At 70.2% G+C, this 113,391-nt stretch carries 105 protein-coding genes, 1 tRNA gene and 4 pseudogenes; 39 read left to right on the top strand and 71 right to left on the bottom strand.

Features of this window, described 5'->3' with window-relative positions:
• Positions 1-46: 46 nt before the first annotated feature.
• The gene (locus tag ABT057_RS23880; RefSeq protein WP_352345595.1) at positions 47-1,798 is read right to left on the bottom strand and encodes an SGNH/GDSL hydrolase family protein; all 1,752 of its coding nucleotides are present in this window, start codon (positions 1,796-1,798) and stop codon (positions 47-49) included.
• 315 nt (positions 1,799-2,113) lie between these two features.
• On the opposite strand from ABT057_RS23880, the gene ABT057_RS23875 reads away from it, so the two are divergent.
• Both ABT057_RS23875 and ABT057_RS23870 read left to right on the top strand, forming a co-directional pair.
• Positions 2,114-3,781 carry an arylsulfotransferase family protein gene (locus tag ABT057_RS23875; protein ID WP_352345594.1) on the top strand — a complete coding sequence of 556 codons (1,668 nt, stop codon included), beginning with the start codon at positions 2,114-2,116 and terminating at the stop codon, positions 3,779-3,781.
• Positions 3,782-3,793: 12 nt separating this feature from the next.
• Complete coding sequence (locus tag ABT057_RS23870) at positions 3,794-5,134, top strand: FAD-binding oxidoreductase (protein ID WP_352345593.1); 1,341 nt, start codon at positions 3,794-3,796, stop codon at positions 5,132-5,134.
• Between the two features lie 17 nt (positions 5,135-5,151).
• Here ABT057_RS23870 and ABT057_RS23865 read toward each other — a convergent pair whose 3' ends face one another.
• From ABT057_RS23865 to ABT057_RS23845, 5 genes are all read right to left on the bottom strand, one after another.
• Positions 5,152-5,634 (bottom strand): RICIN domain-containing protein, encoded by a 483-nt coding sequence (locus tag ABT057_RS23865; protein ID WP_352345592.1) that lies wholly within the window; start codon positions 5,632-5,634, stop codon positions 5,152-5,154.
• 82 nt (positions 5,635-5,716) lie between these two features.
• On the bottom strand, positions 5,717-6,235 hold the full coding sequence (locus tag ABT057_RS23860; RefSeq protein ID WP_352345591.1) for an RICIN domain-containing protein: 519 nt from the start codon (positions 6,233-6,235) through the stop codon (positions 5,717-5,719).
• Between the two features lie 100 nt (positions 6,236-6,335).
• Positions 6,336-6,494 carry a hypothetical protein gene (locus tag ABT057_RS23855; protein ID WP_352345590.1) on the bottom strand — a complete coding sequence of 53 codons (159 nt, stop codon included), beginning with the start codon at positions 6,492-6,494 and terminating at the stop codon, positions 6,336-6,338.
• A 161-nt stretch (positions 6,495-6,655) separates the two neighbouring features.
• Positions 6,656-7,174, bottom strand: coding sequence for an RICIN domain-containing protein (locus ABT057_RS23850; protein WP_352345589.1), 519 nt, complete (start codon positions 7,172-7,174; stop codon positions 6,656-6,658).
• 104 nt (positions 7,175-7,278) lie between these two features.
• Positions 7,279-9,096, bottom strand: coding sequence for a bifunctional metallophosphatase/5'-nucleotidase (locus ABT057_RS23845; RefSeq protein WP_352345588.1), 1,818 nt, complete (start codon positions 9,094-9,096; stop codon positions 7,279-7,281).
• Positions 9,097-9,569: 473 nt separating this feature from the next.
• Here ABT057_RS23845 and ABT057_RS23840 point away from each other — a divergent pair, with 473 nt between their 5' ends.
• Both ABT057_RS23840 and ABT057_RS23835 read left to right on the top strand, forming a co-directional pair.
• Positions 9,570-14,444: a ricin-type beta-trefoil lectin domain protein gene (locus tag ABT057_RS23840; protein ID WP_352345587.1), complete on the top strand. Its 4,875-nt coding sequence runs from the start codon at positions 9,570-9,572 to the stop codon at positions 14,442-14,444.
• 83 nt (positions 14,445-14,527) lie between these two features.
• On the top strand, positions 14,528-15,778 hold the full coding sequence (locus ABT057_RS23835) for a hypothetical protein (RefSeq protein ID WP_352345586.1): 1,251 nt from the start codon (positions 14,528-14,530) through the stop codon (positions 15,776-15,778).
• A gap of 4 nt (positions 15,779-15,782) precedes the next feature.
• On the opposite strand, the gene ABT057_RS23830 is transcribed toward ABT057_RS23835, so the two are convergent.
• Positions 15,783-16,364, bottom strand: a complete 582-nt coding sequence (locus tag ABT057_RS23830) for a TetR/AcrR family transcriptional regulator (protein WP_352345585.1) — start codon at positions 16,362-16,364, stop codon at positions 15,783-15,785.
• 99 nt (positions 16,365-16,463) lie between these two features.
• Between ABT057_RS23830 and ABT057_RS23825 the strand changes: the two genes are divergently transcribed.
• Entirely contained in the window at positions 16,464-17,495 is a 1,032-nt protein-coding gene (locus tag ABT057_RS23825; RefSeq protein WP_352345584.1) for a medium chain dehydrogenase/reductase family protein, read from the top strand.
• Between the two features lie 85 nt (positions 17,496-17,580).
• Here the strand turns inward: ABT057_RS23825 and ABT057_RS23820 are convergent, their stop codons facing one another.
• On the bottom strand, positions 17,581-18,864 hold the full coding sequence (locus ABT057_RS23820) for an adenylosuccinate synthase (RefSeq protein ID WP_352345583.1): 1,284 nt from the start codon (positions 18,862-18,864) through the stop codon (positions 17,581-17,583).
• A gap of 236 nt (positions 18,865-19,100) precedes the next feature.
• Between ABT057_RS23820 and ABT057_RS23815 the strand changes: the two genes are divergently transcribed.
• Complete coding sequence (locus ABT057_RS23815; RefSeq protein WP_352345582.1) at positions 19,101-19,922, top strand: diacylglycerol kinase family protein; 822 nt, start codon at positions 19,101-19,103, stop codon at positions 19,920-19,922.
• 1 nt (position 19,923) lies between these two features.
• On the opposite strand, the gene eutC is transcribed toward ABT057_RS23815, so the two are convergent.
• Complete coding sequence (eutC, locus tag ABT057_RS23810) at positions 19,924-20,685, bottom strand: ethanolamine ammonia-lyase subunit EutC (RefSeq protein ID WP_352345581.1); 762 nt, start codon at positions 20,683-20,685, stop codon at positions 19,924-19,926.
• On the bottom strand, positions 20,682-22,076 hold the full coding sequence (eutB, locus tag ABT057_RS23805) for an ethanolamine ammonia-lyase subunit EutB (RefSeq protein ID WP_352345580.1): 1,395 nt from the start codon (positions 22,074-22,076) through the stop codon (positions 20,682-20,684). Before eutB ends, eutC begins: the two co-directional genes overlap by 4 nt.
• 150 nt (positions 22,077-22,226) lie before the next feature.
• Here eutB and ABT057_RS23800 point away from each other — a divergent pair, with 150 nt between their 5' ends.
• On the top strand, positions 22,227-23,735 hold the full coding sequence (locus ABT057_RS23800) for an APC family permease (protein WP_352345579.1): 1,509 nt from the start codon (positions 22,227-22,229) through the stop codon (positions 23,733-23,735).
• Between the two features lie 26 nt (positions 23,736-23,761).
• On the opposite strand, the gene ABT057_RS23795 is transcribed toward ABT057_RS23800, so the two are convergent.
• A complete protein-coding gene (locus ABT057_RS23795) occupies positions 23,762-24,262 on the bottom strand; it encodes a GbsR/MarR family transcriptional regulator (RefSeq protein ID WP_352345578.1) in 501 nt (166 codons plus the stop codon).
• Positions 24,263-24,334: 72 nt separating this feature from the next.
• Between ABT057_RS23795 and ABT057_RS23790 the strand changes: the two genes are divergently transcribed.
• Entirely contained in the window at positions 24,335-25,285 is a 951-nt protein-coding gene (locus ABT057_RS23790; RefSeq protein WP_352345577.1) for an ABC transporter ATP-binding protein, read from the top strand.
• Entirely contained in the window at positions 25,282-26,850 is a 1,569-nt protein-coding gene (locus ABT057_RS23785; protein WP_352345576.1) for an ABC transporter permease, read from the top strand. Before ABT057_RS23790 ends, ABT057_RS23785 begins: the two co-directional genes overlap by 4 nt.
• A gap of 146 nt (positions 26,851-26,996) precedes the next feature.
• Here ABT057_RS23785 and ABT057_RS23780 read toward each other — a convergent pair whose 3' ends face one another.
• Positions 26,997-28,217, bottom strand: coding sequence for a cytochrome P450 (locus ABT057_RS23780; RefSeq protein WP_352345575.1), 1,221 nt, complete (start codon positions 28,215-28,217; stop codon positions 26,997-26,999).
• 73 nt (positions 28,218-28,290) lie between these two features.
• Here ABT057_RS23780 and ABT057_RS23775 point away from each other — a divergent pair, with 73 nt between their 5' ends.
• On the top strand, positions 28,291-28,806 hold the full coding sequence (locus tag ABT057_RS23775) for a GNAT family N-acetyltransferase (RefSeq protein ID WP_352345574.1): 516 nt from the start codon (positions 28,291-28,293) through the stop codon (positions 28,804-28,806).
• 21 nt (positions 28,807-28,827) lie between these two features.
• Here ABT057_RS23775 and ABT057_RS23770 read toward each other — a convergent pair whose 3' ends face one another.
• Complete coding sequence (locus ABT057_RS23770; RefSeq protein ID WP_352345573.1) at positions 28,828-29,586, bottom strand: leucine-rich repeat domain-containing protein; 759 nt, start codon at positions 29,584-29,586, stop codon at positions 28,828-28,830.
• A 269-nt stretch (positions 29,587-29,855) separates the two neighbouring features.
• Here ABT057_RS23770 and ABT057_RS23765 point away from each other — a divergent pair, with 269 nt between their 5' ends.
• Positions 29,856-30,878 carry a hypothetical protein gene (locus tag ABT057_RS23765; protein WP_352345572.1) on the top strand — a complete coding sequence of 341 codons (1,023 nt, stop codon included), beginning with the start codon at positions 29,856-29,858 and terminating at the stop codon, positions 30,876-30,878.
• A gap of 103 nt (positions 30,879-30,981) precedes the next feature.
• Here the strand turns inward: ABT057_RS23765 and ABT057_RS23760 are convergent, their stop codons facing one another.
• The 18 genes from ABT057_RS23760 to ABT057_RS23675 all read right to left on the bottom strand — a co-directional run bounded on the left by ABT057_RS23760 (position 30,982) and on the right by ABT057_RS23675 (position 49,548).
• Positions 30,982-31,647 carry a response regulator gene (locus ABT057_RS23760; RefSeq protein WP_352345571.1) on the bottom strand — a complete coding sequence of 222 codons (666 nt, stop codon included), beginning with the start codon at positions 31,645-31,647 and terminating at the stop codon, positions 30,982-30,984.
• Positions 31,644-33,050, bottom strand: coding sequence for a sensor histidine kinase (locus ABT057_RS23755; RefSeq protein ID WP_502973956.1), 1,407 nt, complete (start codon positions 33,048-33,050; stop codon positions 31,644-31,646). The genes ABT057_RS23760 and ABT057_RS23755 overlap by 4 nt, the downstream gene beginning before the upstream one ends.
• A gap of 110 nt (positions 33,051-33,160) precedes the next feature.
• Entirely contained in the window at positions 33,161-33,838 is a 678-nt protein-coding gene (locus ABT057_RS23750) for a response regulator (protein ID WP_352345569.1), read from the bottom strand.
• On the bottom strand, positions 33,835-35,253 hold the full coding sequence (locus tag ABT057_RS23745) for a sensor histidine kinase (RefSeq protein ID WP_352345568.1): 1,419 nt from the start codon (positions 35,251-35,253) through the stop codon (positions 33,835-33,837). The genes ABT057_RS23750 and ABT057_RS23745 overlap by 4 nt, the downstream gene beginning before the upstream one ends.
• Positions 35,254-35,263: 10 nt before the next feature.
• Positions 35,264-36,508, bottom strand: coding sequence for an acyltransferase family protein (locus tag ABT057_RS23740; protein ID WP_502973955.1), 1,245 nt, complete (start codon positions 36,506-36,508; stop codon positions 35,264-35,266).
• Positions 36,501-37,457, bottom strand: coding sequence for an alpha/beta hydrolase (locus ABT057_RS23735; protein ID WP_352345567.1), 957 nt, complete (start codon positions 37,455-37,457; stop codon positions 36,501-36,503). The genes ABT057_RS23740 and ABT057_RS23735 overlap by 8 nt, the downstream gene beginning before the upstream one ends.
• 315 nt (positions 37,458-37,772) lie before the next feature.
• Positions 37,773-38,669: an alpha/beta hydrolase gene (locus ABT057_RS23730; RefSeq protein WP_352345566.1), complete on the bottom strand. Its 897-nt coding sequence runs from the start codon at positions 38,667-38,669 to the stop codon at positions 37,773-37,775.
• Between the two features lie 236 nt (positions 38,670-38,905).
• The gene (gene kynU, locus ABT057_RS23725; protein WP_352345565.1) at positions 38,906-40,153 is read right to left on the bottom strand and encodes a kynureninase; all 1,248 of its coding nucleotides are present in this window, start codon (positions 40,151-40,153) and stop codon (positions 38,906-38,908) included.
• Positions 40,146-40,985 (bottom strand): tryptophan 2,3-dioxygenase family protein, encoded by an 840-nt coding sequence (locus tag ABT057_RS23720; RefSeq protein ID WP_352345564.1) that lies wholly within the window; start codon positions 40,983-40,985, stop codon positions 40,146-40,148. The genes kynU and ABT057_RS23720 overlap by 8 nt, the downstream gene beginning before the upstream one ends.
• Positions 40,986-41,128: 143 nt before the next feature.
• Positions 41,129-41,542 (bottom strand): DUF3151 domain-containing protein, encoded by a 414-nt coding sequence (locus tag ABT057_RS23715; RefSeq protein WP_352345563.1) that lies wholly within the window; start codon positions 41,540-41,542, stop codon positions 41,129-41,131.
• Between the two features lie 115 nt (positions 41,543-41,657).
• Positions 41,658-43,136 carry an MFS transporter gene (locus ABT057_RS23710; RefSeq protein ID WP_352345562.1) on the bottom strand — a complete coding sequence of 493 codons (1,479 nt, stop codon included), beginning with the start codon at positions 43,134-43,136 and terminating at the stop codon, positions 41,658-41,660.
• Positions 43,137-43,206: 70 nt separating this feature from the next.
• Entirely contained in the window at positions 43,207-44,238 is a 1,032-nt protein-coding gene (gene fbaA / locus ABT057_RS23705; RefSeq protein ID WP_352345561.1) for a class II fructose-bisphosphate aldolase, read from the bottom strand.
• A 146-nt stretch (positions 44,239-44,384) separates the two neighbouring features.
• The gene (gene pyrE, locus ABT057_RS23700) at positions 44,385-44,939 is read right to left on the bottom strand and encodes an orotate phosphoribosyltransferase (protein WP_352345560.1); all 555 of its coding nucleotides are present in this window, start codon (positions 44,937-44,939) and stop codon (positions 44,385-44,387) included.
• A gap of 10 nt (positions 44,940-44,949) precedes the next feature.
• Positions 44,950-45,738: an aldose epimerase family protein gene (locus tag ABT057_RS23695; protein WP_352345559.1), complete on the bottom strand. Its 789-nt coding sequence runs from the start codon at positions 45,736-45,738 to the stop codon at positions 44,950-44,952.
• A gap of 43 nt (positions 45,739-45,781) precedes the next feature.
• On the bottom strand, positions 45,782-46,534 hold the full coding sequence (locus ABT057_RS23690; protein WP_352345558.1) for an SRPBCC domain-containing protein: 753 nt from the start codon (positions 46,532-46,534) through the stop codon (positions 45,782-45,784).
• A gap of 99 nt (positions 46,535-46,633) precedes the next feature.
• Positions 46,634-48,235 carry a polyamine aminopropyltransferase gene (locus tag ABT057_RS23685; protein WP_352345557.1) on the bottom strand — a complete coding sequence of 534 codons (1,602 nt, stop codon included), beginning with the start codon at positions 48,233-48,235 and terminating at the stop codon, positions 46,634-46,636.
• 90 nt (positions 48,236-48,325) lie between these two features.
• The gene (locus ABT057_RS23680) at positions 48,326-48,862 is read right to left on the bottom strand and encodes a DUF2617 family protein (protein ID WP_352345556.1); all 537 of its coding nucleotides are present in this window, start codon (positions 48,860-48,862) and stop codon (positions 48,326-48,328) included.
• Positions 48,863-49,278: 416 nt separating this feature from the next.
• On the bottom strand, positions 49,279-49,548 hold the full coding sequence (locus ABT057_RS23675; protein WP_352345555.1) for a hypothetical protein: 270 nt from the start codon (positions 49,546-49,548) through the stop codon (positions 49,279-49,281).
• Positions 49,549-49,668: 120 nt separating this feature from the next.
• On the opposite strand from ABT057_RS23675, the gene ABT057_RS23670 reads away from it, so the two are divergent.
• On the top strand, positions 49,669-50,868 hold the full coding sequence (locus ABT057_RS23670) for a pyridoxal phosphate-dependent aminotransferase (protein WP_352345553.1): 1,200 nt from the start codon (positions 49,669-49,671) through the stop codon (positions 50,866-50,868).
• Positions 50,869-51,004: 136 nt separating this feature from the next.
• On the opposite strand, the gene ABT057_RS23665 is transcribed toward ABT057_RS23670, so the two are convergent.
• From ABT057_RS23665 to ABT057_RS23650, 4 genes are all read right to left on the bottom strand, one after another.
• A complete protein-coding gene (locus ABT057_RS23665) occupies positions 51,005-51,355 on the bottom strand; it encodes a hypothetical protein (RefSeq protein ID WP_352345551.1) in 351 nt (116 codons plus the stop codon).
• Positions 51,352-51,822, bottom strand: coding sequence for a prevent-host-death family protein (locus ABT057_RS23660; protein WP_352345549.1), 471 nt, complete (start codon positions 51,820-51,822; stop codon positions 51,352-51,354). The genes ABT057_RS23665 and ABT057_RS23660 overlap by 4 nt, the downstream gene beginning before the upstream one ends.
• Before the next feature lie 183 nt (positions 51,823-52,005).
• Positions 52,006-52,752, bottom strand: coding sequence for a UPF0158 family protein (locus tag ABT057_RS23655; protein WP_352345547.1), 747 nt, complete (start codon positions 52,750-52,752; stop codon positions 52,006-52,008).
• Positions 52,753-52,871: 119 nt separating this feature from the next.
• Positions 52,872-54,200, bottom strand: coding sequence for a hypothetical protein (locus ABT057_RS23650; RefSeq protein ID WP_352345545.1), 1,329 nt, complete (start codon positions 54,198-54,200; stop codon positions 52,872-52,874).
• Between the two features lie 117 nt (positions 54,201-54,317).
• Here ABT057_RS23650 and ABT057_RS49225 point away from each other — a divergent pair.
• Positions 54,318-54,437 (top strand): annotated as a pseudogene (locus ABT057_RS49225) (aminotransferase); the annotation flags it as partial.
• 22 nt (positions 54,438-54,459) lie between these two features.
• Here ABT057_RS49225 and ABT057_RS23645 read toward each other — a convergent pair.
• Positions 54,460-55,416, bottom strand: coding sequence for an ArsR/SmtB family transcription factor (locus tag ABT057_RS23645; protein ID WP_352345543.1), 957 nt, complete (start codon positions 55,414-55,416; stop codon positions 54,460-54,462).
• Between the two features lie 517 nt (positions 55,417-55,933).
• On the opposite strand from ABT057_RS23645, the gene ABT057_RS23640 reads away from it, so the two are divergent.
• The 6 genes and pseudogenes from ABT057_RS23640 to ABT057_RS23615 all read left to right on the top strand — a co-directional run.
• Complete coding sequence (locus tag ABT057_RS23640; protein ID WP_352345541.1) at positions 55,934-57,079, top strand: fatty acid desaturase; 1,146 nt, start codon at positions 55,934-55,936, stop codon at positions 57,077-57,079.
• 104 nt (positions 57,080-57,183) lie between these two features.
• On the top strand, positions 57,184-57,645 hold the full coding sequence (locus tag ABT057_RS23635) for a cobalamin-dependent protein (RefSeq protein ID WP_352345539.1): 462 nt from the start codon (positions 57,184-57,186) through the stop codon (positions 57,643-57,645).
• Positions 57,642-59,075: a methylaspartate mutase gene (locus tag ABT057_RS23630; RefSeq protein WP_352345537.1), complete on the top strand. Its 1,434-nt coding sequence runs from the start codon at positions 57,642-57,644 to the stop codon at positions 59,073-59,075. The genes ABT057_RS23635 and ABT057_RS23630 overlap by 4 nt, the downstream gene beginning before the upstream one ends.
• A gap of 94 nt (positions 59,076-59,169) precedes the next feature.
• Entirely contained in the window at positions 59,170-61,131 is a 1,962-nt protein-coding gene (locus tag ABT057_RS23625; protein ID WP_352345535.1) for an FAD/NAD(P)-binding protein, read from the top strand.
• A gap of 54 nt (positions 61,132-61,185) precedes the next feature.
• Positions 61,186-62,706, top strand: a complete 1,521-nt coding sequence (locus ABT057_RS23620; RefSeq protein WP_352345533.1) for an MFS transporter — start codon at positions 61,186-61,188, stop codon at positions 62,704-62,706.
• A gap of 15 nt (positions 62,707-62,721) precedes the next feature.
• Positions 62,722-63,165 (top strand): annotated as a pseudogene (locus ABT057_RS23615) (aminotransferase class I/II-fold pyridoxal phosphate-dependent enzyme); the annotation flags it as partial.
• A 286-nt stretch (positions 63,166-63,451) separates the two neighbouring features.
• Here the strand turns inward: ABT057_RS23615 and ABT057_RS23610 are convergent.
• On the bottom strand, positions 63,452-63,985 hold the full coding sequence (locus tag ABT057_RS23610; RefSeq protein WP_352345531.1) for a YbjN domain-containing protein: 534 nt from the start codon (positions 63,983-63,985) through the stop codon (positions 63,452-63,454).
• 242 nt (positions 63,986-64,227) lie between these two features.
• Positions 64,228-66,825: an ATP-dependent chaperone ClpB gene (gene clpB, locus ABT057_RS23605; RefSeq protein ID WP_352345529.1), complete on the bottom strand. Its 2,598-nt coding sequence runs from the start codon at positions 66,823-66,825 to the stop codon at positions 64,228-64,230.
• Between the two features lie 177 nt (positions 66,826-67,002).
• On the opposite strand from clpB, the gene ABT057_RS23600 reads away from it, so the two are divergent.
• Positions 67,003-67,407 (top strand): pyridoxamine 5'-phosphate oxidase family protein, encoded by a 405-nt coding sequence (locus ABT057_RS23600; RefSeq protein ID WP_352345527.1) that lies wholly within the window; start codon positions 67,003-67,005, stop codon positions 67,405-67,407.
• Positions 67,408-67,572: 165 nt separating this feature from the next.
• Here ABT057_RS23600 and ABT057_RS23595 read toward each other — a convergent pair whose 3' ends face one another.
• Positions 67,573-67,911, bottom strand: a complete 339-nt coding sequence (locus ABT057_RS23595; RefSeq protein WP_352345525.1) for a hypothetical protein — start codon at positions 67,909-67,911, stop codon at positions 67,573-67,575.
• A 366-nt stretch (positions 67,912-68,277) separates the two neighbouring features.
• On the opposite strand from ABT057_RS23595, the gene ABT057_RS23590 reads away from it, so the two are divergent.
• Positions 68,278-69,219 carry a helix-turn-helix transcriptional regulator gene (locus ABT057_RS23590; protein ID WP_352345523.1) on the top strand — a complete coding sequence of 314 codons (942 nt, stop codon included), beginning with the start codon at positions 68,278-68,280 and terminating at the stop codon, positions 69,217-69,219.
• A 66-nt stretch (positions 69,220-69,285) separates the two neighbouring features.
• Positions 69,286-70,299 carry a helix-turn-helix transcriptional regulator gene (locus ABT057_RS23585; RefSeq protein ID WP_352345625.1) on the top strand — a complete coding sequence of 338 codons (1,014 nt, stop codon included), beginning with the start codon at positions 69,286-69,288 and terminating at the stop codon, positions 70,297-70,299.
• Here the strand turns inward: ABT057_RS23585 and ABT057_RS23580 are convergent.
• Entirely contained in the window at positions 70,247-71,380 is a 1,134-nt protein-coding gene (locus tag ABT057_RS23580; RefSeq protein WP_352345521.1) for a helix-turn-helix transcriptional regulator, read from the bottom strand. The two genes, ABT057_RS23585 and ABT057_RS23580, sit on opposite strands and share 53 nt — an antisense overlap.
• A gap of 361 nt (positions 71,381-71,741) precedes the next feature.
• Here ABT057_RS23580 and ABT057_RS23575 point away from each other — a divergent pair, with 361 nt between their 5' ends.
• From ABT057_RS23575 to ABT057_RS23565, 3 genes are read left to right on the top strand one after another with little or no spacing between them, the layout of a single operon-like run.
• Complete coding sequence (locus tag ABT057_RS23575) at positions 71,742-73,289, top strand: circularly permuted type 2 ATP-grasp protein (protein WP_352345519.1); 1,548 nt, start codon at positions 71,742-71,744, stop codon at positions 73,287-73,289.
• Positions 73,286-74,218, top strand: a complete 933-nt coding sequence (locus ABT057_RS23570) for an alpha-E domain-containing protein (protein WP_352345517.1) — start codon at positions 73,286-73,288, stop codon at positions 74,216-74,218. The genes ABT057_RS23575 and ABT057_RS23570 overlap by 4 nt, the downstream gene beginning before the upstream one ends.
• Positions 74,219-74,223: 5 nt before the next feature.
• Complete coding sequence (locus tag ABT057_RS23565; RefSeq protein WP_352345515.1) at positions 74,224-75,066, top strand: transglutaminase family protein; 843 nt, start codon at positions 74,224-74,226, stop codon at positions 75,064-75,066.
• A 69-nt stretch (positions 75,067-75,135) separates the two neighbouring features.
• Here ABT057_RS23565 and ABT057_RS23560 read toward each other — a convergent pair whose 3' ends face one another.
• From ABT057_RS23560 to ABT057_RS23535, 6 genes are all read right to left on the bottom strand, one after another.
• A complete protein-coding gene (locus ABT057_RS23560; RefSeq protein ID WP_352345513.1) occupies positions 75,136-76,245 on the bottom strand; it encodes a sugar ABC transporter substrate-binding protein in 1,110 nt (369 codons plus the stop codon).
• 343 nt (positions 76,246-76,588) lie between these two features.
• A complete protein-coding gene (locus ABT057_RS23555; protein ID WP_352345511.1) occupies positions 76,589-77,041 on the bottom strand; it encodes a heat shock protein transcriptional repressor HspR in 453 nt (150 codons plus the stop codon).
• Between the two features lie 5 nt (positions 77,042-77,046).
• Positions 77,047-78,222: a molecular chaperone DnaJ gene (gene dnaJ / locus ABT057_RS23550; protein WP_352345509.1), complete on the bottom strand. Its 1,176-nt coding sequence runs from the start codon at positions 78,220-78,222 to the stop codon at positions 77,047-77,049.
• A 45-nt stretch (positions 78,223-78,267) separates the two neighbouring features.
• Positions 78,268-78,933, bottom strand: a complete 666-nt coding sequence (gene grpE / locus ABT057_RS23545; protein WP_352345507.1) for a nucleotide exchange factor GrpE — start codon at positions 78,931-78,933, stop codon at positions 78,268-78,270.
• The gene (dnaK, locus tag ABT057_RS23540; protein ID WP_352345505.1) at positions 78,930-80,768 is read right to left on the bottom strand and encodes a molecular chaperone DnaK; all 1,839 of its coding nucleotides are present in this window, start codon (positions 80,766-80,768) and stop codon (positions 78,930-78,932) included. The genes grpE and dnaK overlap by 4 nt, the downstream gene beginning before the upstream one ends.
• Before the next feature lie 95 nt (positions 80,769-80,863).
• Entirely contained in the window at positions 80,864-82,009 is a 1,146-nt protein-coding gene (locus ABT057_RS23535) for an MraY family glycosyltransferase (RefSeq protein WP_352345503.1), read from the bottom strand.
• Positions 82,010-82,228: 219 nt separating this feature from the next.
• Here ABT057_RS23535 and ABT057_RS23530 point away from each other — a divergent pair, with 219 nt between their 5' ends.
• Positions 82,229-84,496 (top strand): (Fe-S)-binding protein, encoded by a 2,268-nt coding sequence (locus ABT057_RS23530; protein ID WP_352345501.1) that lies wholly within the window; start codon positions 82,229-82,231, stop codon positions 84,494-84,496.
• Between the two features lie 276 nt (positions 84,497-84,772).
• The gene (locus ABT057_RS23525) at positions 84,773-85,798 is read left to right on the top strand and encodes a Yip1 family protein (protein WP_352345499.1); all 1,026 of its coding nucleotides are present in this window, start codon (positions 84,773-84,775) and stop codon (positions 85,796-85,798) included.
• Positions 85,799-85,998: 200 nt separating this feature from the next.
• Here ABT057_RS23525 and ABT057_RS23520 read toward each other — a convergent pair whose 3' ends face one another.
• The 4 genes from ABT057_RS23520 to dcd all read right to left on the bottom strand — a co-directional run bounded on the left by ABT057_RS23520 (position 85,999) and on the right by dcd (position 88,818).
• A complete protein-coding gene (locus tag ABT057_RS23520) occupies positions 85,999-86,493 on the bottom strand; it encodes a lamin tail domain-containing protein (RefSeq protein WP_352345497.1) in 495 nt (164 codons plus the stop codon).
• A gap of 432 nt (positions 86,494-86,925) precedes the next feature.
• Positions 86,926-87,657 (bottom strand): ferritin-like domain-containing protein, encoded by a 732-nt coding sequence (locus ABT057_RS23515; RefSeq protein WP_352345624.1) that lies wholly within the window; start codon positions 87,655-87,657, stop codon positions 86,926-86,928.
• A gap of 65 nt (positions 87,658-87,722) precedes the next feature.
• On the bottom strand, positions 87,723-88,235 hold the full coding sequence (locus ABT057_RS23510) for a phosphoribosyltransferase (protein ID WP_352345495.1): 513 nt from the start codon (positions 88,233-88,235) through the stop codon (positions 87,723-87,725).
• A 7-nt stretch (positions 88,236-88,242) separates the two neighbouring features.
• Positions 88,243-88,818 carry a dCTP deaminase gene (dcd, locus tag ABT057_RS23505; RefSeq protein WP_352345493.1) on the bottom strand — a complete coding sequence of 192 codons (576 nt, stop codon included), beginning with the start codon at positions 88,816-88,818 and terminating at the stop codon, positions 88,243-88,245.
• Positions 88,819-89,331: 513 nt separating this feature from the next.
• Between dcd and ABT057_RS23500 the strand changes: the two genes are divergently transcribed.
• Positions 89,332-89,405, top strand: a tRNA-Gly gene (locus ABT057_RS23500).
• 49 nt (positions 89,406-89,454) lie between these two features.
• Here ABT057_RS23500 and ABT057_RS23495 read toward each other — a convergent pair.
• The 4 genes and pseudogenes from ABT057_RS23495 to ABT057_RS23480 all read right to left on the bottom strand — a co-directional run.
• A pseudogene (locus ABT057_RS23495) lies at positions 89,455-89,697 on the bottom strand (tyrosine-type recombinase/integrase); the annotation flags it as partial.
• A gap of 265 nt (positions 89,698-89,962) precedes the next feature.
• Positions 89,963-90,361 carry a PIN domain-containing protein gene (locus tag ABT057_RS23490; RefSeq protein ID WP_352345491.1) on the bottom strand — a complete coding sequence of 133 codons (399 nt, stop codon included), beginning with the start codon at positions 90,359-90,361 and terminating at the stop codon, positions 89,963-89,965.
• The gene (locus ABT057_RS23485; RefSeq protein WP_352345489.1) at positions 90,358-90,639 is read right to left on the bottom strand and encodes a hypothetical protein; all 282 of its coding nucleotides are present in this window, start codon (positions 90,637-90,639) and stop codon (positions 90,358-90,360) included. The genes ABT057_RS23490 and ABT057_RS23485 overlap by 4 nt, the downstream gene beginning before the upstream one ends.
• Before the next feature lie 274 nt (positions 90,640-90,913).
• The gene (locus ABT057_RS23480) at positions 90,914-91,462 is read right to left on the bottom strand and encodes a DUF4232 domain-containing protein (protein WP_352345487.1); all 549 of its coding nucleotides are present in this window, start codon (positions 91,460-91,462) and stop codon (positions 90,914-90,916) included.
• Here ABT057_RS23480 and ABT057_RS23475 point away from each other — a divergent pair.
• Positions 91,449-91,733, top strand: a complete 285-nt coding sequence (locus ABT057_RS23475) for a hypothetical protein (protein ID WP_352345485.1) — start codon at positions 91,449-91,451, stop codon at positions 91,731-91,733. The genes ABT057_RS23480 and ABT057_RS23475 overlap by 14 nt on opposite strands.
• Before the next feature lie 377 nt (positions 91,734-92,110).
• On the opposite strand, the gene ABT057_RS23470 is transcribed toward ABT057_RS23475, so the two are convergent.
• From ABT057_RS23470 to ABT057_RS23455, 4 genes are all read right to left on the bottom strand, one after another.
• A complete protein-coding gene (locus ABT057_RS23470; protein WP_352345483.1) occupies positions 92,111-92,530 on the bottom strand; it encodes a flagellar basal body-associated FliL family protein in 420 nt (139 codons plus the stop codon).
• Between the two features lie 187 nt (positions 92,531-92,717).
• On the bottom strand, positions 92,718-93,041 hold the full coding sequence (locus tag ABT057_RS23465) for a LuxR C-terminal-related transcriptional regulator (protein WP_352345481.1): 324 nt from the start codon (positions 93,039-93,041) through the stop codon (positions 92,718-92,720).
• 66 nt (positions 93,042-93,107) lie between these two features.
• Complete coding sequence (locus tag ABT057_RS23460; RefSeq protein ID WP_352345629.1) at positions 93,108-93,335, bottom strand: ATP-binding response regulator; 228 nt, start codon at positions 93,333-93,335, stop codon at positions 93,108-93,110.
• A complete protein-coding gene (locus ABT057_RS23455; RefSeq protein ID WP_352345623.1) occupies positions 93,245-93,490 on the bottom strand; it encodes a hypothetical protein in 246 nt (81 codons plus the stop codon). Before ABT057_RS23455 ends, ABT057_RS23460 begins: the two co-directional genes overlap by 91 nt.
• An 813-nt stretch (positions 93,491-94,303) precedes the next feature.
• On the opposite strand from ABT057_RS23455, the gene ABT057_RS23450 reads away from it, so the two are divergent.
• Positions 94,304-94,717, top strand: a complete 414-nt coding sequence (locus ABT057_RS23450) for a hypothetical protein (RefSeq protein WP_352345479.1) — start codon at positions 94,304-94,306, stop codon at positions 94,715-94,717.
• 4 nt (positions 94,718-94,721) lie between these two features.
• Positions 94,722-96,746, top strand: a complete 2,025-nt coding sequence (locus ABT057_RS23445; protein WP_352345477.1) for a hypothetical protein — start codon at positions 94,722-94,724, stop codon at positions 96,744-96,746.
• A 75-nt stretch (positions 96,747-96,821) separates the two neighbouring features.
• Here ABT057_RS23445 and ABT057_RS23440 read toward each other — a convergent pair whose 3' ends face one another.
• The 6 genes from ABT057_RS23440 to ABT057_RS23415 all read right to left on the bottom strand — a co-directional run bounded on the left by ABT057_RS23440 (position 96,822) and on the right by ABT057_RS23415 (position 101,763).
• Positions 96,822-97,232 carry a PIN domain-containing protein gene (locus ABT057_RS23440; RefSeq protein WP_352345475.1) on the bottom strand — a complete coding sequence of 137 codons (411 nt, stop codon included), beginning with the start codon at positions 97,230-97,232 and terminating at the stop codon, positions 96,822-96,824.
• Positions 97,229-97,450: a type II toxin-antitoxin system VapB family antitoxin gene (locus ABT057_RS23435; RefSeq protein ID WP_352345473.1), complete on the bottom strand. Its 222-nt coding sequence runs from the start codon at positions 97,448-97,450 to the stop codon at positions 97,229-97,231. The genes ABT057_RS23440 and ABT057_RS23435 overlap by 4 nt, the downstream gene beginning before the upstream one ends.
• Before the next feature lie 442 nt (positions 97,451-97,892).
• Positions 97,893-98,231 (bottom strand): XRE family transcriptional regulator, encoded by a 339-nt coding sequence (locus ABT057_RS23430; RefSeq protein ID WP_352345471.1) that lies wholly within the window; start codon positions 98,229-98,231, stop codon positions 97,893-97,895.
• Positions 98,228-98,614 carry a type II toxin-antitoxin system RelE/ParE family toxin gene (locus ABT057_RS23425; RefSeq protein WP_352345469.1) on the bottom strand — a complete coding sequence of 129 codons (387 nt, stop codon included), beginning with the start codon at positions 98,612-98,614 and terminating at the stop codon, positions 98,228-98,230. The genes ABT057_RS23430 and ABT057_RS23425 overlap by 4 nt, the downstream gene beginning before the upstream one ends.
• A gap of 453 nt (positions 98,615-99,067) precedes the next feature.
• A complete protein-coding gene (locus tag ABT057_RS23420; RefSeq protein ID WP_352345467.1) occupies positions 99,068-99,364 on the bottom strand; it encodes a hypothetical protein in 297 nt (98 codons plus the stop codon).
• Positions 99,361-101,763 carry an N-6 DNA methylase gene (locus tag ABT057_RS23415; protein ID WP_352345465.1) on the bottom strand — a complete coding sequence of 801 codons (2,403 nt, stop codon included), beginning with the start codon at positions 101,761-101,763 and terminating at the stop codon, positions 99,361-99,363. The genes ABT057_RS23420 and ABT057_RS23415 overlap by 4 nt, the downstream gene beginning before the upstream one ends.
• 381 nt (positions 101,764-102,144) lie before the next feature.
• Between ABT057_RS23415 and ABT057_RS23410 the strand changes: the two genes are divergently transcribed.
• Complete coding sequence (locus ABT057_RS23410; protein ID WP_352345463.1) at positions 102,145-102,360, top strand: type II toxin-antitoxin system VapB family antitoxin; 216 nt, start codon at positions 102,145-102,147, stop codon at positions 102,358-102,360.
• On the top strand, positions 102,357-102,779 hold the full coding sequence (locus ABT057_RS23405) for a PIN domain nuclease (protein WP_352345461.1): 423 nt from the start codon (positions 102,357-102,359) through the stop codon (positions 102,777-102,779). Before ABT057_RS23410 ends, ABT057_RS23405 begins: the two co-directional genes overlap by 4 nt.
• Before the next feature lie 452 nt (positions 102,780-103,231).
• Here the strand turns inward: ABT057_RS23405 and ABT057_RS23400 are convergent, their stop codons facing one another.
• The gene (locus ABT057_RS23400) at positions 103,232-104,170 is read right to left on the bottom strand and encodes an SGNH/GDSL hydrolase family protein (protein WP_352345459.1); all 939 of its coding nucleotides are present in this window, start codon (positions 104,168-104,170) and stop codon (positions 103,232-103,234) included.
• Between the two features lie 379 nt (positions 104,171-104,549).
• Positions 104,550-106,082, bottom strand: a complete 1,533-nt coding sequence (locus tag ABT057_RS23395; protein WP_352345457.1) for a glycosyltransferase family 39 protein — start codon at positions 106,080-106,082, stop codon at positions 104,550-104,552.
• A gap of 128 nt (positions 106,083-106,210) precedes the next feature.
• On the opposite strand from ABT057_RS23395, the gene ABT057_RS23390 reads away from it, so the two are divergent.
• Both ABT057_RS23390 and ABT057_RS23385 read left to right on the top strand, forming a co-directional pair.
• Positions 106,211-106,891, top strand: a complete 681-nt coding sequence (locus tag ABT057_RS23390; RefSeq protein ID WP_352345455.1) for a response regulator transcription factor — start codon at positions 106,211-106,213, stop codon at positions 106,889-106,891.
• Positions 106,878-108,341 (top strand): sensor histidine kinase, encoded by a 1,464-nt coding sequence (locus ABT057_RS23385; protein WP_352345453.1) that lies wholly within the window; start codon positions 106,878-106,880, stop codon positions 108,339-108,341. The genes ABT057_RS23390 and ABT057_RS23385 overlap by 14 nt, the downstream gene beginning before the upstream one ends.
• 158 nt (positions 108,342-108,499) lie before the next feature.
• Here the strand turns inward: ABT057_RS23385 and ABT057_RS23380 are convergent, their stop codons facing one another.
• Both ABT057_RS23380 and ABT057_RS23375 read right to left on the bottom strand, forming a co-directional pair.
• Positions 108,500-108,922 carry a hypothetical protein gene (locus ABT057_RS23380; protein ID WP_352345451.1) on the bottom strand — a complete coding sequence of 141 codons (423 nt, stop codon included), beginning with the start codon at positions 108,920-108,922 and terminating at the stop codon, positions 108,500-108,502.
• A gap of 216 nt (positions 108,923-109,138) precedes the next feature.
• Positions 109,139-109,294, bottom strand: a complete 156-nt coding sequence (locus tag ABT057_RS23375) for a hypothetical protein (protein WP_352345449.1) — start codon at positions 109,292-109,294, stop codon at positions 109,139-109,141.
• 52 nt (positions 109,295-109,346) lie between these two features.
• Between ABT057_RS23375 and ABT057_RS23370 the strand changes: the two are divergent.
• Positions 109,347-109,868, top strand: a pseudogene (locus tag ABT057_RS23370) (thiamine pyrophosphate-requiring protein); the annotation flags it as partial.
• Positions 109,869-110,257: 389 nt separating this feature from the next.
• Here the strand turns inward: ABT057_RS23370 and ABT057_RS23365 are convergent.
• The gene (locus tag ABT057_RS23365) at positions 110,258-110,752 is read right to left on the bottom strand and encodes a MarR family winged helix-turn-helix transcriptional regulator (protein ID WP_352345447.1); all 495 of its coding nucleotides are present in this window, start codon (positions 110,750-110,752) and stop codon (positions 110,258-110,260) included.
• 88 nt (positions 110,753-110,840) lie between these two features.
• On the opposite strand from ABT057_RS23365, the gene ABT057_RS23360 reads away from it, so the two are divergent.
• Positions 110,841-111,428, top strand: coding sequence for an NADPH-dependent FMN reductase (locus ABT057_RS23360; RefSeq protein ID WP_352345445.1), 588 nt, complete (start codon positions 110,841-110,843; stop codon positions 111,426-111,428).
• Positions 111,429-111,594: 166 nt separating this feature from the next.
• Positions 111,595-111,957 carry a VOC family protein gene (locus tag ABT057_RS23355; RefSeq protein ID WP_352345443.1) on the top strand — a complete coding sequence of 121 codons (363 nt, stop codon included), beginning with the start codon at positions 111,595-111,597 and terminating at the stop codon, positions 111,955-111,957.
• A 41-nt stretch (positions 111,958-111,998) separates the two neighbouring features.
• Here the strand turns inward: ABT057_RS23355 and ABT057_RS23350 are convergent, their stop codons facing one another.
• Both ABT057_RS23350 and ABT057_RS23345 read right to left on the bottom strand, forming a co-directional pair.
• Positions 111,999-112,433, bottom strand: a complete 435-nt coding sequence (locus tag ABT057_RS23350) for an NUDIX domain-containing protein (protein WP_352345441.1) — start codon at positions 112,431-112,433, stop codon at positions 111,999-112,001.
• A gap of 103 nt (positions 112,434-112,536) precedes the next feature.
• The gene (locus ABT057_RS23345) at positions 112,537-112,788 is read right to left on the bottom strand and encodes a hypothetical protein (RefSeq protein ID WP_352345439.1); all 252 of its coding nucleotides are present in this window, start codon (positions 112,786-112,788) and stop codon (positions 112,537-112,539) included.
• Positions 112,789-113,160: 372 nt separating this feature from the next.
• Between ABT057_RS23345 and ABT057_RS23340 the strand changes: the two genes are divergently transcribed.
• The coding region (locus tag ABT057_RS23340; protein WP_352345437.1) for a hypothetical protein at positions 113,161-113,391 on the top strand (231 nt) is incomplete at its 3' end.

The raw sequence follows: 113,391 nt of genomic DNA, 5'->3' as shown, positions 1-113,391 counted from the left end.
CGGGGGCGCCCCTGCTTGTCAGGACAAGCTCAGCGGGTTCAGCAGGTCAGTAGGTGAGGTAGCAGCTCTTGACCGCGCCGTACAGCGGGTCGACGCCGAAGGCCGCCGCCGCGCAGGTGGTGCCGCCGCTCAGCGTCTTGTAGACGAAGCGGCCCCGTGCCCCGTAGGCGACGGTGCGCTGTCCGGTGAAGGCGCACGTGCCGCCCTGCGTGGCGCAGGCGGTGGCCTTGTAGCCGGCCGGGGCGCCGCCGGCGGTGTAGCAGGACTTCGACTGTCCGTCGACGGGGTCGCCGCCGAAGGCCGCGCTGGTGCAGGTGGTGTTGCCGGCGGCGACGACGGTCTTGAACGCGCCGTAGGCGCCGTACATCACGGGCTGTCCCGGGAGGGCCGCGCAGGTGCCGTTCTCGGCGGCGCACTTCGTCCAGCCGCCGGCCGGGGCACCGGCGGGGGCGAGGTAGCAGGACTTGGCGACGTTGAGCACCGGGTCACCGCCGAAGCGGGCGGCATTGCACGCGACGGAGCCCTTGGTGACCAGGTGGTTGAAGTTGCCGTTGGAACCGAACACCACGTCCCGGTTGTAGCCGGGAACCGAGCAGGTGCCGCCCTCGCTCGCGCACTTGGTGTACGCGTACGGGCCGCCCGCGATGGCGATGTAGCAGGTCTTGATGGTGTTGCTCGCCGGGTCGCCGCCGAAGGAGGCGCTGGTGCAGGGGGTGCTGCCGGTCGCCGTCTTGTACGCGTACGTCCCGGAGCCGAAGGCGACGAGGCGGGTGCCGCTGAAGGAGCAGGTGGCCCCCTCGCTCGCGCACCGGGTGTAGCCCGCGGGCAGGGGGCTGCTGGTGCCGATCGCGTACTTCACCAGGGAGGCCGCGGCCTTCATGCCGGCCTCGTTGGGGTGGTACGTGGCGCGTCCGGAGGCCGGCTTGTACTTCTCCACCCACGGGGTGGACGCACACGCGTCGTGGCCGTGGCTGACGGTGGCGAGGTCGACCAGCGTCGCCCCGGTGACGGTCGCCGCGGCGGAGGTGGCGGCCGCCAGGCGGCTGGCGACGCCGCGCTCGAACGCCAACTGGGCGGCGGTGAGCGGCACACCGGTGCAGGCGCTGGAGTCGGGCAGGACGGTGCTGTAGTTCACCAGGAAGACGCGCGCCTGCGGGGAGATGCGGTGGACGGCCTTCACGACGTTCTGGATCCGCCCGCTCACCGCGGCGAGGCTCGTGTTGATCGCGGCCTGGTCCACGGTGCCGCAGTTCGTCCCGCCGCTGTTCTGGCAGGAGTACGTGGTGACGCTGCCCAGGTAGTTGACGTCGTTGCCGCCGATGGTGACCGTGACCAGGCGGGTCGTGCTCTTCACGGCGCTGATCTGCGCCGGCTGCCCGGCCTGGCTGGTGGTCAGGATGTTCGCCGTCGTGGCGCCGCTGCACGTGACGTCCGTCAGCTTCGCGCCCGTCTCACGGGCCACGACGCTGGCGTAGTTGTTGTCCGACCGCACGCACGCGGCGGCCACGCTGCCGGACTTCAGCGGCGGAATGCTCGGACCCGCGGCGAACGAGCTGCCCATCGCGACGTACTCGAGGCCGGACGCCGAGGCCGCGAGCGAGGTGGACGCGGTGGAGAGGGACCCCGTGGCCTCCGACCCGGCCCCCGCCCCTGCCCCCGCCGTGGCCTTCGCCGTGCCCTTGGCATCGACGGGCGTGGGGTCCGCACCGGAGTTCGCACACCCGGTGGCCAATCCCAGGGACAGGACGAGAGTGAGCACTCCCGTCCGCCAACGGTAGCGCTGTCTCATGTTCGCCATGCGTGGTTCCTCCGTGGTGCACTGTCGACACTTCATCCCGTGAACGCGTGGGCTGCCCTATAGAACGCAAGAGCTACCTGCGCGGTTTCAGCGTTTACCCGACAATGTGTCGACAATAATCTGACAACAGCCGGCCTCTTCACCCGCGGGCCGGCCCCGCCCGGGTGGCGTGGTGCGCACGCGGACGCCGCGTCCGAATGGCCGACCGCACCGGACCTACGACAGGCGCGGGCCTGCGGTGGCACTTACCTTCGCCAGAGGGCGACAGCTCAGGCGATTCGGACAGCGGCGCAAGGGCCGTTAAGGAGACGGGACATGGCAGAGGGACAACCGGGGGCTCGTAGCGCGAGACGAAGACTGAGCCGCACCGCAGGGATCTGTGCGCTCGTCGCGGGATGTGCTCTCACGAGCTGCCCGCCTCCCGCCGCGGCGAGTCCGCGACCGGACCGGCCGCAGCTGTGCGCCACCGAGCCCGCTCCCCCGACCGGCAGCGCGACCACCCCGCCGCCGATCACCTCGGGCAGCGACGTGTGGAGCTTCGTCTCCGAGCCCGGCCTTCACCCCCAGCGGGTGAAGGTGACCGCGCATCAGCCCGGGACGGCCCGGGGCAGGATCTTCGTCGGCCCCTATGCCGTCGGCGCCGCGGTTGTCGGGCAGACGGGGGCACTGATTTCCGAGGACTCCGGCGATCCGGTCTGGTTCCGCCCCCTGCCCTCCCCCGACCTCCAGAACGCGGACTTCAAGGTCCAGACGTATCACGATCCCAGGACCGGAAAGACACAGCCGGTACTGACCTGGTGGCAGGGATCCATCGCCATTCCGCCCACGTACACGAACCTGCCGGGCGGCGCCCCCGAACCGGGCGGGTGCTACTACATCTATGACAATCAGTACCGCCTGGTCACCACGGTCTCCGCACATCACGGCTTCAACGCGGACGAGCACGAGTTCCTCCTGACCCGCAGGGGGACCGCGCTGTTCATCGCGACGAAGGCGGTCCCCATGGATCTCCGCCCGTACGGGGGTCCGGCGAACGGGTCCGTCCTGGACAGCGAGATCCAGGAGGTCGACCTGAAAACAGGGAAGCTGGTCTTCTCCTGGGACCTGCTGGACCACCTGGACCCCGCCGATTCCAAGGTGCCGGCCTCCGATGCGACGACCTCGGGCGGGGTCTGGGACGCCTACCACCTGAACTCGATCGACGAGGGCCCCGGAGGGGAGCTGTTGATCTCGGTCCGGAACTTCTGGGCGGTCTACGACATCTCCAGGAAGACCGGAATCCAGTGGCAACTCGGAGGCAGGAAGAGCGACTTCACCCTCGGGCCCGACGCGGACTTCTACTGGCAGCACGACGCGCGGTTCCGGCCGGGAAACCGGATCAGCATGTTCGACGACGGCTGCTGCAACCAGCCGGACGGCTCACCGGAACAGGAGTCCCACGGCCTGATCCTGGACCTGGACTTCGACGGCCACCGCGCGACCGCCGCGCGGACCTACTACCACCGGCCGCCGCTGTTCTCCGCTTCCCAGGGGAACACCCAGGCCCTTCCCAACGGCAACGAGTTCATCGGATGGGGCCAGAGCTCGTACTACTCGGAATACGCGGCGGCGGGAAACACCGAGGGCGACGGCTCGCGGAACCTGCTCTACGACGCCCAGCTGCCGGGCTCGAACATCTCGTACCGGGCCTTCCGGAACACGTGGGTCGGCAAGCCCTACTATCCGCCGAGCGCGGCGGTACGGGCCGAGAACGGGAACAGCGTCGTCCACGCCTCCTGGAACGGTTCCACGCAGACCACAGCGTGGCGGGTGCTCGCGGGACCGGACCCCCACTCCCTGTCGGTGGTGGTACGACACGCCGAACGGACCGGGTTCGAGACGGCGGTCCCGACGGCCGATCCGGGACCGTACTTCCAGGTCCAGGCGTTGGATGCCAAGGGGCACGTCGTCAGGTCATCCGCCGTCGTGACCCTGACCCGGTGAGCGGGAACGGACATGGCGAACCACATCGAGGGCAGGACGCTGCGGCGCGGTGAGTACCGCTACGAGAGCCTGCGCCGCGAAGCCTGCTGGCACTCGGGGGTCCCCGACCGCCACCCCGAGGTGATCGTGCTCGCGAACAACGAGGACGACGTCGTCGGAGCGGTGAAGCTGGCCAGGGAAGAAGGCCTGCGGATCGCGGTGCGTTCCGGCGGCCACAGCTGGTCCGGGTCGCACCTGCGCGACGGCACACTGCTGATCGACCTCTCCAACCTGCGTGAGGTGGCCGTCGACAAGGAGGCGATGACCGGCACCGCCCAGCCCGGTATCAAAGGGTCGGAGCTCAACTCCATGCTGGCGGAGAAGGACCTGTTCTTCCCCACGGGGCACTGCACGGGCGTCTCCATCGGCGGTTATCTGCTGCAGGGCGGATTCGCCTGGGCCGGACGGGACTACGGACCGGCCTGCATGTCGGTCACCGGCATCGACGCGGTCACCGCGGACGGCGAGCGCGTCCACGCCGACGAAACCCGCAACGCCGACCTGCTCTGGGCCGCCCGGGGCTCGGGACCCGGCTTCTTCGCCGTCGTCACCCGGTTCCACGTCAGGCTCTACCCGCGCAGGCGGATCACGATGAACAGCGGCTACTTCTGGCCCGCCTCGGCCGCGCGGGACGTCTACGGCTTCGTCCACGAGATCGGCCGCCGGACGCCCGCGGAGATCAATCTCATGTGCAACCGCGACCCGATGACGAACGACGAACCACTCATCTCCCTCAACGCCACCGCCTTCACCGACACCGAGGAGGAGGCCAGGGAGCAGTTGTCGGTCTTCGAGTCCTGCCCCGCACGCTCTCAGGTGCTCACCACACGGCTCCATGAGGTGACGGACACCGGCACCCTGAGCCGACTCGGCACCGATCCGCACTACGACGAGACCAAGCGCTATCTGGCCGACAACATGTGGACCCACGCCTCCTTCGACGACCTCTGGCCCAACTTCGAGGCCATGCTGAAGAACTGGCCCCCCGCCCCCTCGCACATGGTGTTGTACAACTGGGGCGGTTACGAGGGGCAGCCCGAACGCCCGCCGATGGCCTTCTCGGTGGAGGACGAGCTGTACTACGGGCTGTACGCGGCCTGGTCCGATCCGGCCGACAACCAGAAGTACACGGACTGGGTGACCGACCACATGCGCGCCTGGGAGCCGTACGCCACCGGCATCCAGCTGGCCGACGAGAACCTGGTCAACCGTCCCTTCCGCTTCGTGAGCGACGAGAACCTCCGACGCCTCGACGACCTCCGCGCCACCTGGGACCCCGATGGTCTCTTCGTCTCCTGGCTCGGCCGGCCTTAGCGCCGCCTGGGGACGGTTCAGTAGCCCAGCTTCCAGTGCTGGTATCCACCGCCGTTGCAGGTGAGCAGGTAGGCGGATCCGGCGTAATTGCTGTCCAGGCATTGGGTGCTGTACAGGACGTTCAGGAGCTGAACATTGTCCCAGCCCGACCCGACACCGTAGAAGAGTTGACTCCTGTCTTCTCCGCAGGGGGCGGTTTCAAGCTCGCCGTAAAAGTTCTGCGTCAGACACAGCCAGGTCGCCTGATTCTGAATCTCGACCACGTCATATTGATTGACGTACTGGAAGACCATGCGCCAGGTCTGATAGGCGTTTCCCTGCTGGCAAGGAAGCGTGTACACATCACCGGCGGCATTGCTGTCCAGGCAGCGCCCGGTTTCCCAGTTGCGCAGAAAATTCGGGTCGACGTATGCGGACGCGGGACTCGCACTCAGGAACGTCAGTCCCAAAGAAAGCCCAAAAGCGAGAATCCCCGCCCATCCACGGCGCACGAAACGCATGCAGTTCATGGCAACTTCTCTCCCCACGATGGACAGATGAGGGCCCGCCAGCAAGCCGACGGCCCCTCATACAGGATCGAGGCTAGTAGCCCAGCCTCCACTGCTGGTAGCCACCGCCGTTGCAGCCAAGGAAGTAAGCGGATCCGGCGGCATTGCTGTCCACGCAAGTTTTGCTCAAATCGTTCCTGAGCGTGAGATAGGTCCAGGACCCCTCAGCATAGAAGGTCTGGTTGGCGGACTTCGGCCAGGTGTCCTCGCACCAGTAGGTGATGAGCCGTCCGTCGTACGAGTTGTATTGCAGGCACTTTCCGGTCGCTTTGTTCTTCACCTGGACCAGGTCGGAGGAAGTGTGCCCGAGGTAGATCGGCTCCCAGGTCTGGTAGTCGTTTCCCTGCTGACAGGGAAGCGTGTACACGTCTCCGTCGGCGTTGCTGTCCAGGCAGCGCCCGGTTGCCCAGTTGCGCAGGAAGTTCGACCCGACGTATGCGGACGCGGGACTCGCGGTGATGAACGCCAATCCCAAAGACAGCCCGACAGCGAGAGCCGCCGCCCATCCACGGCGCGCGAAACGCCTCACCATGGATCTCACCGTGTAATTCATGTCAATTTCCTTCCGCTGGCAGCCGCTTCGCAGTAACCGCGATGGACACGGTGATGCTATGCAGTTCCCGTACTGAGCGCTGTCGTCTGAGTGCGGTCAGTTATCGGAATATTGCGCAGTCCGGAGCGCAGGCGCGGGCCGGCTGCGCAGCCACGAGCGGCGCGAGCCGCAGCGCCTCGGCGGCACCGAGGGTGAGCCGAGGGTGCGTACGCCCCAGCGGGCCGAGGAGCTTGGCGGCGAGCGCGGTGCGCTCGCTCACCGGCACCGGTTCAGGCTCCGCGTCAGATGCGGTGCATCGCAAGGCGGAGGGGCATCCGCATACTGGACGTATGCGGATGTTCCGACAACACGGCGAGGTGCCGTAGCTGTCGTCGCGCGCCCGCCGGGGATTACGGGACAGCCCTTAGGGCGTGTGACGGTTCAGTAGCCCAGCCTCCACTGCTGGTAGCCACCGTCGTTGCAGTCGAGCAGATAGGCGGATCCAGAGGCATTGCTGTCTACGCAATTGCCGCCGAACCAGTTCTTGAGCTGGATCTTGGTCCAGCTCGACCCGATGGCGTCGAATCGCTGGTTCCAGCTGACACCAACGCTGACGTCGTCACACGGGTAGGTTTCGAGTGATCCGTCAAGTGGGTTCCTGTACAGGCACCATCCAGTCGCTTTGTTCTTCACCTGGACCACGTCGTTGGAGGTGTGCAGAACGTAGATCGGCTCCCAGGTCTGGAAGTCGTTTCCCTGCTGGCAGGGGAGCGTATACACCTCGCCCTTACTGTTGCTGTCCAGGCAGAGCCCGGTTGCCCAGTTGCGCAGGAAGTTCGATCCGACGTACGCCGACGCGGGGCTCGCGCCGATGAACGACAATCCCAAAGACAGCCCGACGGCGAGAGCCGCCGCCCATCCGCGGCGCGCGAAACGCACCGGACTCACCGTGCTCATCATGTCGACTTCCTTCCACTGGCAGCCGTGGTCGGAAGTGATGCTATGCAGCTCCTGTCACTCAGCGCTGCTGTCCAAGTGCGGACAGTTGTCGGGAAATTGCGCTGTCAGCCCTGGAACACCGGCGTGCCGGCCTGGGTGAGCTTCCAGTTGGTGACCGCGAAGTCGGCCGGGTTCAGCGTGCCCTTGGCCACGACGTAGTCGATCATCAGCTGGCGGATCTCGTTGGTCGAGCTGTACGCGATGTCCGCGGCGGCGATGTGCGGGTAGCCGCTGCCGCCGTTCGCGCGGTAGTTGTTCACGGCGACGACGAAGACCTGGTCGTCGGTGACCGCCGTGCCGCCGTAGGTGAGGTTCTTGATCCTGGAGCCCTCGGCCTGCGCGATGTCGATCTCGTAGTCGACGCCCGCCGCCGTGTCGTACATGTAGTCCCAGAAGCTGTTGGCGTTGGTGAGGGTGGCCGTGTCCACGGCCGTCCCGGCGGGCACCTGGTGGTAGTACTTCGCCGCGTACTCCAGGTAGTCCTTCAGCTGGGCACCCGTCAGCTTCTTGCCGTAGAGGGTGTTGTCGTAGATGTAGAGGCCGGCGATGTCCTTGATGGTGACGTTGCCCGCCGGGATGTCGGCGGTACGGGAGAAGGGCGCGGCGACCGAGATGAGCGGCAGCGCCGCGTCGGAGGCCGACAGGCCCGCCTTCACCGTCTGCATCTGGACCTCGTGGATGAAGTCCATGATGGGTACGTCCTTCCAGCAGGACTCCGCCGCCGAGAGGTCGGCCGTGCAGGTGCCGACGGCCGTGTTGACGTACTTGACGACCAGCTCGTGGTCGGCCTGGAGGAGCTTCCTGATCTCCGGGTCCTCGTCGACCGTGTTGGGGTTGAGGGTCTGCGCGGTCTTGCCGGTGACCTTCCAGCGGCCGTGCTCCAGCTCGACCTCGAAGTCGAAGACGCTGAGCCGGTAGCCCCAGCAGTACGGCTCGGACAGCAGCACGTCCTCCCCCGTCTCCGCGTTCTTCACGGTGTACGAGGGGACTTCCACGTGCGTGTGGCCGACGAGGATCGCGTCGATGCCCGGGACCTGCTCGGCGACGAGGTTCGACGCGTTCTCGACGTACGGCAGTTCGTCGCCGTACGAGGAGGAGCCGTCGAGGCCGGAGTGGTCGGTGAGGAAGACGACGTCACAGCCGAGCGCCCGCAGTCTCGGCACGTACTTCTTGGCCTGCTCGACGAGACCCGGGAAGACCATCCTGCCGCTGACGTTGTCCTTGTCCCAGATCGCGATGCCGGGGTTGGTGAGGCCGAGGATGCCGACCTTGATGTCCGGGGCGCCGGGGACGCGGATCTTCTTCACGGTGTAGGGCGGGAAGGCGGGCCGCAGGGTCTTCGCGTCCAGCGCGTTCGCGCCGAGCAGCGGGAAGCGGCACTGCTTCTCGAATTTGCGCAGGACGTCGATGCCGTAGTTGAACTCGTGGTTTCCGAGGGCGGCGGCGTCGTAGCGCATGTGGTTCATGGCGACGGCCATCGGGTGCTTGACGCCGTCGGTGATGGGGTCGACGCGCGCGAAGTAGTAGGCGAGGGACGTGCCCTGGATGATGTCGCCGGCGTCGACCAGGAGGACGTGGTCCTCGCCCTTGGCCTTGCGCTGCTGCTTGATGAGGGTGGCGACGCGGGCGACGCCCACGGAGTTGCCCTTGGCGTCCGAGTAGGCCGCGTCCTTGTAGTAGTCCCAGTCGAAGACGTGGCTGTGCAGGTCGGTGGTGCCGAGGATGGAGAACGTCCAGGTGCGGGGCTTGTGTTCGGGCTTGCGTCCGGCCGCTTCGGCGGTACCGGTCCCGGCCGCTCCGGCAACGGCGACCGCCGCACCTGTCACGGCCGACTTCTGCACGAACTCACGGCGGTTCATGGGACTGACGGGGTTGACGGGCATTCGGGGCTCCTGGAACTGGGGGAGGTTGACGGAACGGCACTACCCGCGTAGATGCTTGCCGCCCGCCGCTTCCCCACGGAACCAGGAACAGGCCATGTCCCGGTCAACAAAGGGAAATCACCGAGATCCGTACCCGTTCCGCGCCATCACGGTTTGTTCACGATCGCCAACGAAACCCTTGTCCTGCACTCGTCATATGTGCGTATGGTGATCGCCGCGCCCGGCGGAGCCGACCACTCCGCCATCGTGCGCGACTGACAGGCGACCGGGGGGATTTTCCGTCGCCACGGGGAGAGACAGACCGTTTCGTCATGCCGCGAGCCGGCTCTTCACGCATGCCCTGCCGCACGGGCGACCCCCGGTCGCCCACCATGCGATGAAGGGATGCCTCTTTGCGCCCCACACGAGGGTTCATCAGACCCGGACCGGGATCGTCCCGGTCCGGACCGCTCACCACACTCCTGACCTCCGCCGTGGCGGTGGCCCTGCTCGGCGGGCTCGCCGTGCAGCCGGCCCTGCTCGGCCGGTACGCGGCCGACGACATGGCCGCCGTCGCCGACAGCGGCGACAGTTACGACGGCTTCGACGCCAAGGCCGCCGAGCAGCTCCGCCAGGACCAGTGCCTGATGACCGAGGTGCTGCGGATGGGCGGCCCGGCCATGTACGGCGTCGCGCAGGACGGGCTGAACCAGACCCCGGACAAGCTGCACACCGCCGCCAACCGGCAGTACTGGAACACCACCCCGCTCAGCACTGCGTTCCAGCAGGACCGCGACGACATCGACAAGATCGACCTGTACGGCCGGCTCGACGAGTGGAAGAAGCCGCTCTCCGGTCTCTCCGACCCCGGTGGCTTCCAGAGCGTCGCCGACTTCCGGGACCCGCCGGGCCTCGCCGGACGCGGTGAGAGCTTCTTCCAGCAGGTGGGCATCACCCCGTGGCTCGGGGCGCAGTGGTGGAAGAGCGAGGACGACTACTACGAGGACCCGACGCCGAAGGCCGACGACGCGACGGCCAAGGCGGTCACCGACCTCGGCACCCCGCTCTACGGCAAGGACCCGGACCCGAGCCTTCCGACGGCCGAGTGGAACCGGGCGCTGGCGGAGAAGAGCGCCTTCGAGGACCGCGTCTTCATGCATCCGCAGTGGGCCGACGACGCCCGCATCTTCCTCTCCTCCGGGGGTTTCCCGCGCACCGCGCCCGAGCCGGGCAGCGTCGAGTACCGCATCGCGGTCGAGGACCTGAAGACCCGGTTCGCCTCCTGCGACTGGCACAGCCCCGCCGACCCCAGCAAGGTCCTGGGCAAGGAGGTCGCCGCCGCGTCCGCCGAGTGGCAGCAGGAGATCGCCGGGCAGACCACGCAGCGCAACCAGATCCTGAGCGCGAGCAAGGACGCCACGAAGTCCCTGGCCGCCGGCGCCGCGGCGCTGGGCGAGATGCTCGGCCAGTCCTGGATCGCGGATCACCTCACGCGCTGGCAGGACTGGTGGTCGGCCGGTGGTCCCGGCTGGATCGGTGACAGCCCGTTCGTGATCCACGCGCACGGGGCCACGGACAAGTGCCTCGAAGTGGCGGGTGCGAAGAAGGACAACGGCACGGCCGTGCAGATCTACACCTGCAACGGCGGCGCGGGGCAGAAGTGGCAGATCTCGGGTGACACCCTGGTCAACCCCAACTCGGGCAAGTGCCTGACCGTCAAGGGCGGTGCGAGCGCCAACGGTACGGCCGTGCAGATCTCCACCTGCGGCACCAGTGCCTCGCAGAAGTGGCAGTACGGCACCCACGGCACCAGCCGCCTCTACAACCCGGGCACCGGCAACTGCCTGGACCTGGCGGACTACACCAACAGCCGTGACGGGCGGATGTGGGACTGCACGGGCAAGGCCCCGCAGCAGTTCGACGTCGTGCCCTCCGCCCACGCCGGCACGGACGACCTCGACTACCCGACGAAGGCGCAGTTCGACAAGGCGAAGAAGGGCATCACGGATGCCCAGGCGGAGTCGAAGAAGCAGCTCGACCTGATCAAGGCACAGGCCGCCGCGGCGAAGAAGGCCGCGACCGACTCGGACACGGCGACGCAGGCGGCGTACGCCGTCGCGGACAAGGCGGGTGCGCCGCGTGGTCGCGGTCTGCTCGTCGGTCAGCAGAAGGCGCAGGTCACGAAGGCGTCGTCGGCTGCGCTGGATGCGCTGGCGAAGGCCGGTGACACCGCCTACGCGGCGACCAAGGCGGCCGCGGGGGACAGTGCGACCATCGCCGCCCGTGCGCTGACGCAGGCCGCTCAGTCGAAGGCGGCGTTCCGTACGGCCGCGGCGAACGAGGCCCGCGCCCAGGCGAAGGCCGCGGCCGACGCCGCCGCCGTACAGGCGCAGACCGCCAAGGCGGCCCGCGACCTGGCGAAGACCAAGCTCGCCGAGACGCAGAAGGCGGAGGCGGACGCGAAGTCCGCCGCCGCCACCGCGCATGCCAGGCGGCTGGACGCGGAGGCGGAGGAGGCCACGGCGAAGGCGGAGAAGGAGACCGCCGCCGCCAAGCAGGCCGAGGCCGCCCAGCACAAGCAGAACGCGCAAGGGTATGCGACGGCCGCCACCGAGGCGAAGGGCCGGGCGGAGACCGCCGAGTCGACCGCGCGCGCCAAGCGGCAGGACGCCGAGGCCGCCCGGGACCGGGCCAAGGGCAAGCGTGACGACGCCTGGGACGCCGAGAACAAGGCGAACGCGGCCCGCGCGAAGGCCGACGCCAAGGACGCCTACGCCGACGCCCACGACTCCGACTCCGACGCGAAGGACTCCCGGGCCGCGGCGGACCAGGCGGACTCGGCGGCCGACGACGCGGAAGCCGCGGCTTCGTCGGCCCGTTCCGAGGCGAACGCGGCGACCCAGGCCGCGGCCGACGCGGATGCCGCCGCCACCCGTGCGGAGGCCGCCGCCAAGCGGGCCCGTTCCGACTCGGACGCGGCGCAGGCCGCCAAGCTGAAGGCGGACGCCGCCGTACGCACCGCGACGTCCGCGGCCGCGGACGCCATCAAGGCGTCCCAGACCGCCGCCGCGGCCGCCGCCACCGCGGTGAAGCTCGCGGACGACGCGGAGAAGGCCGCGGCGAACGCCAAGGCGCAGGCCGACGCGGCGAAGGCCGAGGCCGCCAAGGCCGTCGCCGGCGCGGCCGACGCCGCCGGGCACGCCTACACCACCGCGCAGGCCGCGGAGGACGCCGGCAACGCGGCCCAGCAGGTGGCCGCGCCCGCCAACGACGCGATCCAGCTCGGTTCGCCGTACGTCGACACCGACTCGGCGGCCGGTCTGGCCGTCCTGACGGGGCAGTCGTCGAAGTCGATCGCCGAGCAGCAGCAGGCGGTGGCCGAGGCGCACGCGGCGAACGCGCAGAAGAACGCCGACCAGGCGGCGAGCCTCGCCGCCGCGGCGACCGGCGACGCGAAGGCGGCCTACACACTCGCCGCCGAGGCCGCCTCCTTCGCCGCCACGGCCCGCAAGTCGGCCAAGGAGGCGCTGGGTTACGCCGCCGAAGCCGCCCAGTACGCCTCCGACGCGCAGAAGTCGCTGGCCCGCACCATCGAGTACGACCAGCAGGCCACCGCCGACGCGGCAGCCGCCGACAAGGCGGCCGGACGTGCCGAGGGCTACGCGGCCGAGGCCCGTTCCTCCGCCGACCAGGCCGCCCTGGACGCGGAGGCCGCCCGCACGGCGGCCTCGGAGGCCGAGCAGGCCGCGAAGGACGCCCGCGCGGCGGCCGACCGCGCGGACGCCGAGGCCACCGCCGCCGAACAGGCCGCCAAGGACGCCCAGTCCTACGCCGAGTCCGCGCAGCAGGCGGCCGACCAGGCCGAGCGGGGCGACGCCAACGGACAGGTCCAGGCGGGCGCCGGAACCGGTATCGGCGGTGTCTTCTACGTCATCGACAAGATGACCGAGGCGGCACCGGCGAAGCAGCTCAACCCCTGCGAGAACCCGGCCGCGGGCTGCACGGTGACGTACGAACTGCACGTCGACGTCACGGTCAGCTACTACTTCTGTTCCAACCCCGATGTCCCTGCCACGGCCTCCGGCTGCCCGCAGGAGGACACCGACTTCCTGAAGACGGAGGTCCTGAAGAACCAGAAGCAGGAGTGGACCCACCACTTCACCGCCGGTGACATCGTCCGGATGGGCTGGCAGGCCCTCTTCGGGGACACGCTCGGCGCGGTGCTGTACGAGGTGGTGCTGGGCGACGCCGTCCGCTGCTACCACGGCGACAAGGCGGGCTGCGCCTGGTTCGCGTCCAACTTCATCCCGGGCAAGGCCTTCGAGAAGGTCGCCGAGGGCCTGCGCGCCCTGGACGCCGCCCTGAAGACCGGGGTCGGCATCGAGGACGCCTTCAAGGCGCTCAAGGCCCTGGACGGCGTGGACCCGGCGACGCTGGCGAAGATCGAGCAGAGCATCCACGTCTACGAGGACGCCGTCTCGGTGTGCCGTCGGGACAGCTTCCCCGGCGACACCCTGGTGCTGATGGGCGACGGGACGCGCAAGGCGATCCAGGACGTCCGGCAGGGCGACCTCGTCCTCGCGGCCGACCCCGGGACCGGGCGGCTGCGGCCGGAGCCGGTGACGGACACCTTCCGCCACGACACGCAGCGGATGACGGAGATCGCCGTGCACGGCGGTCTGCTGACCAGTACCCGGGGCCACCGCTTCTACGTGGACGGCCGCGGCTGGACCTCCGTCGCGGACCTCGCCGTGGGTGACCGGCTGCGCACCCCGGACGGCACGTGGAACACGGTGACGGCGCTGACCGACCGCCCGGGCCGGGCGGAGGTCTTCGACCTCACGGTGGACGACCTGCACACGTTCTTCGTGCGCGCCCAGGGCATCACCTCGGCGGACGTGCTCGTCCACAACTGCCTGAAGATCCTCGAGGACGAGAGCAACGGCGTCGGCGGGGCCCACACGAAGAGGGACCACGTCGATCCCAGCGACCAGCAGATGCTCAACAAGGCGGAGTCGAACAGGTCCGGCATAGCCACGCGGTGGAACAGCGCCCAGATCGCCGAGGACTCGGTCAACCAGGCGTTCCAGGAATGGATCGCCCGCAACCCGAAGGGCCTGGACAGCTGGCTGAGCAAGATGCGGGACAAGTTCGGCAGGAACAACGACCGCGGGTACTTCGATCCCCAGACCGATCTGAAGCGGATCCCCTGGACCCTCAAGAACGCCAAGAACCTCGGCCTGAAGTGGGTGAGGGGCGGAACCACGCAGGGGGTCGACGCCGGAAATAAGGTGGTGATCCAGCTGCGGTACGTGGGACGGCAGCACGCGCCGGGTTACGTCGTCTACACGGCGTTCCTGGACGGCTGATCACCGCGTCGTCGTGACGTGATCCGACTGCCGGGGGCGGCCGAGGTATCGGTCGCCCCCGGCGCTTTTCTGCGAGGAAACACATGTCAGAACAGCGCGAGGCGCGCCACTGGAACTTCGACGGGGACTTCGGCTTCAGCCTGCTGACGGCCGTGGACTCCGTGGCCGACGCGGCGGGCGACGCCGACGAGGCCCGCGCACTGCGGGACGACACACGGCTGCTGCTGGGGTCGTCCCTCCCGGACGACGATCTGCGCGCCGTGTGGCTCGCCGCCTCGGGAGGCCGCCGGGATCCCGGCGCGGATCCGCGATCCCGGCTGCGGGAGGCCGTCGAGCGGTGCGAGGAGGCGATCGCCGCGGACACCTTCCCGGACCACGGCACCGCCCCGACGGTCGCCGTGGACGAGAACGCCATGCGGAAGGCCGTACTCGCCGAGCTGCCCACCGTGCACGCACCCGCGCTGGCACGGGTCGTGGCGGAAGTGGACGCCGATCTGGGTTTCCGGCTGTTCCTGCGGGTGCTGAAGGCGTCCGCGGTCCCGGTCCCGTCGGCGGACTACGACCGCTACCGGACGATCGCCGACGGCTTCGGCTACCCCGCACGGCTGGTCCCCGAGGGGCTCGCCGTGCGCTGGCCGCGCTTCGACGACCCGTCGGTGCGGCGGCGGTTCGATTTCGACTTCGGCTTCTCGGCCGTCACCGGGCGGTTCCACGCCGACCTGTGGCAGCACGCGTACTCGGTCGAGGAGGGCGTCCGGGGCGTCGCCGCCGACCAGGTGGGGCTCGTCCCGGGTGCCCCCGCCTACGCCCTCCTCCAGGACGCGTCGCGGCTGCTGCACTCCCCCCTGTCCGACGACACCCTGACCACGCTCTGGCAGGTGACGACGTGCCGGGGCCACGACCTCGACGAGGAGGGCGGCGTACGGCGGTGGCTGCGCCGGATCACGGACATCTGCGGGGCGACCCTCCGGCGGACCGACCCCGGCTTCACGGCCGGGGACCCCGTGCCGGCCGCCATGGACCTGCGTGGCCCGGTCCTGCGGGAACTGCGGGAGATGGCGCAGGAGCTGACGGACGCCGTGCACGACAGTCCCTGGTACGGCGCCGACACCAGTCCGTGGTTCGCGCTGTCCGGCCGGACGGTCCCCGCACTCGAACAGGTGATCGACAAGATCGATCCCGACCTCGGCTTCCGCCTTCTGCTGAGGACCGCGCACGCGTACTCGGTTCGGCTGACCGACGAGCGCCTCGCGCGCTTCACGGCACTCGGCGACGCGTTCGGCCACAGCCGGCACCATCTCGCCTCCCTGACCGGCTCGCTCCGCGAGGACTGATCCTTCAGGGCGAGAGCAGGCTCCGCACCTCGGTCCCGAAGAGCTGGGCCGGGTCGACGTCCATGCCCGTGAAGTGGCCCGCGAGTTCCAGGGAGAGGACGCCGTGCAGGCGGGTCCAGAAGGACAGGGCGCGGGGGAGGGCACGGGCCGGGGGCTCCGGCACGGGCAGCGCCTCCAGGAGGACCGCCATGATCTCGGACGCGGTCTCGGCGGTGTCCCGGGGCGCGCGGTAGCCCGGGATCGGGGTGCCGTAGACGAGCAGGTAGCGGTGGGGGTCGGCGAGGGCCCACTCGCGCAGGGCGCGCGCCAGGACGCCCAGGTCGGAGCCGGGCCCGGCCGCCGCGTGGAACGTGTCGGCCAGGCTGCGGTACGCGTCCCTGATCAGCTCGGTGATCAGCTCGTCGCGGCTGGCGAAGTAGCGGTACAGGGCGGGGCCGCTCATGCCCATCTTCTTGGCGATCGCGTTGAGGGAGAGCGCGGACGCCCCCGCCGTCGCGATCTGCTCCCAGGCCCGCTCCTTGACCTCCGTGCGCACCTGGGCGCGATAGCGCTCGCGGGGGGTCCTCGCACTCTCCGTCTCCGTCATGGTTAGAGGCTATCACCGAAGTTATTGACACTAGCCAGCGCGTCGAGTTACAACTTCTAACGAACAGGAAAGCCAGTAACCGATGTGGTGGAGGCCGTCATGAACGCCGAAGGACTCGTCGAGGTCGTCCTGCCGGGGAAGGTGGAGCCTGAGGGGCTCCGGATCCGGCACGGGGCCGTTCCCACGCCGGGCCCCGGGCAGGTCGTCGTACGGATGGAGGCCACCGGCGTCTCCTTCGCCGAACAGCAGATGCGCCGCGGCCGCTACTACGACCAGCCGCCGTTCCCCTTCGTGCCCGGCTACGACCTGGTCGGCACCGTCCTCACGGCCGGCGAGGGTGTCGCGGCGGACCTGACCGGCACCCGGGTCGCCGCACTGGTCAAGGTCGGCGGCTGGGCCAGTCACGTGCTCGTCGACGCCGCGGACCTCGTACCGGTGCCGGACGGGGTCGGCGCGGCGGAGGCGGAGACCCTGGTGGTCAACGGCGTCACGGCCTGGCAGATGCTGCACCGCAAGGCTGGCGTCCGCGCCGGGCAGACCGTCGTCGTGTACGGCGCGAACGGCGGCGTCGGCTCGGTCCTGGTCCAGCTCGCGATGGCGGCCGGCGCGAAGGTGATCGGCACGGCGTCCGAACGGCACCACGACGCCCTGCGCGCCCAGGGAGTCACCCCCGTCGACCACCGCACCGACGACGTGGCCGCACGGATCCGCGCCCTCGCCCCCGGCGGGGTGGACGCCGTCTTCGACCACGTCGGCGGCCCGGGCATCGTCGGCTCCTGGCGGCTCCTCGCGCCCGGCGGCACGCTCGTCTCGTACGGCAGCGCCTCCACCCGGGACGCCGAGGGCTCCAGGCAGGCGCCCGTGCTGAAGCTGCTCGGCCGGGTGTGGCTGTGGAACGCGCTGCCCAACCGCCGCCGCGCCTGCTTCTACAACGTCTGGGCCGGGCGGGCCCTGTCCAGGAACCGCTTCCGGACCCGGCTCCGGTCCGACCTCACCCAGGTCTTCACCGCCCTCCGGCGCGGCGACGTCACGGCCCGCATCGCCGCCGAACTCCCCCTCACCCGCGCCGCCGAGGCCCTGCGGCTCGCGGAGTCGGGCACGGTGGCCGGGAAGGTGGTGCTGAACCCGTGACGCCGGTCATGAAGACGCCGGTGCCCCCGACCGGCTTCGACGGTCGGGGGCACCGGCACGCACGGCCCGGAAGGTCCGGGACCGGTCAGAGGAACGAGTTGATCTCGATCGTCTCGTCGCGGCCCGGGCCCACGCCGATCGCGGAGATCGGGGCGCCGGACATCTCCTCCAGCGCCTTGACGTAGTTCTGGGCGTTCTTCGGGAGGTCGGAGAACGACTTCGCCTTGGTGATGTCCTCGGACCAGCCGGGGAGGGTCTCGTAGACGGGCTTCGCGTGGTGGAAGTCCGACTGCGAGTACGGGAGTTCCTCGACGCGCCTGCCGTCGATCTCGTACGCCACGCAGACCGGGATCCGCTCCCAGCCGGTGAGGACGTCGAGCTTGGTGAGGAAGAAGTCCGTCAGACCGTTGACCCTGGTCGCGTAGCGGGCGATGACCGCGTCGAACCAGCCGCAGCGGCGGTCACGGCCGGTCGTCACACCCCGCTCGCCGCCGATGCGGCGCAAGGCCTCGCCGTCCTCGTCGAGCAGCTCGGTCGGGAAGGGGCCCGAGCCGACGCGGGTCGTGTAGGCCTTCAGGATGCCGATGACCCGGCTGATCTTCGTCGGGCCCACGCCGGCGCCGGTGCAGGCACCGCCCGCGGTCGGGTTGGAGGAGGTGACGAAGGGGTACGTGCCGTGGTCGATGTCGAGGAGCGTGCCCTGGCCGCCCTCGAACAGGACGACCTTGTTCTGCTCCAGGGCCTGGTTGAGGACCAGGACCGTGTCGGTGACGTACGGAGCGAGCTTCTCCGCGTAGCCCAGCAGTTCCTCGACGACCTGGTCGACGGCGATCGCGCGGCGGTTGTACACCTTGGTCAGCAGCTGGTTCTTGCCGTCGAGCGCCGCCTCGACCTTCTGGGTCAGGATCGACTCGTCGTAGAGGTCCTGGACGCGGATGCCGACCCGGTTGATCTTGTCCGCGTAGGTCGGTCCGATGCCCCGGCCGGTGGTGCCGATCTTCCGCTTTCCGAGGAAGCGTTCCGTCACCTTGTCGACAGTGACGTTGTAGGGCGTGATGATGTGCGCGTTGCCGCTGATGAGCAGCTTCGACGTGTCGACTCCGCGCTCGTTCAGACCGCTCAGCTCGGAGAGCAGGACCGACGGGTCGACGACGACACCGTTTCCGATGACCGGCGTACAGCCGGGAGAGAGGATTCCGGAAGGGAGGAGGTGGAGTGCGTACTTCTGGTCGCCGACGACGACCGTGTGGCCGGCGTTGTTGCCGCCCTGGTAGCGCACTACGTAGTCCACCGAGCCACCGAGAAGGTCGGTGGCCTTTCCCTTGCCTTCGTCACCCCACTGAGCACCGAGCAGCACAAGTGCGGGCACGCGCGTACACCCCTTCCGGGTGGGGCATGTCCAAGGTCAGGGGCGTACGCGGAGGCTCTTTCCACCACCGCGTGCGCCGCGACCGCCGTTGGCCGCGTCACGGCCGTCTTCGGCCGCACACCGTCGGACCCGGATGCCCCGGAATAGACGAAGCCCCTGGCGCAATAGCGCAAGGGGCTCTTGCACAAAGATGCTACCCGAGGAAGCGAGGCAGGACCGAGGTGGCGACTTTCGCGATGCCGGACCAGCTGCTGGTGATCATCGATCCGGCCGCCCGGAAAACGGACGGTGAGTCCGTACGGATCGCGAAAGACGTGCTCAGCGCGGGTGCGGCGAGTACCAAGGTGTGTCTTCCGGAGAACGCCGAGGAGTTCGCCCGGGTGCTGGGCAGGCGGGGCTCGCGGCGGCCCGTCGTCGTCGGTGACGACCGGGCGCTGACCCTGGCCGTGTCCCTGCTGCACCGGCAGCGGGAGCTGGCCGGATGCGTACTGTCGGTGGTGCCGGTGGGCACCGCGCTGGGCGTCGCGCAGTCGCTGGGGGTGCCGACGGGCGCGGTGGCGGCGGCCCGGGCCGCCCTGGACGGCACCGAACGGCGGCTGGACGTGCTGGTGGACGACAGCGACGGGGTGGTGCTGGGCACGCTGCGGATCCCGCCGCTGCGGGCCGCCGCACGCGAGGAGGTCACCGGGGCGGGCCGCCCCTGGCTGCACTCCCTGGTCCGCACCCTCGTCCCGTCCCGCCCGACCCCCGCCGCCGCTCCCCCGCCGGGCCCGTCGCGCCTGCGCGTCGAGGTGGACGGCGTGACCCTGGTCGACCTGGACCAGCCGGTGGAGGCGGTGTCGGTGACGCCGGGGGCCTCGGGGACGGCGGAGGTCGTCGTCTGTCCGCTGTCGGTGGGTGCGGAGGCGGTCCCGCTGGCGGCCCGGGGGCGGACGGTGACCGTGACGGGCACCGACTTCCGCTACCGCGCGGACACGGCGGTGGCGGGGCCGGTGCGGAGGCGGACATGGGTGGTGCGGGAGGGGGCACTGGGGTTGATGCTGCCCTCGGCGGGGTGAGTCAGAGCAGCGGCTCGCGTACGTTCCCGGAGCCCGTCTCGTCCTTCAGCCCCACTCCCGAACTCCCCAGCTCCCGGGCCCGTCCCAGCAGCGCCGCGAGCTTCACGGCCGCCGTCTCATAGGTGAGCCCCAAGGGCGGCCGGATGTTGGAGAGGCAGTTGCGGTCGGCGTCCGTCGTGCTGCCGGGCCGCGGCCGGTGGGTCAGGTACGCGCCCAGGGAGTCCGCCGCCGACATGCCCGGCCGCTCGCCCACCAGGACCACCACCGCCGTCGCGCCCATCGCCGCCGCCACGTCGTCCCCGAGGGCGACCCGGGCCTGTTCGGCGAGGACGACGGGGGCGATCCGCCAGCCGGCCCCGAGGCGGGCCGCCGTCTCCCGGACCACCGGCGCCGCGTGCTCGTGCACCGCCCGGCTGGAGAGCCCGTCGGCGACCACGAAGACGACATCCCAGTCGCCCACCGGGAGATGCGCCCGGTCCGTGTCCTCCAGCCGTCGCCCCAGGTCGGGGCGCTGGAGGTAGGTGAGCCGGTCGGGGGCGGCGCTGCGGACCCGTACCGTCGGCAGCCCGGGCAGCGCGGCCGCCACGGCATGCGGCTCGAAGGGCGAGTGGACCGCGTCGCGGGCGGCGGCGTGCGCGGCCTGGAGTTCGAGGCGGTGGCGCGTGGGCAGCGCGGCGCCGGCCCGGCCGAGGCCGATGCGGGCCTGGGTGCGGCGGCGCAGGGCCGGCCACACGTCACCGTTCAGGGCGGGTACGTCCGTCATGCCGCGAGCTCCCGTCCGATCGCCGTCAGCGGGTGGGCCGTGGCGGACACCTCGCGGATGCCGCCGCCGTCGTCCAGCAGCCCGATGGAGTCCAGCCACGCCTCGAACTCCGGCGCCGGGCGCAGCCCCAGCACCTCCCGCAGGTAGAGCGCGTCGTGGTAGGACGCCGACTGGTAGTTGAGCATGATGTCGTCGCCGCCCGGGGTGCAGATCACGAAGGACGCCCCGGCCACGCCGAGCATCGTCAGCATCGTGGCGATGTCGTCGTCATCGGCGTCGGCGTGGTTGGTGTAGCAGATGTCGAGACCCATCGGCAGGCCGAGCAGCTTGCCGCAGAAGTGGTCCTCGAGGGCGGCGCGCAGGATCTGGCGGCCGTCGTAGAGGTACTCCGGGCCGATGAAGCCGACGACCGTGTTCACCAGCAACGGGTCGTAGCGGCGCGCCACCGCGTACGCCCTCGCCTCCACGGTCTGCTGGTCCACTCCGTGGTGCGCCCCGGCGGACAGCGCGCTGCCCTGCCCGGTCTCGAAGTACATGACGTTGTGCCCCACGGTCCCCCTCCCCAGGCCGCGCGCCGCGTCGTGCGCCTCGTCGAGCAGACCCAGCGTCACCCCGAAGGAGGCGTTCGCGGCCTGGGTGCCGGCGACGGACTGGAAGACCAGGTCCACCGGCGCGCCCTTCGCCATCAGGTCGACGCTGGTCGTGACATGGCACAGGACGCAGGACTGGGTGGGGATCGCGTACCGGTCGATCACGCCCGCGATCAGTTCCAGCAGGTCCCGTACCGCCTTCGGGCTGTCCGTCGCCGGGTTGACGCCGATCACCGCGTCGCCGGAGCCGAGCAGCAGGCCGTCGAGCAGGGCGGCCGCCACGCCCGCCGGGTCGTCGGTCGGATGGTTGGGCTGCAGGCGGGTCGCCAGCCGGCCCGGCAGGCCGATCGTCGAGCGGAAGGCGGTGACCACGCGTACCTTCCGTGCCACCGCGACGAGGTCCGCGTTCCCCATGAGTTTGGAGACCGCCGCCGTCATCTCCGGTGTCAGGCCGGGCGCGAGGGCGGCGAGGGCGGCCGCGTCGGCGGCCTCCGACAGCAGCCACTCGCGCAGTTCCCCGACCGTCATCGAGGCGACCGGCGCGAAGGCGGCGCGTTCGTGGGTGTCGAGGATCAGCCGGGTGACGTCGTCGTCCTCGTAGGGGATCAGGGGCTCGACGAGGAAGTCGGTCAGCGGGACGTCCGCGAGGGCCCAGCGCGCCGCGACCCGCTCCCGGGCCGAACGGGCCGCGAGGCCGGCGAGGCGGTCGCCGGAGCGTTCGGGGCTCGCGGCGGCGAGAAGGCGGGCGAGGGAGCCGAAACGGTGCCGCTCGCCGCCGAGGGTGGACGTGTAGACGGTCATGGCGGCGACCGTACGAGCCGCGTGTTGCCACCAGATTTCTAAAGGTCTGGTTGACAAGTATTTAACGCCCCGAGACCCTTGAGCGACTCATTCGGGCTGCAGAGTTCCGGTCCAGTACTGGTGAACGGGCAAGGAGAGGGAGCACACCCGATGGCAGTGGACGAGGGACTCGCCCGAGCGGCGGAAACAAGCGACGGTGGCACGGTTCACCGCCTCAAGCCCAACGCCGTGGGCCTGCTGGGCGTGGTGTTCATGGCCGTCGCGACGGCCGCGCCGATCACCGCGATGACGGGCAACGTGCCCTTCATGGTGTCGTCGGGCAACGGCATCGGCGCACCGGCGAGCTATCTCGTCGCAATGGTTGTCCTGGCGATCTTTTCGGTCGGCTTCACGTCGATGGCGAAGCACATCACCTCCACGGGCGCCTTCTACGGCTTCATCTCCTACGGCCTCGGCCGCTCGGTAGGTCTCGCCTCCGGGCTGCTGGCCACCTTCGCGTACGTCGTCTTCGAGCCGGCCCTCATCGGTATCTTCTCCACCTTCGCCACCACCACCCTCAAGGACCAGACGGGGCTGGACATCCCGTGGTGGGCGTTCGCGATCCTGATGCTCGCGATCAACGCGACCGGCACCTGGTTCGGCGTCTCCGTCGCCGAGAAGCTGCTCGTCGTGCTCCTCGCCACCGAGGTGACGATCCTCGCGGCGATGGCGGTCTCGGTGGCCTTCCACGGCGGCGGCCCCGACGGCTTCAGCGTCGACCCGGTCAACCCGGTGAACGCCTTCAAGGGCACCTCCGCCGGCCTCGGGCTGTTCTTCGCCTTCTGGTCCTGGGTCGGCTTCGAGTCGACGGCGATGTACGGCGAGGAGTCCCGCAACCCGAAGAAGATCATCCCCAAGGCGACGATGATCTCGGTGCTCGGTGTCGGCGTCTTCTACGTGTTCGTGTCCTGGATGGCCATCACGGGCACCGGCGAGTCGAAGGCCGTGAAGGTCGCCACCGACGACCCGCTGGGCCTGTTCTTCAACCCCACCGAGCAGTACGTCGGCCACTGGGCGGTCATCGTCATGCAGTGGCTGATGATCACCGGCTCGCTCGCCTGCGGCATGGCCTTCCACAACTGCGCCGCCCGCTACATGTACGCACTGGGCCGGGAGGGCGTCCTCCCGTCCCTCCAGCGCACGGTCGGCCGCACCCACGCCCGGCACGGCTCCCCGCACGTCGCGGGCCTGGTCCAGACGGTGATCTCGGCGATCCTGATCGGCGCGTTCTGGGCGGCGGGCAAGGACCCGTACACCGGTACGTACGTCCTGCTGGCGATCCTCGGCACCATGGCGATCCTCGTCGTCCAGGCGGTGTGCTCGTTCGCCGTGCTGGTGTACTTCCGCTCGCACCACCCCGAGAGCCGGCACTGGTTCAAGACCTTCGCCGCGCCGCTCGTCGGCGGGGTGGCGATGCTCGCGGTGGTCGCGCTGCTGGTGTCCAACATGGGCGTCGCGGCCGGCACCGAGTCCGGCTCCCTGGTGCTGAAGGCGACCCCGTGGATCGTCGCCCTGATCGCGGTGGCGGGCGTCGGCTCCGCCCAGTACCTCAAGAGGCGCGCGCCCGAGAAGTACCGGCTGCTCGGGCGGACGGTCCTGGAGGAGACGAAGGAGCGGTAGCCCTCGGGGGTTCTGCCCCAGGGGGTTCAGACCTCGGGGGTTCGGCTCCCGAAGGTCTTCTCGCGGTGGACCCGCCACCGCTCCATCACGGCCGAGACCTCGCCTTCCAGGAACTCGAAGAAGGCGAGGGTCTCGGCCATCCGGCGTCCCGCCGGGGTGTCGGGGCCGAGACTGGCGACCCCCTCGCGCAGGGCGCCCTCCCACCGCTTGATGATCGCCTCGCGGTTGGTCAGGGCCTCGTACCACTGGTCGCCGTGCACGCGGTAGCGCTCCCGGCGGGAACCGGGCTCCCGCTCGCGCGACACCATGTGCGTCTGGGCCAGGTAGCGCACCGCCCCGGAGACCGCCGCGGGGCTGATGCGCAGCTGCTCGCCCAGTTCGGCGGAGCTCAGCACGCCCTCGTCGGAGGAGAGGAGGGCGGCGAAGACACGGGCCGCCATGCGCTGCATCCCGGCCTCGACGAGCTGCGCCGCGAAGGACTCCACGAACCTCGACACGGCCTGCGCGTCCCGGGCTGTTTCGGTCATGCACCCATCGTAACGTTGCTTCACTCTCTTCTTTAACTTCACAAATTTCTGAAAGAAGCGTAGCTTCGGGGCATGACGAAGGCCATCACGGTGTCCGGACTCCACAAGTCCTTCGGCCGTACGCACGCGCTCGACGGCCTCGACCTCGAGGTGGAGCGGGGCGAGGTGCACGGCTTCCTCGGGCCCAACGGCGCCGGCAAGTCCACCGCCATCCGCGTCCTGCTCGGCCTGCTGCGCGCCGACTCCGGCGCCGCACAGCTCCTCGGCCGCGACCCGTGGGCGGACGCGGTCGAACTGCACCGCCGGGTCGCGTACGTCCCCGGCGACGTGACCCTGTGGCGCAACCTGTCCGGCGGCGAGGTCATCGACCTCTACGGCCGGCTCCACGACGGAGGCCGCGCGAAGCGCGTCAGGCAGGGTGGCGGCGGGCGACGGGCGGGCGGCCTGGACCCGGCCCGCCGCGCCGCGCTGATCGACCGCTTCGAACTCGACCCCACCAAAAAGGGCCGTACGTACTCGAAGGGCAACCGCCAGAAGGTCGCCCTGGTGGCCGCGTTCGCCTCGGACGTCGACCTGCTGATCCTGGACGAACCGACGTCCGGCCTCGACCCCTTGATGGAGGAGGTCTTCCAGACTTGCGTCGAGGAGGAACGGGAGCGGGGCCGGACCGTCCTGCTCTCCTCCCACATCCTGAGCGAGGTCGAGGAACTCTGCGACCGTGTCAGCATCATCCGCAAGGGACGGACGGTCGAGACGGGCTCCCTGGCCGAACTGCGCCATCTGACGCGAACCTCCGTGACGGCCGAACTCGCGGTCCCGCCCGACGGGTTGGCGGGGCTGCCGGGCGTCCACGACCTCGACGTACAGGGCACGAGGGTCCGGCTCCAGGTCGACACGGACAAACTCGACGCCGTCCTGCGGTCGTTGACCGACTCGGGCGTACGGTCGCTGACCTCGACGCCGCCCACCCTGGAGGAACTCTTCCTGCGCCACTACGAGGAGACCGCGGAGGCCGGGCGATGACCACCCTCGCCGGCACCGGCACCCTGCTGCGCTTCGCCCTCCGCCGCGACCGGGTGACGATCCCCGTCTGGGTGGCCGTGAACACCCTCATGGTCCTCTCCATGCCGAACACCCTGAAGGGCCTGTACGGCACCCCCGCCGACCGCGCCGACCTGCTCCGCCAGCTGGACACCAACGCCTCGCTGCGCGCGTTGATCGGCCCCGTCTTCGACGACTCCCTCGGCGCGCTCACCGCCTGGCGGGTCGGCGTGTACGCGGGCGCGCTCGCCGCGGTCACCGGTCTGCTGATCGTCGTACGGCACACCCGGGAAGAGGAGGAGAGCGGCCGTCAGGAGCTGATCGCGTCCGGTGCGGTCGGGCGGCGCGCCTCACTGACGGCGGCCCTGCTCGCGGCGGCCGTCGCCAGTGGCGCACTGGCCCTGCTGGTGGCGGCGGGGCTGGCCGGGCAGGGCGCGGCGGGGGCCGTGGCGTTCGGGCTGGGGCTCGCCGGGGTCGGGATGCTGTTCGCCACGACGGCGGCGATCGTCGGGCAGCTGACCGAGAGCGCGCGGCTCGCCCGGGGCCTGACGGCGGCGGCGCTGGGCGCGGCGTTCGCGCTGCGCGCGGCGGGCGACTCGGTGACGGACGGGGGCACCTCGGTGTGGACCTGGCTGTCGCCGCTGGGCTGGCTGGAGAACCTGCGGGCGTTCGCCGGCGAACGGTGGTGGGTGCTGGGGCTGTTCGCGGCCGCGATCGCGGCGCAGGCGGGGGTCGCGTACCGGCTGACGGCCCGCCGGGACGTCGGCATGAGCTTCCTGCCCGCCCTGCCCGGGCCCGCGACCGGCCGGCTGGCCTCGGCGACCGCGCTGGCCTGGCGGCTGCAACGCGGCTCGGTGCTCGGCTGGAGCATCGGCTTCTTCCTCGCGGGAGTCGTCTACGGCGGACTGACGGACGGTGCGGCCGACCTGGTCGCCGACAACGACAAGGCCCGCGAGATCTTCGAGCGGATGGGCGGTCGGGCGGGACTCACGGACACGTTCCTGGCCGCGATGATCGGCATGCTGGGCCTGATCGCGTGCCTGTACGCGGTCGGCTCGGTGCTGCGGCTGCACGGCGAGGAGACCTCGGGCCGGGCGGAACCCGTCCTGGCGTGCGCGGTGGGCCGACTGCGCTGGGCGGCCGGCCATCTGCTGATCGCCTTCGGCGGTTCGGCGCTGATCATGCTGCTGGCGGGCGCGGGCTTCGCGGCGGGCTACCGCAAGGAGACGGGCCCCGTCCTGGCCGCCTGTCTCGTCCAGCTCCCGGCGGTGTGGGTGGTGGGCGGCCTGGCGGTCCTGCTGTACGGAACAGCCCCTCGGCTCGCCCCCGCCGCGTGGGGCGTGGCGGTCGCGATCCTGCTCCTCGGCTGGATCGGCCCGGCGCTGGACGCCCCGCAGACGGTGCTGGACCTGTCCCCCTTCGGACACCTGCCGAAGCTGCCGGGCGGGGAGATGGACTGGGAGGCGGTGGGGACACTGACCGGGCTGGCGGTGGCGCTGGTGGGTGCGGGGCTCACGGGGCTGCGGCGGCGGGACATGACGACCTGACGGCGTCGAACCTCTTGCCCACATGCGCGGCGAGCCCCTCGAACTCCTCCACGGACATGGTGCCTCCCTTCGCAGGCAGGCACCGGCTCGGCGAGCCGCCGGTGACGATCACCCGGTGTCGACAGGCCATTCATCCGAACAGGTGATCACCTCACCTCGACGCGCAGCCCCTTCAGCCCCCGGATCACGAAGTTCGGCTTCCTCTTCGGCTCCGCCGCCAGGGTCAGCGTCGGGGCCTTCTCCAGGAGGGCCGTCATCGACGCGGCCAGCTCGATGCGGGCCAGCGGCGCGCCGATGCAGTAGTGGATGCCCGCGGAGAACGAGATGTGCGGGTTCTCCGCCCGGGTGAGGTCCAGGTTCCCTGGGCTCGGGAACACCTCGGGGTCGTGGTTGGCGGAGCCGAACAGCATGGCGATCTCGGCGCCCCGGGGAATGGTCGTGCCGTCGACCTCGATCTCGTCCAGCACCCACCGCTCGAAGAGCTGGAGCGGGGTGTCGTACCGCATCAGCTCCTCGACGGCGGAGGGGACGAGCGAGTGATCCGCGCGGAGGGCGGCGAGCTGCCCGGGGTTCCTGAACAGCGCCCACCATCCGTTGACGGTGGCGTTGACGGTCGCCTCGTGCCCCGCGTTGAGCAGCAGCACGGCCGTCGAGATCATTTCCTGCTCGGTGAGCCGGTCGCCCTCGTCGTGCGCGGCGATGAGTCCCGAGATGAGATCGTCCCCCGGCTCCTTGCGCCGGGCGGCGATGAGCTCGCGCAGATACCCGGAGAACTCGACGGAGGCGCGCACGGCGCGGGCCGCGGTCTCCTCCGAGGGGTTCAGCTCGTACATCCCGCAGATGTCCGCGGACCAGGGCCTCAGCGGCCCCCGGTCGGACTCCGGGATCCCCAGCATCTCGGCGATCACGGCGACCGGCAGCGGCTCGGCGACATCACTGAGCAGGTCACCGCCGCCGGCCGCCACCAGTCCGCCGGCCAGTTCCTCGGCCAGCGCCCGCACATACGGCTTCAGCCGCTCCACCGTGCGCGGCGTGAACGCCTTCGACACGAGCCGGCGGATCCGGGTGTGGTCCGGCGGCTCCAGATCCAGCATCCCGTGATCGTTGAGCGTGTGGAACGGTTCGTGCTCGGCGGGCGGCGCCGTCCGCCCGAAGTCCTCGTGCGTGAACCTGTGCTGATAGGTCCGCCCCAGCCGCCGGTCCCGCAGCAGCGCCGACACGTCCGCGTGGTGCGACACCAGCCACTGGTCGGTCGGCTCGTAGTGCACCACCCGTCCCCGCTCCCGCAGCTCGGCGTAGGCGGGGTAGGGGTCGGCGAGGAACGCCGGGTCCCAGGGGTCGAAGAGGAGGTCGTCAGCAGCTGCCATGGACGGACGCTAACCGGTGGACGGGCTGCTGACCAGGGGGGTCGGCCGGACGCTCGGCGGGTAGGTGATTTCCGTGACCGACGCCGCCGTACGACTCGCGCAGTACTCGCCCGCCGACCGTGACGAGATCACCGGTGGTGTCCCCGACCCGGCCGGGGTCGCCGTGACCGGACTGGTGTGGCGCGACAAGGAGACGCACTTCGGGGTGCGGCGGGCGGGACGGCTCGTGGCGCACGCCGGGCTGGTGGAGACGACGGTGTCGGTCGGCGGTGGAGAGCCGGCCCCCGTGGCCGGTCTCGGCGGGGTCGTCGTGGCGCCCGGGCTGCGGGGCGGTGGGCTGGCGCGGCTGGTCGTGACGGCCGCGATGGACCATGCCCGTACGGGCGGTGCGGAGTTCGGGCTGCTCTTCTGCTGGCCGCGGCTGATTCCGCTCTACGAGCGCCTGGGGTGGCGGCTCTTGGACGCCGGTGTGCGGGTCGAACAGCCGCAGGGGCCGGCGGACATGCCGATGCGGTCCATGTGGACCCCGCTCGCGGACGGCGCGCGGTGGCCGAGCGGGCCGGTGCGTCTGCTCTCGCTGCCCATGTAGCCGCCGCCCCTGCCGAGCTCCTCAGGGGCGGGTCGGGGGCTGGGCGATCGTGGGGCCGCCGCGGTGGGCGGTGGCGATGTGGCCCTCGGCCGGCGGGGGCAGTGCGTCCACGCAGTCCTGCGAGCAGGCGTTGACCAGGAGGGGCAGTACGTCGGTGGCGACGAGGAGGGAGATCCAGACCCGGACCGGCCCGGTCGGGGGCAGGGGGGCCGTGCAGACACTGCAGGCGCGGACCCCCGCGGCCTCCCCGGAACCCGCGGGCCCCAGCGCGGGAAACGGCAGGCGCGTCTTGAAGTTGCCGTAGAGCGCGCGTGTACTGACCGTGCTGTCCCGGAGGTTCGCACAGCGGGTCAGCTCGTACGGGAACCAGTGCAGCCGGTACGAGGTGTACGGGTCGAACACCTCCAGGCTCGTCATCGCGCCGATCTCCGGCGGGACGCGCACGAGGTTGCTGCCGTACAGCAGCAGTTGCCGTACCGCCGTCAGCTCGGCGATGGCCGGCGGGAGGGTGACGACCTGCCGCCGTTCCTCCGCGGTCAGCTCCCTGAGCGGCGAGAACACCTCCCGCCCGTCGGCTGCCGCCTCCTCGACCAGCTCGCACAGACGCCGCCAGCCCGGAGCCGAGGTGTCCTGGCGTTCGGTGTGCAGCGCCGGTTCCGCCGCCCGTGGCCCGCCCCCGCGCAGACAGTCGCAGACGTCCCGGCCGGGCGGGTTCCCCGCCGGACCCCCGGCGGCGCCCGTACGGTCCCCGAACAGCCGCGGTTCCCCACCTTCGGTCATGCCGCCCAACCTAGCCGGTGTCCCGGCCGCGCGGGCAGGTGCGCGGCCATCGACAACGCGGCGACAACAAGCGGCAGCGCGGACAACAACCGGAACCCGGTTCGAACTTGTAACCTCGTACTCCGCTTTGATGCGCTGCGCGCCGCACCGGTTGCCGGCGGTCCGAAGACCGTGGTCACCGCGTCCACCACGATCGAACTCCGGTACGATCGGCGGCCCCGCGCTGCCGGATATGCGTTCGGCACAGTTCTTCCGGAAGGACGCCAACCGTGCAGGCTCCTCTGCCACGCCGGGCGAAGGGACCGTCCGCGATCGCCGCGGCGTCCGCCGCCGCCCGGCCGCGTTCCGGGGCGAAGGGTGATTCCGCGACCGAGCCGGAGCCCGAGGCCACGCCCGTGGAACTGCCGCCCCTGTCCAGGGCGGCGGTCAGGTTCGTGGCGGACCTCGCCGCCAAGCCGACGGACGAGGCCGCCGCCGATCCGGCCACGGCCGCCCCCCGGTCCCCGGCCCGGCGGCGGTGGACCCGGGTGGCGCTGGTCGCCGGCGGGGTCGTGGTCGCGGCGGCGCTGGTCGGCGGCACCTTCCTGATGACCGGCGGCCGCGACACCCGGCCGTCGGCGTCGGCTCCGGACGAGGCGACGGACCCCGTCCAGGGCGGCGGGCCGTACGGCAGACCGCCGACCGGGCTCGGCTCACCGCCGCCGTCCACCTCGCCCTCCGCCTCACCGTCGCCGGGCCGGACGAGCGCCTCCCCCAAGGCGACGGCCAAGGCCTCCGCGGGCGACGACAGCGACGGCGGTGGCAAGAGCACCCACACCACCGCACCGGCCAAGTCCTCCGCCACCCCGGCCGCCGGCCGCGCCCGCACCGAGTCGGGCACTAGCGATGACGGCCCCTCCTGCACCTCCGCCGCCGGCAGCGGCCCCATCACCGGCTACTCCGTCTGTCTGTCCTCGGGGAGCGTCACCTTCCGGGCGACCTTCCACGCCTCGCAGCCCTACTACCACGTCTTCCTCAACACCGACGGCAGCACCGCGACCGGCTACCAACTCCCCTATCCGTCGCCCTCGGCCCTCGGCGCCGACTACATGATCGAGAACGGCGCGCTCTACCGGAGCCGTTCGACCGACTGGAGCTGGTCCGAGGTCGGGACCAGCCCCTCGATGCAGGTCAGCGGCTCCACCCGGACCTGGACCCTGCCGCTGAGCGGCGTCGGCTCACCGTCCGGCACCCAACGGGTCGAATTCCACGCCGGATCCGACTACACCCCCGTGATCACCTTCAGCCCCTAGGAGCCCTGGGAGCGGCGGAAGCCGTGGGAGCGGCCGCCGTCGGCGGCACCGCCCCCGCGTTCAGGCGTCGCGACGGGGAGAACGTCGACTGCCCGGACGTCGGCTAACCCGGCGTCACCAGCCGGGCCTCGTAGGCGAACACCGCCGCCTGGGTGCGGTCCCGCAGGCCCAGTTTGACCAGGATTCTGCTCACATGGGTCTTGATGGTGGACTCCGCCACCACCAGGCGGCCGGCTATCTCCACGTTCGACAGGCCCTGCGCGATGAGGACGAGGACCTCCGTCTCCCGGTCGGTCAGGTCCCCGTAGGGAGCCTGGGCCGCGGTCGGCAGGCGGGGGGTGTCGGTGAGTCTGGAGAACTCCGTGATCAGGCGCCTGGTGATGGAGGGGGCGAGCAGCGCCTCGCCGGACGCCACCACCCTCACCCCCTCGGCCAGTTGGCGGGCCGAGGCGTCCTTCAGCAGGAAGCCGGAGGCTCCCGCGCGCAGGGCCTGGTAGACGTACTCGTCGAGGTCGAACGTCGTCAGGACGAGCACCTTCGACGTGGCGTCCGCCGCCACTATCTCCCTGGTCGCCTCGATGCCGTTCAGCTCCGGCATCCGGATGTCCATCAGGACCACGTCGGGCGACAGTTCACGGACCCGGTCCACCGCCTCACGGCCGTTGACCGCCTCGCCGACCACCTCGATGTCCGGCATCGCGTTCAACAGGACCGAGAAGCCCTCGCGCACCATCATCTGGTCGTCCGCTATCAGTACGCGGATCGTCATGCCCCACCTTCACTCGCCACCACCGGCACCGGCAGGAACACCGTCACCTCGTAGCCGCCCTCTCCCGTCGGCTCCGCCGTCATCTCACCACCCAGCATCGTCACCCGCTCACGCATCCCCGTGATGCCGTGGCCCGCCCCGGGAGAGGGCTTGATCAGGGCGGGGTTCGGCGGCGGATCGTTGACTATGCGCAGCCCCAGGCCGCCGAGAACATACCCGATCTCCACGCGGGCGCCCGCTCCCGGGGCGTGGCGCAGGGTGTTGCTCAGCGCCTCCTGGACTATCCGGTACGCCGACAGCTCCACGCCCTGCGGCAGTTCACGGGTCGCGCCGGTGATCGTCTTCGTCACCTCCAGTCCCGCCTCCCCGACGTTCGCCAGCAGCGCGTCCAGGTCGGCCAGCATGGGCTGCGGGGCCTCGGGCGCCTCGTAGTCCTCGGCGCGGACCACGCCCAGCACCCGGCGCAGCTCGGTGAGGGCCGCCACCGCGTTCTCCCGGATGGTGGCGAAGGCCTTCTCCAGCTCCGGCGGCGGGTTCTCCACCCGGTAGGGGGCGGCCTCCGCCTGGATCGCGACCACCGACATGTGGTGGGCGACCACGTCATGCAGCTCACGGGCGATCGTGGTGCGCTCCTCCAGCAGGGTGCGCCGGGAGCGCTCGTGCGCGGTGACCGTCTGCTGGGCCGACACCTCCTCCTCGGCCTGCCGGCGTATGTGCCAGACGGTGACGACGAGCAGGATGATCGCGGAGACCACCAGCATGGGCGCGACGTTCGTCAGGTCGTGGCCCCAGCCGAAGGCGGTCTCGGCGACGAAGCCGTAGGCGGCCGTGAGCAGCCACATCCAGGCCGCCGTACGGGGGCGGGTGCGGAACGCGACGACCGTCAGCACCATCAGGTGGGAGACGAAGCTCGGCGGGAGCCAGGGCCAGTTGCCGTCGGCCGTGCCGATCCCGGCGATCAGCGTGGTCGACACGAGCGACGCCCAGAACGCGGCGGCCGGCCGGAACAGCGTCAGCAGCACCGGAGCCAGGGCGAACAGGCCGATCAGCAGATTCTGCGAGGCGGAGGTGGCGGGATCCGTGTACGCCTGTGTCGCCATCACACCGCCCGCCACCACCAGCGCGTGCCGCGACCAGGTCGCGTACTCCCGCCTGCGGCCCGTCAGCCGACGGGTGAGACGGCCGGTGGGCTCCCTGGGGGACAGCGGGCGGTAGACGAAGACATCGTCGATCAGGTCCTGGCGCAGCCCGCGCAGGGCCTCCTTGGCCGCCCGGACCTCCGGGCTCTTCGGCTGGTAGGCGCCGGTGCCGGCACCGGCCGGGCCGCCCTCGGATGCCCTGCGCAATGTCTGCGTGGTGGGCGCTGCCTGCGTCGCCTGCGTCGGCCGCGGCGTCTGCGTCATATCGGTCACGTTCAAACGGTAGGCGGGGAAGAGGGTCGCGGTCGTCACCAGTGAGAGGGGTTCCGGCGGATCCGTCTCAAGTACTACGGGTCCCACGGGAAGCCCCGGGCTCAGTACCCGGACGGTCTCACCAGCCCCGACTCGTACGCGAACACCGCCGCCTGTGTGCGGTCCCGCAGCCCCAGTTTCACCAGGATGCGGCCCACATGCGTCTTCACGGTCTGTTCGGCGACGACGAGACGGCGGGCGATCTCCGCGTTGGACAGGCCCTGCGCGATCAGCGTGAGCACCTCCGTCTCGCGCTCGGTGAGATCACCGACGCGTTCCATCAGCGGCGGCCGGGGCGTGCCGTCCAGCCGGGAGAACTCGGCGATCAGCTTGCGGGTGATGCCGGGCGCGAGCAGGGCGTCCCCCGCCGCCACCACCCGCACCGCCTCGGCGAGCTGGTCCGCGGAGGCGTCCTTGAGGAGGAAACCGGACGCCCCGGCGCGCAGCGCCTCGTACACGTACTCGTCGAGGTCGAAGGTGGTGAGCACCAGCACCTTGATGTGGGGGTGTGCGGTGGTGATGCGGCGGGTCGCCTCGATGCCGCCGAGCTCGGGCATCCGGATGTCCATCAGGACGACGTCCGGGGTGAGTTCGGCGACCTGGACGACGGCGTCCACACCGTCCACCGCCTGCCCGATCACCTCGATGCCCGGATGGGTGTTGAGCAGCACGGTGAAGCCCTGCCGGACCATCTGCTGGTCGTCGGCGATCAGTACGCGGATGGTGGCGCCGCTCGTCATGGCGTCGGTTCTCCTGTCGGGCGCGATGGTGGGGGCGGGTCGTCCGGGAAGACGAGTTCCAGGTCCGGCGGGGTCCCGAGGTCCTCCCGGGGGAGCGCGACGCCCTCCCTCGGGAGGAACGCCAGGACCGAGAAACCGCCGTGCAACGTCGGGTGGGCCGTGACGTGCCCGCCGAGCATCGTCGCCCGCTCCCGCATGCCGAGCAGGCCGTGCCCCGCGCCGGGCGAGGGCCGTACGGGGCCGCTCGGGCGGCTGTTGGTGATGTCCAGGTACAAGCCCCGGGCCTGGTGGACGACCTGCACCCGCACGTGGGAACCCGGCGCGTGCCGCAGGGCGTTGCTCAGCGCCTCCTGGACCATCCGGTACGCCGACAGCTGCACGCCCGGCGGATACGCGGGCGGCTCGCCGTCGACGGTGGCCACGACGTCCAGCCCCGCCGCGCGGGTGTTCTCGAGAAGGGCGTCGAGACGGTCGAGGGTGGGCTGCGGGGTGTCCGGGGCGGTGCCGTCGCCGGCCGCGCCGAGCCCGTAGGGGTCGTCGGGGTTCTCCGAGCGCAGCACGCCGAGCACCCGGCGCAGTTCGGCGAGCGCCTCCAGCGCGTTCTGCCGGATGCCTGCGAGGTTCTCCTTCAGCTCCTCCGTGGGGTTCTCCACCAGGTGGGGAGCCACCTGGGCTTGGATGGAGATCACCGACATGTGGTGGGCGACCACGTCGTGCAGTTCGCGCGCGATGCGGTTGCGTTCCTCGAGGACGGTGCGGCGGGCGCGTTCCTCGGCGGTGATGCCGGCCTGCTCGACGAGCTGGCTGCGGGCCTCCCGACGGCCGCGGAGGGCTGTGCCGAGGAGGACGACCGCCGCGAACACGGTCACCGCCAGAGCGCCCGTCGAGTCGTAGTCGGCCGCGCCCACCAGTCCCTGGATCACCCAGGTGAGCAGCGCGGTCAGGGCCAGCGCCGACGACGAGACACGGGTGGGCACGCGCAGGGCCAGCAGGAGCAGCACCACGGCCTGCGCGATCAGACCGGGCGCGCCCCAGGGCCAGGCGACATCGGGCTGGGCCTGTGCCGACAGCAGTTGTGAACGCGCCCCCAGCGACATGACCGCCATGAGCGTCGTCGACAGCCACCACGCCGGTACCGGCCGCCACAGGGCCAGGACGACCGCCATGCCCTGTACGAGCGAACACCACAGGCCGTAGGTGGCGCCCTGCCGGTAGCCGTCGGTGACCTGGGACGTGTCGGCCAGCGTGACGCCGACGGCGACCAGGAACACCAGCCCGTGCGGCAGCCAACGCAACCATACCGACGGCGGCAGCGGCGCCGCCCGGACCGTCCACAGGTCGTCGCGCAGGGTCCGCAGACCGCGAACCGCCCACCGCCGCGCCCGCGTCAGCCGCCCCTCCGCCCCGTTCGTCATCCGCTCCACCCTAGACATGCCGCAAGTCCGCCGGCTCCGCCCGTCCGCCGGTCCGTACCACCCGTGACCCGCCCTCGCTCCGCCGGGCGCGCCGTTCTCCGGCGCTCTCGAAGCCGTGGAACGCCGCCCGGCACACCACGAGGGCGACCGCGAACACCGGCAGCCACAGCAGGCGGGCCGCGACCCAGGCCGGGCCGTCGGGGAGCGTGTGCAGTCCGGGCAGCCGGTCCACGAGGAGGCCGGTGGCCGTGGTCGCCATCATCGCCGTCTGGTGCCAGAGGAACACCGTCATCGCGGAGAGGTTCACCGCGGCCACCGCCGCCCAGGCGAGCGGCCGGGCCATGGCGCGGCGCAGCCTGTCGCGCAGCAGCAGGGCCAGTCCGCACTGGGCGAGACCGAAGGTGACGGCCGCCAGCGTCGGCGGGTTGAGGTTGGAGACCGCCGCGCCGGGCACGCCCACCATCGACGCCGGGTAGCCCGCCCACAGGACGAGCACCGCCGTGGTCACCGCGCCGCCGACGAGCAGCAGCAGGCCCGCGCGCGGACGCTCCAGTTCGCCCCGCGTCCAGGCGGCGCCGAGGGTGTACGGCACCAGCCAGCCCGCCGCGAGGTTCACCCAGCCGAGCCAGGCGGGGCCGCCGAGGCCGAAGCGCACCAGGTCCACATGGAGGACGACGGCCAGCGGCCACAGCGGATTCAGCCGGGCCAGCAGCGGGGTCGCGGCCGTCAACGCGGCGAACACCAGCAGGAACCACAGCGGGGACAGCGCCAGCTTGACCACGGTGTGCACGGTGACGAAGGACGCGCCGCCGAGCAGCAGGCCCGCGGCGGCCACCGTCCACACCACGACCACCGCCGACACCGGGGTGAACAGCCGGGACAGCCGGCCGCGCAGCCATGCCCGATGGGACACTCCTCGCGCCCGGGCCGAGGCCAGGCTGCGGGTCGCCACATGGCCGCCCACCATGAAGAACACCGCGAGGGTCTGGAAGACCCAGGACACCGGGGCCAGCCAGGGCATCCGGTCCAGCGGGCTCGCGGCGCGCAGGGTGTCGCCGTCCGCCACGAGGGCGGTCACCAGCCAGTGACCGAGCACCACGCCCAGGATCGCGAGGGCCCGCAGGGCGTCGACGGCGCGGTCACGCCGCGGGGGCGTGGCGTCGTCGAGGCGGGCCGCGGCTCGGCGTATGGCGGGCGGAACTCGCCGTATGCCTCGGGTGCGTCGGGGCCGACGCCCGTCCGGTGTCTCATGCACGGGTGACCTCCGAAGTCTCGCCGAGCACGATCCGGGCCATGTTGGCCAGGGAGACCGAGCCCGGTCTGAAGTAGTCGCTGTGGCCGCCGTCACCTGCGGCGAAGACACGGGCCCCGAAGGACGGGGAGAGCGGATCGGTGCCGAAGCCGACCGTCGTGCCGAACAGGTCGACGCGGACATGCGGCACGTCGGCCACCCAGTCGTCGGTTCCCCGGGCCGCCCAGACCCGCGCGCGGGTGTGCAGGCCGTCCGCCGAGTCCGCGCCCGTGCCGGGACTGCCGATCAGGACGATGTCGTCCGCCGCCAGGCCGGGGGCGGCCCGGCCGCACACGACCGAGCCGTACGAATGGCAGAGGAGGGAGACGTGGACGCCCGAAGCGGTCACGGAGCGCAGTTCGCGCAGGAACTCCCGCAGCTTCGTGGCGGCCTCGTCGGCGCGGGCCTGGGTGGTGACCGTCGTACTGACCGTGCCCGGGGTGGTGTAGCCGAGCCAGGCGACGACGGCGGTGCGGGTGCCCGGCCGCAGGGTGAGCCGCCGGTACAGGGCCGCCGCGCCCGCGCGGAAGCGGCCGTAGGTGTCCAGTGAGGTGTCGGAGCCCGGTATGAGGACCGCGACACGGTCGGCGTGGGCGAGGTCGCCGAACACCTCGGTCGCCCGGCCGGCGCCCCGGCCGTCGAAGGCGAGGAACTGCCGGGCGGGGGAGGCGAGAGCGGAGTCCGCCGCCGCGCGATGGCGGTCCCCGTGCGCGGCGGCCATCCGGGACGCCAGGGCGGCGTTCGCCCGGTTCGCGGTGTACGCCTGCTCGAGCGTCGCCGCCGTCAGCGGGGGGAGGGCGGCGGGGGCGGGCGCGGGGACGGCCGGGCGGGCCGCGGCGGTGAGGGGGACGACCACGGCGGCGGTGACGAGGACCGCGAGAAGGACCCGGAGCGGCCGCCGGCCATGGCGCACCCCCTCACCACGGCTCCGCCGCCCGTACCGCCCGCGCCGCTCAGGAAAACGGAACCTGCCGAATCCCGCCATGCCCGCCCCTCCCCCGCCAGTACGCCCGCCCATCGGGCCTTCCTGGCTTGGAAGTTACGGATCACCGCTCGTCGCTCGCGTCCCGCTGAAGGACTCTCCTCCGACGTAGCTCTCAGGTACTACGGGTACGACAGGTGCGGCGCACCAGGGTGTGCACCGCGGCCCCGGCACACGAGCCGCTCCCACCACCCACGCCACCCAGGCCACCCACGCCACCGCCCACCCACCACACGAACCGCCCCCTCACCACGCCAGTTGCGCGATCTCCTCCCCCACCACCGCGCACGCGTCCGCCAGCGGGTCGATCAGCGGGAAGTGGCCGACGTCCTCCAGCAGGGTCAGCCCGACCACCTCGCCCGCCTTCGCCGCCGCGTCCGCGTACGCCTCGGCGACCGCCTGCGGCACGACCAGGTCCGTGCGGCCCTGGACGAGGGTCGTCGCGATGCCGGTCGGCAACAGCAGCGCGGGGTCGGCGTACGGCTGGCGCTCCGCGAACAGGTCGTCGCCGCCCAGGAGTTGGTGTGAGGCGCCGCCGCACACCTCCAGCTTCTCCGCGACCGCGAAGTCCGCGATCGGGGCGAGCGCGACCACGCCCCGCAGCGGCGCGGGACCGGCGGTCCGCCAGGGCGCGTCGGCGGGCAGGACGTGCCGGGCGGCCGCCCACAGCGCGAGATGGCCGCCCGCCGAGTGGCCGGTGATGACCGTGCGGCGGGCGTCGGCCTGCGGCAGCGCCTCCCGTGCGAGCGCGGGGAGCGCGTCGAGGGCCGCGGCGATGTCGTCGAACGTGTCGGGCCAGCGCCCGGCGACCGCGGGCGCGTCGGCTCCGGACACCCCGGCCGCCCCCCGCCGGTACTCCACGTTGGCCACGGCGAAGCCACGTCGCGCGAGGTAGTCCGCGAAGGGCGTGATGTGCCGCCGGTCGTACGGCGCCCGCCAGGCGCCGCCGTGCAGCACCACGATCAGGGGCGCGGACGCCGGTCCGGAACCCCCGGGGCCGACGTGGACCCGAGGGGCGTAGAAGTCGATCACCTGGTCGGGGTGGTCGCCGTACGCGGTGGTGGCGTCGGGGTCGACGGGCGGGTGCGAGAAGGCCGATTCCTCCTCGGTGGCGGCCCGGGCAGCGACGACGTCGTCCGACATGCTCCAACCTCTCAGCGACAAAACGGTTTTGGACGGTACGGGGGTGGCGGACCAGGTGTGAATTCGGCCGTTGGCGGGGACGGTACCAGGCCCGTGACGTGCGCGGACAAGCGGATGTCACGCTCGGTGAGGGTAAACGGTTCTGTAGAGCAGGTCCGGAGCCACCTCCCTATACGCAGCCGACCACCGGCATCACTCAGGACACCGGTGGCCGGCAGGGTCACGGCACACATCCGTCAGCCCAGGACGTCCCCCAGCACCCGAGCCGCCCGCTCGACGTCCGCGAACCCGACGTACAGCGGGGTGAAACCGAACCGCAGCACGTCAGGGCGCCGGAAGTCGCCGACCACCCCGCGCTCGATCAACCGCTTCATCACGTCACCGGCGTCCTCGCAGCGCAGCGCCACCTGACTGCCCCGCTCCTCGTGACGCTCCGGAGTCAGCGACTCGACGCGCCCCTCGGGGACGTACGCCGCGACGCACCGCAGGAAGAAGTCCGTCAGGGCGAGGGACTTGGCGCGGACGGCCTCGATCGAGACACCCTCCCAGACCCCAAGTGCCGCTTCCAGAGCCAGCATTGACAGGATGTCAGGCGTGCCCACACGCCCGCGTGCCGCCCCCGGCGCCGGCTCGAAGTCGCCCCGCATGCCGAACGGCTCGGCGTGCGAGTTCCAGCCCGGCAGCGGGGAGTCGAAACGGTCCTGCAGGGCCCTGCGCACATACAGGTAGGCCGGTGAACCCGGGCCGCCGTTCAGGTACTTGTAGGTGCAGCCGACCGCGAGGTCCACGCCGTGCCCGTCGAGGCCGACCGGCAGCGCGCCCGCGCTGTGGCACAGGTCCCAGACGGCGAGGGCGCCCGCCTCGTGCACGGCGGCGGTGAGCGCGGGCAGGTCGTGCAGCCGGCCGGTGCGGTAGTCGACGTGGTTGAGCAGCACCGCCGCCGTACGGTCCGACAGCGCCGCCGGCACCTGCGCCGGGGTCACCGGACGCAGCGTACGGCCGGTCATCCGGGCCGCCGACTCGGCGATGTAGCCGTCGGTGGGGAAGGTGGTCGCGTCGACGAGGATCTCGTCCCGGCCGTCGCCCGCGATCCGTACGGCTCCCACAAGTGCCTTGAAGACGTTGACGCTTGTCGAGTCGCCGACCACGATCTGCCCGGGCGCCGCGCCCACCAGCGGGGCGATCCGGTCGCCGATCCGCTCCGGCGCGGTCCACCAGCCGCTCTCGTCCCAGGAGCGGATGCGCAGCCGGCCCCACTGGCGGCGGACGACGTCCTCGAGGTGACCGGGGACGGCGGCGGGCAGCGCGCCCAGCGAGTTGCCGTCGAGATAGACGGCCTCGTCGAGGACGAACTCGGCCCGCAGGACGGCCAGTTCGTCGGCGGCGTCCAGTTCCTTCGCCACGACCGCGAGAGCAGTGGCCGCGGGGGCTGTGGCCTCGGGAGCTGTGAACCCGGGAGCTGCGAACTCGGGTCGGTCAGACATACGACCTCGCCGTCCACAGCTCGGGGAACACGTTCTTCTGGGCGCGCTTCTCCAGCCAGGCCACCCCGGCCGAGCCGCCCGTGCCCGCCTTGGCGCCCATCGCGCGCCGGGTGGCGACGAGATGGTCGTTCCGCCAGCGCCACACCAGTTCGGCGACATCGGTCAACGCCTCGCCGAGACGGGCCAGTTCGTCTTGCTCGTCACCGGCGTACAGCGAGGTCCACACGGCCTCGACCTCCGCCGACGGCTCGTACCGCAGCGAGACGTCACGCGTCAGCACGGTGTCGGGGACGGCGTGCCCGCGCCGTGCGAGCAGCCGCAGCACCTCGTCGTAGAGGCACGGCTCGTGCAGGGCCTTCTCCAGTTCGGCGTGCACGCGCGGGGCGCCCCGGTGCGGGACGAGCATGGACGCGGACTTCTCGCCGAGCAGGAACTCCATCCGCCGGTACATCGCCGACTGGAAGCCCGAACCCTCGCCGAGGGCGGCGCGGTAGGAGTTGAACTGGGCCGGGGTCAGCTGGGACAGGGGCCGCCAGGAGGCGTTCAGGGCCTCCAGTTCCCGTACGGAACGCTTCAGCGCGTCGATCGCGACCGGCACCCGGTCCTCGCGGAGCGCGCTCGCGGCGGTCTCCCACTCGTGGACGATGACGGTGAACCACAGCTCCATGACCTGGGTCGTGACCAGGAAGACCATCTCTCCGGGGTCGTCGGAGAGGGTGTTCTGGAGGTGGGTGAGGACATCGGCCCTGACGTAGTCCTCGTACGGCGTCGTGCCGTCGAAGTCGAGATGCGGGGTCTCGGGCTCCTGCGTTTCGTGAGCCTCGTGGGACATCGCTGTCTCCTGTTGTACTCCGGGTAGCGGTCCGCCCCTGCCGTTACCGACACGGGGGCCCCGGTCCCCACCCGCATCTTGCGCATCGCGGACGGATCCCGCAAGGCCCGCCCGGATCACGGACGGGCCGCACGGAAGGAGGGCTAGCCCAGGGTCTGGGCCGCCGTCGGGGAGGAGTCCTTCAGGAACTGCGAGCAGCGCTCGTACTCCTCCTGCTCGCCGATCGCCTGCGCGGCGCGGGCGAGGGCGTGCAGGGCGCGCAGGAAGCCGCGGTTCGGTTCGTGCTCCCAGGGCACCGGGCCGTGGCCCTTCCAGCCGCCCCGGCGCAGGGCGTCCAGGCCCCGGTGGTACCCCGTACGGGCGTACGCGTACGACTCCACCACACTGCCCCGCTCGAACGCGTCGTCGGCCAGCTGAGCCCAGGCCAGGGAGGACGTGGGGTACTTCGCGGCGACGTCGGCCGGCGCGGTGCCGTTCGCGAGGAGGTCGCGGGGCTCCGGGTCGTCGGGGAGGTGGGTCGGGGGCGGGCCCCCGAGGAGGTTCTCGTGAATCGACATGCCACCAGTGTGGACCTCGCCGGGCGCTGCCGCCGCCCCCGGTCCCCCGCACCGGCGCTCCACGCGTCCCCCACCCGCCCCAGCCCCGCCCCACGCCCACGGCCCACCCCCGCACTCACCCCTCACCGTCCCCCAGCCGCGGCCCGGCCCGCTCCCCCTCCAGCGGCGGAGCCGTCACGCAGCCGTGCGTCCTGCACTCCGGATGCTCACAGCCCGGCGCCGGCCGCCGTACCGTCCCGAAGGCGACCGCCGACCCCACCACCAGGACCCCCGCGCAGATCACCATCGCCCGCCCGAACGACGTGTCGAACGCGGTCGCCGAGCGGTACGTCTCCGGACCCATCCCGGTCAGCAGGGGCAGCGCGGCCACCGCGACCAGGCCCGCCGCCCGGGCCGCCGCGTTGTTGATCCCGCTGGCCAGGCCCGCCCGGCCGACATCCACCGAGGCCAGGACGGTCGCGGTCAGCGGGGCCACCAGGGACACCATGCCGAGGCCCATGACCACCACCGCGGGCAGCACGTCGGCGACGTAGGAGGCGTCGGGGCCGACCCGCAGCATCAGCAGCATCCCGGTCGCGCACAGCAGCGGTCCGACGGTGAGCGGGATACGCGGCCCGATCCGCTCCCCCAGCTCGCCGGAGCGCGCGGAGAGCAGCAGCATCAGCGCGGTCGCCGGCAGCAGCGCCGTACCGGCGCCGAGCGCCGACCAGCCCGCCACCACCTGGAGCTGGACCGCGGTGAGGAAGAAGAACCCGCCGAACGCCGCGTACACGCACAGCGTGACCAGGTTGACGGCGGTGAACTGGCGGGAGGCGAAGATGTCCGGCGGCATCATCGGGTCGGGCCGGCGCCGCTCCACGACCACGAAGGCCACCCCGGCCGCCACCCCCGCGACGGCGGCGAGAGCCACCAGCAGGGTCCCTTCGCGGGCCTCGATCAGCGCGTACGTCACCAGGGCGAGCGCCAGCGCGCCCAGCACCGCGCCGAGGACGTCGAACCGGCCGTGCGTGAGCCGGTCCCGGGACTCCGGCACGTGCCGCAGCGCCACCGGCACGCACACCAGCGCCAGCGGCACGTTCAGCAGGAACACCCAGCGCCAGCCGGGGCCGTCCACCAGCCAGCCGCCCAGGAACGGTCCGACGGCCGCCCCGATGCCTCCGAACCCCGACCACAGGCCCACGGCCCGCCCCCGGTCGTCGGGGTGGAAGGACGCCTGGATGAGCGCCAGGGAACCCGGGGTGAGGAGCGCGCCCCCGACGCCCTGCAGGGCGCGGGCCGCGACCAGCACGCCCGCGTTCGGCGCCAGCCCGCACAGCAGGGAGGCCGACGCGAACCAGACCACGCCGACGACGAACACCTTGCGGCGCCCGTAGTGGTCGCCGAGGGAGCCGCCGAGCAGGATCAGCCCGGCCAGCGTCACCATGTACGCGTTGACGGTCCACTGCAGGGCGGCGAGGTCGGCGTCCAGGTCGCGGCCGATGCGCGGGAGCGCCACGTTGACGACGGTCGAGTCCAGCAGGGCCATGCTGGAGCCGAGAACGGTGGTGAGCAGGATCCACTTGCCCTGGGGCGAGGCCATCCGGACGTCGGGCATGGTCCCAGGTATACAGCGGGCCCGGCGCCGTCGACAGACGAACGCCGGGCCCGGTACGGCACGCCGAGGGTTACTTGATCTTCTGGCCCGCCGAGCGCAGGTTCTGCGTCGCCTCGACGACGCGCGCGGCCATGCCGGCCTCGGCCAGCTTGCCCCAGGTGCGCGGGTCGTAGGTCTTCTTGGAGCCGACCTCGCCGTCGACCTTGAGGACGCCGTCGTAGTTCTTGAACATGTGGTCGGCGACGGGACGGGTGAAGGCGTACTGCGTGTCCGTGTCGAGGTTCATCTTGACGACGCCGTTCTCCAGCGCGGTCGCGATCTCCTCGGCCGTGGAGCCGGAGCCGCCGTGGAAGACGAAGTCGAAGGGCTGCGAGCCGGCCGGCTTGCCGTACTTCGCGGCGACGCCGTCGTTCAGCTCCTTGAGCAGGTCGGGCCGCAGGACGACGTTGCCCGGCTTGTAGACGCCGTGGACGTTGCCGAAGGACGCGGCCAGCAGGTAGCGGCCCTTCTCGCCGAGACCGAGCGCCTCGACCGTACGGATCGCGTCGTCGACCGTCGTGTAGAGGGAGTCGTTGATCTCGTGCGAGACGCCGTCCTCCTCGCCGCCGGTCGGGGTGATCTCCACCTCGAGGATGATCTTCGCGGCGGCGGCGCGGGCGAGCAGTTCCTGCGCGATCTCCAGGTTGTCGGCGAGGGTCTCGGCGGAGCCGTCCCACATGTGCGACTGGAACAGCGGGTTGCGGCCGGCCTTCACCCGCTCCTCGGAGACGGCGAGCAGCGGACGTACGTACCCGTCGAGCTTGTCCTTCGGGCAGTGGTCGGTGTGCAGGGCGACGGTGACCGGGTACTTCTCGGCGACGATGTGCGCGAACTCGGCGAGGGCCACGGAGCCCGTCACCATGTCCTTGCTGTACTGGCCGCCCAGGAACTCGGCGCCACCCGTGGAGATCTGGATGATGCCGTCGCTCTCCGCCTCCGCGAAGCCGCGCAGCGCCGCGTGCAGGGTCTGGGTCGAGGTGACGTTGATGGCCGGGTAGGCGAACTTGCCTGCCTTCGCCCGGTCGAGCATCTCGGTGTAGACCTCGGGGGTTGCGATGGGCATTCGTCCGCTCCTTGAGTGTGCGGGTTGGCGTACTGCGTGATTACGGCCCTGACCTAGACCTTGGGGTGCGACGTCGTCGTCGTCCCCATCTTTCCAGAGATGCGCGGATGGTCCACTCCCCGCCCAGGTTCTGGTCGAGCGGCTGGTCAGTCCAGACCCAGCTCGTCCTTCGAGAAGGCGAACAGGTAGGGCACGCCCGCGCCCTCCCGGATCTTCTCGTCGGCGCCGGTCGCCCGGTCCACGATGGTCGCGACGGCCACGACCTCGGCGCCCGCCTCCCGCACGGCCTCCACCGCGGTCAGCGGCGAGCCGCCGGTGGTGGAGGTGTCCTCGACGACCAGCACCCGGCGGCCCTTGATCTCGGGGCCCTCGACCCGCCGCTGCAGCCCGTGCGCCTTCGCCGCCTTGCGGACGACGAAGGCGTCCAGCCTGCGGCCGCGCGCGGCGGCCGCGTGCAGCATGGCACCCGCCACCGGGTCGGCGCCCATGGTCAGACCCCCGACCGCGTCGAACTCCAGGTCCGCGGTCAGGTCGAGCAGGACCTGCCCGACCAGCGGGGCGGCCTCGCCGTCGAGGGTGATGCGGCGGAGGTCGACGTAGTAGTCCGCCTCCAGACCCGACGACAGGGTCACCTTGCCGTGCACCACGGCCTTGTCCTTGATCTGCCGCAGCAGCGCGCCGCGTACATCCACGTCCGTCATGCCGCCCAGCTTAGAGGCGGGACCAGGACCAGGTCGTCGTGGCCTCCAGCGGCTCCAGAGGCGTGACCAGGCGCGGGAGGGTGTTGAGGCCGTCGGGCGGGCCGGTCTGCGGCTCCACGCACACGGCCGCCTCCTGCTCGTCGTAGACGACGACCCACTCCTCGGGGCTGGTCACGTCGACCCGCAGCTGCCCGGGCCAGGTCAGCGCCACGGACACCCCGCCGGGCATGCCGAAGCAGTCGTCCCAGGGGCCCGGCTTGGGCTCGATCCGGTTGCCGGTCGGCAGGTGGTCGTCGCCGCGCTCCTCCTGCCAGGCGGGGTCGAAGGCGACCTGCACGTCCTCGGCTCCGAGGTTCCGGTTGAACCAGGGGTGCCAGCCGATCTGCGCGGGGAACGACGAGCCGTACGTCTCCACGCCCATGGTGAGCGTGAGGCCGTCCTCGGTCAGGGTGACCACCTGGGTGACCCGGCCGGGGTAGGGCCACGGCTCCACCAGGTCGTACGTCAGCACCGCCTCGTCCGCCGTCACACGGGCGGTCTTCCAGGCGCCGTCGCGTGCGGTGCCGTGGATGGCGTTCGGCGCGGCGTTCAGCGGCATCTGGTGGACGACCCCGCCGTCCCGGAACCGGCCGTCGCGGATCCGCCCGCACCAGGGGACCATCGGGAAACACCCGAACCGCTCTCCCTGCCGCAGCAGTTCGAGCCCGCCGACGCGGAGCCCACCGACCCGGCCGCCGTTGCCCGGCTGTACGGTCGCCTCCGCGTCGCCCGCGGTCAGCGTGATGTCTTCGTCGCTCACGGGACGACCCTACTAAGGCGATCAAGCGCCCGCGTCCTTGTGGCTACCGGCGTCTGCGCAGTGCCCGCCCCACCACGATCGCCGACGCCAAGACCAGAGCGGCCGCGGGGGCCGCCCAGCGCAGGGCGGCGTTCGGTACGACGGTCTGCGGCGCCGGCACGGGCGCGTACCGTCCGCGCGGCGGGGCGTGGTCGACCTCCTCCGCACTGCGCCCGATCATCGTGCGGCGCGCGTGCGCGGCCTCGGCGGGCGGCTCCGCGGGGACCTCGGGGACCTCGGGCTCGAGGAACGTCGTTTCGGGCTCCGGTTCCGGTTCCGTATCGGGTACGGCGTCCCCGGGCACGTCCTCCTCGGGCGCCTCGGGCGCCTCTGCCGCCGCCTCCGCCCCCAGGTTCTCCGCGAACCGGTTCAGCAGCCGGGCCACCGCCGCGGTCACCTGTTCCTCGGCCAGCTCGGCGACCCGGCCGTCCGCCGACGCGGTGCCCTCGATGCGCAGGGTCGTACCGGCGTCGGTGTCGCGCGGCGCCAGCACGAGCGCGAGCCGTACGGAACCGCTGCCGCGGGCCTCGGCCGCGTCGCCCTCCACGGCGTAGGTGCCGTCCTCGCGCGCGAGGACCCGCACAGCGCCGCGGTAGGTGATGGTGTGACCGCCGATGCGGACCTTCAGCCGCCCGGCGACGGGATCGGTGCCGGCGTCCTGCTGGAGGCCGGGCACGGCGCGGGCCACCTGCGCGGGGTCGGCGAGGGCCGCCCGCAGCCGCTCGGCCGGAACCGGAACGAACACCTCATGCTCCATGGTCGCCGAGCCTACCCAGGGGGCGACGCGAATACCTTACGAACGGCGTACCGGATGGGACGATCGCGCCGGTCCCGCCGGCACCGGTCGGCGCACCGGTCAGTACCGGGGATGCACCAGCGTCGAAGCGCGCACCCCCGCCACTCTCGTCCGCCGTACCGCCCGCGCGTCCGCCGTCAGCCCCGCCTGGGTGAGGGTGCGCGGGGGCCGCTCGCGGGGGTCGAGGCGCAGGGGCGGGCGGGTGCCGGCGGCCGCCAGGACGAAACCCCAGTCGCGGGGGCCGCGGGAGGTGCCGCCGGCAACCCGGTACGGGACGGTGTGCAGGCCCGCCGCGCGCAGGGTCGCCTCCACCGTCCAGAAGGCCCGGGGCCGGCCCGTCACCGGCCCCGCGTGCACGACGAGCCGTCCGCCGGGGGCGAGGACGCGCCGGGCGAGGCCGTAGAACTCCTGGGAGTAGAACTTGGTGCTCGCGGTCATGCCGGGGTCTGGGAGGTCCGCGACGACGGCGTCGTACGACGGCGTGGGCGCCCCGCGCAGCCAGCGGAAGGCGTCGGCCGTGGTGACATGGACGCGCGGGTCGTCGTAGGCGTGCCCGCCGAGGCGGGCCAGGGCGGGGTCGGTGCGGGCGAGGCGGACCAGGGCGGGGTCGAGTGCGACGAGGTCGACGCGGCGGACCCCGGAGTGGGTGAGCACCTCGCGGGCGGCGAGGCCGTCCCCGCCGCCGAGGATCAGCACATGCGCGTGCGGGCCGCTCAGCGCGGGGTGGACGAGGGCCTCGTGGTAGCGGCGCTCGTCACCGCCGACGCGTAAGCGGCCGTCGAGGTAGAGGCCGAGGGGGCGGCCGCGGGTGCCCCCGGTGAGGACGATCTCCTGCACGCCGCTCTGCAGGGCCGCGCGCACGTCGTCGCCGTAGACCGCCTGCCGTGCGGCCCGTTCGAAGTCGTCGACGAGGACGGCGGCGGAGGCCAGCAGGCCGAGGACGGTGACGCCCGCGACCGGCAGGAGCCAGCGGGCACGGCGGCCGAGGTCGCGTCGGAACAGGCCGAGGACCAGGGCGCCGCCGGCCACGACGTTGACCGCGCCGGTCAGCAGGGAGCTCGTCAGCTGGCCCAGGAAGGGCAGCAGGAGGAAGGGGAAGGCCAGGCCGCCGACGAGCGCACCGACGTAGTCCGCGGCGAACAGGTCGGCGACCGCGCCGCCCGCGTCCTGGCGGCGGACGCTCTGGATGAGCTCCATGAGGAGGGGGACCTCGGCGCCGATGAGCAGGCCGATGGCGAGGGAGAAGGCGACGAGCAGGACGCGCGGGCCGTCCGCCCACAGGCCGCCCCAGTCGCCCGTCCAGGCGAACACCGCGTACAGCGCGAGGGAGCTGCAGCCGCCGACCAGGGCGAGGACCACCTCCAGGGCGCCGAAGCCGGCCGCGGCGTAGCGGCGCAGCCGTTTGGCAGCGAGGGAGCCGATGCCCATGGCGAAGACCATGACGGACAGGACGACGGAGGCCTGGGTGACGGAGTCGCCCATCAGGTAGGAGGCGAGGGCGACGAGTTCGAGTTCGTAGACGAGTCCGCAGGCCGCGCAGACGAACACGCACGCGAGGACCAGGAACCGCCCGACGTCCGGCCGGACGGGGAGCCTCGCCGGGCGGCGCCGGGGCGGCGGGGCGCCGGGCGGGGCCGGGGCCGGGGCGTGCGGTTCGATCACCCTGCGACGTTACGTTACGGCGCGCGACGGCTTCGTCACCCACACGTGTGAACTCGGCAGCGTCGGGGGCCTCGTACGTTTGAGCCGCCGTCAAACGCCGGACGGGCCGGCACCATCGGGCCGGACCCGGATGCCGACCCTCGTCCGCGTCGCCACCAGCTGTCCGTCCTGCGGGTAGGCGTGCCAGGTGCGCCAGTGGACATGGCCCTCGTGGCGCTGGGCGAGCAGCGCGGTGAACGCGTGCGGGCTGCCCGGGAAGACGCCGACCAGGCCGTGCGGGTGGTCGGAGACCAGAGCCAGCAACTCCTGGGCGCGGCCCTCGAACTGGCTGGGCGTCAGCTCCTCGACGCGCGCCGCGAACTCGTACTCCCAGTCACCCACCCGCTTGGCGACGCCCACCGGGAGCGGGGTGCTGCTGCCGGGAAGGCACGCCACCGTCTCCGAGCAACAGCCCTGCTCCTCCTCGAGCAGCACCTGGTGCGAGGCACCGAGCAGTCTCAACTGGAGCTTGGCACCGGACAGTTCGAGGTCCAGCGTGGCGAGGGCGGGCAGCGGCTCGCGCCCCAGGGCCCACGCGAGATCGGCCGCGCGCGTGTCGCTGTAGGAGGTGTTCAGGGTCGTGAGCATGGATCGGCTCCGCGGAGAAGCAACGTAAGGAGGAAGGTGGCGCACCCCGGTGGCCCCGGTAGACACCGGGAGATCGACCCCGGCCGGCCCGGTCCGGGAAGGACGTCCGCGCGGGACGTCCGTAGGGGTCCGAGGGGCTGCGTTGGTGCTCTAGAGGGAATCATGAACGGTGGCGACGCCACAGCCTTTTTACCCAAGTTCGTAGGGTTTCCATCCCTCGGGGGGCTCACAGCTCAATTGTTCAATCAGTCGTGCGCCGGACGACCCGGACGTGCCCCCGCGCGCCCCACATGAAAGAGGCGGCCGCGGGTAGACGCTGCGGCCGCCGGTGCGTGGTACGACCGCAGGGCGCCCTGGTCAGGGGCGCCCCCGCGGTCCGGATGCGGCTCCCCCACAGGGAGCTCAGCTGCCCCGTGTCAGCTGCCTCCACCGCATCCGCCGCCTCCGCCGCAGGACGAGCCGCCGCCGCAGGACGACCCTCCGCCGCAGGAGTGACCCCCGTGGTGGCCGCCGGAGCCGCAGGACGAGCCGCTGTCGCCGCCTCCCGCCCACCAGCTGCCGGAACCGCTGCCACCACTGCGCAGCCTGCCGCCGCGGGACCTCATGGAACCGCGGTTCCGGACGCCCGTGACGAGAGACGCCACGAACAGCACTGCGATCACCGCCAGGATGATGCCGAAACCCATGGCGTCACCCTCCTTCCGATTCCCCCGAAGCGACCCCCCGTGGGCGCTGCGTGCACGGGGGATGCCCGCCCCTCCGACGGGCCAACACTCACTTGAGGAAGTCCAGAGCTTCGGCGCAGGATGGCCGGCATGACCTCCAGCGCGCGCCCCTTCCTCAACCGCCGCCTCGCCGAGTTCGGGACGACGATCTTCGCCGAGATGTCCGCCCTGGCGGCGGCCACCGGGTCGATCAACCTAGGGCAGGGCTTCCCCGACACCGACGGCCCCGAGGAGGTCCGGGAGGCGGCCGTGCGCGCGCTGCGGGACGGCCGGGGCAACCAGTACCCGCCGGGCCCGGGCGTCCCCGAGCTGCGGACGGCTATCGCCGCGCACCAGGCCCGCCGCTACGGTCTCGCCTTCGACCCCGACACCGAGGTGCTGGTGACCGCGGGCGCCACGGAGGCCATCGCGGCCGCCCTGCTGGCCCTGCTGGAGCCCGGCGACGAGGTGGTGGCCCTGGAGCCGTACTACGACTCCTACGCGGCCTGCATCGCCATGGCGGGCGCCGCGCGGGTGCCGGTCACCCTGCGCCCGGACCCGGAGCAGGCCCGCTTCCGGCTCGATCTGGACGAGCTGCGGGCCGCGGTCACGGACCGCACCCGGCTGCTGCTGGTCAACACCCCGCACAACCCGACCGGCACGGTCCTCACCCGCGAGGAGCTGACCGCGATCGCCGAGCTGGCGGTGGAGCGGGACCTGCTGGTCGTGACGGACGAGGTGTACGAGCACCTGGTCTTCGACGAGGCCGAACACGTGCCGCTGGCGACCCTGCCGGGGATGCGGGAGCGGACGGTGACGATCGGGTCGGCCGGCAAGACGTTCTCGTTCACGGGCTGGAAGGTCGGCTGGGTTACGGCCACCCCGAATCTGGTGACCGCCGTCCGCTCCGCCAAGCAATTCCTGACGTACGTCGCCTCCGGGCCCTTCCAGTACGCCGTCGCCGAAGCCCTACGCCTGCCCGACGCCTACTTCACGGCCTTCCGTGACGACCTGCGCGCCAAGCGGGACCTGCTCAGCGCGGGCCTCACCGACGCCGGCTTCACCGTCTTCCGGCCGACCGGCACCTACTTCGTCACCACCGACATTCGGCCCCTCGGCGAGGCCGACGGCCTCGCCTTCTGCCGCGCCCTGCCTGAGCGGGCGGGTGTCGTCGCCATCCCCAACGCCGTCTTCTACGACCACAAAGAGGCCGGCGCACCATACGTTCGGTTCGCGTTCTGCAAACGCGTCGAGGTACTGGCGGACGCGGCGGAACGGCTCCGCAAGGCGTTCGCGCACTGACCGCCGCTCCATGGGGCCAGTCGTCCTTGGCGCGGCCGTCCTCCGACTCCGGTCGGCCCGCCACCTGCACCGCAAGAGCCCATCGAAACCCGCGCCCCAGTTCGCCTTGCCTTCCGCACGGGCGAAACGCCGGAGGCTATTCGGTGTCCTTCGGGTGTCGCGGGGAGGCGTACACAAGGATCACAGTCGAGGTGTCCGGGCTGACCAGGTAGCGGACCCTGCCGCCGCTGGTGATTTCGTACTCCCACTGCTCTAGCTCAGAGCCCTTCCATTCCCTGGTGGCGTGTCTGCCTCGGAGCTGGTGCTGGCGGTTCCAGTTGGCCCGCGACAGCGGGTCTGCGCGAAGGGCTTCCAGGCAGCGATGCGCGTTCGGCAGCGCCACCCGGCACAGCTCCTCCCAACCGGTCGCGGCCTCCGTCGTGCCGTAAATGACGTTCCAGCCGCTGAGCGGAGGAACACTGCCCCGATCGCCTTTCTTCGGACTCACTCGTGCACCTCGACGGGGCCGAGGTCGACGTCACCGAGCGGACGGACCGCTTCCCTCAGCTGGTCAGGATCGGCGTTGATGCGGGCCGTTGCCCGCCACGAGACGATCGCTCGGTGCACAGCCTCCCTGGCGCCCAGTTCAGCGGCGTCAGACAGCGCTTCCAGAAGCTCGACAGTGAATTCCCGGACTTCCCCGGCGTCCAGGTGGCGTACCCACGGGAACACCTCGGGCAGCGCGAGCAAAAGCGACTTGGCACCGTCGTCCTGCTTCAACAGTGCGAGGAACAGCCGGGACGCCGTGGTCAGGTTTTCCTCGGCGCGCTCTGCGTACATGGCCGTGGTCAACACCATGTCGGGCGCGTCCCGGTGCGTGACACGCAGACATCCCAGGGCAACGGCCCTGGCTGCGACAGCCTTCGGGTTCCGCGACAGATCGGTGAACGAGACAGACTCCGATTCGAATGCCAAGGGTGCGACGCTCCTACTCAGATCGTACTCTGATTGTGCTCTGATTTCTATCGCGCGACATGGATAGCAGCTGAAAGCCCCACTCCTGCGACAGGACCCGCCCCCTCCGCTGCTGCTGCGCCGGCAACTAGTTCACCGGGGGAACCGACCCGGCCGACGCGGAGCCAGGAAACAAATGGAGAGTCATACCTGCCCCGGAGGGCACGAACCCGAGCCGGGCTCCACGAAGAAGGTGATGTGCGGGCAGTAGCCCTCCTCAGCCAGCCAGGCGCGGGCCCGGCCGCGCTGTCGCTCATCGCGGAACCGGTGGTACCGGCTCCAGGAGAGCTCGTCACCAGCGAGGACGTCCTTGAAGCGCCGGAAGGCTCCCCGCCCGCCGATGGCGATCCGCAGCCGGTCGGCAAGGGCGGCGTCCTCCACCTCCTCGATGAACAGCTCCATGTCCCGGTAACCGGCCCTGGATCCCAGAGCCGGCGCGTACAGCCATCGCTCCGGATCGTCGTCCTCCTCGGCCCCGGGCCCAGGCCCAGGCTCATCGGTGAACGCAGGCCAGCACTCCCCGGTGGACAGATCGATCCGGCCACCGGACTCGGCCGGGTCGCCCTCCAGCAGCATGGCGGGCATCTCCGGATCGACCGCGAGCGGGCGCAGGAGGGAGATCTCCGCGCCTCCTGTGGCCGCGCGCAACCGGTCCGCCAGCTCCTCATCGCCCCGGAAGCCACGCTCCTGGAGCGCGCCGAGAAACAAGGCTGCCGTCTCCGCAGCCCCCGGCAGGCCCTGCGCCGCGGCCCCGGCCACACCATCGCCGGCCAGCTGCAGCACCTCACGCACGGGTCCACGACGCAACGCCGCAAGCAGCGCCACCCCGTCCTGTGCGTGGAGCGCGCCACGCACGGCCCGCAGCCCGTCCTCACCCCATCCCTCAACCACGACCCCGACGGTACGCGCCACCGAGGACGTACGACGCCGGGACCCATCGGTTTCCCTCCGCCCGGCTCCGTGCCGGTGTCGGCGCACCCGGCGTCTGGGGGCCAGGCGGAGTCGCCCGGTCAGCGGCGCCGCTTGCGGCCGCTCTTGCCTGAGGGGCGCCGAGCCTTCCGGGCGCGGCCGATGCGGGCGCCGTGGGTACCCAGCGCCCGTGCCGCCAGCTGCCTGAGCTCGTCGAGTCCGGCCCGGTCCGGGTGCGCGGAGTCCAACGCGTCCCTGGCCTGGGGGCCCTGAGCTCGCAGCATCTCTTCGGCGCCGTCCCCGCCGCCCGCCAACTCCACGAGCTGAAGCAGGCTCTCGGCGAGCACCAGCAACTGCTCGGCATCGGTCATGTCCTCTGGAGACAGCAACTCACGGTGCGCCAGCGCGTTCAGTGACAGGGGCGCCAGGCGGGTGTCGCGACGCAGCGTGCGCAGCAGCCGTTCGCCCTCACCGTCGGGCAACGCCGCCAGCAGCACGTCGAGCATCGCCTGCGCACGCGTGCGGAAGGTCATGGCCCTTACGGCGTCGGTCAGTTGCCGCAGTGCGGCCTCTCGCTCGCCGCGTGCCGTGATCCAGCCGGCCAGCTCGGCGCGGGCGGCATCCGGGGGGTAGTCCTCGGCCAGCACCCCCAGCAGGCCGGCCGCCGGCGCCTGGGCCAGTTCACCGACCAGCGGTGCGTCCCTGCCGACCGCCAGCAACCGCTGACGTACGGCCCGGGTACCGAGCTCGGTGAGACGGATGAGCTCGACCGGCCCGGCGGTCAGCTCCTCGCGCCGGGCATCGGCACGCTCCCGCGCCGCCGGGTCCGTTGCCGCCCCCTCGACGCCCAGCAGCTCCGCGAGCTCCGGCGGCATGTCCGCGGGCAGCTCGGGTCCGGCATCGGAGAGGTCGACGTCGAGGAACACCGGATCGGCCATCCCACGGTCACGCTCGATCGCGCCCAGGTCGTCCAGCAGGTCGAGCACCGTGCGCAGGTCCCGGTCGGCGTGCTCGAACCACATCCGGTGCCGAAGGTCCGACCCGCCATCGAGCTGGAAGGAGCTCCGGTAGGCCAGGTGTACCGTGTCGCGCAGCCGCGGCCAGGGCATCGGGAACGGCAGGCTGTAGAGCGTGTTCAGCACATCCTCCAGGACGTCCTCGTAGACATCGAAGAGCATCGACTCGACGTGCCAGCCGCTACGAGCCCCGATCAGGGCCTGCCGCAGTTCGAAGCACGCGTCGAAGGCGCGCAGCCACAGCCGAAGCGGGTCGGCCGGTACCGGCCGGGCCTTGGCCACGGCACACAGACGCCCCTTGACCACCCGGACCAGGCGCGCCTTCTTCGCCCACTCCACCAGCAGTCCCAGCCGCGGCAGGTCGGCCGAAGAGCGCACCCCGTCGGCCTTGTCGCCGGTGTCCAGTACGTCCACCAGCTCGCGGGCTACGAATCAGCGCCCTGTCACCGAACCCCGCGATACGACTGTGAACCTGGTCCGTACAGGACGCCGCGCGACAAACAAATAGGTGTACGAATGAGGCGTCGCCGGGTCACGGCGACGCCTGACCTGGTCACGGCGGTGCGGTCGGCGAATCAGTTCCTGACGTACGTGGCGTCGGGTCCCTTCCAGCACGCGGTCGCCGAAGCGCTGCGTCTGACCTGCGACTACACGCCACGCGGGGATGTGTGTATCAGAGGCGGGTGCACAGGAGTGCGCCGAGGGGCGTTCGATTGTGGAGGACCGCTCGGCCGGCCCGGACCGTAGTGATCAGACCGGCGCGGCGCAACGCGGTGGTGTGTTCGGAGACCGTGGCATTGCTGACCCCTAGGCGCCGGGCGGCGTCGCTGGTGGTGTGTTCGTCAGAGAGCAGGCGCAGGAGGTTTGCCCGGGTCTGTCCGAGTATGTTGGCCAGTGTGTCTCCGATGCTTGTGGCGGGCGGAAACGCCAGGCCAGAGCCCGCGGGATAGACCAGCAGCACGGGCTGGCCGGGCCGGTCGGAGACGAGTGGGTATCCGGTCCAGTGAAAGGTCGGTACGAGTACCGCTCCTTGACCTCCCAGCCGGATGTCCCTGTGGCGCGGCGTGTCGATCTCCCAGACTCCCTCGTGAAGCCGGGAACCAGGCAGCAGGCGTACGAGCGCGCCACCGATGCCGTGCTCCGCGGTGGTCAGGGCGTGACGGGTGAACTCCGTCCGGTGCAGGTCCTGCACCGCGGACCAGCTGGGTCGCAGAATGGTCTCGTAGGCGTCGCGCTGCGCGCGGAAAAGCAGCTGCCATGACTCGGCGTGGCCCCGGTGCAGGTCGCGTATCCATCGCGGAATGCGGGACGTGCGTGCGGGGTACATCATCTCGATGCCGGAGCGGAGTAGACCGAGCGGTACGTTCCGCATGACGCGCTGCCCCTCTGCGACGGTGTCGCCGGGCACGATGACGAATTCGGGGCACCGGACCGCCGACACCAGGTCCCCCAACGGCCGCGTGGTGTCGCCAAGGGAGTGGCGAATGCGACGTTGCCAGCGGCCGAAGAGCGGGTCACTCTCGGTGCGGCACAACATCATCAGAGCCGCGTTCAGCTCGTACAGCGGTGCCGGCCGCGGTGCGAAGCGGATGCTGGATAAGCCTTCGGGCGATAAATGGATGCGCAGCATTCTAACCCCCATGGTGATGCCTGACCAACGTTTCGGGCAGGGCCGAAACCATCGCCCGTGTCCCCGCCCCCGGAGCAGCATTCTGCTTGTCCCCCTCTCATTCAGACAGGGATGACACAGGCGCACAAGAGGGGATACAGGGGGTCGGTGACGGAGGGGGACGGGGGTCCTGCTCGCGCGGCGCGGCCGGTTGCCACACCACCGGGAACGGCCCGCCGCTGTCGTTCGGCGTCCGCCCAGGCAGGGGGCGCGCTGCCGTCGGCGCGATCCCGCCAACCTGGCTCTGCCGGGCCGCCGGCGAGACGGGATGGAACACCGTAGCCGGTGGGGAAGCGGACCAGCGCCCGTAGCCCGGCAGCCGGACGGAATGCGCGAATCACACACGTATTCACGACGGATTTCGTCGGCACCGAGGACTGATACATCCAGAATCCAAGGAGATAAATTCGTGTCCACAACCGACGTTGCCTCTCAGCAAGCGGAATCTGAACCTGCGGCCCCGGATCCACGAGAATCGATGCGGGTGCTGCCCCGGGCCGTGCAGCGCCCACTGACCGTCTTCACCGGCAAACCGCTTCCCGGGCAGTCGCCGTCCCGCTGGTCGCCGACCTACCATCTGGTGTCAGCGATGTCCGCGATGACAGCCGGAGCCGCGGTGAGCTCACTGGGCTGGGCGCTCGGAAGCTGGTTTCTCACGCTGTTGTTGCCCGGGTGGGCGGTCACCCTGCACGGCATGCGGAATCTGCGGATGATGATCTACCACCAGTGCTCCCACCGGAACATGTACCGGCGGCGGAAACTGGACACGGTCATTGGGCACACCACGTCCAGCCTGCTGGTCATCCAGAATTTCCAGCGCTACAGCCGTGAGCATGTCAGCGATCACCACGCGGCCCATCACATGACACTGCGTGACCCCACAGTCCAGGCGTTCCTGGTCAGTCTGGACCTCCGACCGGGTATGACACGCCGCCGGATGTGGTGGCGTGTCATGGGCAAGCTCTTCTCTCCTCGCTTCCACTTCGCATTCGCCGTCTCACGCGTCCGTGCGTTCTGGAGCGAGTCCGCGCCCAGCGAGAAAACCACCTCGGTCCTGCTGTACGGCCTGACCGCCGCGGCCACCGCGGCGACAGGAACATGGCCGGCGCTCCTGGTCGTCTGGTTCGTGCCGCTTGTGCCGCTCTACCAGGTCAGCAACACGCTCAGACTGTGCGTGAAGCACACCTTTCCGCCTGCCGGCACCGAAGTGCGGCGTGGACGGGCGTACTTCGCCAGCCTCACCAACGCCGTCTTCATCGGCGAATCCGCACCGCCTGCGGGACTTCCCGCCGTCCGATGCCTGCTGTCCTGGAGCCGCTGGACTCTGCGGATGTTGTTCGTCCACGCACCGTCCCGGTACCTCGTGCTCACCGGTGACACGGTGGTGCACGACTACCACCACCGCTACCCCTCCGGCCGCGAGTGGTTCGACTACATCTTCGCCCGCCAACGCGACGTTGACGCGGGCGCCCAGGGCTGGCCCGGCTACCTGGAAGTGTGGGGTCTGGTGCCCGCCATCAGCCATGTCTTCGACTCGCTGTCGGCGGCAGACGCCAAGGAGTACGACGTCGCCCAGCTGCGGTCGGTGAGCCACCGCGAGCTCTTCGCCGCCTTCGACGACTGAGGACGGAAGACAGCTGCCGGACCGTCACCGCCCCCTGACCGACCCCCGACCGACCTCAGAGGGCGGTACCGCCCTCTCAGAGTGCTCACCACAAGGAGCAGCACATGCAACCACACCAGCTCACCCGACCCGTACTCCGGACGGTCATCCTCGGCGTGGCCGCCAGCGACAGCCACGCCGTGGCCAACCAGTTGATCGCCCACTTCCTGCGCGGGCTCGGCTTCGATGTCGTCAACCTCGGCACCTGCACTCCGGTCGAGGAGTTCGCCCAGGCCTACAGAGAACACCCGGAGGCCGAGGCGGTGATCATCGGAAGTCTCAACGGCCATATACACGAGGATCTCCGTGGCCTCGGCCAGGCAAAGGAAACGGGCCGCATCGGCTGTCCTGTCATCGTCGGCGGCAACCTCTCCGTCGGGAGCCGGAAGGACCCCTCCGCACACGAAAGGCTCTACGCCCTCGGTGCGGACCGGATCCTGGCCCGCCCGGACGGCCTCCCGGCCCTTCTCGACGAGCTGCGCGCGGCGCGGACGACACCCGTCGGCCTCGTGCCGGTGGCGTCATGACAGACCGCGTTCGTCTTCTCGGCGCGACGCGCGCCGAGAAGGCCGCGCCCTGGGCCACCACCGCTCTGCCCCCGCTGGAGGAGTCGGCCGACTACATCACCACGCTCGGCAAGCCGACCGCCGTCAACGTCCTGGACACCTGCCGTGCCGCTGGCCGGGTGGCTGTCCAACCACGGTGCGGCGTGGGCGGCCACCCGGAGATGAAGCGGCTGCTGCTGACCCTTGAGGCCGAGGCCGGGCCCGACATTCTCACGCTGACCATCGACTCCCACACCCGCCTGAAACGCTTCGAGCAGGCACTGAACACGCTCAAGCACGATCCCGCCGATCTCAATGGGTATCCGTTGGTGACTCATGGCTGGCAACGCGGCAGGGAACTCAACGAGGCCGTCGCCGCGCCCCTGGAAGTACGGCACGGCTCACCGGACGCCCGAAGGCTGTTCGAGGTCTCCGTCGCCTCCGGCGTCACCTCCTTCGAGGGCGGCGGAATCTCCTACAACCTTCCCTATTCCAAGACCGTCCCGCTCACCGAATCACTCAAGGCCTGGCAGGAGGTGGACCGGCGCTGCGGCGAACTCGCCGAACTCGGTGTCGTCATCGACCGGGAGCTGTTCGGCACCCTGACGGCGGTGCTCGTGCCCCCCTCCATCAGTCTGGCCATCAGCATCATCGAGGCGCTCCTGGCAGCGCGTGCCGGTGTGCGCTGCGTCTCCATCGCCTATCCCCAGGGTGGTCACCTTGCACAGGACGTGGCCGCGCTGCGCTCAATTCCGGTGCTGGCAACACGCTACCTGCCGGCCGGAGTCCGGGTGCACCCGGTGCTGCACGAGTTCATGGGCGTCTTCCCAAGGCTGCGCGGGAACGCGGAGGACCTCATCTTCTACGGCGCCCTCGTCGCCCGGCTCGGAGGCGCCTCCAAGCTGATCACCAAGACCTACCAGGAGGCGTACGGCATCCCGGAGACGCGCGCCAACGTCGAAGGGCTGAGGCTCGCCGACCGGGCCAACTCCCCTCTGCTCGGCTTCGTTTCGGTGGACGAGGCGACGGTCGACGAGGAACAGGAGTGGATCCTGGCCGAAGTCGCCGAGATCCTGGAACCGCTCCTGGACACGCCCGGCCTCGTGGCCGCAGTCGTCAGGGCATTCGAAGGCGGCTTCCTCGATATCCCCTTCAGCGCAAGTCGTTACGCGAAGTCCGAGGTCATTCCCCGGCGCGACGCCAAGGGCGCCATCCGCTATCTGTCCGCCGGTGGTCTGCAACTGTCCCCGCGCAGTCTGCGCCGTAACCAAGAGCTGCTGCGCGGTGCCGACGGCTCGGTGCCCACGATCAGCTCCCTGTTCTCCGGTCTGACCGGAGACATCAACTACTTTCCCGGCATCTTTCGGGAGCAGGAGGACAACCAGGCGTCGCCCCATGAACTTCGCTTCTGACCAGGACTGTCACACCGTCATTCGTTCCTGTGGCACCGGTACAGCGGCTCGCCTGGAACGACAACCGCAGTTGCCGCCCCCCAAGGAGTTCGACATGTCACCCGAACCCATCCATCTCTGCATCGTCGGCGCCGGTCCCCGTGGGACAGTCGCTCTGGAGCGCGTGTGCGCGAACGCCCCCGTGCTGGCTCCCGGGATCCCGGTCCGGGTACACGTCGTGGACCCGTACCCGGCCGGCGGCGGCCGGGTGTGGAAGCTGGACCAGTCCCGCCGGCTGATGATGAACACCGTGGCAGGTGATGTGACGGTGTTCACGGACCCGAGCGTCGAATGCGACGGGCCGCTGACTTCGGGCCCCACTCAGTACCAGTGGGCGCAAATGGTCACCGCCGGCCGGGCCACAGACGTCACGGAGGAAGCGAAGACGGAGGCCGAGGCAATGCTGCCATGGTCGTACGCGTCCCGCGCCTTCCAGGGCGAGTACCTGGCCTGGGCCTTCCGGTACATCGTCGGCAACGCCCCCGCCGAGGTTTCCGTGCGCGTCCACCGCACCCGGGCGACCGAGGTGACCGAGGACGCGGACGGCCTCCAGGAGGTGTTCCTGGAGGGGGAGAAACAGCCGCTGCGTGTCGATGCCGTGATCCTTGCGCAGGGGCACTATGACGTTGCGGGGACCCGGTCAGAGCGGCGGCTGGCGGATTTCGCCGCCCGCCACGGACTCGGCTACGTGCCACCGGCCAGCCCCGCCGAAGCGGATCTGAACAGGATCCCGGCCGGTCGGCCGGTGGTGCTCCGGGGCCTCGGGCTCAACTTCTACGACTACCTGATCCTGCTCAGCGAGGGCCGCGGAGGACGGTTCACCCGTGGCGCCGACAGCCGGCTGCGCTACGCCGCGAGCGGCGCGGAGCCGCTGATGTACGCCGGTTCAGGACGTGGCATGCCGTACCGCGCCCGCACGGAGATCCACAAAGAGATCATTCCGCACTACCAGCCCGTCTTCCTGACCGCCGGGGAGATCTCGAGGTTGCGCACCAATGCCGGGACCGGCCGTAACGACTTCATGCGTGACGTGTTCCCACTGGTGGCGAAGGAAGTGGCGTGGGTCTACTACCAGGCTCTGCTCAAGGACCGGGATCCGGCCGGACACGCTCGGCTGCTGGCGGAGTACCCAGCGTGCGAGTGGGGCACGGCTGAGATGGACAGGCTGGTTGCGGACGTCGTACCGAATCCGGCGCTGAGGTGGGACTGGGAGGCACTGGACCGTCCGGCCGACCAGGTGGATTTCGCCGACCAGGCGGCGTTCCGGTCCTGGATCCTCGGCCAGCTCTCCGAGGACCTGCGGCAGTGCGGGCTCGGTCCGGCGAACAGCGCGACCAAGGCGGCAACGGCCGTCATGCGCGACTTGCGCAACGCGGTGCGGTACGCCATCTCGCAACACGGCATCAGCGGTGAGTCCTACCGCGACCACGTCGACCACTGGTTCAGCAGCCTCAACAGCTACGCGGCCAGCGGTCCGCCGGCAAGCCGGGTGGAGCAGTTACTCGCGCTCATCGAGGCCGGCATAGTCGAACCCATGGGCCCGCAGCTGCGCGTCGCCGCGGACGAGGAGGCGGGTGTCTTCCTGGCCACGTCCGAGCGGGTACCGGGCGAACCCGTGCGGGCGTCAGCGCTCATCGAGGCACATCTGCCGCTCACCGACATCCGGCGCGCGGCCGACCCGCTGCTGCGGGCGCTGCACTCCGCCGGAGGCTGCCGCGCCCATGTCATCCCCGACCAGCTGGGTTCCGGGTACGAAACAGGAGGACTGGATGTGACGAGTGGAACCCTGCAGGTGATCGACGCCGCGGGCGTACCACACCCGGCGCGCTTCGCGTACGGGCCGCCGATCGAGTCCGTGGACTGGGTGACCGCGGTCGGCGCTCGCCCACACGTCAACTCCCGGACGCTGCTGCAGGGCGATTCCATCGCCCGGTCGTGTCTGCTGGTCGGTGCCCGCCGCCTCGCCCGGGACACGGGCGACCACAGTGCCGAACGCGCGCTGCCGATCTCCGGCTGACCGGTCATCGGCCTCACCGGCTTCTCGCGCCGACCCCGGAGGTAGACCCCGCCCATGACGAATGCATCCGGCTGTCGGATCGCGCCCACTGACGGAACGACACCGGGCACCTCCCCACTCCTGTCCTCGGACCCCCCGTCCTCGGGCGCGGCGCTCGTCGCCGTCTGCCTGGGCTTCTTCATGATCCTGCTGGACGGCAGCGCGCTGAACGTCGCGCTGCCCTCGATCGAGCACGACGTGCACGGCTCGATCTCCGCCCTGCAATGGGTCGTGAACATCTACACCATCCCGCTCGCCAGCGTGCTGCTCACCGCCGGGAGCCTCGCGGACCGCTGGGGCGCGCGGCGGCTGTTCCTCTCCTCGCTCGCCACTTTCACCTTCGCCTCCCTGCTGTGCGCTCTCAGCCCCACCCTGGGTCTGCTGGTCGCCGCACGGTTCCTGCAGGGTGTCGCCGCCGGCTGTCTGCTTCCCACCACTCTGGCGATCATCGCCCGAACCTATCCCGACCAGCTGGAACGTGCCCGAGCCATCACCGTCTGGGGTGCCATCGGCGGCGTGGCACTGGTCGTCGGCCCCATCGCCGGTGGCTTCCTCACCGATCTGTGCGGCTGGCGCTCGATCTTCGCCATCAATGTGCCCGTCGGCCTGATCACCGTCTTCCTCGCCCACCGCCACGCCCGCGAGACCCCACGCCGCGATGCCCGCCCCGACCTGCCCGGCCAGTTGACCGTGATCGTCGCCCTGTCCGCCGCCGTCGCCTACCTCATCGAGGGCGCTCCGCTCGGCTGGGCAGCGCCTCTCCCGCTCGCCCTGTTGACCGCGAGCGTCCTCAGCGTCGCCGCGTTCGTCGCAGCAGAGACACGGACCTCCTGTCCGATGCTGCCACTGGCCGTCTTCCGCCGCGCGGCCTTCACCGCGTCGATCACCAACGGCTTCGTGTTTCAGTTCGGCGGATACGGCCTGCAGTTCATGCTCGCCATCTACATCCAGCGGCAATGGGGCGTGAGCCCCCTGCGGACCGGCGTCTACTTCCTGCCCTTCGGTATCGCCTGGGTCTTCGGCACCATAGTTCTCAACCGGCGCCTGGTCGCCCTCGGTCCGCGCACCTTGCTGTGGGCCGGGGCGACCGTCTCCTTCGCCGGTACCCTGCTGCTGTTGGGTGTGCAGGGTCGCGACACCTGGCTGCCGTTCACTGTCGGCACGGTTCTGGCAGGCCTGGGCTGCGGCATCTTCGCGCCCAGCCTGAACGCCGCCGCGCTGATGTCCATCGACCCCGCCTACGTGGGGCTCGGCTCCGGGATCCTCAACACCGCCCGCCAGATCGGCATGGCGATGGGGGTCGCTCTGCTCGGCTCCCTCATCGGGATGCGCGACGCCCTCTTCGGCCTGCGCGTCGGCGCCGTACTCGTCGCCGTGTGCTTCCTGGCCATCGTCGTCCTCAGTCTGTGTTACGTCCCTGGCCGACGGAGCGGCGGATCTCCAGCTGGTGACACTGCCGCACCTGGAACCCGCTGCGCGAAGGACAGCGGCCGGCCTGTCAGCGGTGCCGGAGATTGTTGCGCCACACTCGAATGAGTGCACGAACGAGGTGTCGGCTGGGTGACGGCGGCGCCCGGCCTGGTCACGGCGGTGCGTTCGGCGAAGCAGTTCCTGACGTATGTGTCGTCGGGGCCCTTCCAGTACGCGGTCGCCGAGGCCCTGGCCCTGCCGGACTCGTACTTCGACGCCTTCCGCGCGGACATGCTGGCCAAGCGGGACCTGCTGGCGGCGGGGCTCACGGAGGCGGGCTTCGAGGTGTTCCGGACGGCGGGCACGTACTTCATCACCACCGACATCCGGCCCCTCGGCGAGTCGGACGGCTTCGCGTTCTGCCGGGCGCTGCCGCGGCGGGCGGGCGTGGTGGCCATTCCGAACGCCGTGTTCTACGACCACCGCGAGGCCGGCGCGCCCTTCGTGCGGTTCGCGTTCTGCAAACGGACAGAGGTGTTGGAGGAAGCCGCGGCCCGGCTCAAAACACTCGGAAGTCAGCGGTGATCTCGTACGTACGCCCCTGCCGCACCCGGGAGTGCGGCCTCAGCGGGCGTCTGCCTCGGGCTCCGGGAGCGGGGGACGACTTGCACGTCGCCCGGGTGACGGTCGACGCCTTCCGCGCGGACATGCTCCATCCGGCCCCTCGGCGAGTCGGACGGCTTCGCGACGCCGGCAGAGCCGACGGCCGAGCCGACGAGACGGCCCCGTCCACAGGCTGTGGACGGGGCCGTTCACTCCGCGGGGGTACGACGCCGGGTATGACGCGGGGTACGAAGCGGGGTACGACGACTCACTCGTCGCCGTCCTCCGGCTTCTCCGCGTCGTTGACCTCCGATTCGAGGCCCAGCTGCTCCACCAGCCACTTGTCGAACTCGATGGCCGCGCGCACCCAGCTCACCGTCGACGAGACGAACAGCTCGATGTTCACCCCGGCGCCGATCAGCAGCTGCGCCTCGCCGATGAGGCGGACGGTGCCGTCGTCGTGGGTGTGCGTGTAGACCTTGGGCCACAGCGTGCGGCGGTTCCAGTCGTCGATCGACTCGAGGAGCTGCACCTTGTCTTCGATCTTGTGGGGCCGGTCGAAGAACGTCCGCACCGAGTAGACCGCCTGGTCGCCCTCGCCGCGGAACATGAAGTACGTACGGAACTCCTCCCAGGGCGCCGCGAGGTCACCCTCGTCGTCGACGACGTACTTCAGCTCCATCTGGTCGAGAAGCTGCTTCACGAGGTCCTGATCCGGGACGACGGGGCCCGCCGGTCCACCCTGGGGCTGCGGCTCGGGCTGGCCCCCGAAGTTCGGAATCGAGGACGGGTCGATGGACATACTGAGTACTCCTGCGGTCGTCTGGATCGTCCGGCCGTCACTGAGACCGGACGTACCACCCACCCTCTCTCTCCTGGCCCATGCGCGGCAACCTGCCTGGCCGACGGGTTCACCGCGTGCGGGATCAGCGATGTGAGCGCCCGAATCCGGGCGCCATCCCCTCGGCTCGCCGAAGCTCCGGGAAATACCCGCGCGGCCCTGAAGCTGTGTGCCTCAGGGCCGCGACTCGGAGGTCTCCGCGATCAGAGCGTCTTGCCGGTCGCCGGGCCCACGATCAGGCCGTCGCCGAAGGCGTCCACCCGGACCGTGTCGCCGTCCTTGACCTCGCCGGCCAGGATCTCCTTGGCGAGGCGGTCGCCGATGGCGGTCTGCACCAGGCGGCGCAGCGGGCGGGCGCCGTAGGCCGGGTCGTTGCCCTCGTCGGCGAGCCAGGCCAGGGCCGCGTCGGTGACCTCCAGGGTGAGGCGGCGTTCCGCCAGGCGTCGCGCGAGGCGGTCGATCTGGAGGCGGGCGATCCGGCTGAGCTCCTCCTTGTTCAGGGCGGAGAACACCACCAGGTCGTCCAGCCGGTTGAGGAACTCCGGCTTGAACGAGGCCCGGACCACCTCCAGGACCTGTTCCTTCTTCTCCGCCTCGGTCGAGACCGGGTCGACCAGGTACTGGCTGCCCAGGTTCGACGTCAGCACCAGGATCGTGTTGCGGAAGTCGACCGTGCGGCCCTGGCCGTCGGTCAGCCGGCCGTCGTCCAGGACCTGGAGCAGGACGTCGAAGACCTCGGGGTGCGCCTTCTCCACCTCGTCGAGGAGTACGACGCTGTACGGGCGCCTGCGGACCGCCTCGGTGAGCTGGCCGCCCTCCTCGTAGCCGATGTAGCCGGGCGGGGCGCCGACCAGCCGGGCCACGCTGTGCTTCTCGCCGTACTCCGACATGTCGATGCGGATCATGGCCCGCTCGTCGTCGAACAGGAAGTCGGCGAGGGCCTTGGCCAGCTCGGTCTTGCCGACGCCGGTCGGGCCGAGGAAGAGGAAGGACCCGGTCGGGCGGTCGGGGTCGGCGATGCCGGCGCGGGAGCGTCGTACGGCGTCGGAGACGGCCTGGACGGCCTCGGTCTGGCCGATGAGGCGGCGGCCGAGCTCGTCCTCCATGCGCAGCAGCTTCTGCGTCTCGCCCTCCAGGAGGCGGCCGGCCGGGATGCCGGTCCAGGAGGCGACGACGTCGGCGATGTCGTCCGAGCCGACCTCCTCCTTGACCATGGTGCCCTTGGCGACCTCCTCCTCGGCCTCGGAGGCGGCCTCCAGGTCGCGTTCCAGGGTCGGGATCTCGCCGTAGAGCAGCTTGCTGGCGGTGTCGAAGTCGCCGTCGCGCTGGGCGCGCTCGGCCTGGCCGCGCAGTTCGTCGAGCTTCTCCTTGAGTTCGCCGACCCGGTTGAGGGACTGCTTCTCCTTCTCCCAGCGGGCGGTGAGGCCGCGCAGCTCCTCCTCCTTGTCGGCGAGGTCGCGGCGCAGCTTCTCCAGGCGGTCGCGGGAGGCGGCGTCGGTCTCCTTGCTGAGGGCCAGTTCCTCCATCTTCAGCCGGTCCACGGACCGCTGGAGCTCGTCGATCTCGACCGGCGACGAGTCGATCTCCATACGGAGGCGGGAAGCGGCCTCGTCGACGAGGTCGATGGCCTTGTCGGGGAGGAAGCGGGAGGTGATGTACCGGTCGGAGAGGGTCGCGGCCGCCACCAGGGCGCTGTCGGCGATCTGGACCTTGTGGTGGGCCTCGTAGCGGCCCTTCAGGCCGCGCAGGATCGCGATGGTGTCCTCGACCGTGGGCTCCGCCACCAGCACCTGCTGGAAGCGGCGCTCCAGTGCCGGGTCCTTCTCGATCCGCTCGCGGTACTCGTCGAGCGTCGTGGCGCCGACCATGCGCAGCTCACCGCGGGCCAGCATGGGCTTGAGCATGTTGCCGGCGTCCATCGCGGAGTCGCCGCCGGCGCCCGCGCCGACGACGGTGTGCAGTTCGTCGATGAAGGTGATGATCTGCCCGTCGGAGTCCTTGATCTCGGCGAGGACGGTCTTCAGCCGCTCCTCGAACTCGCCCCGGTACTTGGCGCCCGCGACCATCGCGCCGAGGTCGAGCGCGACGAGCCGCTTGTTCTTCAGGGACTCGGGGACGTCCCCCTTCACGATCCGCTGGGCGAGCCCCTCGACGACGGCCGTCTTGCCGACGCCGGGCTCCCCGATGAGGACCGGGTTGTTCTTCGTACGGCGGGAGAGCACCTGCACGACCCGGCGGATCTCCGTGTCCCGGCCGATGACCGGGTCGAGCTTGCCGTCCCGGGCGGCGGCGGTGAAGTCGGTGCCGAACTTCTCCAGGGCCTTGTACTGGCCCTCGGGGTCGGCGGTGGTCACCCGGCGTCCGCCGCGGGCCTTCTGGAAGGCCTCCTGCAGCTTCTTCGCGGTGGCGCCCTGCGCGGCCAGCACCTCACCGGTCTGTCCGCCCTTGGCGGCGATGCCCATGAGGAGGTGTTCGGTGGAGAGGAACTCGTCACCGAGGTCGCGGGCGCGGCTCTGCGCGTCGGCGATGACGGTGAGCAGCTCGCGGTTGGGCTGCGGGGGCGCGACGGTGGAGCCGGTCACGCTGGGCAGCCCGGCGAGTGCCTTCTCGGCGCCCGCTCGTACGGCAACCTGGTCGGCGTCGACGGCCGCGAGCAGGTCGGTGATGTTCTCGTTGTCCTGCCCCGACAGCAGCGCGAGCAGCAGATGGGCGGGGGTGAGGTCGGGGTGGCCTGCGGCCACGGCCCGGTTACTGGCCGCGTTGATCGCGTCCCGGCTCCGGTTGGTCAGCTCTGCGTCCACGTTCGCTGTCTCCTCCTTGCGTCAGCCGTCTCCCGTGTCTGACTCAGTCAGCGTACACAAAGTTGAGTCTATTCCGCTCAAGGTCTGCCGGGTGAGCCGGAAGTGGGCCAGGAGCGGGCCAGGGGCGGGTCGGCGGCGGCTCTCGGAAGCCTGCCGGGACCGCTAGATTCCCGGCACATGACCACCGAACCGCAGGACCCCGACGCGGCACACCTCGCGTTCTGGAGCGAACGGCACCTCTGCACGCTGACGACACCCCGCCCGGACGGCAGCCCGCACGTGGTGCCCGTCGGAGTGACATACGACCCGGAGCGCCGGCTCGCTCGGGTCATCGCCGACAAGGCGAGCCGTAAGGTGCGCAACGTCCTGGCGGCGGGGCCCGAGGGCGCCCGGGTAGCGGTCTGCCAGGTGGACGGCCGCCGCTGGGCCACCCTGGAGGGGCGGGCGCGGGTGCGCACAAAACCTGAGGAGGTCGGGGAGGCGGAACGGCGGTATGCCGAGCGGTACGGGAGGACGCCACGGGTGAATCCGGGGCGGGTGGTGATCGAGATCGAGGTGGGCCGCGTGATGGGTCACGGCTGACCGAAACCCCTCACCGGCCAGGTCCGACGATTTCCGGCCACTGCGCAACCGTTCCGAAGCCGGAAATGTCCCCACAAACTGCAGCGGCGTCACCGTGTTCAGGTCACGGTGACGCCGCTGCGGGGGGAAGCACCTGAGGCGATCTGTTACGACGGGGGAATCGCGTCAGGCACTGCGGGGGGTGGCTGAGATGGTTCGCGGCGCGGCCTGGGGAGCCGGTTCCGCAAGCTGATGGTCGCGCTGATCCAGGTTCACGAAGATCATTCCGTACCGGATGGCGCACCGCACGGGCTGCGGCGCCCCCCGGGGCCGCCGCAGACACCGGTAGGCCCGTACGTCGTCCTCCTCGTCCCGCGTGACGACCACCGGTTCTCCGAACACTGTCACCATCAACGAGTCACCACTGTGGGGGATGGCGGTGACCAGGTCGATGAAGTGCCAGCCGGAGCGGTAGGCGGTGGCCATCTCACGGCGAAAGGAGCGGTCGTCGGGTGGCGTGGTCACTTCAGCTCCCGTATTCCTCTGCCTCGGAATCCGCTCCAGTCACCACGCCGGAAGTATCGGCGTCCACAGACACACTCGGCCAGCTGGTGTTCGCTCGGACATCACCCTTCGTGCCGGCGATACCACTCAGCGCACCGAGGGCCGCGACGACGGAGAGGGTGGCACCAAGCACCGAGCGAAGCATTCTGTTGCGCATGGTCGGCTTCGTCCTCACTTGAAGGTCCCCTTTCCCCCGTCGAGTACGACGATGGCTCATTCGGGCACATCATGGCCACACAAACGATGCATCATGTTCCTGCATGTTCAGGACCCTGGGGGGTAGAAAATTTGTCACCTATACGAACAAAAGAGACACACCCCCACGCAATGACCGAACTCTGCGTGGAGGGGGGGCGCATCTACGCTTCGGCGCTCCGCACGGGCCGAGTCGCCCGCGCGGATGCGGAAACGGTGCCCTGCCTCATGGAGTTCGCCCTGCTCCACCCCGATCCGGACGACCCGGAGTGGCTGCGGCCGGTCCCTCCCGCACTCGCCCTCGCCCAGCGGCTCAACCCACTGGAACTCGAGATAGCCGAACGCCGGCGTCTGTCGATCGAACTCGCCGACACCTTCGAGCCTTTCATGACCCTGGGCACCCCAGGGATGCCGACCGGCGATGCCATCACCGTGCTGGAGGGCGGGGACCGGATCAACAACGCCCTCAACCTGGCCACGGCCCAGTGCCAGACGGAGGTGCTCACGGTCCAGCCCGGCCGCATATCCGAACACGGGCTGCTCCAGGGGCTCGAGCGCGACAGACCGTTGATAGAGCGTGGCGTGCGGATCCGCACGCTGTACCAGCACACGGCCCGCTACAGTCCGGAGAAGCTGGCCTACGGCGCCCAACTCGCCGACGGCAGGGTGGAGTACCGCACCATCGACGAACTGGTGGAGCGCGTGATCATCTGCGACGAGACCGTCGCCTTCATCCCGACCCGGGACGATCAGCAGGTCGCCCTGGAACTGCGTCACCCGGGCCTCATCCGGTATCTCATCAAGGTGTTCGAGTACATGTGGGACCGAGCCGTACCGCTGAGCGCCGGCGCCCCCTACGAAACCGCCGGCGACGGCATCACGGAGATCCAGCACTCCATCGCCAAACTCCTCATCGAGGGCCATGTCGACGAGGCCATCGCCCGCCGTCTGGGGATGAACGTCCGCACCTGCCGGGCCCACATAGCCAAGCTGGCCACCGCGCTCGGCAGCGGAAGCCGGGCCCAACTCGGTTACCTGATAGCGCAATCCGGGATCCTGGACCGGGACAGCTGAGTTGACGGGCCGACGAAGAGGACGTGGGTGACGGACCAGGTGCTTGATCAGGAAGCCTCGGCGGAGATCGGCCGACCGACCCCCGGGGCGCACCAGGAGCACGGCGTGGAGGAACTGTGCGCCAAGGGCGCACGACTGTACGAACGCGCCCTGCGCGAGGGCCGGGTGGCCGCCCTCGATGCCGAACCGGCGCCCTGCCTCCTCGAGTTCGGCCTGCTGCACCCGGCCGTGGACGACCTGGACCGGCTCGAACCCGTGGCCCCCGCGCTCGCCCTGCACGGCCTGCTGCGCGCCTCCGCGGCCCGGATCGCCGCCGAGCGCCATCGCGAGGAACGGCTCGCGGCTCTGTTCGAGCCCCTCATGCGCACCACCGGCGCCACCACCGCGCCCACCGAGCCGGCCTCCCTGCGCATCCTCAGCACCTACGAGCGGATCAACCAGGCGATCACCGAGGCGATGACGGAAGCGGCCTTCGAACTCCTGAGCATCCAGCCGCACATCCAGTACACCGACAGCGGCCAGGAGGAGGCACAGGCCACCGCCCTGACCCGCGACCAGGCCCTCCTCGACCGGGGCTGCCGCATCCGCACCCTGTACCAGCACACCACGCGCCACCAGCCACTGATCCTGGCCCGCTACGAGAAGCTCCGGGGCGATGTGGAGGCCCGCACCCTGGACGAAGTCAGCGACCGGCTCATCGTCGTCGACCGCAAGGTCGCCTTCGTCCCGGCCGGCGAGGACAGCGGGCTGGCCCTGGAGGTCCGCCACCCCGCCCTGCTCACCTACTTCACCACCGCCTTCGAACGGTTCTGGAACCTGGCCACGCCCATGCACCCGCAGGCCGTCCGGCAGCCCACCCTGAACGGCGTCACCCCCCGCCAGCGCGCCATCGCCACCCTCCTCGTGGAGGGCCACACCGACGCCGTGATCGCCGCTCGCCTCGGCATGAACGTGCGCACCGCCCGCGTCCACATCGCCAAACTCGCCGCGACCCTCGGCAGCGAGAGCCGCGCCCAGCTCGGCTATCTCATCGGCCGCTCGGGGATCCTTGACCAGGAACAGCATCCGGGGCCGGAGTAGGAGCGGGGGCGGGGGCCGGAGCGGAAGCGGGATCGGCGGTCGGAGCGGAAGCGGGGGCCGCGGTCGCCGCGGAGGACGGCAGGGCGCAGGCGCCCGTGTCCACCGGGCCGTCCAGCCCCACCTGCGCGATCCGCACCCCGAGCTGGGTGCGGCTCGCCGCGCCCAGGGTCTCCGAAAGGCGGGCGATGTGGGCGCGGCAGGTACGGACACTGATGCCGAGCCGTTCGGCGATGACCGCGTCCTGGTGCCCCTCCGCCAGCAGGGTGGCGATGGACTGCTCGCGGTGCGAGATGCCCTGCACCCGGGTCTCGGGGAGCGGGCCGGTGAGCGGGATCGCGAGGCGCCAGAAGCGCTCGAAGACCGTGACCAGGTAGGCGACCAGGGCCGGGTGGCGCAGCTCCAGCGCCATCGTGCGGTCGGCGTTCGCCGGCACGAAGGCCACCTTGCGGTCGAAGAGGATCAGCCGGTCGATGACCTCGTCCAGGGTGCGGGCCTCCACCGCGCTGCCCATCAGCTCCAGATAGTTCAGCAGGCCCTGCCCGTGCCGCGCCACATGGGTGTAGAGGTCGCGCATCCGGACCCCGCGGCCGCGCAGCTCCAGGGCGCGGTGCAGGCCCTCCGACAGTTCGTGCTCGCGCCGGATGCCGCCCGGCTGGACCGTCAGGACCTCCGTCGTGCACGCCTCGGTCGCCTGGTCCAGGGCCGCCTGGATCCGGGAGTCGCCGTCCAGGACCCGGATCGCCGCACCCTCCCCGGCCTGCCCGCCCGGCACGGGGCCGCCGAGGCCGGCGTACCACTCGAAGGCGGCGACCGCGGAGCCCATCCGCCGCTGGCTCGCGCTCACCTCGTCGTGCAGGCCGCGCAGCAGCCGGGTCATGACCTCCTGCGGGGAGGTCGGCACCAGCCAGTCCATGTCGTCGGGGTCGGGGTGGAGCAGGGCCAGCTCCAGGAGGCACGGAACCGGCTCGGCATCGCCGCGCGGCACGCGTCCCCGCCGTACGGCCCGGGAATACACACGATCCCCGGCCTCGCACAGTCGGTCAGCACCGTGAGGATGCCCCTCCGCCCCGTGCCCGGCCATCGCCCATCCCACCCCCGCTTGACGCCTCTCTCTCGCCTGTTCCGCAGCGCAACTATGCGCGGACTGGACCGGCTCCGCAACACGGCTCTCCCGGCCAGGGCAGCGGAAAACCGCTCATATGACCGGGTTTCTCCTGGCCTCCGCCCCTCGCACTGCAACAAGCTGACGGTGGTGCCGGACCGGACGAAGGCGCATCGTTGGTTCCGCTTCCCCTTCGGGTGCTCCCCACCCGCAGGAGGGGCAACGGGGGAGTCCGGCCGGGTAACGGGGGAGCCCGGCCGGGCACCGGTACGTTCCGCGTGTGCGCTCCCGGAAACCACCGAGTGATCGGCGCGTTACGTCCCACACTTAACGTCAGGCCATGGCGGACATATTTGACGCATACGCGTTGGCCGACGCGTGGGACGAGATGTTCGAGCGGCCGGGTGAGGTCAGGGCCGCCTACGAGCCGGTACTGGCGGCGCTCCAGCCGATCGAACCAGGTGAACTGCGGTTCCGGGCCGACCAGATGGCCCGCGCCTTCACCGACCGTGGCGTGACCTACGCCTTCGCGGGCGAGGAGCGGCCCTGGCCGCTGGACCTCGTGCCCAGAATCCTCGACGCCGTCGAGTGGGATTTCATACAACGGGGCGTCACCCAGAGAGTCAGGGCCCTGGAGGCCTATCTCGCGGACGCCTACGGCCCCTGCCGCGCCTTCGAGGACGGAGTGGTCCCCTGGCGGCTGCTGCTGGGTTCCGCGCACTTCCACCGCGCGGCGCACGGCGTGGAGCCACCGGGCGGCGTCCGCATCCACGTCGCCGGCATCGACCTGGTCCGGGACGAGGCGGGCGACTTCCGGGTCCTCGAGGACAACGTCCGGGTGCCCAGCGGGGTGTCGTACGTCATCGAGAACCGGCGGGCCATGACCCGGGTCTTCCCGTCGCTCTTCGACGGACAGCACGTGGTGCCCGTCGACGGGTACGCCGGCCGGCTGCTGGCCGCGCTGCGGGCCGCCGCGCCCGGCCGGACCCCCGATCCCCGGGTCGTCGTGCTCACCCCCGGTCCCAGCAACGCCGCCTACTTCGAGCACGCGCTGCTGGCCCGGCTGATGGGCGTCCAGCTGGTCGAGGGGCACGACCTCGTCTGCCGCAACAACCGGGTGTGGATGCGGACGACGAAGGGCGAGGTGCCGGTGCACGTCGTCTACCGGCGGCTCGACGACGACTTCCTCGACCCCCTCCACTTCCGCCCCGACTCGGTGATCGGCTGCCCGGGCATCCTGAGCGCGGCCGTGGCCGGAAACGTCACCCTCGCCAACGCGGTCGGCAACGGCATCGCCGACGACAAACTGCTGTACACGTACGTACCGGACCTGATCCGTTACTACCTCGCAGAGGAACCGATTCTCCCCAACGTCGAGTCGTACCGCCCCGATGAACCCGGCCAGCTCGAGGCCGTCCTCGACCAGATCGACCAGCTGGTCGTCAAGCCCGTCGACGGGGCCGGCGGTCAGGGCATCGTCATCGGTCCGAAGGCCGACGCGAAGACCCTCGAGAAGACCCGCAAGGCCGTCGCCGCCGACCCGCGCGGTTTCATCGCCCAGCGGCCCGTCGCCCTGTCCACCTCCCCCACCCTCGCGGGCGAGCGCATGGCCCCCCGCCACATCGACCTGCGTCCGTTCGCCGTCAACGACGGCACCGACGTGTGGGTGCTGCCCGGCGGCCTCACCCGCGTGGCCCTCCAGGAGGGCAACCTGATCGTCAACTCCAGCCAGGGCGGCGGCTCCAAGGACACCTGGGTACTCGCCGAGGGCCCCGTCGAAGGCCCCGCCCCCGTCCCCGACGACAACACGCTCCCGTCCGTCGTCCCCCGTCAGCTCGGCCCGGACGGGATCCCCGCCGGAGTACAGGAAGGGGCGCAGCAACAGTGAACGACGTGATCCTCTCCCGCATAGCGGAGGCGCTGACCTGGACCGGCCGCTATGTCGAACGGGCCGACGCCACCGCGCGCATCCTCGACGCCTACCTCCACCGCATGCTGGAGGACCCGTGGCGCGACGAGGACGTGGCCTGCCGGTCGCTGTACGCGATCCTCGGCGTGGACGCGGGCACCGGACCCTGCGACATGCAGCAGGTCCTGGACCAGCTGGCCTTCGACGCCCGCTCGACCGGCTCCATCGAGGGCGCGCTGGGCGCCGCCCGGCTGAACGCGAGAAGCGCCCGCGAGGCGGTGTCGTCCGCCATGTGGGAGTGCCTGAACGCCACCTGGCACGCCCTCGCCGACCAGCGCCGCGCGGCCCGCCGCACCGGCCCCTACGCCTATCTGGAGCTGGTCCGCAGCCGGGCCGCCCTCTTCTTCGGCCTCGCCGACTCCACGATGAGCCGGGACGACTCCTGGCGGTTCGTCGTCCTCGGCCGGAGCCTTGAGCGGGTGGACATGACCGTACGGCTGCTGTCGGTGCGCGTGCTGGACGCCGCCCACGCCCCGGACTGGCCGACCCTGCTCAGCGCGTCCGGCGCCGACGAGGCGTTCGCACGGGTCTACGGCGGCTTCGGCGACACCCCCAGAGTGGCCGAGTTCCTGCTCCTGGACCGCGACTTCCCGCGCTCGGCGCTGCACGCGCTGACCACGGCCGAGGAGTGCCTCACCGCCCTCGGCCGTCCCCGCCAGGACCCGGCCCGCCGCCCCATCGGCAGGCTGCGCACCCGCCTGGAATACCTCGACACCCACGCCCTGGAAGAACAGCTCCCCCTGCTGCTGAGGGACTTGCAGACAGCCTGCATGGCCTCGGCGGAGGCGGTCGCCGAGCGGTTCTTCCCGTACCAGGGGCCCGTCGTGTGGGCCCAGGAAGGAGCGTGAGCACGATGACCCGCAGACTCCGCATCCGTCACACGACCCGTGTCTCCTACGCGCAGGCCGCCGTCTCGTCCCACAACGAGGTCCGGATGACGCCCCTCACCCTGCCCGGCCAGACCACGCTGGACTCCCGGGTGACCATCCGCCCGGCGGCCACGACCTGGTCGTACTGGGACTACTGGGGTACCCAGGTCACCGCGTTCGAGCTGATGGACCCGCACGCCGACCTCACCATCACCGCCTCCAGCCTGGTGGAGACGGCCCCGCCGGAGCCGTTGCCGCAGCCGCTGGACTGGGCGGACGTGGCCGAACGCACGGCCGGCTCACGGCTGCTGGAGTTCGCGGCCTCCACGGCCCGTACGACGGTCCCGCCGAAGCTGGTGAAGAAGGCGCGCAAGGCGGCGGCCGGACTCGACCCGCACGACACGGCGGTGGCCGTCTCCGCGCTGGTCGCCGACCGGGTCTCCTACCTGCCCGGCGCGACCGGGGTGAACACCTCGGCCACGGAGGCCTGGGAGCAGGGCGCGGGCGTCTGCCAGGACATCGCCCATGTCACGATCGCCCTGCTGCGGGGGCTGGGTCTGCCGACCCGCTATGTCTCCGGCTACCTCCACCCCGAACGGGAGGCCGAACTCCACCGCCCGGTGGCCGGGCAGAGCCACGCCTGGATCGAGTACTGGGCGGGCGACTGGCACGGCTACGACCCCACGAACCGGACCCGTGCCGACGAGTCCCACGTGGTGGTCGGCCGGGGCCGCGACTACGACGACGTCACCCCGCACAAGGGCATCTACCGGGGGGTCGCCGGGGGCCCGCCGGAAGTGACGGTGGAGTTCACCCGGGTGGCCTGAGGGCCGGTCCGGGGGGCGGCTCCGGCGACGGACCGCCCCTCCCGCAACCGCGTCCGGGCCGCGTCGGGGCTACTTCAGCTTGATGGCGTCGCAGGCGGCCTGGTACGCGGGGGTGCAGATCTGGGACACCTTGTAGATGCCGTCCGCGATGATGGTCGTCTTGATGTTGGTCTTGGTCAGCGCGACCACGGTCACCAGCTTGGCCGGGATGTCCTTCTGGGTCGCGCTGTCGACCTTGTCCCGGGTGAGCGCCTCGAACTGCAGCTCACGGCCCTGGACCTTGGCGACGGCCGCCTCCGCGGCCGTCTGGCCCAGGGTGGGGTACGGCTTGTAGACGGTCATGTACTGCTCGCCGGTGACGATCCGCTGCACGGCCGGCAGCTCGGCGTCCTGCCCGGTGATCGGCGGCAGGTCGCTGTCGCTCATGCCCGCCGCCTTCATGGCCTTGATGGCCCCGCCGGCCATGGCGTCGTTGGCGGAGTACACGGCCGCGATGTTGTTCTTGCCGAGCTTCGCGAGCGCGTCGGCCATGTGCTGCTGGGCGATCTTCGGGTCCCACGCGTCGGTGTCGTAGTCCGCCGAGATCGTCACCCGGCCCTTGAGCTCGTTGAGCGCGCCCGCCTTGAACTGCGCGGCGTTGGGGTCGGTGGGCGAGCCGTTGATCATGACGATCTTGTCGGCGGTGCTGGCCGAGCCCAGCGCCTCGGTGATGGAACGGCCCTGCACCTCGCCGACGAGCTCGTTGTCGAAGGAGACGTACGCGTCGATCGGGCCCTCGGCGAGACGGTCGTAGGCGATGACCGGGATGCCCGCCTCCTTGGCCTTCTTCACCATGGGGACGATCGCCTTGGAGTCGACGGCGTCGAGCACGATGCAGTCGACCTTCTCGTCGATCATCTTCTGCATCTGGATGTTCTGCGTCTTGGTCTTGCCCTTGGCGTTGGCGTACTCGGTCTTGCCCTTGTTGCTGGTCAGCGACGCGACGGTCGACTTGATGTAGGGGTAGTCGAACTCCGCGTACCGGGTGTTCGTCGCCTCCGGCATCAGAACGCCGATGGTGATGTCGTTGCTGCGGGTCGGTGTCGCGCTGCTGCTGTCCCCCGAGGCCCCGAACATTCCGCATCCCGCGAGCGAGAGGGACATCGTGGAGGCGACCACAGCTATGGCGATACGACGCATTCGGGGGCTCACTTCAGGTGTGTTCCGGACCTGGGTGCGACAGATTGACCCAGATCTGAAAAGACAACGCGGCGGCGGCCACCGGCGTCAAGCGGAACCACTTAACGAAGTAGCAACATCACGCTCCGTTTGGTGGCGGAGAACGCATGGAGATGTAGCGGAGATCGAGCGGAACCGCATCCAAACACTCCTTACGGACCCTCCATCCGGAGGAGTTCCGGAAATCCGGACCCGGCGGCACCCCTCACGGCCGGCACCACCCGGCCGGCACCCCGGCCCGAGGCATGTGCGCAGGGGCCCGGAGAATCCCCCGGGCCCCTGCGCAACGATGCGTGTCCGTCGGTCAGTCCGACGGCTGCTGCCGCTTGGGCCGCCACACCACCAGCGCGCTCGTCTGCTGGACCTCCTGGTACGGGACCAGGTCGCGGCGGTAGGAGGCGTGGACCGCCGCCTCGCGCTGCTGCATCGCCGCGGCCGCGCCGTCCAGGGCGTCCTGGAGTTCCGCGACGCGGGACTGGAGGGCCGCCACCTGGTTCTCCAGCTCGATGATGCGCTTGATGCCGGCCAGGTTGATGCCCTCGTCCTGCGACAACTGCTGCACGGTGCGCAGCAGTTCGATGTCGCGGGCCGAGTAGCGGCGGCCCCGGCCGGCGGTGCGGTCGGGGGATACCAGGCCCAGGCGGTCGTACTGACGCAGGGTCTGCGGGTGCAGGCCGGAGAGCTGGGCCGCCACCGAGATGACGTAGACCGGGGTCTCCTCGGTCAGTTCATACGGGTTACGCCGCCGGCCGTCCATCACTCTCAAGCTCCCTTCGCGGCCTCGAAGAGGTCCGCCCGCGGGTCCTCGTCCACGGTCGCCTCGCGATACGCCTCGAGCGCTTCACGAGCATTCCCCGACAGGTCCTTCGGCACACTCACCTCGACGGTGACCAGCAGGTCGCCGCGGGTGCCGTCCTTGCGGACCGCGCCCTTGCCCCGCGCCCGCATGGTGCGGCCGTTGGGGGTGCCGGGCGGCAGCTTCAGGGTGAGGGGCGGGCCCCCGAGGGTGGGGACCTTGACCTCCCCGCCCAGGGCCGCCTCGGTGAAGGTCACCGGGACCGTCACCGTCAGGTTGTCGTCCTTGCGGCCGAAGACAGGGTGGGCTCCGACGTGGACCACGACGTAGAGGTCGCCGGCGGGACCGCCCCGCTCGCCGGGGGCGCCCTTGCCGCGCAGCCGGATGCGCTGCCCGTCCGTCACCCCGGCCGGGATGCGGACCTGCATCGTCCTGGACGACTTGGCCCGGCCGCTGCCCTTGCAGTCCAGGCAGGGGTGCTCGGCGATCAGGCCGCGGCCCTTGCAGTCCGGGCAGGGGTCGGTGAGGGAGAAGCCTCCGCCGGAGCCGCGCGCGACCTGGCCCGTGCCGACGCAGGTCGGGCACACACGCGGTGTGCCGTTCTTGTCGCCGGTGCCGGAGCAGGCCTTGCACGGGGACTGCGAGGACATCCGCAGCGGGACCGTGGCGCCCTCGATGGCCTCGGTGAAGGTCAGGGTGACCTCGGTGTCGATGTCCTGGCCGCGCCGCGGCTGGGTGCGGGTCGTGCCGGCGCCGCCGCGGTTGAACAGGCCGCCGAACACGTCGCCGATGCCGCCGCCGAAGCCGCCGGAGCCCGCCCCGCCCTGGGCGCCGCCTCCGAAGAGGTCGCCCAGGTCGAAGTTGAAGGATCCGCCGGCGCCCGGGCCGGGGCGGAAGCCGCCGTTGCCGAAGAGGGCGCGTGCCTCGTCGTACTCCTTGCGCTTCTTGGGGTCACCGAGGACGTCGTTCGCCTCGGAGATCTCCTTGAAGCGCTCCTCCGCCTTGACGTTGCCCTTGTTGGCGTCCGGGTGGAACTCGCGGGCGAGTTTCCGGTACGCCTTCTTGATCTCGGCCTCGGTGGCGTCCTTGGGGACGCCGAGGACCTTGTAGAAGTCCTTCTCGATGAAGTCCTTGGTGCTCATCCTCGACGTCCCTCCTTCCGCGTCGCTCCGGCGGTCGCTTCAAGCTCAGCCCTCTTCCGGGCCACCGCTCTCCTTGTCGTCCGCCGGCTGCTCGGCCGGGGCCGCGTCCGAGGACTCGGCCTTCACGGTCTGGGCGCCGGGCTGGGGCTCGGCGACCGCCACCCGCGCGGGGCGGATGGTGCGCTCGCCGATGCGATACCCGGGCTGCAGAATCGCCACGCATGTCGTCTCGGTGACGTCGGGCGCGTAGCTGTGCATCAGCGCCTCGTGGATCGTCGGGTCGAAGGGCTCGCCCTCCTTGCCGAACTGCTGCAGGCCCATCTTGGCTGCGACGGTCTCCAGCGACTCGCCCACCGACTTGAAGCCGCCGACGAACTCGCCGTGTTCCCGCGCGCGGCCGATGTCGTCGAGGACGGGCAGGAGCTCGGTCAGGAGGTTCGCGATGGCGATCTCCTTGACCGCGATCCGGTCGCGCTCGACCCGGCGGCGGTAGTTCTGGTACTCGGCCTGGAGGCGCTGGAGGTCCGCGGTGCGCTCGCCGAGCGCGGTGCGCACCTGGTCCAGCTGGGCCACCAGACCCGCTGTCTGGTTCGCGTCCCCGGCCGGGGCCGCGCCCTCCTTCGAGGGGGCGGCCTTCGGCTCGGCGTCTTCAGGGGTGGCGCCGGAGGGGACGTCGGGCTTCTCCTCGAAGCCCGGGGTCTCCTCCGTCACGCGGCACCGTCCTTGCGCTCGTCGTCGACGATCTCGGCGTCCACGACGTCGTCGTCGGCCTTCGGGGCCTCGTCGGAACCGCCGGCGGTGGCCTGCGAGGCCTGGGCGTCGGCGTACAGGGCCTGGCCGAGCTTCTGGGAGACGGCCGCGACCTTCTCCGTCGCCGTGCGGATCTCGGCGGTGTCCTCGCCCTTGAGCTTCTCCTTCAGCTCGGTGACGGCCGCCTCGACCTCGGTCTTGATCTCGCCCGGGACCTTGTCGTCGTTGTCCTTGAGGAACTTCTCGGTCTGGTAGACGAGCTGCTCGCCCTGGTTGCGGGCCTCGGCGGCCTCGCGGCGGCGGTGGTCCTCGTCCGCGTACTGCTCGGCCTCCTGGCGCATGCGGTCGACCTCGTCCTTCGGCAGCGAGGAGCCGCCGGTGACGGTCATCTTCTGCTCCTTGCCCGTGCCGAGGTCCTTCGCGGTCACGTGCATGATGCCGTTGGCGTCGATGTCGAAGGACACCTCGATCTGCGGGACGCCGCGCGGGGCCGGGGGCAGACCGGTCAGCTCGAACATGCCGAGCTTCTTGTTGTACGCCGCGATCTCGCGCTCGCCCTGGTAGACCTGGATCTGGACGGAGGGCTGGTTGTCCTCGGCGGTGGTGAAGATCTCGGACCGCTTGGTCGGGATCGTCGTGTTCCGCTCGATGAGCTTGGTCATGATGCCGCCCTTGGTCTCGATGCCGAGGGACAGCGGGGTCACGTCGAGGAGCAGGACGTCCTTGACCTCGCCCTTGAGGACACCGGCCTGGAGGGAGGCGCCGATGGCGACGACCTCGTCCGGGTTCACGCCCTTGTTGGCGTCCTTGCCGCCGGTCAGCTCCTTGACGAGCTCGGCGACGGCGGGCATACGGGTCGAGCCGCCGACGAGGACGACGTGGTCGATCTCGGCGAGCGAGATGCCGGCGTCCTTGATGACGTTGTGGAACGGCGTCTTGCAGCGCTCCAGCAGGTCGGCCGTCAGCTGCTGGAACTGGGCGCGGGTGAGCTTCTCGTCCAGGTGCAGCGGGCCCTCGGCGGAGGCCGTGATGTAGGGCAGGTTGATCGAGGTCTCGGTGGACGAGGACAGCTCGATCTTGGCCTTCTCGGCGGCCTCGCGGAGGCGCTGGAGGGCCATCTTGTCCTTGCTGAGGTCCACGCCGTGGCCCGCCTGGAACTGCTTCACCAGGTAGTCCATGACGCGCTGGTCCCAGTCGTCACCACCGAGGTGGTTGTCGCCGTTGGTGGCCTTCACCTCGACGACGCCGTCGCCGATCTCCAGCAGGGACACGTCGAAGGTGCCGCCGCCGAGGTCGAAGACGAGGATGATCTGCTCGTCCTTGTCGAGGCCGTAGGCGAGCGCGGCCGCGGTGGGCTCGTTGACGATCCGCAGGACGTTCAGACCGGCGATCTCGCCGGCCTCCTTCGTCGCCTGGCGCTCGGAGTCGTTGAAGTAGGCCGGGACGGTGATGACCGCGTCGGTCACCTTCTCGCCCAGGTAGGCCTCGGCGTCCCGCTTCAGCTTCTGCAGGATGAACGCGGAGATCTGCTGCGGGTTGAAGGGCTTCCCGTCGAGCTCGATCTTCCAGTCGGTGCCCATGTGGCGCTTCACCGAGCGGATGGTCCGGTCCACGTTCGTGACCGCCTGGCGCTTTGCCACCTCGCCGACCAGCACCTCGCCGTTCTTGGCGAAGGCGACGACGGACGGCGTGGTCCTGGCACCCTCGGCGTTGGTGATGACGGTGGGCTCGCCGCCCTCCAGAACGCTGACGACGGAGTTGGTTGTGCCCAGGTCGATGCCGACCGCACGTGCCATGGTGATCTTCCTCCAGCTGACTTGAGTGGAACGGACTCAAGTGTGCACGACACCCCCCGCTCGGTCAACAGACCTGAGTCACACCCACTCAACTCTTATCCGTTCCTTACACGCAAGCTGGCGCTGACCTGCGGAGATACGGACCCTTCCCGCCGACGATCACCCGATTCAGGGGTCGGTGCATCGCTCTCCGGTTGACGCCGAGGCCCGTACACGCGCGCCCGGCGCGGACCCGGACGGACATTCCGGCGCCCTCCGCGCGCGCGTGCGGAAGCCTCGTACACCGGAACCCGCAGCAGCGGGAGCACGACCGCCAGGACCCCGCCCGCCACCCACCACAGCGCCTGCGGCCCCACCCATCCGGCATGCGCGAGCGTCCCGACGAGTACCCCGGAGAAGGCCGCCACACCGATCGACACCGCCGCCCCCCGCGGAGTGAGGCCCAACCGCCGCAGCCGGTGCGCGAGATGGTCCGGGCCGCCGCGCAGCAGGGGCCGTCCGGCCCGCCGACGCGACACGACGACGAGGACGGCGTCGGCGGCGGCGACCGCCGTGAGGGCGAACAGCACGCCCGCCCCCTCGGCCGTGTCGTACCCCGCGCGCGTGGTGACGGCCGCGGCAGCGAGCAGGAAGCCGGCGAACAGGGAGCCGCACGCGCCGAGCGCCACGCGCGCGGGGGGCCAGTTGTGCATGAGGAAGCCGGTCAGCGCGGCCGCGAGGACGCTCAGCAGCACGGCCAGGCCGTCCAGCACCTCGGCCGCCGCGCACGCGGCCGCCCCGAAGGCGGTGACGACCGCGACCGTGCCGGCCACCCCGTCGGAGTGGTCGAGGGACCTGAAGGCGAGCGCCACACAGGTGATCCAGCCGACGGCGACCACCGCGGCCCACGCGCCCGTGTCGCCGTACGGCACGACGAAGGACGCCGCCACCGCCGTACCGACCACCAGGAGGCGCGCCTTGAGCCGCCAGGCGTCGGCGACCAGCCCGAGCACGGCGACACCCGCGGCCGCGGCCAGCAGCGTGCCGATCCCCTCGCCCAGCGGGGCGACACCGGACCGGTCGCCTGCGACCGCGACCAGGCAGGTGGTGAGGACGACCGCGACGCCCCCGGACAGCGGTACGCGCCGCTGCCGCTGCCGTCGTTCGACCAGCCCCAGGCGCAGGGCGGGCACGCGCAGCAGCGCGGCGAGGGCGGCGGCGAGCAGGAGGGCGACGGTGGCGGCGGAGATCCCGTAGAGCACGGTTATAAATTAGTCACAAATGTACCAATTTGGTACGAATAACACGTCCGGATCGTCTCCCCGATCCGATCCTGTTCCTGAGGCGACCCTGAGCGATTCAGATCACTCCGCACCTCGCTACAGTGCGACGGAGAATACGGGGTAGTCTCAGACGGACTGCATAAGTTACCGCTTAGTAATCACATCCTGAAGACCCTCGCAGGCCCGAGGAGCCCCCTCATGCAACTCGCCGCGATCATCGTGTCGCTGGTCCTGACCGTGGTCGGCGTGGCGCTGCTCGCACGCGCCATCGGTCAGTTCGTCCGGTACTTCAAGCTGGGCCAGCCCGTGCCCGCCGGCAGCCGGACCGACAACCCCTATGCGCGCAGCGTGACGCTGGTCCGGGAGTTCCTCGGCCACACCCGCATGAACCGTTGGGGCATCGTCGGCTTCGCCCACTGGTTCGTGGCGATCGGCTTCCTGACGCTGCCGCCGACCATCATCACCGCCTACGGCCAGCTCTTCCAGGCCGACTGGACGCTCCCGGTGATCGGCGGCTTCCTGCCGTACGAGCTGTACATCGAGTTCATCGCCGCGATGACCACCCTCGGCATCGTCACGCTGATGGCCATCCGCCTGCTGAACCTGCCCTCGCGGCCCGGCCGCAAGTCGCGCTTCGCGGGCTCGAAGATGGGCCAGGCGTACTTCGTCGAGTACGTCATCCTCACCATCGGCCTGGCCATCTACGTGCTGCGCGGCCTCGAGGGCGCACTGCACCACGTGGACCACTTCGAGGCTGCGTACTTCGCCTCGTACCCGCTGGTCCTGGCCTTCAAGGGCCTGAGCGTCGGGACGCTGCAGAACCTGGTCTACCTGGCCGCCATGATCAAGCTCGGCACGACGATGGTCTGGATGATCGTGGTCTCGCTGAACACCAACATGGGCGTGGCCTGGCACCGCTTCCTGGCGTTCCCGAACATCTGGTTCAAGCGCGAGGCGGAGGGCGCGACCGCGCTCGGCGGGCTCCAGCCCATGACCTCCGGCGGCAAGCCGATCGACTTCACCGACCCCGGTGACGACGACGTCTTCGGCGTCTCCCAGGTCGAGCAGTTCTCCTGGAAGGGCCTGCTGGACTTCTCCACCTGCACCGAGTGCGGCCGCTGCCAGTCGCAGTGCCCCGCCTGGAACACCGGCAAGCCCCTCTCCCCCAAGCTGCTGATCATGTCCCTGCGGGACCACGCCCACGCCAAGGCGCCCTACCTGCTCGCGGGCGGCGGCAAGACCGTGGAGGGCGAGGAGAAGGCGTCCGAGGAGCAGCTCAAGGACGTCCCGGCGGCGGCGCTGGCCGAGGCCGAGCGCCCGCTGATCGGCACCGCCGAGGACAACGGCGTCATCGACCCGGACGTCCTGTGGTCCTGCACCACCTGCGGCGCCTGTGTCGAGCAGTGCCCGGTGGACATCGAGCACGTCGACCACATCGTCGACATGCGCCGCTACCAGGTCATGATCGAGAGCAGCTTCCCGTCCGAGGCGGGCACGATGCTCAAGAACCTGGAGAAGAAGGGCAACCCCTGGGGCCTCGCCAAGAAGCAGCGCCTGGAGTGGACGAAGGAGGTCGACTTCGAGATCCCGGTCGTCGGCCGCGACATCGAGGACCTCTCCGAGGTCGAGTACCTGTACTGGGTCGGCTGCGCGGGCGCCCTCGAGGACCGCGCGAAGAAGACCACCAAGGCGTTCGCCGAACTGCTCCACATCGCGGGCGTGAAGTTCGCGATCATGGGCGGCGACGAGAAGTGCACCGGTGACTCCGCCCGCCGCCTCGGCAACGAGCCCCTGTTCCAGGAACTCGGCATGGAGAACGTGGCCGCGCTGAACATGGCCTTCGGCGAGGACGACGACGACCCGGAGACGAAGAAGCCGAAGTCGGCGAAGAAGATCGTCGCCACCTGCCCGCACTGCCTCAACACCATCGGCAACGAGTACCCGCAGCTCGGCGGCGACTACGAGGTCATCCACCACACCCAGCTGCTCCAGCACCTGGTGGACGAGGGCAAGCTGATCCCCGTCACCCCGGTCGAGGGCATCATCACCTACCACGACCCCTGCTACCTGGGCCGCCACAACAAGATCTACACGCCGCCGCGCGAGATCATGACCGCCGTCCCGGGCCTGCGCCAGCAGGAGATGCACCGCCACAAGGAGCGCGGCTTCTGCTGCGGCGCCGGCGGCGCGCGGATGTGGATGGAGGAGCGGATCGGCAAGCGCATCAACAACGAGCGTGTCGACGAGGCCCTCTCCCTCAACCCCGACATCGTCTCGACGGCCTGCCCGTTCTGCCTCGTCATGCTGACCGACTCGGTCAACGGCAAGAAGAACGACGGCAAGGCCAAGGAGTCCATCCAGGTCGTGGACGTCGCCCAGCTGCTGCTGGAGTCCGTCAGGACCCCGATGGACCCGGAGGACTCCGCGGAGGCGGAGAGCGAGCCGGAGCCGGAGCCGGTGAAGTAGCCGCTCCCTCCCCCCACGACCGACGACGCCCCGAGGCCCGGCACACGGGCCCGGGGCGTCGCGCGTGCTCGTCCGCACCTCGCCCGCGAAACGGCCGGGAAACGGCGTTCGGGCAGGGCGCCGATCGTGCCCCTGATCTCAACTGGGGTGTCCCCCTAGGGGATCGGGCGGAGGATGTCCGGTGGCCGCCTAGGGGATGTCACAGCTCAGCAGCAAAGGCGCACGCGGGCGGCCGAGCCCGCACGTCACTCTCCGGAACCAGGTACGTTCGAGGACGTGGCTGGATTCAGGATCGGACGCGGCGGCCGGGACGACCGCGCCCCGCAAGCGCGACCGCAACACTCTCCGAACGGGCGGCAGGCGCCCCAGCGGCCCTCGGGGCAGCCGGGGCAGTCCGGGCACGCCCCGGGGCCGTCGTACGGCTATCCGCCGGCGCAGCAGCCGTACCCGCCGACGCAGACGCGGCCGCAGTACCGCGGTGGCGGACAGCAGCCGCCGTACGGCGGTTCGAACGGGGGCGGCTGGCCCCAGGCGAACGGCGGCCAGGGCGGCGGTGAACCGGAGTACTTCGGCGACGGCGGCTACCCGCCCGGCCCCGGCACCCCGGACCCGTACGCGGCCAACAACCCGGGACACACCCAGGCGTTCTCGATCGACGACCACGCCCCGTACGGGCAGGGCGGTCAGAGCGGCCCCGGCGGGCAGGACTACGGCCGCGGCGAGACGTACCACGCGGGTTCGGCCCCCTCGGGCCCGATCGGGCCGCGGCTGCACTGGAAGGACCTGCTGCGGGGCATCATCGTGTCCCCCAACCAGACCTTCCTGCAGATGCGGGACTACACGATGTGGGGCCCCGCCCTCATCGTCACCTTCCTCTACGGCCTGCTCGCGGTCTTCGGTTTCGACGACACCCGCACGGACGCGATAAACGCCACCCTGTCCAACGCCATCCCGATCGTCCTGACGACGGCCGTGGCGATGGTGCTGAGCTCCCTCGTCCTGGGCGTGGTCACCCACACCCTGGCCCGCCAGCTCGGCGGCGACGGCGCGTGGCAGCCCACGGTCGGCCTCTCGATGCTGATCATGTCCCTCACGGACGCCCCGCGCCTGGTCGTGGCGATGTTCTTCGGCGGCGACGCGGCGTTCGTGCAGCTGCTGGGCTGGGCCACCTGGGTGGCGGCCGGCGCGCTGCTGACGCTGATGGTCAGCCGCTCCCACGACCTGCCCTGGCCGAAGGCGCTGGGCGCGTCCGCGATCCAGCTGATCGCGCTGCTGTCGATCGTGAAGCTCGGCACGTTCTGACAGACATCTGTCGATCAGGCCCGCGCAGGCCCGCGCGGGCCCGCGCAGGCCCACGGAGAGGGGCTCCCGTCACCGGACGGGAGCCCCTCTTCTGTTGCCCGCGTCGCCTGTGCCGTCCGTGTCGGCCGCGTCGCCCGCGCAGGTGAGCGAAGGTGCGTTCTACTCAGCCGTCACCCGCGCGGCCCGCCGTGCCGAGCGGGTCAGCGACGGAAGCCGCCACCGCGGTGGTGACGCTCGTACCCCCAGGACTCCTGGTCGATGACACGACCGTGGTCGTTGCGCAGGGTGACGGTGTCGGAGCGACGGTCCCAGACCGAGTTGTGGCGGTCCTGGTAGAGGTCCGTGCGGCTGTCACGGCCCTGGCCGGTGTGGACGCGGACCGTGGCCCGGCCCTCCAGACGGTAGTGGTCGAAGGTGTAGGTACGGCCGTCCTCGTCCTCGAGGGTCCAGCCGTCGAGGTTGACCGACTGGCGCCTGGTGTTGGTGAGTTCCACCCACTCCTTGTTCAGCTCGCGGTAGGAGCGGTCGCCGCGGCCCGGCGAGGCGTGGTGCACGGCCGAGATCTCCACCCGCGTGCGGTCCGGCCGGACGTGGTCGGACGCGGACGCCGGCAGCGCCACCGCTCCGACCAGGGCGCCGGCCGCGAGGGCGGCTGCGGTGAGACGACGGGCGGAGACAGAAGCGGAAGCGGACAAAGGGTCCCCCTGCGGGTACGGGCACCTCCCGGGTACGGCCCCTCCGGCCCTACCGGGAGTCGGTGCGGTGTGCGGTGGCGGCCGGTCGGCCGCACACCCACACTCTGTCCACCCCGTGGAGAAAGCAGGGGGGAAACGCGAATCGTGTTACCTATTGCCCATATTTCCGTGACTCTCGGATGCAGCGTCCATTTATGCGACTGATGCACGAAGTTGACGCCCCTGTCGACCATGAACCCAAGGGGCGTCTGAACACCTCCCGCCGACCGCCACCCCGCGCCACCCCACCCCGCTCCGACCCGTCACCCGAAAGTGAGCAACAGAGAGGTGATGCGGGTCACCGTCCGGCTGCCTCGGATGACACGAGTAACAACGACGCGGGGTAGTACCGCGGAAACGATCGCCGAACCGGCGTCGGCAAGCAGGCTGTCGTCAGCCCGCGCTCGTCCACGCGTCCGGGCGGGGCACCAGCACCGCGGAGACCACCGGGTGGGACGAGGCCATGACATCGACCACGAATCGCAGACGCCCGACGCCGAGTCGGCGCAGTGCCTTCCCGTGGTCGGCGGCGACGACGAGGGAGACCACGAGCAGGAGAAGTCGCCACAGGGCCATCACCGGGTGGCGCGTCGCGCGGGGCAGCCCGGCCAGGGAGGCGTGCAGTCGTTCGCAGTGGAACGGGACGTGGCGCTGTTCGTCCGACAGGATCCGCCCCGCCACATCCGCGGTGAGCGAGTCGTCGGTGCCGTCACGCAGGGCCCGGTAGTAACGCAGCGCCACCACTTCCGCGATCATCAGCACCAGCAGCTCCATGCGGAGCCCCATGAGACGCCGCAGCCGTACGAAGACCGCGTCGCTCCAGTGTCCGGTCAGCGTCGGTATGCCCCCCGCGGCCAGCAGCCGGGCAAGCAGCCGGGCATGGTTCTGTTCCTCGGCGATGAAGAGCCGGACCGCCCGACCGTAGTCGGCGTCGCCGGCCAGGTCCGCTTTGCGGACGAGGTTGGCGCCGTCACCGTCCTCGCCGACCTGGAAGCGCTGGATGCTGGCCCACACCGCCGGATGCTGCGTCGCGCTCCGCCCCCAGTCCGGATCCCCCTGGGCACGCCTGCGCTCGCGTTCGTCCTCGAACCGCCTGGTCCACTCGGCGAAGCCGCCCGTACGCACCGCCTTGCCCACCGCCGATCTGTTCCGCTGCGGACCGTCCGACGTCCCCCGGGCCACGAAGCAGCTCAGAGCGCCTCTCGAGACGGCGTGACCGGCTCCCCCGACCTACGCACCACAGGCAGCACACTCCACGGAAAGTTGATCCAGTCGTCGGTGCGCTTCCAGACGTACTCGCACTTCACCAGGGACTGCGACTTCTCGTATATGACGGCGGAGCGGACCTCCGCGACCGCGTCGCGGCAGAAGTCGTGCACCAGCTTCAGGGTCTTGCCGGTGTCGGCGACGTCGTCGGCGATGAGGACCTTCTTCTCGGAGAAGTCGATCACGTCGGGGACGGGCGCGAGCATGACCGGCATCTCGAGGGTGGTTCCCACACCTGTATAGAATTCAACATTCACCAGGTGGATGTTCTTGCAGTCGAGGGCGTAGGCGAGCCCGCCGGCCACGAAGACACCGCCGCGGGCGATGCTGAGGACGACGTCGGGGACGTACCCGTCGTCGGCGATGGCCTGTGCCAGCTCGCGCACCGCGACGCCGAACTGCTCGTACGTCAGGTTCTCCCGCACAGGACTGCTCATATGGCGCTCACACCTGCGTCCGGTGGAAGTTGAGGAAGGACCGGGAGGCGGTGGGGCCGCGCTGCCCCTGGTAGCGGGAGCCGTACCGTTCGCTGCCGTACGGGTGCTCGGTCGGCGAGCTCAGCCGGAACATACACAGCTGTCCGATCTTCATACCGGGCCAGAGCTTGATCGGGAGCGTGGCGAGGTTGGACAGCTCGAGGGTGACGTGACCGGAGAAGCCCGGGTCGATGAAGCCGGCGGTCGAGTGGGTGACGAGCCCGAGCCGCCCCAGCGAGGACTTCCCCTCCAGCCGCGAGGCAAGATCGTCGGGCAGCGTGATGACCTCGTACGTCGACGCGAGGACGAACTCCCCGGGGTGCAGGATGAACGGCTCGTCCCCCTCCGGCTCCACCAGCCGGGTGAGGTCCACCTGCTCGATCGAGGGATCGATGTGGGGGTAGCGGTGATTCTCGAACACCCGGAAGTAGCGGTCGAGACGTACGTCGATGCTGGACGGCTGCACCATGGATTCGTCGTAGGGATCGATCCGTACCCGCCCGGCGTCGATCTCGGCCCGGATGTCCTTGTCTGAGAGAAGCACGCCCCGAGGATACGCAAGACGCGCGGAGCCCCCGCAATCAGGACGACTCCGCGCGTCAGACCGCTGCTGCCTGCTGCCCTACCGCTTCTCGAGAATCACCGGCACCGCACTGCGGAGCCGGGCACATCGCGGACACCGGACGAGCCGGCCCGGGCCGAGCCGCTCCGCCTGCTGCATCGGGAACGTAGCGGTACTGAACACGTGCCCATCGGCACAACGGACGACGGTGCGCTCCATCAAGTCCTAGAGTCCCTTCCCCAAAGAGCCGCGTCCGGCTGCTGCTCGCCGGACAACGAAAGCCACATTACGGGACGAACGGGACGACCCTCCAGGCGGCACTCCGACCCCGCCCGACCCCTCTTCCGCACCCCCACCGTACGCCCCAACTCCGGCCCGCCGCAGCAGGATCCCACCCCCTGAAACGCACCAGGACCCCTGGGGCTCCAGCGCCGGGGGTCCTGGATGTTGTAGAGTGACGAGGCGATCGGACACCGGCCCTGACCGGCGTCTTACGCGGGTGTAGTTTAATGGTAGAACATCAGCTTCCCAAGCTGAGAGCGCGAGTTCGATTCTCGTCACCCGCTCCATGGAGAAGGCCCAGGTCATCGACCCGGGCCTTTTTGTTGTGCTCGGCGATCACTCGCCGCGTGCCAGATTCGTGCCAGAAGGGTGATCGTCGGGGGCGGCGGTGGGCTGTTCCGGCACGGCCGCAGCTTCCTGGCGTGCCTTGCGGACCGTCGCGTCGAGACCGGCTGCAACTTCCTGCTGTCGGTCGTCGTCGGAGTGCTGGTCGATCAGCGCGGCTTTCTCGGAGGACTGGCCGGCGCGGACCATCGTGTCCTTGAGGGTGGCGCCGGATCGGGTGGACAGGGTGACGCCGGCCTCACCATCCGCCCCTTCACGCCGTACGTGGTGCACCGCATCAGCCGTGGCATGGCCACCCCGTCCAACTCGTCGCCATCACCGCCCTGATGCTCACCGGAGCCGACCCTGGCTGCATCGATCAGTAGTGGTTCAGGCTCGGTTTCCGTGACGTCGTCGCGCCCGAACGGTGCGTGTGCCTGGTACGGCGACGGAACAACCCGCACGGTCAGCTTCATGGTGACCTCCGCACAGCGAACGCCGTCTCCAAAGACGCCTCGGCTCAGACCTTCTCCGCACTCACGCGTGGATGCTCGGCAGTGAGCAGCCCGATGTCTTCCACATCGGAAGTCAGGATCGTCAACCGGCCGGGATGCTGCAGGGCAGTAGCGCACAGCATGGCGTCGATAGCGTATTTGTGGCCATGCAGCCCCGCTGCGCGCAGCAAAGCGGCAGCGGATTGCGCGACGGCCTGGGTCACCGGCTCAACACTCAGGCGGGACAGGGTCCACTTCAGTGCGGCGTCGTTGATCTTCGGGTGGATCACCTCGACCAGCACGGCGGCTGAGGTGATCACTGGCAGGTCCGCGTCGCGAGCCGCCGTCAGCCACTCGTGGATTTCCCGATCACGCTGTACGGCCTTCGCCAGGCCCTCGCTGCCCAGGACCAGGGCACCGCTCACGCGGCCGACCCAGCATTTGTAGCGCCGCCGGTCAGCCGGGCACGCTTGGCCGCCACGGCCTCGGGGTCGGCCGGGCCGTGCACCTTGTCGAAGTCCGCGATCAGCTCGTCCAGGTTGTCCCGCTCGATCTGCCGCTGGGCCGCCTTCTCCAGGTAGGCCGAGACGCCCCGCTTGCCGACCCGCTCACGGATTGCCTGCAGAGTTCCGGCGGTCAGCGTGACGGAGATACCGCTGGTGGGGCCGTCGCCAGGCAGGAAGTCCACGTCGTCATCAGTCACGCTTCGTGTATGCCATTGAAAATGGCATAGCGGGTGGCAAGCGCACGGGATTCGGACCGGATGAGGAGGAATCCAGTGCCGGAGGCTGGTGCGTGCCATGCAGCCGCAACGCCGCCTCAACAGCTGATCTCCGCTCGGGGCGGCCCGTGGTTATTGTCTAGTCCAATTCGGGGGTCGCCCACTGTGTCATCGCCGTCGGCGGCACCGCGCCCCCGGTGAAGGCGGGACGCCCGGTGCGGCCGGACGGCGGCTGTGTCGTGGGACGCCGGGGCGGCTACCAGAAGAGGGCGTCCTTCGCGTTGTCCTGCCAGTAGGTGACGGTGGCGGTGCTGTTGAAGAAGACACCGCCCTTCGGCAGCTTCAGGGTCTTCTCCTTGTTGGTCCCGTTGGCCTTCTTGTTGGTGAAGTACACGCCGAGGGTCTTCGCCTTGGTGCCCCCTTCGCCGTCGGGGGTGGACGTTGTGATGCCCGCGTACGCGGACTGGCCGGGCTCGAGCGTCACCACGGCCTGCGGCGTGCTTTCCTCGGCCCACGCCAGCGGCGCCTGGGCGTCGGCGCCGGCCCTCAGGTAGGGGGCGTAGTAGGCGTAGCAGGTCCTGCTGCCCGTGTTGGTGGCCTTGAGCAGCAGGTGGTTGATCGGACGGGACACCTTGGTGACGGTCAGCTTGGTGTTCGCCGTGGTGCAGGTGACGGCCGAGGGGGCCTTCTTGGTGGCGGCGGAGGCGGTCTGCTCGGCGGCCTGGAAGCCGACGAGCGCGAGGGCGGCGGCGACGACCATGGAGGAGGCGGCTGCGCGGGAGACGAAACGAGTGGCGATACGCATGAGTGGACTACTTTCTCCCAATATCGGGAAGATGATCTTCTGTTTGTGGGCTGTGCCGGTCGGTCTTGTCCTGGTCGTGCTGCGTGTGGTGTGCGAGGGCGCGCCGGAAGTGCGCGCCATGAACGCGGAATGGAATGGAGGACCGTGGGGGCGGCTGACGAGACCGTCGGCTCTGGCGAAACGGTCACGCATGAACAGTTCGGCGCACTTCGACATCGACTTCGACATCGGCTTGGACGGCCAGGAGTTGAGCCCTCACCTGGACGGTTGACCCATCGCACGGCTCAGGGGCACAGGGACACCGATGCGTGACAGGCGCGGCTCCGTTTCCAGGGCGGCAGGCCCTACTGTGATCCCCGTGAGGCAGGCAGGCGCCGGGAAGGATGATCGGCGATGACGCCCCTGAACACCGGGGACCCGGAGTCCATGGGCGGGTACACCCTTCTCGGTGCCCGAGGGGCCCGCGAGGCCGTGAACCGCGCCCGGGCGACACCGACTGTCACATGGTCCAGTGCCCTTATTTCCGTCCCGCCCCGTTGATAGGTTTTCACCAGATCAACGGCCGCGGCGATGCCCTCAACACTGGTCGCGAGCATTTCCGTTCCCTGCGTCATGGCCATGGATTCCCATTCCCTTCCCGCGACAGCGTCAAGAGGCAAGCGGAGGGAATTTGAGCGTGACAAGGGCGTCCGCGCAGTGCTCGTTGGCCTGGTCCGACAGCTGCAGCACCCGCTTGTTGGTCGGGGTTGCCTCGCCCTTCGCCTTCATGGCCGCCAGCGAGTGGTAATTCGAGATGGGGGCGGCGAGGTATCCGTCCTTGAGCTGCGCCCTGCCCTGCTGCGCAGTCCTCTCCCACTTCTCGATGCCTGCCTTGTCGCTGGGGATGTCCTTCGCGGAGTCGACCAGTTGCTGCGCCATCTCGCAGTCGGCCTTGGACGCCTGGCTGGGCTCGTTGCGCTCCTGCCACCAGAAGTATCCGGCCCCCGCCGCGACCACCGCGGAAAGGAGCAGCGCAACCGCGCCGAAAACAATTCCCTTGTTCTTGCGGGGGCTTGCAGCAACAGTCATGACGACCTCCGGGAATTTCTTCCGAGTTGTTTGTCGACCGTTCGTCGATCAACACGGTCAATTCTCGAAGACCGGGCAGCTCGGCACATCGGCTCAGAACCTGATCTCCGCGCCGTGCCCCTGCAACCGGAGGGGAAGGCGAGACTACGACCACAGTCGCAGTCCGGCCTCCTCCCGCCGGTGGCGGTCAGCCCGCGGGGGCCACGAGGCCGGAGTCGTAGGCGAAGATGACGGCCTGCACCCCGTCGCGCAGGGCCAGTTTGGTGAGGATCTTTCCAAAGCGGGCCTTCACGATCGCCTCCGCGATGAACAGCCGGGAGGCGATCTCGTTGTTGAACAGGCCCTCGGCGATCAGCTCGAGGGCCTCTCGTTCGCGTCCGGTCAGCAGATCCAGCCGCTCGTCAGGGCGGGACGAAGGCGCCATCTTGCCCGCGAACCGGTCCAGGAGCCGGCGGGTGATGCGCGGGGCCACGACGGACTCGCCGGCCGCCACGACACGGATCGCCGCCACAACTCCGGCAAGGTGTTCTTCAGCAGGAAGCCGCTCGCTCCGGCCTGCAGCGCGGCGAAGGCGTCCTCATACCCATGGTCGATCCGGGAGTCGGCTGAGCCGCTTGATCGCCTCCACTCCGTCCATGACGGGCATGCGGATGTCCACGATGACGACATCCGCCTTGGTGCCCGCCAGCACTGCCGGCTTGTCGGCCTGTCGGCTCACCGGCAGCTTCGCGTCGACCTGCCAACCCGCACCCAGGCGCGGCCCGGCGGTGAACCTACCGCCGGACACCTCCACACGCTCCCGCATGCCCACCAGGCCGTTCCCGCCGGTGCCCAGGTCCGCAGCGGGCCGGGGCCGGCCAGCTTGCCGGCTCCGTCGTCGACCACACCGATCACCACCACGTACTCGTCGAACCTCAGGCTGATCGTGACCTCCGCGCCGGCACCGGCGTGCCGCAGCACATTGGTCAGACTCTCCTGCACGACCCGCAGAACGGTGAGTTCGTCCGCGACTGCAAGCGGCTGACCCGCTGCCCCTTGCTGTCAACCGTGACGTTCAGCAACGCTGCATCGGACATGGACGGACTGGACGGCACCCCAGCGGTCTCCCTTGATTTCGCATGGCGACACGGCCTCGACGCATCGAGCAGGGCAATGCCGTCGTGCGCCGAGGCGGGCCTCGAAGCCGAGTTCCACGTGTGGCGACATCATCGAGTTCGGCCAGCAGAAGCGGCGACGAGATCAGGAGCCCCTCAGCCGTGATCGCCTCGTGGACGCAGTGTGATCCGGATGCAGCACATCCAGGATGACAAGCAGCCCAACGCGTCGGCGACGACGATCACACAGTTGTTCCGGAGTCCGGTCCCCGACGGACCGCGGCCCCCTATCGCTGAGGACAGAGTCCTCTTCTGCGACAAGAGGAAAATTCTTGCACGCATGGTGATGACGCGGATACATTCTGCACCTTGAGCGACTTGCTCGATGTCCTCGCGTTGTGTGGAACGGCTCCTCGGCCGGAGGTAGTTGGTCGAGTCGAGCAGCCGGGCCGCTTCCCGTGCAGGAGGCACGACGGTCACGTCTTGCCTGCCTTCAGACGGTCGGCGTGTGGCTCGACGGCACCAGACATCCCGGAGCAACTACGCCGCGGATCGACACGGGTGGAGGTCGGCGGCTTGCATGTCCGCGCTCTCGCTCGGTCGGGCGCTCGCGTCCGACAGACAGACGCAGACGTGCCGATGCCCCGCATCGGCCCCGGCTCACCTGGAGTGCTGTTCCATGCCCACGCGCCAACCAGACGCAGTCTCGATCACGCTCGCAGGGGACGAGATCTTCCTGATCACGGATGTCCTTCAACAGGCCGCCGCGGAATGCTCAGCCGACACGACACCCGACGCGCAACTCGACGATGGGGTCACCCTCGGCCGGCTGGCCGTCCACTGGGTCGGCATCGTGGAACGGCAACCCGACCACGAAGCCGCCTCCCTCGACGTCGGCGGTACCAACCTGGTGACGGTGCCGCAGAGCCGGGAAGCTTGGTACCAAGTCCGCGCAGCGCTCAGCGACCACGCCGCACAGGTCTCCCGCTCCGCGGAGCTCGACGAACTCACGAAGCATGAGGCACTCCGAGAACAGGCGCACAGCGCACTGCTCCTGGCGGACAGGATCGCTGAGGCGACACATGGTTGGTGATTCCATGAACGCCAGTGCCCCCGTGGCGTCATCCGACTCGGGATCGGCCAACGTCTCCGCCGTCGACATGGAGGGCGGGTGGCAGCCCGCGAAGTGGCCCCTGCCCCGCGTCGCCGCGGTTGACAACTTGGCCGCCGCTCTCTCCAGCCGAGGATTCACCGATGGGGTCGTCCGCGTCCTCTCCCATGCGGCCGTACGACCGGACGAGCTGCGACGGAAGCTGACTGATCCGGCCGAACTACGGGTTCAGGGTGGCACTTTGCTCATCGTCGAGACTCGCCTGTGGTCCGCTGCCGTGGTGCCACACCCGGCCAATCCCCGGGAGTACGGCCGCCGAAGCTACGCGTTGGGCGGGGCAGCCGTGAACCTACGCGTGCTGCCCGAGCCGACAACGAGCCGGGAGGGACTCGCGGAGCTGGAGATCCTGGTGGACAGCCCCAGTACGCTCGCACAGCGCCTGGAGGATGCCCAGGGTCGGCTGGCCAAGGAGAATCCGCTCGGTGAGGACGTCGCAGTGGATGGCGTGCTGCAGCCTCTCACCGTCGTCCCTATGACGGTGCGTCACCGCGACGGATACCGTTCGGCTCCCTTGCTGATCGCGGCCGACGGCTCGAGCCGTATCAGCGCGGTGCACGATCTCCTCGGCTACGCACCCTCGAAGGTCGCGTACGAGTGGAGCAGCGACAGCCGACTGTTCCGGAGAGAGGTCAACCGGTGGATCCGGCTGGTCCAGAAGCTGGGCTGGGAGAACCTCAGCGACTCGGAGCAGCAGAAGGTCCGCGTCCTTACCGTGCCCACCCGTGTGGTGATCGGGTTCCGGCCCAACGAGCGGACGAACCTCCCCTTCCACACCGCCGTCCGGAACTTCATCGGCCTGACCCACATCCGCCCTCCGAAGCCCTACGGCTCGGCGGTGGAGAACGAAGCCAAGGCCGACGCCGTGCTCGACACCCTCGCCCAGCCCACGCGTGCCCGGCCCGCCCGCATCACCGAGCTTGAGAAGCAGTGGTTCGCCGGGGCGGTAACCCATGAGGAGGCCATCAACGAAGGTTTCAGCCCGCACCGCGACGTCCGGGCAGCGGAGCTCCTCCGCGCCGTGCTGGGCAGTAGCGCCAGACGGCGCGTCAACGACGGCATCCGCTCCCTGACCGCCAAGCAGAAGCCCACGCGAGAGGACCGGGTTGACATCGCCGTCGAGTTGATCATCCGCCCGTACCGCACCGAGATGAACGATCTTGTTCAGTTTGTCCGGCCGCGCCGCGCGGTCCTCCAACGCGCCTACAGACTGAAGGAGATCGACCAGCACCTGACGGCCGATCTGCGGCTGGAGGGGACGGCCCACGATGATGCGTCGCTGGAGCGTCTGCGTGACGATGCCCTGGAGGAAGTGGAGTACGGACTCGGTGACAACGGAGAACTCGGGTCGGCACAGACCGAACTGGCGGTGAAGGCTTGCTACTACATGGCGGTCGCGGATCCCATGGCGTTGCAGCGTGAAGTATTCGGGGGGACTGGCTACGAGGACGACCGCAGCCCGGCGACCGTCCTGCGCGCCATGTTGTCCCGTAGCCGCGGCGTTCATCAGGCGTACGAGGTCGTACGGGCCGGCCGGCGCGGTGAGAGACTTTACGAGGTCGATGAAAAGGGGGCGCGGGTCTTCTCATCCGGGGGCGAGCCGCGCGAACTGACCGATGCCCTGGTACGCCACGCTTACAACGGCGAGTCGACCACGGACTTTCCCTCAGCCGCTGGCTTCACAGCGGCGAGTCGCCACTGGGCGGACGTGCGAGCGAAGGTCGAAGAGTTGACGAAAGCAGTGGAAGCCATGGCAGTCATCCCCGTCGATGAAGGGGGACGCAGCCTCGTCGAAAGGGACGGCTGGGACGACGCACAGATCGCGGAGCTGCGGCGGAGACTCGACCGGAGCGACCGCAAGCTGGCCACCTGGGCGGACACGTACGACTTCAACAGACAAGCTGCTCAGGAGCAGGCGGACGAGGACCAGACGTCTGACAAAACCCTCATGTAGAGATCCTCGCCGCACAGGAGAAGGCGGGGCGAGCCCCGGCCGCCACGCACTGTACCTGTCGGGCGGCAAGGCGCCTTAAGCGATGTCGTGGACGTTGTGCTCGGTCAGGTCGGACGCGTGCCGGGCGATGGCACGGTAGTCGGCGTCGTCGTGGAGGACGGCCAAGCCGTGGTGTGCCGCGGTGGCAGCGATCACGAAATCCACCGCCGAGGCACTTCGATGCTCCCCGGCCTGGGCCATACGGTGTTGCACCGCGCCGATCCAGCGCCCCGCGTTCTTCGGCACCGACACGTCAGGGTAGAGATCGGTGAACATCTCCGCGATCTCGTCGTACTCGCGTCCGTTCCGGGCGCTGTGGAGAAACTCGGTGCGTTGCACGTAGCAGGATGCGATGGCCTCAGCATCGATCGCGTCGTACCAGGCCGATTGCAGTTTTGCATCGCGGAGCAGCCGGACCAGGCCGGACGTGTCGAGCAAGTAGATCACCGGATGTGCTTCTCCGCCCGATGCAGGCGCTCGGCATCCTCGACGGCACCCCACTCACGCGCACGCTCGAAGTGACGGCTGATACGCGCCGCACGCTCCTGCTGCTCGGCATAGAAGTGCAGAGCGAGATTGACCGCCTCCTTCTTGGTCCTGACCTTGGCCAGGGCCATGGCGCGTTCCAGGGCGTCGTCATCGATGTCGATCTGGGTCACAGACATGTGGCACCTCCCGCACAATGTTGGTGATGTACATAGAAGAATACGTCACCAACATCGACGACGGCACGTCTGAGTGTCGGATCTTCAGTCGCAATGGCCACTCCAGAGCAGCCGGCAGGCGATGTGCGCCGGTCGGTGCGAAGCGCCGCGCACACGTACGACTCGGCCGCTGGTGGTGCCCGTGCCCAGAGCGTGCCCGTAGGAGCGGACAACCACGGTCGACAGCGGTGTGATCAGACCCGCACAACGGTGCCGACAGGACGAAACCGCGCAGGTCAGCAGCCGTCCGGCCATGCAAGCGCCGTCGCTTCCCAAGCTGAGAGCGCGAGTTCGATTCTCGTCACCCGCTCCAACAGGAAGGCCCAGGTCAAAGACCTGGGCCTTCCTGTTGGAGCGTTGGTCGCTGCTGGACTCAACTCCACAACCTCTGGTAACAAGCGTCTCAGGCGACGGTGTACTCAGCGTCCCCGAAGTCTGCAACTACGCGCAGTCGACCGCCCAGCGCTTCCACGTAGGCCCGGAGTGTCGCGACCTCCGCGCGATCCAGTTCACCGTGCTCGATCGCGGAAACCCGAGGTGCTGAGACCCCCATCGACGCGGCCACTTGGCGCTGAGTCAGCGCCTGTTCACGCCTGACCTCCGCGAGCTTGTGAGCACGCACTTCGGCGGTCAGCCGGTCCATGGCCGCTTGCTTCTCCTGAGCTGACCGCACCGGCAACCGGGCGGCCGCACGCCGCTCGCGCGCCTTGCGCTTGGTTTCCTCCCAGCTAACGGTGCTCATTCGTACTCCCTGGTTTCAAGATCGGCCAGATGTGTCCGGTACCGCTCCTCAGCAAGCGGAATGTTGATGTCGTACCAACGCTGCCAGTTCCCGGCCTTGTCACCGGCCACCAGCAATACTGCCCGGCGCACCGGATCGAAGGCGAAGAGGATGCGGATCTCGCTACTCCCGGATGATCCTGGCCTCAACTCCTTCAGGTGATGATTCTCAGCACCCTTGATTCGATCGACCAGTGGACGGCCGAGCGTTGGGCCCGTGGCCGCCAGCATGTCGATAGCGTCTTCTACCTGTTCAGCGCTGTCCCAGTCCTCTTCGGCCAGTGCCTCGAACCACGCCGCGACCTCCCCGACAAGGACCACTTCCCATTGAGCCACGGCCGTCATGTTAATGCAAGCGTTAACCTCGCCGCGGTGATCTGCGGACTCAGGGCCAATGCTCGGACCAGATGCCGGCGGGCTCGGACAGGCCGCGCTCGTTGCGGGGCCCATATGGGTAGGCCGCGAGGCGGACGTAGGCGCTCGTCGGGAGGGCCGGCGGCCGGTTTGACGAGACCGGAGCGGAGCGCACCACAAGCGCACCAGATCGAGCGGGGAACAGCGGGGAACCACGGTGAAAGCGACCGAGCCGACGAAGCCGCGCCACGGCCGTTCACCCCGGTCAGCGCCTGGACCGGTCCCAAATGATCGCAGCTTCCCAAGCTGAGAGCGCGAGTTCGATTCTCGTCACCCGCTCTTGAGAGAAACCCCAGGTCAGCGGCCTGGGGTTTGTTTGTTGTCAAGAGCGGGTTGAGTGTCGCTCTTCACCATCCATGGGCGGGACACCGGCCCAGCCCGCCATCAGCCAGAGCCAGTAGGCCGGTTCGTGTCGGCCGATGCACCTGGCAGGTTCCGGTGGTCGTCCGTCGCAGTCCAGTTCCGTAGTGTCGTAACTGCTCCCACCGCGGCGAAGCACAGCCCTGCCGTCGTACCGAATGCGCCCCCCGCGTAAAGGATCAAGTCAGCGATGCCCGTGCCGGTCGCGTGCTTCAGAGCGGCAACGCACACTGCGACCAGCGTGGAGAAGAGCACGATAACCAGAAGCCAGAGTGCCCAGGCGACGGACCGGGACAGGCGCGCGGGGTCGGTGGTGGTCATGATCGGGGCTTCCTTTCGCTGTCTCGAGAGGAGGGCGAGGCGCTCGTCAGCTGGTCGAGAAGCAGCCCTCGTGCCTGGGTGATGGCTGCCGCCAGTTCCCGGTGGGCATCGGACCGCTCCCCGAGGAGCATCAGCAGTTCGGCGATCTCCTGCTGCACGTCGAGGAGAGGAAGCAGGACTTCCTGGCGTCCCAGTGCGTCCTTGGTGATGAACGGAGCCGCAGTGGCGGCCGCTCGATCCCTGACCCAGTTCACGGCGTCCGGACGGCTCAGCACGGCGAGCAGGTAGTGGGGCAGGACCCCGGCGTCGTGGCGGCAGCGGAGCCTGATCACGTTGGAGCTCATGAGCCACCCCGTCTGGTCCCCCCACACCATGGCCGGCGGCCCCATGGCTCCCGAGCGGACACAGACGATGTCACCTGGCACGAGCCGGTAGCGCGTCAGCCGTTCTGCGAGCTCCGGCGAGACGCGCTCGTCGGCGCTGTCGGTCACCCGCCCGTCCCGCAGGTGCTTGGGGAAGACGACCGGCACCACGCCGTACGGAGTCCGGTCCCGCGGCGCCAGCAGCGCGTGCGACGGGCCGGTCTGGATCTCACACAACTCCGCAAGCGTGGCCCTGCGCCGAGGCGCCTGACGCACCCGGTCGGTCTCCAGCTCGGCGCGCAGGCCGACGGTGCGCTCGTCCAGGTCGGCGCATCTCTCCCTCAGCCACGACACCTCGGCCCAGGCTTCCGCCTCCGCCATACCGGCCGTGCCGGAGTCCAGGGCCGACGACCGGCCGATGTGGTCGATCGGATTGAGCGAGTAGTCGTTGCGGCGCAGCGCCTCCCTGTCGACGCGCGCGCCGGGTACGGTCGCCGGAGCAGGGTCGTCCGGTCGGGCAGGTCCTTCCCGCGGGCTGAGAGCCAGGTACGAGTCGAGGACGGCTTGGACGTCGTCGTAGGCGAGCACCCTCCGCCCGCCGCGCCGCATGACGCCCAGGTCACGCGCATCCAGGAACAGGACATGGTCCCCGGCGTCGGCCGGGTGCCGCAGCAGCCACACGCACACGGGTACCGAGGTGCCGGAGAAGAGTTTGTCGGGCAGCGCGACAACGCACTCCACGACACCCTGCTCCACCAGTGCCCGACGGATCGCCCGCTCCGCCGCGTTCCCGGAGTTGCCCGCCTTGTTCGGCATGACCACCGCCGCGCGCCCGCCCTCGGCCAGGACGGACAAGGCGTACTGGGGATAGGCAAGGTTGTCGTTGCCTACCGGAGGAGCCCCATAGGGCCAGTGCCCGGTGCGCGTGGTCTCCTGCGAGGTGTCCTTCATATTGAAGGGCGGGTTGGTGAGAACCAGATCAACCGGCTCCTGGGGCCACTTCTCCTCCCAGGGCCGCCCGCGGGTCTTCAGCTGGAGGGCGAACGGGACTCCGCGCAACGCCAGGCCCATGCTGGCCAACGACAACGTCACCCGCTTCGGCGTCTGTCCCAGCAGCCTGGGCAATGGAGCGTCGGCGGCGCCGGGCCTGCGTCTCGCCCACATGGCGGTGTCGGCTGCCGCGCCGAGGAGTTCCCCACCACGGAAGTACGGGTCGTACACGCTGCTCGGGGAGCTTTTCCTGGCCGCCAGTCCCAACGCCGCCATCAGGCGCGCCACCGGGAGCGGTGTGAAGAACTCCCGGCTGCGCAGCTGCGCGCGCTCCTCGTAGTCCTCGATGAACAGCTGGAAGGCATGAGGGCCGAGCGCACCAACCAGTCGGACGACCTGCGCGAGGTCCTGGAACCGCCGGGGCTCCAGGCGAGCGAGTGCATCCTGCATCTCGGGCAGCGATCCCATGCCGCGAAGCACCGCATCCGTTTCCGAGCCGACAAGCTTGAGCAGGGCGATGCTGGACCGCGGCTCGGCACCGGTCGTGACATACGCCTGCACCTTCTGCCAGCAACCCGGCCTCGTCTCCCGCAGGAAGAGCAACGCGGCAAGCAGGCTCAGATAGGCGACCGCCTGGTCCGCACCTCCCACCCGCTCGGCCAGGGGCCCCATGAGCTTGCGGACGATCTCGCCATCCCGTGGATCCGGCCTTTCCCTGGGAGCTGGCGTGAGCCCGGCGTGCTGTCGCGCTGTCCCCTCCTGTGCGACGGAGGTGCCCGGCCCGTGCCGCCGCGCCCGGTCCCCGTAGGTGGTGCGCTCGCCCTCCCCCGGTGCCCGGCGGTGCGACGGCACCCGTCTTCCGTCGAGCCAGCCGAGGACCTCGGCCTCGTTGAAGTAGTCCTGACCAGCGGTACGCCGGGGGGTGGGGAAATCCGCCGCCCGCCTCTCCCATGTGGTGACCGCCACGCGTGTCACGCCTGCCATGGCCGCGATCTCCGTACGCGTCAGAAGGCGATCGCCGTCCAGCATGCCCGTGCTGTTCTTCATGCCACGTCCTGTCCCTTCGAAGTAGCCCTGGATGGCCGTTCGTTGGGCATGAGCCTAGGCTGGTCGTCGCGCTGGTGTCCTATGAGTACTTCAAGTACTCAGATCGCTACACTTGGCACGCCAGGGAGCGAGCCAAAAGAAAGACGCCACGATTATGCATATTGCCGGTCTCTATCCTCGCCGCCGACACCGGTTTGCGGCCCGAGGATGCATGAGGGTTAACACTTCGAGATGTGCAGCGGCAGCTTGGGAGGTACCGGCCCCGGGCGCGACGATGCCCTTCGGAAGGGATGCCGGCACGGGAGTTTCGGCTCATGACCACCAGGCGTGGGCAGGCGTATATAATTGATGGGTCCTGATATATCCCAGGAGGTGTAATCGATGACCCGCACCGTGATCGACCTTGATGACCAGCTGGTCGCGGAGGTGGCCAAGGCCCTCGGTACCAGCACCAAGAAGGAGACAGTGAACACCGCGCTGCGCGAGGTGCTGGAGAACCGGCGGCGCGCCCTGGCGCTCACCCGCCTGCGGGCGTCGGCGGAAGAGGGCGCCTTCGACCTCGACCTCTTTGAGAACAAGGGGAACTACCGCCGGTGAACGCCGCGCAATACCTCATCGACACCAGTGCGCTCGCCCGACTGCTGCGCGGCGATGCCGAGCAGTACGGATGGGACCAGGCGGCAGCCGCCGGGCTCATCGCCACCTGCCCCATCACCGAGCTGGAGTTCTTCTACAGCGCGCGTTCCCCTGCCGACCGCGCACAAGGCATCGAAGACATGCGCCTGCTCTTCGGCTGGGTGCCGGTCGACGACCGCGCCTACGACCGCGCCTGGCGGGTCCAGGAGGTCCTCACCCAGCGCGGACAGCACCGCAGCGCCGGGGCCGTCGATTTGGTGGTGGCCGCCACGGCGGAGTTGCAGGGGCTGACCCTCCTGCACCGTGACCGGGACTTCGAGTGCATCGCCGGCGTCACCGGCCAGGCACTCCAGTGGTACGGCCCGGAAGCCGGCAAGTGAGCCAGGGCCCGGCGTCGGCTACTCCGAGGAAGCGCGACAGCCGATCCTGTGACAGGCGCGGCGCACCTTTGCCGGGACGCCTGTGCGCTCACAAAGGCTCGCCGAGCTGGACCTTCGAACCAGCCGAGTCAAGCGCAGAGCCAGTGCCACAGGCCCTCTGCTCGTCGTCCTTCAGAGCCCACGCCCACGGCATGCCCGTAACAGCGGACAACCACGGACGACAGCGGCGCGACCAAGCCCGCGCAACCACGCCGGCACCTCGTATCCGCGCAGGTCAGCAGCCACACAGCCGCGCAAGCGCCGTCGCTTCCCAAGCTGAGAGCGCGAGTTCGATTCTCGTCACCCGCTCCCCTGCGAACCCCCGGGCCATGGGCCCGGGGGTGCTTGTTGTCTAGACCAATTGGCGGAGTGCAGGGTGCGCACCACATCCCCACATACCCGGCGCCCCGGCTTCACCCCAGCGCGGACTTCACCAAAGAGGCCGCGGCCTGCATGCCGGCCTCGTTCGGGTGGTAGGTGGTCCGTCCCGAGGCCGGCTTGTACTTCTCCACCCACGGGTCGGCTGCGCAGGCGTCGTGGCCGTGGCTGGCGGTGGCGAGGCGGACCAAGGTCGCCCCGGTGTCGTTCGCCGCGGAGATGTACGCCTGTGCCAGGCGGACGGAGACGCTGCGCTCGAACACCCGCTGGTCGGCGGTGAGCGGTACACCGGTGCAACCACCCGTGTCGGGCAGCATGGTGGAGTAGCTCACCAGGAGGACACGTGCCTGCGGGGCCTTGGCGTGGACAGCGTTCACGACGTTCTCGATCCGCTGGCCCACCGCACCGAGGGCGGTGTTGATCGCGGCCTGGTCCACGGTGCCGCAGTTCGTGCCGCCGCTGTTCTGGCAGGAGTACGTGACCATGCTTCCCAGGTAGTTGACGTCGTTGCCGCCGATGGTGATCGTGACCAGGTCGGTCCCGCTGTTCACGGCGTTGATCTGTGGCGGCTGCGAACCCTGGTTGGTGGTGAGGATGTTCGCCGTCGTGGCGCCGCTACAGGTGACGTCCGTCAGGTTCGCCCCGATGTCACGGGCCACGATGCTCGCGTAGTTGTTGTCCGACCGCGCGCACGCCGCCGCCCCGCTGCTCGACTGCAGCGGCGGGATGCTCGGGCCCGCGGCGAACGAACTGCCCATCGCAACGTAGTCGAGACCGTCCGCCGTGATCGGGGCGCTCCCCGCCTGAGCGGACTTCGCGGTGACCGAGTCGGCGGCCGGGTCCAGTTGGGCCTTCGACTGCCGGCTGGAGCCGTCCGCTGTGGAACTGCCGCCGCAGGCCGTGAGGGTGAGGGCACCCATGACCAGGGCCGCACAGGCCATCAGGGCGTTTCGTCGGGGTGTGTACGTAGCCACAGGTTGCTCCTGTCTTCATGGTTCATGAGGCGTGGTCCGCTCCGGTGCTGTCAAAGGAGAGAACGCAGTGCCGCATGTGGTTACCGGTGAGACCACGTCATGGCTGTCGCGTGACAGAACCAGGACATCCGGAGGGCTGATGTTCGCCTGCTGTGACTCATGCGCAACTCACGCTCAGGGATGGGGTGTTCAGACCATGTGGCCGCTCAGGTGTCACCGGTTGGTGGCGTCGCTCATCGACTGCTGCCAGTACGTGACCTTGATCGAGTCGTCGATGTGGGCGCCCCCGGCAGGCAGCGACGGGTGGGCGGCGGTCCGTGGCTTCCGGGTCTGGACGGCGTGACGGCGGTGGTGCCGGCCGGGCCGGCACCGGTCGCGCTCACCTCAGCACCCCACCGCTCGCACCCGGGCTGTCGGACCCAGGACCGGCCATCGGAGACGGGTCGTGGTCTCGGACATAGACGGTGACTCGCGCCCCGTTGACGCGGGTTGTTCCGTACTCGCGGAAGTGGCGCCGCAGGGTGCTCGTTTTCGCTTCCTCCTGCGGATTGGTCGGCGAGTGCGCATCCGTCGGGCCGCGGACCGCGACGATCCGGTCGAATTCCAGCATGCGTGCCGCTATTTCCTGGGCGGGAAGCTCGACACCTGCAAGTGTGTTCGACGAAACGGGGTCCTGTGCCAGGGCGAGATCCGTAAGGAAACGGGTGTCCTCGGGGTTGGCCGCAGTCAAGATCCGGTGCCGGCCGGAGAGATAGAGCAGCCCGTCGCCGGGACGGCCTTCCTTGCGTACGGTGGCGCCGATGGCGGTGACGTCATTGCTCCGGCTCTGGGGCGTCCTCAGCGAAAGGCTCGGCTGGACGAGCGCGGCCAGTACGGCAACCGCCGCGATCCACGAGTTGCGGGAGGACCGCTGCCGCCGGTGGAAGTGATCCATCCAGGCGCCCAGCAGCAAGGCGATTCCGATATTGCTGTAGAGCACATACCGGTCGACGAAAAGGGGCTTGACCAGTGAGGCGATCAGCAGCAGAAGGCCCGGAAGCACAAGAATCGGCACAGCGAGCGCGGAGAGCCGCACGGGCCCCTTCACCCCCAGAGGCGCTCGGGCACACGCCACGCCCACGACCGCCACAACCAGGAGATGACGAAGCCGCACCGGTCCGCCGATCCAGGACACCTGCCCCGACTGCCCCGCACTGCGGATCGCCAGCGGCAACAGCCCGGCCACGACGCCCGCGGCAGCCACACTCCACGCCCTCAGCACCGGTCGTGGAACACGGGAGACGACCAGGGTGACGCCGTGTGCAACCAGGGCGAGGACCGCGAACTCATGGAGCAGACAGGCCAGCAGCATGGTGGAGCCATAGACCGCCCACCGCCACCGGGCGCGATGCGGGACGCTGACCACGAACGCATAGGTGGCCCAGGTGACCAGGGCACAGACCATGGCATACGAGCGGCCTTCCTGCGCGTACTTCTGTACCTGGGGAAGGAGCGGAAACACCAGCCCGGCCAGCAGCCCGGCACGGGGTCCCGCCAGGCGTAGCGCCAGCAGCCCGACTCCGCTCGCCGCCACGGACATGGCCAGCACGGACGGCAGCCGCAACGTCAGCAGCCCTCCGCCGAAGAGATCGAAGATCTCGTGCATCACGGCGTAGTAGAGGGCATGGACCAGATCAACATGCTGGGCGGTGAGCCATATCTGCGAAAGATCGCGGTGCGCGAGCTGCCAAGTGACGGACTCGTCCCCCCACATGGTGTTCTTCCTGCGGATACCCCAGAGCCCCAGAGCGATGGTCAGCGACAAGGGCGCGAGGACGACAACGGCTTCGGCCGGGCCCGGTGATGGTCGACGGGCGGGTACGGGTGGAGAAACCGTCCTGGCCACGGCGGTGGCACGTTGATCAACGGACATCGGTGGCAGGGCCTTTCAGCGGTGGCGAAGAAACCCCGCCAGCGTGCCCGGACCTCGTTGACGGGAGGCTGACCCAACCTGACCGGCCGATCAGGAAGGCGGGCCGGCGCTGTGCGAGGCTGCACCGCATGCGCATCCTGGTGGTCGAAGACGAGGTGGACCTTGCCCGCACCCTGCACACCGGTCTGACCGCCGAGGGCTACAGCGTCGACCTCGCCCATGACGGCCGGCAGGGACTGTGGATGGCCCGGACCGGCGAATACGCCCTGGTCGTACTGGACTTGATGCTGCCCGGACTCAACGGCTACAAGGTCTGCGCCCAGTTGCGCCGGGAGGGCAACGCGACCCCCATCCTGGTACTCACCGCCAAGGACGGGGAGTGGGATCAGGCAGAGGCCCTGGACACGGGGGCCGACGACTACCTGGCCAAACCCTTCTCCTACGTGGTGCTCGTCGCACGGCTGCGGGCCCTGGTCAGACGAGCGGCCACGGTCGCACCGCCCGTCCTTGCCGTGGGCGACCTCTCGTTGGATGTCGCCGGCCGGGTCTGCCGCCGGGCCGGAGCCCGGGTGGAACTCACCCCTCGGGAGTTCGCCGTCCTTGAGCTGCTGGCCCGCCGGGCGGGCCAGGCGGTCTCCAAATCGGATCTGCTCTATCACGCGTGGCCCGACGAGGCCCTGGACCCCAACCTGGTCGAGGCGCGCGTCAGCGCACTGCGCAAGAAGGTGGACTCCGCGTTCGGCCGGCGGTCCCTGCAGACCGTACGGGGTACCGGCTACCGCCTGGTGGACGACCGTGAACGCGGCTGAGCCACGACGCCGCTGGTGGCCGCGTTCGGTACGGGCCGGCGCGGCCCTGGCCGCCGCCTCGACCGCCGCCGTCATCCTGGCCGGCATCGGCTGGTGGGTCCACCACGACGTCTACCACCAGAGCACGCAGATCGCCGAAGACCAAGCCAAGGAACAACTCTGGTCTCTCTGTGACAAGTTGGAGCAGGGTGTCGTTCCCGACTCCACAAGCTCTGTGCCGTACGAGGTCGTCGCGACCGGCCGGCGCACCGCTGTCGCCTACGGCGGGGGCATGGACGACTTCGCTCCCGGCACCCACCACGTGATGCCCGCCCCGCCGACAGCCTTGAGGGCCGAGCTCATCACCACCGTCCGCCTGCCTGCGAACCCCGCCTACGACCCCAGTGACAAATTCTCCGTAGCCGGCGGGACCAACCAGGTCATAACATCAGATATCCAGGCCGATGACCTGGGCAATGACAAAGCCGCCGCTCTGGGCGTCGCCGCCGACGCCAACCTGCGGGTCTATGTGGTGGTGCTCCCGCACACAGCCGAGGCAATCACCGAGACCACCGACCGCCTGCTGCTGCGGGCCGGGCTCGTGAGCCTCGTACTGATCGCCGCCGCCGCCTACTTCGCCGTCCGAATCGCGCTGCGGCCGGTCGAAGCCATCCGCGTCCTCACCGCCTCGGTCACCGCGAGCGACCCCCGCGAACGCGTCACCGTCCCCGCCACGGGACACGAGATCACCGCCCTGGCCACCACCATCAACAGCACCCTCCAGCGCCTCGACGACGCCGCCGCCCGGCAACGCCGCTTCGTCGCGGACGCCGCCCACGAACTACGCAGCCCCCTCACCACACTGCTGGCCAGCCTGGAAGTCGCGCTCGCCTACCCGGAACGCACCGACTGGCCCGCCGCGGCCACCACCGCAGCCCGACAGACCCGCCGCCTCCAGGCCCTCGCCGAAGACCTGCTGCTCCTGGCCCGCCTCGACACCCGCACCCCCATGGCCGGCCCCGAAACCGTCGACCTGACAGCCCTCGCCTCCCGGCTGACCGAGCAATACCCCCTCACCGAACGACCGTTGACCCTCACCTGCGACAGCACCGCCCCCGCACACGCACACGGAAACCCCGACGAATACGAACGGCTGCTGCGCAACCTCATCGACAACGCCGCCCGCCACGCCGCACACCGCATCCGGATCACCATCCGGAACCAGGACGACTGGATCGTCCTCACCGTGCACGACGACGGACCGGGCGTGCCCACCGAGGACGCCGAGCGCATCTTCGAACGCTTCGTCCGGCTCGACGACGCCCGCTCCCGCGACCACGGCGGCACCGGCCTGGGCCTCGCCATCGCCCGCGACCTGGCCCACCGTCACCGAGGCACCCTCACCCTCACCCTCACCCCCCGGCCCCTCGGAGCATGCTTCCAGCTACGCCTTCCCCGAGCGAACTCCTGAAGCGGGTGTCGCAGGTTCGAATCCTGCCGGGAAAACCTTGAATGAGGTGTCCGAAGACCCCGCCATCATCGCTTTTGCTGAGACGGGGTCTTCGCGTATGTGCAGGCGTGTGCCGCTCGGAGCGGCTGTATGTCGGGGGCTGTGGACGAGGCACGCCCCTAGTCGGCGGTGACCCCCCAGTAGCCGATCTGCACGGGCCTACCGTCGCGGTAGAGCACTGTGCAGTTCCCTTGGGCGCGGCCTGGGAAGTCCAACCGCTCGGAGTCGAGAGCGGCGTCCCACTCGTCGTAGGTGGGCCGGCCGTGAGGAGCCCACGCACGCACCTCGCTGTCGGTCAGCGGCCGCATGAACGGGCCGTCGTCGGTGTCCGCGGCCTCGATCATGAGAGGGAAGTCCAGCACGGTGCCGGTGCCACCGGTGAAGACGTACTCCTGCCACTCCGGGTCGCGCCAGAGTTGCTCGACGGACCGTCCCCCGAAGCCGCGGTTGTCCCGCGCCAGCTCATCTTCCTGGGCCTGCCGGAACGCGGCCGCCAAATCACGCTGATAGGGGCCCGTGTGGGTCCATGCGTTGCCGCCCATCCGCGTCCTCTCTCCATTCGAATTGTTTGTTCAAGGGCGGAGCGTAAGAGACGACACTGACGACACTGACAGGGCACCCCGCCCCGACGATGGTCACACCCTGGAGCCCACCCATAGATCCCGCAGGGAAGGCCGGCAATTCGCTGAGACGCACCGGCTCAGGCCCGACTCCAAGCCTGGCGATGGCGAGCGACGCCGTACACCTGCTCAACCTGCTCAGCTGTCAGCACCCCCGAGTGTTGGCGCTCCAAGACCGTTGATGGCCTTGACACTTAAGGTTGCAGCATGGCTGACGACGATCGCTCTGTTGACCTCGATCCGCGTGTTCTGCAGCCATTGCGACGTGCGCACTGCGGGCAGGATCGAGGGCACGCTCAGGATTGACGATGTGGACGACTACGGTGCCCTGATCGAGCTGATGCTGCTGCACGGTCTGCTCGCGGCCTGGGGCCGCGCCGACGACAACCCCCGGTTCATCCAGTCCCGCCACGAGGAGATGTCGGCTTTTGAAGCCGTCGGCTACGCCAAGCTCGACCACGTGCCCGTCGTCGCGATCTTCGGCCAGACCAACCGCAGCGCCATGGGCGGCTCCTACCAGCAGGAGGTCGACCTGCTGAGCCTGTACAAGGATGTCGCCTCCGACTTCTGCGAGATGGTCACCGTCCCCGAGCAACTGCCCAACGTGCTGGACCGGGCGATGCGCACCGCGATGGCCCGCCGCTCGGTCACGGCCGTGATCATCTCCGCCGACGTGCAGGAACTGGACTACTCCCCGCCCGGGCACGCCTTCAAGATGGTCCCGTCCAGTCTTGGCATGGCGCACTACGCTCCGGTGCCGGCCGACGCGGACCTCGCCCGGGCCGCCGCTGCCTCCGTCCTCCAGGGCGACAGCGACCGCACCGGCATGGTCAAACAGGGCTTCAAGGCCAAGGTGCAGGAGTTCCTGCCCGGCCACCGCCACCGCGCCGACCGACCCGGCGCCCAGGACGACACGTGAGCGACACACGGGGACGTCACGGGCTCGGCTTGCAAGGCCCGTCTGCTCGGTCTGCCCCTCGTGCGCCTGCCGGACGCGGCCCAGGTCGAGGTGCCCGTCCACGGCAGCGGCGGCTTCACCACCTCCGACGACGACCGGCAGGAACGCCGACTGCGCGGTCGGGTCGAGGAGGGGGCGTCCCACGCGTCGACATCATCGCCCACGGCAACTTCGACGACCGGTCGCACAGCCGTTCCTTCGAAGCCGCCCTGGCCCGCCACCCGGCCGCCGCCTCGGCCCTCGCGGCCGGTCTCGCCGCGACGGCGACGGCCGTGCTGACAAGGCGTGCCCGCATGTCGTCATGACCAGGACGCGCCGTCGCCGGCGGCCTCGCTGCGGTGCGGTTCCAGGCGGTCGACTGCCTGCTCGCTCCATGCCCGGATGACTGATGCCTGCTCGGGGGTCAGCGAGTCGAGGAAGTGACGGCGGATGTTGCCGCCGTGCACGAGGACGGCACTCTGGACGGCCCGGCGCCCCTCGGTGGTCAGTCCGATCCCGGCGCGGCGGCCATCGGCCCCGTACCGGGTGCGTTCGACGAAGCCGCGTTTTTCCATGCGCGTCAGCTGATGTGAGACGCGGCTCTTGTCCCAGTCGAGCGACTCGGAGAGCTCGCCGACACGCATCTCGCGGCCGGTGGCCTGCCACAGTGTCACCAGCACGCTGAACTCGGCCTTCGAGATGTCGCAGTCACGCTGTAGACCACGCTCCAGTTCCCTGGTGAGCAGGCGCTGCGCCCGCATCCAGGTATCCCAGAACTCCCACTCCTCGGGTTCCAGCGATCCAGTCTCCGTCATATTGCCGAGGATACCGCGACCAGCGGAGTTGTCACTTCAACTCTTTCCGATCTAGAGTTGTCGCGTCAACTCTCCCGGAAGGAAGACCATGCCGCTTCGCATCGCACTCATCCTCGGAAGCACCCGCCCCGGACGCCGCGGCGACCAGATCGCCGCCTGGGCCCTGGAGGCCGCCCGCGCCCACGGTGGAGCCGACTATGAACTCATCGACCTCGCCGACCACGAGCTCGGCAACCTCGACGAGCCCGGCAACCCGAACTTCCAGCAGTACCAGCACGACCACACCCGCGCCTGGGGCGCACTCATCGACAGCTTCGACGGCTACGTGTTCCTCGTCCCCGAGTACAACCACTCCTACCCCGGAGCCCTGAAGAACGCCCTGGACTACGTCTACCGGGAGTGGAACGACAAGGCCGCCGGGATCATCAGCTACGGCGGCTGGGTCGCCGGGGCCCGGGCCGCCGAGGCACTGCGGCTCGTCCTCGCCGAACTCCAGGTGGCCACGGTCCGCGCCCAGCCCACCATCTCGACGCGCCCCTCGTTCCACACCGGCGCCTTCGTCCCCCAGGAGGGCCTCGACACCGCCGTGGGCGGCATGCTCGACCAGGTGATCGCCTGGTCCGGCGCACTGCGCGGGGTGCGCCAGGCCAAGACGCAGACGACCACGGCTGCATGAGACCCGGCTCGTGGCCGATCACGTGAGAGGACGTGGCGAGCCGACGGACGCCGCATGGGAGGCGCTGAAGCCCCTACCGGCAGGCCGACCGGACAGCCGCTGCCTGGCTGTCCTGAAGCGCTTCGGGCGCCTGCTCCCGGGCCCCGGTGGGAGCTAGGCTCAGCCGATGACCTTGGAATGGCAAAATGTGATTGTGCACTCGGCGGATCCGGAGGCCCTGGGGCAGTGGTGGGCCGAGGCTCTTGGCTGGGTTGTGGTCCACACCTCTGACGTGGAGTTCGCGATCCGCCCGGAGCCGGATCGCCGTCCGGGGTTGGAGTTCGTCCGCCTTGACGAGCCCAAGAAGGCCAAGAGCCGGCTGCATCTCGACTTCGTACCTGATGATCAGGACGCCGAGGTGGCCCGCCTCGAGGCTCATGGCGCACAGCGTGTCGACATCGGTCAGGGTGACCAGCCGTGGGTGGTCATGGCAGACCCCGAAGGCAACGAGTTCTGTGTCCTTGGCCGACGACCTGACACCAGCGCCTGACAGGGGGCTCCTGCGAAAAATCCGTCGAATGACGCCGGCTCTCAGGCACCCCAGTTCTTGGCGTTCTCCTGTAGGTGGTCGGCGAGTTCGGGCGGTTGGAGTCCGAGCGCTCTCACGGCTGACGCGTCCCACGCGACTCGCACCGGCGAGAAGTCGCCGGTGTCGGGATCGTCGAGTTCAGGGCCGCTGCGGCGGTTCAGATCCATGTCCAGCACGTCGGCGCGAAAGTAGTGCTGAACGACGGTGACCTTTTCGCCCGGCTCGGTCAAGGTCAGGAACTCGGTCGCGGGGCCGATCGTGGCGCCGATCTCTTCCATCACTTCGCGGCGCAGGGCCGCTTCGAGGTCGGCGTCGTCAGCTTCGACGCCCCCGCCGACGGTTGTGTAATAGGGGGCTCCGCCCGGCCATCCTCGGCGCAGGAACACCAGATGGCCGTCGTCGAGCAAGACCGCACGAACATTGTGACGGACCTTCATATGCGTGACGATAGCGCGCCCACCACGGCCGGCGGCCTCAGTCCTGCCCTCACGGTGTTCGAGTGCCCTCGAGATCTCCGGCTGTGGTTACGGCCGTTGCGGATCACCGGCCCGTGTCGTCGTCACCGCTCCGCCCGGCCTCCGGCTCCCTGGTGAGCCGGGTCGCAAGGTGGTAGACGACGGTGACGTCCTGGTATTCCTGACCGGGGGTGACCGGGGCCGGCAGGTGGGCGCGGTCGCTGTGGCTCGTCGACTGCCGATTCCCGGTGCCGGGGAAGCGGACGACTGTCTGGGGTTCCTGCGTGAAGCGGAGCCGTTCGGCGCGGACCGTCGACCGGAACAAGATGTCCCCCACCGGGCTCCCGGCTCCCGACCCTCGCGTTCAGGGCGGCTCCTCCGGCTGCCTGGCGGTACGTGGGCGACTGGACCTTGGCGGCAGCTTCCCGTCCTCTCCGCGCACCCGGCGCGTGCGGGTGCCGCCTGGACTCCGACCGACCCGGCCCCGCTCTCTCTCCGCGCCCTTGCGCGCCGGAGGCGGCTCGGTCGACTCCGCCGGCTCGGCCGGTTCAGCGGTGGCGTTCGCCGTCTCAGCTGCGTCCGCAACGGCGTGGCCGCCGTCCCGTACCGTGTCGCCTGCCGCTTCCGTCACACCCGCGGCCTGTCCGGCCACGCTCCCGGCGATGCCGCCCACCGTCCCGCCGGCGCTTCCGACGGTCCGGCTCGCCTCATGGCCGATGTCCTCCACCGCGCGCCCGGCACCACCGCCCACGTCCTGAACGGCCCGCCCGGCTCCCTGGCCGACATCCTGCGCCACGGAGCCGACGCCCCGGCCCACGTCCTGGACAGCGGCCCTGGCGCCCTGCCCCACGTCCTGAACGGCCCGCCCGGCTCCCTGGCCGACATCCTGCGCCACGGAGCCGACGCCCCGGCCCACGTCCTGGACAGCGGCCCTGGCGCC

It is taken from the genome of Streptomyces sp. NPDC002588, from assembly GCF_040295925.1.
Classification (GTDB): domain Bacteria; phylum Actinomycetota; class Actinomycetes; order Streptomycetales; family Streptomycetaceae; genus Streptomyces.
The sequence above is the reverse complement of the archived record's forward strand: the minus strand, read 5'-3'. Positions and strand labels throughout refer to the sequence as shown.

What these genes read in the sequence shown, in the direction of transcription:
- ABT057_RS23880 (WP_352345595.1), bottom strand. Translation starts at nt 1,798, where the DNA reads ATGGCGAACATGAGACAGCGCTACCGTTGGCGGACGGGAGTGCTCACT.
- ABT057_RS23875 (WP_352345594.1), top strand. Translation starts at nt 2,114, where the DNA reads ATGGCAGAGGGACAACCGGGGGCTCGTAGCGCGAGACGAAGACTGAGC.
- ABT057_RS23870 (WP_352345593.1), top strand. Translation starts at nt 3,794, where the DNA reads ATGGCGAACCACATCGAGGGCAGGACGCTGCGGCGCGGTGAGTACCGC.
- ABT057_RS23865 (WP_352345592.1), bottom strand. Translation starts at nt 5,634, where the DNA reads ATGCGTTTCGTGCGCCGTGGATGGGCGGGGATTCTCGCTTTTGGGCTT.
- ABT057_RS23860 (WP_352345591.1), bottom strand. Translation starts at nt 6,235, where the DNA reads ATGAATTACACGGTGAGATCCATGGTGAGGCGTTTCGCGCGCCGTGGA.
- ABT057_RS23850 (WP_352345589.1), bottom strand. Translation starts at nt 7,174, where the DNA reads ATGATGAGCACGGTGAGTCCGGTGCGTTTCGCGCGCCGCGGATGGGCG.
- ABT057_RS23845 (WP_352345588.1), bottom strand. Translation starts at nt 9,096, where the DNA reads ATGCCCGTCAACCCCGTCAGTCCCATGAACCGCCGTGAGTTCGTGCAG.
- ABT057_RS23835 (WP_352345586.1), top strand. Translation starts at nt 14,528, where the DNA reads ATGTCAGAACAGCGCGAGGCGCGCCACTGGAACTTCGACGGGGACTTC.
- ABT057_RS23830 (WP_352345585.1), bottom strand. Translation starts at nt 16,364, where the DNA reads ATGACGGAGACGGAGAGTGCGAGGACCCCCCGCGAGCGCTATCGCGCC.
- ABT057_RS23825 (WP_352345584.1), top strand. Translation starts at nt 16,464, where the DNA reads ATGAACGCCGAAGGACTCGTCGAGGTCGTCCTGCCGGGGAAGGTGGAG.
- ABT057_RS23815 (WP_352345582.1), top strand. Translation starts at nt 19,101, where the DNA reads ATGCCGGACCAGCTGCTGGTGATCATCGATCCGGCCGCCCGGAAAACG.
- eutC (WP_352345581.1), bottom strand. Translation starts at nt 20,685, where the DNA reads ATGACGGACGTACCCGCCCTGAACGGTGACGTGTGGCCGGCCCTGCGC.
- eutB (WP_352345580.1), bottom strand. Translation starts at nt 22,076, where the DNA reads ATGACCGTCTACACGTCCACCCTCGGCGGCGAGCGGCACCGTTTCGGC.
- ABT057_RS23800 (WP_352345579.1), top strand. Translation starts at nt 22,227, where the DNA reads ATGGCAGTGGACGAGGGACTCGCCCGAGCGGCGGAAACAAGCGACGGT.
- ABT057_RS23795 (WP_352345578.1), bottom strand. Translation starts at nt 24,262, where the DNA reads ATGACCGAAACAGCCCGGGACGCGCAGGCCGTGTCGAGGTTCGTGGAG.
- ABT057_RS23790 (WP_352345577.1), top strand. Translation starts at nt 24,335, where the DNA reads ATGACGAAGGCCATCACGGTGTCCGGACTCCACAAGTCCTTCGGCCGT.
- ABT057_RS23785 (WP_352345576.1), top strand. Translation starts at nt 25,282, where the DNA reads ATGACCACCCTCGCCGGCACCGGCACCCTGCTGCGCTTCGCCCTCCGC.
- ABT057_RS23780 (WP_352345575.1), bottom strand. Translation starts at nt 28,217, where the DNA reads ATGGCAGCTGCTGACGACCTCCTCTTCGACCCCTGGGACCCGGCGTTC.
- ABT057_RS23770 (WP_352345573.1), bottom strand. Translation starts at nt 29,586, where the DNA reads ATGACCGAAGGTGGGGAACCGCGGCTGTTCGGGGACCGTACGGGCGCC.
- ABT057_RS23760 (WP_352345571.1), bottom strand. Translation starts at nt 31,647, where the DNA reads ATGACGATCCGCGTACTGATAGCGGACGACCAGATGATGGTGCGCGAG.
- ABT057_RS23755 (WP_502973956.1), bottom strand. Translation starts at nt 33,050, where the DNA reads ATGACGCAGACGCCGCGGCCGACGCAGGCGACGCAGGCAGCGCCCACC.
- ABT057_RS23750 (WP_352345569.1), bottom strand. Translation starts at nt 33,838, where the DNA reads ATGACGAGCGGCGCCACCATCCGCGTACTGATCGCCGACGACCAGCAG.
- ABT057_RS23745 (WP_352345568.1), bottom strand. Translation starts at nt 35,253, where the DNA reads ATGACGAACGGGGCGGAGGGGCGGCTGACGCGGGCGCGGCGGTGGGCG.
- ABT057_RS23730 (WP_352345566.1), bottom strand. Translation starts at nt 38,669, where the DNA reads ATGTCGGACGACGTCGTCGCTGCCCGGGCCGCCACCGAGGAGGAATCG.
- kynU (WP_352345565.1), bottom strand. Translation starts at nt 40,153, where the DNA reads ATGTCTGACCGACCCGAGTTCGCAGCTCCCGGGTTCACAGCTCCCGAG.
- ABT057_RS23720 (WP_352345564.1), bottom strand. Translation starts at nt 40,985, where the DNA reads ATGTCCCACGAGGCTCACGAAACGCAGGAGCCCGAGACCCCGCATCTC.
- ABT057_RS23715 (WP_352345563.1), bottom strand. Translation starts at nt 41,542, where the DNA reads ATGTCGATTCACGAGAACCTCCTCGGGGGCCCGCCCCCGACCCACCTC.
- ABT057_RS23710 (WP_352345562.1), bottom strand. Translation starts at nt 43,136, where the DNA reads ATGCCCGACGTCCGGATGGCCTCGCCCCAGGGCAAGTGGATCCTGCTC.
- fbaA (WP_352345561.1), bottom strand. Translation starts at nt 44,238, where the DNA reads ATGCCCATCGCAACCCCCGAGGTCTACACCGAGATGCTCGACCGGGCG.
- pyrE (WP_352345560.1), bottom strand. Translation starts at nt 44,939, where the DNA reads ATGACGGACGTGGATGTACGCGGCGCGCTGCTGCGGCAGATCAAGGAC.
- ABT057_RS23690 (WP_352345558.1), bottom strand. Translation starts at nt 46,534, where the DNA reads ATGGAGCATGAGGTGTTCGTTCCGGTTCCGGCCGAGCGGCTGCGGGCG.
- ABT057_RS23680 (WP_352345556.1), bottom strand. Translation starts at nt 48,862, where the DNA reads ATGCTCACGACCCTGAACACCTCCTACAGCGACACGCGCGCGGCCGAT.
- ABT057_RS23675 (WP_352345555.1), bottom strand. Translation starts at nt 49,548, where the DNA reads ATGGGTTTCGGCATCATCCTGGCGGTGATCGCAGTGCTGTTCGTGGCG.
- ABT057_RS23670 (WP_352345553.1), top strand. Translation starts at nt 49,669, where the DNA reads ATGGCCGGCATGACCTCCAGCGCGCGCCCCTTCCTCAACCGCCGCCTC.
- ABT057_RS23645 (WP_352345543.1), bottom strand. Translation starts at nt 55,416, where the DNA reads ATGCTGCGCATCCATTTATCGCCCGAAGGCTTATCCAGCATCCGCTTC.
- ABT057_RS23640 (WP_352345541.1), top strand. Translation starts at nt 55,934, where the DNA reads ATGCGGGTGCTGCCCCGGGCCGTGCAGCGCCCACTGACCGTCTTCACC.
- ABT057_RS23635 (WP_352345539.1), top strand. Translation starts at nt 57,184, where the DNA reads ATGCAACCACACCAGCTCACCCGACCCGTACTCCGGACGGTCATCCTC.
- ABT057_RS23630 (WP_352345537.1), top strand. Translation starts at nt 57,642, where the DNA reads ATGACAGACCGCGTTCGTCTTCTCGGCGCGACGCGCGCCGAGAAGGCC.
- ABT057_RS23625 (WP_352345535.1), top strand. Translation starts at nt 59,170, where the DNA reads ATGTCACCCGAACCCATCCATCTCTGCATCGTCGGCGCCGGTCCCCGT.
- ABT057_RS23620 (WP_352345533.1), top strand. Translation starts at nt 61,186, where the DNA reads ATGACGAATGCATCCGGCTGTCGGATCGCGCCCACTGACGGAACGACA.
- ABT057_RS23610 (WP_352345531.1), bottom strand. Translation starts at nt 63,985, where the DNA reads ATGTCCATCGACCCGTCCTCGATTCCGAACTTCGGGGGCCAGCCCGAG.
- ABT057_RS23600 (WP_352345527.1), top strand. Translation starts at nt 67,003, where the DNA reads ATGACCACCGAACCGCAGGACCCCGACGCGGCACACCTCGCGTTCTGG.
- ABT057_RS23590 (WP_352345523.1), top strand. Translation starts at nt 68,278, where the DNA reads ATGACCGAACTCTGCGTGGAGGGGGGGCGCATCTACGCTTCGGCGCTC.
- ABT057_RS23580 (WP_352345521.1), bottom strand. Translation starts at nt 71,380, where the DNA reads ATGGCCGGGCACGGGGCGGAGGGGCATCCTCACGGTGCTGACCGACTG.
- ABT057_RS23575 (WP_352345519.1), top strand. Translation starts at nt 71,742, where the DNA reads ATGGCGGACATATTTGACGCATACGCGTTGGCCGACGCGTGGGACGAG.
- ABT057_RS23565 (WP_352345515.1), top strand. Translation starts at nt 74,224, where the DNA reads ATGACCCGCAGACTCCGCATCCGTCACACGACCCGTGTCTCCTACGCG.
- ABT057_RS23560 (WP_352345513.1), bottom strand. Translation starts at nt 76,245, where the DNA reads ATGCGTCGTATCGCCATAGCTGTGGTCGCCTCCACGATGTCCCTCTCG.
- ABT057_RS23555 (WP_352345511.1), bottom strand. Translation starts at nt 77,041, where the DNA reads ATGGACGGCCGGCGGCGTAACCCGTATGAACTGACCGAGGAGACCCCG.
- dnaJ (WP_352345509.1), bottom strand. Translation starts at nt 78,222, where the DNA reads ATGAGCACCAAGGACTTCATCGAGAAGGACTTCTACAAGGTCCTCGGC.
- dnaK (WP_352345505.1), bottom strand. Translation starts at nt 80,768, where the DNA reads ATGGCACGTGCGGTCGGCATCGACCTGGGCACAACCAACTCCGTCGTC.
- ABT057_RS23530 (WP_352345501.1), top strand. Translation starts at nt 82,229, where the DNA reads ATGCAACTCGCCGCGATCATCGTGTCGCTGGTCCTGACCGTGGTCGGC.
- ABT057_RS23510 (WP_352345495.1), bottom strand. Translation starts at nt 88,235, where the DNA reads ATGAGCAGTCCTGTGCGGGAGAACCTGACGTACGAGCAGTTCGGCGTC.
- ABT057_RS23480 (WP_352345487.1), bottom strand. Translation starts at nt 91,462, where the DNA reads ATGCGTATCGCCACTCGTTTCGTCTCCCGCGCAGCCGCCTCCTCCATG.
- ABT057_RS23470 (WP_352345483.1), bottom strand. Translation starts at nt 92,530, where the DNA reads ATGACTGTTGCTGCAAGCCCCCGCAAGAACAAGGGAATTGTTTTCGGC.
- ABT057_RS23460 (WP_352345629.1), bottom strand. Translation starts at nt 93,335, where the DNA reads ATGCGGGAGCGTGTGGAGGTGTCCGGCGGTAGGTTCACCGCCGGGCCG.
- ABT057_RS23450 (WP_352345479.1), top strand. Translation starts at nt 94,304, where the DNA reads ATGCCCACGCGCCAACCAGACGCAGTCTCGATCACGCTCGCAGGGGAC.
- ABT057_RS23445 (WP_352345477.1), top strand. Translation starts at nt 94,722, where the DNA reads ATGAACGCCAGTGCCCCCGTGGCGTCATCCGACTCGGGATCGGCCAAC.
- ABT057_RS23435 (WP_352345473.1), bottom strand. Translation starts at nt 97,450, where the DNA reads ATGTCTGTGACCCAGATCGACATCGATGACGACGCCCTGGAACGCGCC.
- ABT057_RS23430 (WP_352345471.1), bottom strand. Translation starts at nt 98,231, where the DNA reads ATGAGCACCGTTAGCTGGGAGGAAACCAAGCGCAAGGCGCGCGAGCGG.
- ABT057_RS23425 (WP_352345469.1), bottom strand. Translation starts at nt 98,614, where the DNA reads ATGACGGCCGTGGCTCAATGGGAAGTGGTCCTTGTCGGGGAGGTCGCG.
- ABT057_RS23420 (WP_352345467.1), bottom strand. Translation starts at nt 99,364, where the DNA reads ATGACCACCACCGACCCCGCGCGCCTGTCCCGGTCCGTCGCCTGGGCA.
- ABT057_RS23415 (WP_352345465.1), bottom strand. Translation starts at nt 101,763, where the DNA reads ATGAAGAACAGCACGGGCATGCTGGACGGCGATCGCCTTCTGACGCGT.
- ABT057_RS23410 (WP_352345463.1), top strand. Translation starts at nt 102,145, where the DNA reads ATGACCCGCACCGTGATCGACCTTGATGACCAGCTGGTCGCGGAGGTG.
- ABT057_RS23395 (WP_352345457.1), bottom strand. Translation starts at nt 106,082, where the DNA reads ATGTCCGTTGATCAACGTGCCACCGCCGTGGCCAGGACGGTTTCTCCA.
- ABT057_RS23390 (WP_352345455.1), top strand. Translation starts at nt 106,211, where the DNA reads ATGCGCATCCTGGTGGTCGAAGACGAGGTGGACCTTGCCCGCACCCTG.
- ABT057_RS23380 (WP_352345451.1), bottom strand. Translation starts at nt 108,922, where the DNA reads ATGGGCGGCAACGCATGGACCCACACGGGCCCCTATCAGCGTGATTTG.
- ABT057_RS23365 (WP_352345447.1), bottom strand. Translation starts at nt 110,752, where the DNA reads ATGACGGAGACTGGATCGCTGGAACCCGAGGAGTGGGAGTTCTGGGAT.
- ABT057_RS23360 (WP_352345445.1), top strand. Translation starts at nt 110,841, where the DNA reads ATGCCGCTTCGCATCGCACTCATCCTCGGAAGCACCCGCCCCGGACGC.
- ABT057_RS23355 (WP_352345443.1), top strand. Translation starts at nt 111,595, where the DNA reads ATGACCTTGGAATGGCAAAATGTGATTGTGCACTCGGCGGATCCGGAG.
- ABT057_RS23350 (WP_352345441.1), bottom strand. Translation starts at nt 112,433, where the DNA reads ATGAAGGTCCGTCACAATGTTCGTGCGGTCTTGCTCGACGACGGCCAT.